Genomic DNA, 112,905 nt, shown 5'->3' with positions numbered 1-112,905 from the left:
CTGCAGCGATGTTGAGGCCGGCAGCGAGTGCGGGGTCGCGGTCGAAGGCGGCCTTGACGCCCAGGTTGGCCAGTGCCACGGCGTAGCGCAGGGTGACGTTGGTCAGTGCGTACGTGGAGGTGTTCGGAACAGCGCCGGGCATGTTGGCAACGCAGTAGAAGATCGAGTTGTGGACCTTGTACGTGGGTTCCTGGTGGGTGGTGGGGTGCGTGTCCTCGAAGCAGCCGCCCTGGTCAACAGCGATGTCCACCAGGACTGAGCCCGGCTTCATGCGGGCAACCAGTTCGTTGGTGACCAGCTTGGGTGCCTTGGCGCCCGGGATCAGGACGGACCCGATCACAAGATCTGCGTCGATAACTGACTTCTCGATCTCGTAGGCGTTGGAGGCAACGGTCTTCAGGCGGCCCTGGTAGAGGGCGTCGAGTTCGCGCAGCCGGTTGATGTTGATGTCCATGATGGTGACATCAGCACCGAGGCCCAGCGCCATGGCGGCGGCGTTGGTTCCGGCAACACCGGCGCCGAGGACAACAACCTTGGCCGGGCGGACGCCCGGTACGCCGCCCAGGAGGACGCCCTTGCCGCCGGCCGGAGCCATCAGCGAGGAAGCGCCCACTACTACGGAGAGGCGGCCTGCAACCTCGGACATCGGGGCGAGCAGCGGAAGGGTGCGGCCTTCCTGCACGGTTTCGTAGGCAATGGCCGTAACGCCGGAGTTGATGAGCTCGGCGGTGAGCTCGGGCTCTGCGGCGAGGTGCAGGTAGGTGAAGAGGATCAGGCCCTTGCGGAAGCGGTGGTACTCGGCCGCGATGGGTTCCTTGACCTTCATGACCATGTCCGCGCGGGCCCAGACGTCGTCGGCTTCGTTAACGATTTCGGCGCCGGCGATCGAGTATTCCTCGTCGGTGATGCCCGAGCCGAGTCCCGCGCCGCGCTCAACCAGAACGGTGTGTCCGTGGGTGCGGAACTCGTGGACACCGGCGGCCGTGATGGCTACGCGGAACTCGTTGTTCTTGATTTCTTTGGGGACACCGATGATCATCTGTGGGCTCCATCGTTAGCGGCCTCTTCGGCCGAAAAATGTGTTGCGGGCTGTGATTCCAGAATAAATCCGCCTGTGAGGCAGGCGACATGGACCCGAAGCCCCCCGAGCGCGGAAACCCTGCAAACACAAGGATCTTGTGCAAGCCAGCTCGACATTTGTCGAGCGCCGAAGCGTCAGGTGTCGCCTGCTGTTGGTACGCTTTGAAGGATGCAACAGGACGCGGAACAGATCGTTGAGCGTGTGGCCTTGAAGCTGGGCCGCGGACTGTCTCTGGAAGACCTCGACGGCGTCCTTCTCGCCTACAGCTCCAACCAGTCCCACGCCGACCGCGTCCGCGTGAACTTCCTCCTGAGCAAACGGGTTCCCAGCGACGTCAGCGCCTGGCAGCTCGCTCAGGGCATCTCCACAGCCGTTCGTCCCGTGGTGGTTCCTGCCAACGACGAACTCGGCATGTTGGGCCGCGTCTGCGTGCCACTTCTGGTCCGTGGTTTCCGGGTGGGGTACTTGTGGGTGCAGCTGGACCTCGAAGAACAGAGTGCGACGGCGATACTCGCCGAACTGCCCGGCGTCCGTGACGAGCTGGACCTGTTGGCGGGCTTGCTCCTGGATTCCAACACGGCCGAATCGGAGTTCCGGAGAAGGCGTGAACAGGAGTTCCTGTCAGCCTGTGGCGGCGAATCGAACGCCGTGGCCGCCGTCGCAGGTTGGAAGGAGGTCCAAGGCCGCGGTCCGTGGCAACTGGTGACCATCTTGGACCCTGGCGGCGCGAGGTCCGACGTCGACCCTATTGCCGCCACACTGACGCATCGATCTGCTGCGCTGCAGTCCACCATCGGCGTCAACGCCGCCCTGTTCAGCGCTGGAACGGAGACGCATTCGGTGGTCCTGTTCCGCGAGTCGGGCGGCCGGGCGGACCACGCCCAGGTTCTGGTGCACTATCAACTGGAGCTTGCCAAGCGCGCAGGCCGCAAGGTGGACAGGGTGATCCTGGGAATCAGTGAACCCTTCCAGGTTATCCGGCAGCTATCGGGCGCTTACCGGCAATCGAAGGTTGCTGCGCAGGCGGCCGCAGTAGATGAGCCTTTGGGCGAGCTCGTGGATGGCAGGGCTGTTGGTGTCTATCAACTTTTCGATCGTCTGGTAGCCCCGGGCGGTTGGGATGACACGGGATCGGTGCATTTCCGGGCACTGGAGGACCACGACAAGAACGGTGAACTGCTGCCTGTCCTTGAACTTCTCTATGACAATGACGGTTCAGTTCAGGACGTCGCCGCCAAACTGCACCTGCACAGGAGCAGCATTTACAACCGGCTCGGGCGAATCCGCCAGCTCATCGGTGCTGATCCACTGAGTGGCGCGATCCGGCTCGAACTGCATGCGGCCCTGAAGGCGCGGCGCTGGGCAGGTCGGCCGAGGATCTGAGGCTGCAGCTCGACGCCACCTTGCCGCGCCATAACCAAAGGAGGCAGGCACCCGGCCGTGTGCCTGCCTCCTGTCATTGCTCTATGAAGTTGGCATTGCCTAGGAGCGCCGCAAACGCTGGCAGCTCCAGCGTCCCATCCGCCGACGGAACGTGGCAGTCCGGCTGCTGCTGCAGTGCCGGCTATGCCACCCCGCGTGAGTGGAGGTGCGGGGCAGGCGCGTGCTCAACCGAGGACCTTCTGTGCCGCATCCAGGATGTCCTGAATCGCAGATTCACTGGTTTGCGGCGCTGAGGCGGCGGTGGGCTTACTCGGCTTCGGCTTGGACGTCGGTGTCGCAGTTCCCGTGGATGTCGGTGTCGGCGTGGGGGTGACGGTGGGCGTCTGAGTCGGTGTGGGAGTGACGGTTGGCGTCGGCGCAGGGGGAGTAGTGATGGTGTCCGACGGCACCTCGCTCGGCGCGGGCGCCGGCTGGGTGGGTGCTGGGCTGGTGGCGCCTGGAACTGCGGGGACTGCAGAAGGCGCGGCTGACGGAACCCATACCGGGTCCGCGAGCGAAACCTGCGGTGTGGCAGCCGACGACGGCGACACCGCCCCGGGTGCCTCCGCGATCGTCGCGGGCTGGCCGGCTTCCGAGGAAGCCGTTGCCCCTGATGTTGCGGATGGGGTCGAGGCCGATGGTGACGACGCCGTGGTGTAGGAAGCCCTAGGCCCGGGCGACGCCGAGCCTGAGGTGCGACCGTCGCTCCCACTGGCTTCCTGCGCAGGCGTTTCCTGGCCGAAGAACGGAAGATCAAGAGCTGGCCCCAAGGCGCCGGCCGTCAGCACGAGGCCAAGGGCGCCTGCAACCACGGCCATGCGCTGGCTCATGTGTTTAACAGACGCCGCTTTTCGCAGGACAGCCTGGGGTTCACGAGTGAACGAGGACGTGGAGCCGAAGCTGGACTTGGTGGTGGTTGCGGCAGACTGTTCGCGAACGTCCTTGCGGCTTGCCAGCGATGCCGAAGCCGTTGCGGCAGCGGCTATCTGCGCCGGGGACTTGCCGCGTGGGGACCCGGCCGTGCGTGCTGACTTACTGAGCGGGGGCCCAACGGGTTCGGGGTTGTTCTCGCGTTCGTCACCGGCAGAGACCACGGGTATGGCCGCAGTTGCAGGTTCCGGCGTTGCTGGCTGCATCACGGGTATGGCCGCAGTTGCGGGTTCCTGGGCGCTGGACTCCCGCGAATCCGGTTCCATGCCGGCCGGCGGCACGATGGGAATGGCCGCGGTGGGTGGGCCTGGTGTGGTGGATTTCTGAGCTGCCGAGGGTTTTGCGACGGGGGGTTTTGCGATAGCGGGGATGGCGGCAGTTGCCGGTTCCGCCTGTTCGGATTGCTCCATCGCCGGCTGTGAGGCCGGCGCAACGGGCGCGATCACAGCCTGAGCGGCACGCTCACGCTCGGCCGCACGAATTTCCGCACGCGTGGCGGGGGTCGCGACGGTGGGTGTGACCGCAGTGGCGGGTTCCGGCGTCGTGCCTGTGCTTGTTGGGCCCGCCGGGTTCTGGACCGCAGCGGCTGAATCTGTTGGTGCGCCGGTGAGGGATCCGCTGGGTTGGGCCCGACGGCGTCCGGTTGGCTTGGTGCGCTCGCCGTCAGTCTGGTCGCGGCGCGGCTGATCCATGGTTGGGGACATGGTTGTTGCCTCTCAACGCCTTCGAGGTTAGCTGTCGGGTTCGGACGAGGCCGTCCGGCCGCCTAAGCGGCTTCACCCCAAGGACTTGGAAACCAAGCCCGGGAACTGTGGGTCCCCCGCCTCTGCCGCGGGTCTGGCGGATCCCGGATTGCGGCAGAGCTCGGCGTCAATCCGGAAGCGGCCCAGCGGAGATACGGGTCGCCCTACGACGGTACATGAGCCGGAAAGTAAAGTCACATTAATATAACGGGCGGTACGTCTGCCCAAGCGGCGCGGTTCTATGACTTAGGCTTCGGGGCCGGTGCTGGCGCCGGCAACTCATGCTGGATCTTTTGGATCTGCACCGCCTGGTGGGTTTCCGGCCGAAAGACTTCATCCACAACTCCCAGCATCCCACCGGTAGCTCCGCGACGAAGGTTCCCTCCGCCGTTCTGCCGTGAGGACCAGTACCAGACCCCCGCCAGCAAGGCCGGAACGCCAAGCACTGCAGCCAACACGAGCAAGATATCCATGGCACAACACTAGCTTCGGCGGGCACCGGCAGGTAGACATTGTCTATGGACCTGCCCGTGATGCCACCCGTCTCGCCCATGCTCGCCAAATCCGTTCCGGCCATCCCCGATGTTGGGCACTACGAGCCCAAGTGGGACGGGTTCCGGACCATCGTCTTCAAGGACGGCGACGAGATCGTCCTTGGGAGCCGCAACGAAAAGCCGATGACCCGCTACTTTCCGGAAGTGGTGGAGGCCCTCAGAAAGAACCTGCCGGACAAATGCGTGATCGACGGCGAGATCATCCTGATCGAGGGCAACCGGCTCGAATTCGAGGTGCTCCAGCAGCGGATCCACCCCGCCGACAGCCGGGTGAGGATGCTCGCCGAGAAAACTCCTGCGTCCATGGTTGCCTTCGATATCCTCGCGCTTGGCGATGAGAACCTGATGGACAAGCCGTTCTCCGAGCGTCGCGCCATTCTGGAACACGCTCTCGCCAAGGCCGAGCCGCCTGTCTACGTAACCCCCGCAGTGACCGATCTGGAACGCGCGCAGGACTGGTTTGTGCAGTTGGAAGGGGCGGGCTTGGATGGTGTGCTGTCCAAGCCGTTGGATGGGGCCTACCTACCCAACAAGCGCGTGATGTTCAAGACCAAACACGAGCGCACAGCGGACTGCGTTGTGGCGGGATTCCGCTGGCACAAGACCGCGAAAGTTGTGGGCTCCATGCTGCTCGGCCTGCACGATGACACTGGTCGGCTGCACCATGTGGGAGTGGTAGCGTCGTTCCCCATGGCCAAGCGCGAGGCCTTGGTGGCTGAGCTTGAGCCGTATCAGATTGAACTCGGCGAGCACCCGTGGGGCGAGTGGGCCAAGCAGGACGAATCATCCGGGGGATCGCGCATGCCCGGCGCCCAAAGCCGGTGGAGCGGGGGCAAGGATTTCTCCTTCGTCCCGCTGCGCCCCGAACTCGTGATCGAAGTGGCCTACGACTACATGGAGGGGGACAGGTTCCGGCACACCACGCAGTTCCGCAGGTGGCGGCCGGACAGGACCCCTGAGAGTTGCACGTACTCACAGTTGGAAGAGCCCGTTGCGTACGATCTCGGGGAGATCCTGAAGCTGTCCTGAGTACGTGATGAACCCGCTGTTACGTCACTGGCACGTAACAGCGGGTTGGCAACGTAGTTACTCCTCGTGGCCTTGGTCGCTGCTCATGCTGCCTTCGGCGGGCGGGGTTTCACCCGGAGGAACTCCACCGCCGGGCTCCAACCCGGTGACGTTGCCGTCCAGCGGGTCCGGGTTTGCGGAGGCTGCGGGATCTTCGTCCTCTTCCTGGCGCATGTCGGGATCCTCGTGGATGCTGTCGGCATCGGACGTAGTGTCGTAGGGTCCTGTAGCACCGGTGGCGCCGAAGCCTTGGGTCTCTTCTTTCGAGTCTTTGTCAGTCACGATCAGCCCTTTCGTAAGCAAACTTACTAATGCGCTTGCTCCGTCAGCCTAGCCGGGACAAGTCCACCTGGACAAGCGGCACCCAAGCCAAGCGCCGGCGTCGGGCGTCAGTACTTAACGGTGCGGGGTAGTGGCGGTGACGAAGCTGCGGATCGCATCCGCCACGGCCTTGGGACGCATGTGTTGCGCCACGTGCCCAACGCCAGGAATTTCCACCAAACGCCCCTGCGCCACTGATCTGGACAACCGCAGCGACCAGTCCGCGCCCGCCACCTGGTCGCGACTCCCACGCAAAACCAGGACCGGCACGCCGACGCCCGCCAGCCGCTCTTCGGTCCGGTAAGACATCATGACGGGAAGCTCAGTGAGGTACCACCGCGGCCCACACCGGAAGTAGTCCGAAATGACGATCCAGTTGGACGACGGACTCTCGCGAAGCAGCCCGTCCAGAAAAAGGGCCAGCGACTGACGGTGAACGTTCTTGTGCCGGGAGTCCACCACCGGCCCCATCAGCACCAGCTGCTTGACCTGCTCCGGGGCATGCAGGGCAGCTTCAATGGCGAATTGCACCCCCATGGAGTGGCCCACCAAAACGTAGGAATCGATGCCGCAGGACTTGAGGGCAGCGGCAATAAAAGCGCCGTACTCCTCCGCGGAGAGCTGATGCCCGGGCTTCTGCGTCCCGGCAAAACCGGGCAGGTCCAGCGAATAGGTGGGCGCGCTCGCAGCCAGGACTGCGTGCAGCCGCGCCAAGTACCGGTGCGATACGCCGATCCCATGAATCAGAATGTATGCGGGCTCGTTCCGTGGTTCCGCGCCCGGTTGGGGCGCGGGAGTGCCCTCCGTCCAAAGGACCCGTCCTGTCAGGCCCAAAACCTCGACGTCGGCAGAGTGTAAACCTCTCGTCTTGCCGGGCGTCTTCACTTGTTTTCCACGCGTTGCAGGAACACCGGAGCTTGTTGCCATACCGCTATTCAACAGCATTCCGGGAAGCGGGGGTCAGCTACGGTGTCGCTTTGTTCCCATCCGAGGGGTTGTCCGCCTCTTCGGCCTGCTTCTTCTTCTGCGTTTCCAGCCACGCCATGATGGCAGCCTGCCGAATCCGCCGATGCGTCCCCCGGTACTCCACCGGGATTTCGCCGCGATCGGTCATGTTGCGCAGATAAGTGTGCGAGATGCCCGCAAGCTCCGCGGCCTGCGATGTGGTGAGCATTTCCTCCACGCTGCTGACCGTCACCGTTTCGCCACGGCTCAGCCTGGCCAAGAGGTCGACGACGGCGTCCCTCGCCTCACTCGGCAGGCGGTGGACCGTGCCGTCCACGAACACGGTGATGTCGTTGCTGTCCTGGAGGGAGCGCGCCAGATTCCGGGCGTCGTCGGCGGGCAGGCCGGCCGTTACACGGGGAGCTATCAATGCCATGGCAGAAGCCTAGCCTGAGGCCCGCCCGTGTCTGGAGTGCCGCGCGCGCCTGGCGGGCCGCAGCGGATTCGGGGGTTCCCTGCCAGCAGTGCCGTGCGCACGGCACTGCTGGCAGGGAACCATCGAAACGGGGGCGCCATCGAAACGGGCGCCGGCAAAACGCTACTCCGCGTCCAAGTCCGTCTCCAGCAGCTTCACCAGTGCGTCCAGTGCAGCATCGGCGCCTTCGCCCTCCGCCCGCAGCACAACCACGTCGCCCTTGGCGGCACCGAGCGTCATCAGCGAAAGGATGCTGGCGGCGTCGAGCGCGTCATCGGCAGGTTCGCCTTGCATGGCAATGGTGACCTCCACTGGCTGCTCGCCCGCGGCCTCCGCGAACAAGGCGGCAGGGCGGGCGTGCAGGCCGGAGCGGCTGGCGATGGTAGCTGTGCGTTCGGGCATGGTTTCTCCTTTGACAGAAACAAACAGAAGTTAGAGGCCGAGTTCTTCGAGCACGGGGAGCTTGGCGCGAACCCAGTCGCGGGCTTCGATGGCACTCGGTGCGGACAAAGCGAGTTGCGCCAGTTCCTGCGCCTGCTCGAGGGTGACGGTCTTCAGCACAGTCCCGACGGCGGCCAACGAGCGCGCGGTCATGGACAGTGTGGTGACGCCCAAGCCGGTAAGTACGACGGCGAGGGCCGGGTCCGCGGCTGCCTCACCACAGACGCCAACGGGCTTTGCGGCGCCCTCCCGGCCCGAACTTTCCTGAGTCGCACCTTCAACAGTTAGCTGCACGAGACGGAGCACGGCCGGCTGCCAAGGAGTGTTGAGCTCCGCGAGCGGGCCCAACTGGCGGTCGGCGGCCATGGCGTACTGGGTGAGGTCGTTGGTGCCCAGGGAGGCGAACCCGACTTCCCGCAACACGGCGGCAGCAGTCAACGCGGCAGAGGGGACCTCAACCATCACGCCCGGCGTCTGGATGCCGGCGGCAGCACACAGTGCGGCGAAACGTCCGGCCTCGGCAGCCGTGGAGATCATGGGGGCCATGACCCATACATCAGCCTCGGATTCTGAAGCTGCCCGGGCAATGGCCTCAAGCTGACGCTCTAGAACCCCTGGTGTGGTGAAGTCGGTCCGGTAACCGCGAACACCGAGTGCAGGGTTGGGTTCGGTGGCGTCCGTGAGGAAGGGCAGGGGCTTGTCGGCGCCGGCGTCCAGGGTGCGGAGGACAACTTTCTTGCCCGGGAACGCATCGAACACGGCCTTGTAGGCTGCGGCCTGCTCGTCCACGGAGGGCTCGGTGTCACGTTCCAGGAAGCAGAACTCGGTGCGGAACAGGCCAACCCCTTGGGCGCCCAAAGCGGCAGCTGCCACGGCGTCCTTGGCCCCACCAACGTTGGCGAGGAGCGGCACCAAGTGGCCGTCCGCCGTCGTGCCGTTTCCGTCAAATTCGGCCAGGGTAGCGGACGTTTCGGCCCAGGCTGTGGCAGCAGCGCGCTGTTCATCAGACGGGGAAACAGCCACTAATCCTGCCGCACCGTCGACGTAAACCTCAGAACCGTCGGCCACGGAGTCAACGCCATGGGCAGCAACCACGGCAGGCAAACCAAGCGAGCGCGCGATGATGGCCGTGTGGGACTGCGGGCCACCACCGGAGGTCAACAGTGCCAGGACCACGGCGGGATTCAGCGTTGCAGTGTCGGCAGGGGCGAGGTCTTCGGCCACCAGGATGAAGGGCGTGTCCGAAGCAGGAATGCCGGGCGCGGGGACGCCACGAAGTTCGGCCACGATGCGTGCGCGCACATCCAGGACGTCGGTGGCGCGCTCGGCCATGTAGCCGCCCAGATTGTGGAGCATTTCGGAGACCGAGGCGCCGGCTTCCCAGATGGCCCTCTCGGCTGAGGATCCGACGTTGATGAGCTTGCTCGCCGATTTTAGGAGCATGGTGTCCTTGGCCATGAGCGCCGTTGCTTCGAGGACGGCTTTGCCGTCGCCGGAGGCGCTGTCCGCTCGTCCCTTGAGCTCGTCATGGACCGCCTGTGCAGCCGCTTTCAAACCAGCCACTGCATCTTCCGGCGAAAGATCCGAGGCCAATCGCTCTCCCGACGGCGGTTCGCTCACCGGCTTGGGCATCTGGCGGACGGAACCAATGATGCGGCCAGGGCTTACCCCTACTCCTTGGAAATTCTGCACTGAATCCTCTGTTCCTGCTTGTTGGTTCAGACCCGCCGGCGACGGCACCGGGAGCCTCGAAAACTAGCCTACAAAATTCCTTTGTGAGCCACTTCATATAGCAACGCTATAGGTGCTAGGGTAGCGGTTATGAGTTTCGATGACCAGCTTCCGCCCAAAATTCGGTTGCTTCGCGCAGCTGCCGAATTGCTGGCGAATTCGGAGGGGTCAGCGGTCTCAACGCGCCAGATCACCAAGCTTGCCGGGGTCACGGCGCCTACGCTCTACCACCACTTTGGCGACAAAGAAGGCCTGTTCGACGCCGTCGTATCAGCCGGATTTGAAGAGTACGTGGCGGGGGAGCGGGATTTTGCACCGTCCGGGGAGCCTTTGGAAGATGTCCGGCGGATGTGGGACAACCACGTCCAGTTCGGGCTGAGCCAACCCCATCTGTATCTGGTGATGTTCGGCAACATCAGGCCGGAAAGCCGCCCGGCAATCGTGGCCGATGCTGAAGTGCTTCTGGAGGAGATGCTGAACAAGGCCGCTATCTCCGGCCAGATCAACGTGCCGCCCCGCGAAGCGGCCCGCAGCATTTTGGCCGCCAACGTGGGCGTCACGCTCATGCTGATCGCTGAACCAGCGGAAGAAAGGAACCTCGAGCTCTCAACGATGACCCGGGATTCCATGATTTTTGCTGTCTCCACGGACACCGCCCGTGGCGCCGCAGCGGACGACTCCGGTAAGTCGTCCGTGGTAGTTGCGGCAATCGCCCTGAATGCGGCACTGCAGGCCTCACATTCGGACCAACTTTCCAGCTCTGAATTGAAGCTGTTCCTTGAGTGGCTTCATCGCATTTCCAGCAGCTCCTAAGGCTGTTCTCTCTCGATCTATATCGACTGACCCCGCGCCGCAGCGGGACACACGTTAGGAATTCACATGGCAACAGAGACCGTTGCGAAGCCCCGCACCAGCGCCCGTGTTGGTGTCCAAAAGTTCGGAACATTCCTGTCCGGCATGATCATGCCCAACATTGGCGCCTTCATCGCCTGGGGCCTCATCACAGCCCTGTTCATCGAGAAGGGGTGGATTCCCGTAGCCGAGTTGGGCGGCTTCGGAACCAACGCCGAAGGCGAACCCAACGGAGGAATTGTTGGCCCCATGGTCACGTACCTCCTTCCGATCCTGATCGCCTACACAGGCGGCCGGATGGTCTATGACGTCAGGGGCGGCGTGGTTGGTGCCATTGCCACCATGGGCGTGATCGCGGGTACGGACTCTCCCATGTTTATCGGTGCCATGATCATGGGCCCGCTGGGCGCCTGGACCATGAAGCAGATCGACCGCCTCTGGGACGGCAAGATCCGTCCGGGCTTCGAAATGCTGGTCAACAACTTCTCCGCCGGCATTTGGGGCGCAGTGTTGGCGTTGGGCGGCTTCTATGGACTTTCCTACGTTGTTAAGTGGTTCACGGACCGCGCCGGCGAGGTTGTGGAGTTCCTGGTCAACAACGGCCTGTTGCCGCTGACCAGCATTTTCATTGAGCCGGCCAAGGTGCTCTTCCTCAACAACGCCATCAACCACGGCGTGCTCACGCCACTGGGTATTCAGCAGTCGCTGGAACAGGGCAAGTCCATCCTGTTCCTGCTGGAAGCCAACCCCGGTCCGGGCCTCGGCATCCTGCTGGCGTACATGTTCTTTGGTCGCGGTGCCGCGAGGGCTTCGGCTCCGGGTGCAGCCATCATCCACTTCCTCGGCGGTATCCACGAGATCTACTTCCCGTACGTCCTGATGAAGCCCATCCTGATCCTCGCTGCCATTGGCGGAGGCATGGCGGGCATCGCCACGCTCAGCATCACTAACGCAGGTTTGGTGGCTCCGGCCGCCCCGGGTTCCATCATTGCTGTCCTCGCACAGACCGCGCGGGACAGCTATCTTGGGGTCATTCTGGCCGTCATCATTGCAACCGCCGTTTCGTTCCTCATCGCATCGGTGATCCTGCGCACTTCCAAGAACACGGGCGAGGATGATCTCTCCGCAGCCACGTCCCGCATGGAAGCCATGAAGGGCAAGAAGAGCTCCGTCTCCTCTGCACTGACCGGTGACCAGGCTGGCGCCCAGGCCGGAACCGTGCTCACCCGCCCGGTCCGGAACATCGTGTTCGCTTGCGACGCCGGCATGGGCTCAAGTGCCATGGGCGCCTCGGTCCTGCGCAACAAGATCAAGGCGGCCGGCTTCCCGGACGTCAAGGTCACCAACTCGGCCATCGCCAACCTCAACGACACTTTTGACGTTGTGGTCACGCATCAGGACCTGACCGAACGCGCCCAGCCGAGAACGGCCAGCGCCGTTCACTACTCGGTGGACAACTTCATGAACAGTCCCAGGTACGACGAAATCGTTGACTTGGTGAGGACCAGCGACAGCGAAGGCGTTGCGTCTGATGCTGGCACGACGGCGGAAGCCACCGCCGGTGCGCAGCCCACCGCCGCCGCCAGCTCAGCAGCCGCCACCCACGGTGCGCACGCCGCTGAACCGGCTTCCGCCGTCGACGGTAAAGCAGCCGACGGTCAAGCCGGCGAGGGTAAGGGTGTCCTGCTCCGCGAAAGCGTAGTCCTGAACGGTACGGCCACTGACCGTGACGCCGCGATCGACGAAGCTGGAAAGCTACTGCTGGACCGCGGCGCCGTGGATGTCAGCTACGTCCACGCAATGCACGAGCGCGAGGAATCCGTGTCCACGTACATGGGCAGCTTCCTGGCCATCCCGCACGGCACCAACGATGCCAAGGAACACATCAACCACTCGGCCGTGTCCATCATCCGCTATCCGGAGGGCATCGACTGGGGCGGCAAGCAAGTGAAGTTCGTGGTTGGCGTAGCCGGGCTCAACAATGAGCACCTCCACATCCTGTCCTCGATTGCGAAGATCTTCACCAACAAAGCACAGGTGGCCCAGTTGGAGGAAGCAAACTCGGTTGATGAAGTGTTGGAGCTGTTCGGAAAGGTCAACGCATAGTGAAGGCAGTCCATTTTGGGGCAGGCAACATCGGGCGCGGCTTTGTGGGGTTGCTGCTTCACGAGGCCGGTTATGACGTGGTGTTCGCAGATGTTGCGGACGCGCTGATCAGCCAGCTCGCATCGGCAAGCAGCTACGACGTCCATGAGGTAGGCGAGAGCCCAGCGATCAAGACCGTCACCGGCTTCCGGGCCTTCAATTCCGCGTCGCAGGAAGCCGCCGTGGTGGAGGAAATCTCGAGGGCGGATCTGGTCACCACTGCTGTGGGGCCGCACATCCTGAAGTTCGTGGCACCTGTGATCGCCCGTGGGCTGGCGGCCCGTCCCACGGACTTGCCGCCCCTTCAGGTCATGGCCTGCGAGAACGCCATCAACGCCACGGACCTCCTGCACACGGAGATCCTGGCGGCCTGGGACGATTCCGCAGGTGACTTGGACACCGTCGCGGTTTTCGCCAACACGGCTGTGGACCGCATTGTTCCCAACCAGGCGCCGGGCCAGGGCTTGGATGTCACGGTGGAGACCTTCTATGAGTGGGTCATTGACCGCACGCCGTTTGACGGCAACGCGCCCGTGATCCCGGGTGCCACTTTTGTGGACGAGCTGGGCCCGTACATTGAACGCAAGCTGTTCACGGTCAACACCGGGCATGCTTCGGCTGCGTATTTCGGATATCAGGCCGGCTTGGAGAAGATCTCCGATGCCATGGCGGATCCGTCCGTCGCTGCGAAGGTCCGGGCAGTCCTGGAAGAAACCAAGGAACTGCTGGTGGCCAAGCACGGGTTCGTTGAGGCGGAGCAGGAAGCGTATGTGCAGAAGATCCTGTCCCGCTTCATTAACCCGCACCTGCCGGACACCGTAAATCGTGTGGGCCGGGCGCCATTGCGGAAGCTCAGCCGGCACGAGCGCTTTGTTGGGCCCGCTGCGGAGTTGGCCGAGCGCGGCGTTACTCCGGTGGCCCTCCTTGAGGCGATGTCCGCGGCCCTGCGTTTCGATGACGGCAACGACGACGAAGCCGTGGAGCTCGCCACCTTGCTGTCCGAGCTGGGCGCTGCCGCCGTCGTCGAACGCATCACAGATCTGACGCCGTCGCACCCGTTGTTCCCGGCGGTCCAGAAGCTCGTAGAGGATCGCCAAGCCGAGTCCTGACGCGACGATCGAAAAGTAATAAAGGCTCTCCAGCGGGAGAAAAACCAGTGACTTCGGTCACTTTTGCTCGCTGGAGGGCCTTTCGGTTTTGAAGTTAGCCTTACCTTACTAATAGAGTCAGAAGCAATTAGGCAACACGTCTATGACTTATTAGTGAGTGGAGTACCGGCGTGAAAAAGAGGCTGTCGAGCTACATTGGGGCACTGGCTGCAGGCGCTGCCTCGCTGACCGTTACGGCGTGTGGAGGCGGGGCAACGGCGTCATCGCAGCCCGAGGAAGCCAGCACCATCACCATCGAGCACGCCCAGGGTTCAACCACCAACGTCCCGGTGAACCCGGCCAAGGTGGTCACGTTCGATCTGGGCGTTTTGGACACCATGAACGCGCTCGGCGTCGAGCCCACCGGTGTTCCCGAGGCCAGCTACCCGGACGCACTCAAGAAGTTCTCCGAGGCAAAGTACGCCAAGGTCGGTTCGCTCAAGGAACCCGACTTCGAAGCCGTCAGCTCCGCTGCTCCGGACCTCATCATCGTCTCCGGCCGCACGGCCGGCGCTTACGAGGAATTGAGCAAGATCGCCCCCACTATCGATCTCTCCGTTGACGCCGCCAAGCCCATGGAGAGCTTCAAGGCCCAGACCGAGAAGCTTGGAAAGATCTTCAAGAAGGAAGACGAAGTTGCCTCCAAGCTTGCAGAGGTGGACAAGACCATCGGGGACACCAAGACCAAGGCGGCATCGGCCGGCAAGGGGCTGATCGTCCTGACCTCCGGCGGCGAAGTGACCGCCTACGGCGCGGGCTCGCGCTTCGGCATCATCCACGACGTCCTGGGCGTGCCCACCGCGGCCGACGTGAAGACAGAAGGCTCCCACGGCGAGGCTGTTTCCTTCGAATACATCAAGGAAACCAACCCGGACATCCTCTACGTCATCAACCGCGACACCGCGATCGGCACCGTGGGCTCCACTGCCAACCCGATCCTGGACAACGAGCTCGTGAAGTCCACCAACGCCGCCAAGAACAACAAGATCGTCAACCTCGATCCCGCCGGCTGGTACATCGTGGGCTACGGCCTGAACAACGTCCAGGCCATGGTCACGGCAGTGGCCGACTCCGTCGCCTGACATCACGCATCACCTGAAATCCTGACGTGACAACTACAGCCGTGCGCCCCGCGGCAGCAGCAAGCCGCAACCGGACTGGCGAAACCGTCCGCCTGGTTGCGGCTGCTGCCGTTGTGCTGGTGATCGCTGTGGGCAGCATCTTCGTGGGCGTCAGCGATGTTTCGCTGGCGGCTCTGCTGGCGAACGACGCCGGCGCCTGGGAAATCTTTTGGGTCTCCCGGGTGCCACGCACCCTGGCTGTGGTCCTGGCCGGGATGGCCGTTGCCGTTGCCGGGTTGATCATGCAGCTCATGGCCAGGAACCGCTTTGTTGAGCCGTCCACGGTGGGCACGGTGGAGTCGGCCACGCTCGGCATCCTGGTGGTCACCGTGGTGGCTCCGGACTCTCCCCTTCTCACCAAGATGCTGGTGGCTTCCGTGTTCGCCGTGCTGGGCACCGCCCTCTTCCTGGCGATCCTCCGCAGGCTGCCCGCCCGGAACACCCTGCTGATTCCGCTGGTGGGCATCATGCTGGGCGGCGTCATTGCGGCGGTCACTACTTTCTTCGCCTACCGGTTCGACCTCCTCCAAACCCTCAGTAACTGGATGATCGGCGATTTCTCCGGTGTGCTCCGTGGCCGGTATGAACTGCTGTGGATCGTGGCTGTCCTGGTGCTGGGGGGCCTCTTTGCTGCTGACCGTTTCACCGTGGCCGGCATGGGGCAGGACTTCACCACCAACCTTGGCTTGAACTACGCCCGCACCATGCGGCTTGGCCTCATGATCGTCTCGCTGATCTCGGCCGTTGTAGTCACTACGGTGGGGGCCGTGCCATTCCTAGGCTTGGTGGTCCCCAACATCGTTTCCCTGCTCTTCGGCGACAACCTCCGCCGGGCCGTGCCCTGGACCGCGCTCTTCGGGGCGGCGTTCGTGTTGGTGTGCGACATCATTGGCCGGACCATCCGGTTCCCCTACGAAGTGCCGGTCGGCATGGTCATGTCCGTCGTGGGCGCCATCCTGTTCCTCTTCCTGCTTTTGAGGAAACGTCATGCCTGAAACTTCTGTGTCCATGGCACCAGTCGCTCCCGTTTCCACCCGCACTCGCTGGCGGGCCGCCATTCGCAGCACCCCGCCGGGACTGGTGATTGTCATCCTGGCGATTGCCGCCGTCGTGCTTGTTGCCGTTTTCCTGACGATCGACCTCAAGGGGAACATCGCCTACGTGCTGCCGCGCCGGGCCATCAAGGTCTCCGCGATGCTGCTGGTGGCCGTAGCGGTGGGAGTATCCACGCTGCTGTTCCAGACCGTGACGGCCAACCGGATCCTGACGCCGTCCATCATGGGCTTCGATTCGCTGTACATCCTGGTGCAAACCGCGCTGGCGTTCGTGGCAGGTGCCGCCACGCTGGCCACCGCTCCGTCAACGCTCAAGTTCGGGCTGGAGATCCTGCTGATGGTGGGATTCAGCGCCTTCCTGTACCGCTGGATGTTCACCGGAGCCACGCGATCCCTGCACTTGCTGTTGCTCGTGGGGATCGTCCTGGGAACCTTGTTCCGCGGCTTCTCTTCGCTGCTTCAGCGGCTCATGGACCCCAGCGAATTCATCATCCTGCAGGACTTGTTCTTTGCCAGCTTCAACAATGTGGACCCAGGCTTGCTGGGTGTATCCGCTGTTCTGATTGCCCTGGTGTGCGTCGGTGTGTGGCGTATGCGGCATACCTTGGATGTCCTGGCTCTGGGCCGCGAAGTGGCCATCAATGTAGGCGTCGACCACAAGCGCGTGGTGATGCGGGTGCTGCTCGCGTGCTCGCTGCTGGTGGCAATTTCCACGGCGTTGGTGGGTCCGGTGACGTTCTTCGGACTTTTGGTGGTCAGCCTCGGTTACCAGCTCTGCCGCGGTTTCCGGCACGCTTGGCTGCTGCCGATCGTGGTCTTGATCGGCGCGATCGCGCTGGTGGGCGGCCAGTTGCTGCTGGAGCGCGTGTTTGGTTTCGCCACGGCCCTGAGCGTGATTATCGAATTCACCGGCGGCATCCTCTTCCTCTACCTGTTGCTGAAAGGTTCACTGAAATGACCGCTGAGATGAGCGGAATCCGCTCATGATTACTGTCCGCAACGTGACCAAGCGCTACGGCGGCACCACCGTGTTGGACGACGTGACCTGCGAGATTCCCCGCGGCGGCATCACCTCCATCATCGGCCCCAACGGTGCGGGCAAGTCCACGCTGCTCTCCCTGATCAGCCGTCTGCAGACCATGGACGCAGGGGGAGTGTCCGTTGCCGGGCTGGATGTTACTGCGACGCCCAGCAAAGAATTGGCCAAGACCATGGCCATCCTTCGGCAGGAAAACCACCTGACCATGCGGCTGACCGTGCAGGATCTTGTGGCCTTCGGGCGCTTCCCGCACAGCGGCGGCAGGCCAACAGTTGAGGACCTTGAGCACGTTGAGGAAGCCATCCGGCAGCTGGACCTGACATCCATGGCGGACAAGTTCGTGGATGAGCTCTCCGGTGGCCAGCGTCAGCGTGCCTACATAGCGATGGTCCTGGCTCAGGACACTGAATATTTATTGCTCGACGAGCCGCTCAACAATTTGGACATGAAGCACTCCGTAGAAATGATGCGGCTTTTGCGGCGCTTGGCTGACGATCTGGGCAAGACAATCGTGCTGGTGGTCCACGACATCAACTTCGCGTCCTGCTACTCGGACACCATCCTGGCCATGAAAAACGGCCGAGTAATCCATCAGGGCACGCCCTCGGACATCATGCGCGCCGGGATGCTGTACGACGTCTACGACATCGACATCCGCATTGAAGAAATCGACGGCAACCGCATTGGTGTCTACTTCGCCTGACACCTTTTTCGGCTCCCGTTCCGGGGTTATCAACATACGGCCTCGGGCGGAAAACTCTCCGTCACGTTTGCAGGACCTCCCCCACTAATTAGAAGAAAGAGAGCGAACGCTCACTTTCCAAACCCCGAGTTGCCCTGTCCCTGCGCACCGTGTTTGTGTGCACCCGGGCGGTGTGGCCCGGGACTAGCTAGGGAGCTATGGATGTCCGCATTACTGTCATGGGGCCGTTTCGGCCGGCGGGAAAACTCGCCGGGTTCGAGGAAGGACTCGGTCAAGCCTTGGATACCCCCGTCACGGAGACGTTCTGTGACGCGGATTCCGGCAGCAGCACTGGCCGTTGCGGTCAGCGCAGGTTCGCTGGTGCTGGGCGTCTCCCCGGCCATGGCAGCTGCCGGTGATTTCACCATCTCGCTCTCCGCCCCGGAAACGGTCCCGTTGAGCCAAAACTACAATTACACCGCCACTGTTGATTTCAGCGGCGTTGATTCTTCCCATCCGGCAACCGGTGTAGCAATGACCACAACGCTTCCGGAAGGCACTACCTTCGCGGGGCTCCCTACCGGCAGCTCTTCCCCAGTGTTGAGCCACAGCTACGACCCCGCTACCCGCGTACTGAGCATGATCCTGGACGAAACCACTGAGGATCTTGTCAGCGTGGTGTACACGGTGTCGCAGGTGGATAACGAGCGCAAATATGATGGCTATCCGCTGAACACGGTCATGACCGGAACGGGCGGACCCGGCGGCCAAGCAACGTCCGGGCCGGTCACGTCAAAAGTCACCGGCCCCCATGACTACCGGGCACAGAAGATGGCCACCACCATCACTGGCTCCACTCATCGCGAGGTGACATACCGGTTCAACGTGTGCTCGGAGGAAAGCTACCTGAGTTTCTCCGCTTACGCGCAGAAACTCACTGACGTTTTCCCCGCAGGTGCAGAGTTCGCTTCCGCCTCGACTGGCCTGGGCACATGGGACACGAGCGCTTGGCCCACAGCCACCTGGACCAATAACGAACGGTACGACCACACCGGATACTGCGTGGACCGAAGCGACGCCGGCATCTGGCTGACCGTCAGGTACCCGGATGAAGTCCCAGGTTGGGAAGACGGTCAGCGGCCTCCGGTCAACACTGTGACCTTGGAGACCACGGACGCCAACGGTGTAGTAAGAGCAGGCGTACCCGCCGCTTCCCAGGGTCCTGCCTTCAGTCCCGACGGTGGCGTTTCAGCGGCCATTGAGAAAACTTCAGGAGGCCAGACCTCCGCAGGGATGATCGCCAGAAACACGTACGTCAATGCCTCATACCTCGGGCCCCGCAACAGCCCAAGGGCCGAGGACCTCGTGGTCACCGATAGCGGCACAGCCGGTGGCGCGTCGGAGGAGTGGTTTCACCACAACGACGTCACTGCTATCAACGTGGCTTTCAGCCCCGTGTTGTCCACAGAGGACCTCCCTTACACATTTGAGTACCAGGCTGATTACTCCGATGCTTGGCAGACTTTCACGCCCGCCCAGCCCACCACCAGCGTCAATTTGTCGCTGACCGTGCAGAACACGGGTTCAAGCGGCTGGGAGTCTTTCAACGGGAACAATACGCTCAACCTGCCGCCGGGCTCCGTTCTGACAGGGTGGCGCATCTCCGTTGCACCTGGCAGTGAGTCAGTGCCCGTCGGCTCGGAAGTCAAGACCACCGTGGGAAGTGTGCCGGTCTTCCGCGATATCACCGATGGTGTGCTTGACGCGAACAGCCCTGCAGGTATTGCACCAGGACCGGTGAGCAACACGGCCACCCTGAAGGCAGGCGACCTGACGGGCGAGGCGTCTGACGTCTTTACCCCTGTGGATTCTGTATACCTGACCACCAACGTGTCTGCTCCCTCGGTCCTGAGTGTGGGTGACACAGGAACCATCAGGGCCGGTATCGTCAACCAGAACCCATCGGAAACCTACATGGACGCCACGATGTCCGTGGTTCTTCCCTGCGGCACCCAGTACGATCCCACAAAGACCATCACCCCCATCGCGGATTTGTCTGTGGGGGTGGAGCCCATCCCAACAATCGGCAAGGGGGTGACGGTGGATTCCACCTCGCGGGTCATTGATGCAGGGGGATGTGAACTGCAGGTCGTTAGCTTCACCTTCGATCAGATCAGCCCCATGCGGGACCCGAAAGAAGCTTCTTACCGCAAGGTTGAGAACACCGGGTGGCAGTACGACATTCCGGTTGCGGTCCTCGCCAAGGCCTACAAGCCCTCTGCCTCTTCCGTTCAGGTCGAATCGTATACCTCCACAGGAGATCCGCGTTTCATCGGCGTTGCTGACGGCGGCACAGCCGGGCAAACGGTGCCGATGAGTGGCTACGCCCCCTTCTTCAGCGAAGACATCTATGATTTCGATGCTGCACGGACAACTGTCGCCAAAGCTACCGGCCGTGTATCGATCAATATAGCCGGTGGTTTGCTGCTCGATAAGCTGTCCGGTTCCTCGGCAACAGGTCCGTGGTCCTTGGCCACCACCGTAGGCAAGGCAGCGTTCTGGCAAATTTACGTCAGCAACGTCCTGCCAAACCCGGTAACCGGCGCCACCTTCTTTGACCGCCTACCGGCTGTGGCAACAGGCGACGATTTCGACGTCGTCCTTTCAGGGGCAGTAACGGGCGCACCGGTGGGGGCAAAGATTGAATACTCCACCGACGCCGCAGATGCCAGCTCGGGCAGCTGGACCACAGATCCGGTCAATGCCACGGCGTTCCGGATGGTCGTTGATGCCCTGGCATCCGGTGATGACTTCACCTTGGTGGTTCCCACCAAGGTGACAGGAGATCCCGGCTTCGGAGAGAAAGCAAGCAACGTACTCGTTGCTAGGGGGACGTATAACGGGGATGCGGTGCAGTTTGCCACTAACGAGGCGTCGGTGAACGTGGCCGGTACTCCTGCGCTGGGAATCGTGAAGAAAACCAACGGAACCGCCTACTCATCAGCTCCTGGTGCGATGGTGGCCAACGGTTCTGATGTGAAGTGGACCTACGAAGTAACCAACACGGGCAATACACCGCTCACAAATGTGGCAGTCTCAGATGCCTTCTCCGCAGGAGATGGCAGCACGGGCACTCTTGTTCCCGTCTCGAGTGAGTCGGGTGCGCTGGCTCCCGGCGACACCCGTGTCTTCACCGCACATGATGCCGCCGTAACTGGTCAGTACCACAACACAGCCACGGCTACGGCTACGGCTACTGACGCGGAAGGGACCCCGTTGGCTCAACAGCCCGTCCCGGTCACCGCTGAGTCCTGGTATCTCGGCGGGGACGCCGGGTTGTCTGTTGTGAAGACGACCAATGGTGAGGACGTTGAGGCTGCTCCAGGTCCGCAGTTGGCTCCCGGCAGTGGGGTGAAGTGGTCCTACACGGTGAGGAACACTGGCGACCTTACTCTCAATGATGTGCTGGTTGTTGATAAGGACAGTGCTGGCAACGAGGTGTTCTCCGGGACGGTTCCTTCATTGGAGCCGGGTGCTTCTGTTGAGTTGTCGGCTCAGGGCAACGCTGTTAAAGGTCAGTACAAGAACACTGTGACAGCGTCGGCTGCAAGTCCCCTTGGCGGTCCCGATCTAAGTGCGTCTGATGATTCGTACTACTTCGGTGCCGTGCCGGGGCTAACGGTGGACAAGCTGGTTTCCACTCACCAAGAAGGTCCATGGAGCGAGGTTGTGACCATCGATGCCGGTGAGACTGTCTACTGGCAGCTCAGTGCGACAAACACCGGCAACACCGTGCTCACGGGTGTCCGATTCGACGACCCCGCCCTTGGGGTCATTGAGCCGGTTGCCACTCTCGCTCCTGGCCAGACGGCCAGTCGAGTCATTGCCCAAACCAACGTCACGCAGTCCTACATCAACGTAGTGGTTGCCTCTGCAACGGTGCCCGGTGGAGATGAGTCCACAGGGACTGACTCGAGCGAGGTTATAGTGAAACCGGTGGTGGCTGCGCCTCCGGCCGCTACTGCGCCTCCCGCTGCGACACCTCCCGCTGTGACGCCCCCCGCTGTGACGCCCTCCGCCACGACGGACGAACTTCCTGACACCGGTGCAAGCGGTCTCATGGTCGGGCTCACGGGCGCTGTAGTGCTTCTGATCGCTGGAGGCTTGGCGCTGGTTGCCAGTCGTCGGCGTAGGACCGCCTAACGCAGGGCATGAGTTGAATTAAAACAGCGACGTCGGCACCCAAGAGACTGGGTGCCGACGTCGTGGTTTCTGCGAATTAAGACTTAGTGCGTTGCCGCAGTTTCGGCTTCAGCCATCGCCTTCCACTCAGCCACACGGGCCTGATGCAGCGGCGACCTCCGGACAATCGCGTAGGCCACGCCAAGAATGGCAAACCAGATGGGCGTCACCAACAGAGCGGTGAGGGTGTCCGGCTGGGTGGTCAGCGCCCAGACCAAGAACGCGAAGAAAGCGAACACCACCCACACCATGGGGATACCGCCGGGCATCTTGAACGGTGAGGCCGCGTGAAGTTCGGGACGGCGTTTGCGGTACACAAGGTAGCTGGCCAGAATGATGGACCAAACGAACATGAAGCAGACTGCGGACACGGTGGTCACCATGTCGAACGCCACGCCAACGTCCTTGCCTGCGTACAGAAGTGCGACGCCGGCCAGAAGCAGGACGCAGGACAGGAACAGTGCGTTTTGGGGTACCTTGCGACTGGATAGACGGCCAAAGAGCTTGGGTGCGTCGCCGTCATTGGCCAGGCTGTAGACCATGCGGGACGTCGAGTAGATGCCCGAGTTGGCAGAGGACATGGCCGAGGTTAGGACCACGAGGTTGACCACGGTAGCCGCCATCCCCAGGCCCGCCAGGGAGAACATGGCAATGAACGGGCTCTGGCCGGCTTTGAACTCGGTCCACGGGGTGACGGACATGAGGATGATGAGGGCGCCTACGTAGAAGAGCATGACGCGCAGGGGGATGGCGTTGATGGCGCGGGGGAGGTTGTGCTCGGGGTTCTTGGTTTCGGCGGCGGCCGTACCCACCAGCTCGATACCCACGAACGCGAACACGGCGATCTGAAAGCCGGCCACGAATCCCATGAATTCCTTGGGGAAGAACCCGCCGTGGCTCCAGAGGTTGGTGAAGCTCGCAGTTCCTGCGTTGGACTGGAAGCCGGTGAAGATCATCACCAGGCCCACAACGATCAGCGCCACGATGGCAACGATCTTGATCAGTGCAAACCAGAATTCAGTCTCGCCGAAGGCCTTCACGGTGGGCAGGTTCAGGAGGAGAAGGATGATGATGGTGGCCAGGCCCGGGATCCAGAGCTGGATTCCCGGCCAGAGTTCGTCAGCGTAGCCAGCGATCGCGATGACGTCCGCCACGCCGGTGACTACCCAGCAGAACCAGTAGGTCCAGCCTGTGAAGAAGCCTGCCCACGGTCCAAGGAGGTCGCCCGCGAAGTCGCTGAAGGACTTGTAGTTCAGGTTGGAAAGCAGCAACTGGCCCATGGCGCGCATGACGAAGAACAGCATGAAGCCGATGATCATATACACGAAGATCACGGAGGGTCCGGCGACGGAAATGGTTTTGCCGGAACCCATGAAGAGGCCGGTCCCGATTGCGCCGCCGATGGCAAGGAGCTGGATATGGCGGTTGCTGAGCGAGCGTGACAGGTGGGGCTCGCTGTCCCTGCTGGAGACGTGAAGCTTCCCCTGTGTTGTCTGATCGGACATTAGTTCAAGAACCCTTCGAAGGACCCGCCACAATGGTGACGGCCGTTACAAATCTGTTCGATAAAGCTATAGCTAATGTCTGACCATTGGCGAATCGGTCTGCATGGCGAAAGCTCCCCCTGTGGAAGAGAGGAGCTTCGGCCGTGGTGGGGCTCGGTGGAAACTAGGTGATCCGGCGCTTGTAGGCAGCTGTGGCAAAGGCGTAAGAGACGATGAGGATCCCCAGGCACCATGCCAGGGCTACCCAGATGTCGCCATCCACCGGGCGCTGCGCGAACAGATCCTGAAGGGTATTCACAATGGACGTCACGGGCTGGTTCTCGGCGAACCAGCGGACAGGACCGGGCATGGTCTCCGTGGGGACGAAGGCGGAGCTGATGAACGGCAGGAAGATCAGCGGATAAGAGAACCCGCCCGCGCCATCAACGGATTTCGCCGAGAGGCCGGCAATGATCGCGATCCAAGTTAGTGCCAAAGTGAACAGCGCCAGGATGCCCGCAACGGCCAGCCAGTCGAGCACACTCGCTGACGTCCGGAACCCCATGAGCAGTGCCACCACCACGATGATCACCAGCGAGAGTCCGTTAGCCACCAATGAGGTCAGTACGTGGGCCCAAAGAACCGATGAGCGTGCGATGGGCATGGAATGGAACCGCTCAAAGATGCCGCTCTGCATGTCAGTGAACAGCCGGACCGCCGTGTAGGCGATGCCGGATGCGATGGCGATCAGCATGATGCCCGGGAGCAGGTAGTTGACGTAGTTCTCTGTGTTGGTACTGATGGCCCCGCCGAAGACGTAGACGAACAGCAGCATCAGGGCGATTGGGGTGACCGCGGTGGTGATGATGGTGTCTACGCTGCGGAAGATGTGCCGCATGGAACGGCCCAGCAGGATCGAGGTGTCTGTGAAGAAATGGGTGCTCATGACCTGTCCTCTACTGACTCGTTGTTGTCGGCAGCAGCGTTATTGCCGCTGCCCACCAGGGCAAGGAAGATGTCCTCCAGGCTCGGCTGCTTTTCGACGTATTCGATCTTGGCTGGCGGCAGCAATTGCTTGAGCTCGGCCAGGGTTCCGTTGGCGATGATGCGTCCCTCATGCAGGATGGCAATCCGATCTGCCAGCTGTTCAGCTTCGTCGAGGTACTGCGTAGTGAGCAGGACCGTGGTCCCTTGCCTTGCAAGGTTCTTAACGATTTGCCACACCTCGAGGCGGGCTTCAGGATCGAGGCCTGTGGTGGGCTCGTCCAGGAAGATCACCTGGGGGTTGCCGATCAGACTCATCGCTATGTCCAGGCGTCGGCGCATGCCGCCCGAATAGCTCGCCACCTTGCGGGACCCGGCCTCGGTGAGGCTGAACTGCGCCAGCAAGTCATCAGCGATCTGACCGGAATTCTTCAAGTGACGCAGCTTAGCCACCAAAACCAGGTTCTCTTTGCCGGAAAGAACCTCGTCCACAGCCGCGAACTGTCCCGTGAGGCTGATGGACTGCCTTACCTTGAGCGACTCGGTGGCCACATCAAAGCCTTCGACGGCGGCCGAACCGGCATCCGCTTTGAGCAGGGTGGAAAGGATCTTCACCATGGTGGTCTTGCCCGCTCCGTTGGAGCCCAGCAGCGCAAAGATGCTGCCGGGCGCTACCTCAAAGTTCACACCCCGTAGTACGTGGAGGTTCTTGTATGACTTCTCAATGCCCTCTACGCGGATTGCTGCAGCGGTCATGATTCCGCCTCCTTGGCTTTATCGATGACCTTGTTGAGGCGCTCGCGTTCTTTGTCGATCCAGCGTTTTCCGCCGTAGGCCTGGGCGAAGCTCTCGGCGAATTCGATGGGATCTCCGCCCACGATCTCGCTCACGGGGGTGCCATCCACTGCGGCTCGTTCCCACAGGTCGGCCAGATCGGAGATCATCTGCACCATGGTGTCGCCATCTGTGACGCCGCCGTAGTACGTCAAATAGCGGTTGAAGGCGGTGGCCACCGCGAGGTAGGGCTCTGGCAGAGCATCCAGCCGAGCCTTGGCCTGCTTGTACTGCTTCTTCTGCTCGAGTGATCCGGTGACCAGTTCGATCCATTTCGCTGCCATGCTATTTTCCTTCCTTGCGGAGCTCTTCAATCCGTCCGGACAAGAAGCTCCATGTGTTCCAGAATTCGTTCAGTTCTTTTTCGCCCTGCGTGTTGAGCGTGTATACCTTGCGGGGTGGTCCTTTCTCGGACGGACGCTTCTCAACGTCTACCAGCCCCTTTTGCTCGATCCTGACCAGCAGCGCGTACACCGTGCCTTCAGCGATCTCGGTAAATCCCTGCTCCCGGAGCAGCGTGGTGATCTCATATCCGTACGCTGCCTTGCCGGTCAGGAGGGCTAGAACGATGCCCTCCAATGTGCCTTTGAGCATCTCGGTCATTTGCTTGCCCATCGGACACCTCCCTCACTACTCAGTATTACTAGCTACCACTACATAGTAGAACTAGGTACCGGTACTTAGCAATACTGAGTTCTGGGCATGTTGGCGGGAGTGGCATGCTGGGGTGGTGACTACTCAATCCGGCGCCGAACCCGCTCTGCTGACCGTCGCCGTCGACCGTGGAACTTTCACCCTGCGGCAGGCCCGCAAGGGCGACCTGCCGCGCATCCTCGAGCTCCTCGCGGATGATCAACTGGGCGCCGCACGCGAAAACGCTGAGGATTTAGCGCCGTACGAGCGGGCTTTTGACGCGATCGACGCCGACCCGGCGCACCTTCTGGTGGCGGGTGAACTCGGCGGGGAGGTGGTTGCCACGTTCCAGCTCAGCTACATTCCGGGCTTGTCGCGCAAGGGATCCTGGCGTGCGCAGATCGAGGCTGTTCGGGTCTCCGGCGTGCTGCGGGGTCAGGGTGTTGGTGCGCTGATGATTCAGTGGGCGATTGATCAGGCCCGGGAGCGTGGCTGTTCGCTGATGCAGCTCACCACGGACAAGTCCCGGGTTGGGGCCCATCGTTTTTACGAGCGCCTGGGCTTCGTCGCCAGTCACGAAGGCATGAAGCTCGCACTCTAAGTCCCTGTCCGGCTCGGTTGAAACTCTTGACATTTAGGTACCCTAACTATTAGGCTACCTAAATATGAACACCTTTGATCCCCGGCTGTTGGACCTGGCCCAGGAATTCCGCGAGTCGCTCCGGCTCGGCGTCTACATGTTCCGCCGCCTCGATCCGGAGGGCGAACTCACCGCCGCGCAGCTCAGCCTGCTGTCCATGATTTCCGACGGCGGCCTCCGCGTGGGCGATATCGCCAAGAACCTGGGCATCAAAGTCCCCAGCGCTACGGAGCAGATCATCAAACTCGAGCGGGCGGGCCTGATCACCCGCCAGCCCGATCCCGACGACTCACGGGCTGTCCAGGTGGTCATCACCCAAGCCGGGACGGCCGCCGTCGAGTCCGCCAACCAACGGCGAAACGCCATGGTGGCCGAGCTGCTCCAGGAACTCAGCAGCGACGAAATCGAGCATCTCGCGTCCGCACTGCCCGTGATCGCCAAGCTCAACAGCTCGTTCCAGAACTAAAACAGAAAAAAGCACCGACAAGGAGCACGTGAATGTCACGCCAGTTGGCTGACGCTTCAGCAAGCGCCGAAAAAACCATCGAAAACACCTTGGAAGCTGAGAAAGCTTCCTTCCTCAAACAGCCCAAGGCGGTATGGGCCACTGCGCTCGCGGCCGTATTCGCGTTTATGGGCATAGGGCTCGTGGACCCGATTCTCCCCGCGATTGCCAAGAACCTTGAGGCTTCCACCAGTGAAGTCTCCCTGCTGTTCACCAGCTATTTCCTGGTGACCGCAATCGCCATGTTGATCAGCGGATTCGTGTCCTCAAGGATTGGTGGCAAGAAGACGCTGCTGATCGGTTTGGCGATCATCGTGGTGTTCGCATCTCTGTCCGGTCTTTCCGGCAGCGTTGAGCAGCTGGTGGGATTCCGGGCGGGTTGGGGTCTTGGTAACGCGTTGTTCGTGGCAACGGCACTGGCAGTGATTGTAGGCGTGGCCAGCGGTGGAACCGGCACGGCCATCATCCTTTACGAAGCAGCACTCGGCCTGGGTATCTCCCTCGGCCCGTTGCTGGGTGCCCTCCTGGGTGGCTGGCAGTGGCGGGCTCCATTCTTCGGCACCGCAGTTCTCATGGCCGCCGCTTTCGTCGCGCTGCTGGCATTGCTTCCCAAAACACCCGCCCCGGCCAAAAAGTCCCGCCTCAGGGATCCGTTGCTGGCGCTCGGACACAAGGGCCTCCGCACAACTGCAGCAAGTGCGCTGTTCTACAACTACGGCTTCTTCACCATCCTCGCCTTCACGCCCTTCATCCTGGGCATGGACGCCTATGGAATCGGTGGAGTGTTCTTCGGCTGGGGTGTTGCTGTAGCCGTCTTCTCGGTGTTCGTGGCTCCCGCGCTCCAGAGGCGGTTCGGCGCCGTCAAAGTCCTCACCGGCACGCTCGCCGCGCTCATGCTCGACCTGATCGGGCTGGGACTGGCTGCGGGGCACTCGGTGATGGCCGTCGTCGTGCTTGTCATCGTGGCCGGTGCCCTGCTGGGCATCAACAACACGGTCTACACGGAGCTGGCCATGGGCGTTTCTGATTCGCCTCGTCCCGTTGCGTCCGCCGGTTACAACTTTGTGCGCTGGATGGGCGGCGCGCTGGCACCGTTCGCGGCCGCCCAACTCGGCGAGCACTTCGGCCCGCAGGTGCCGTTCTTCGCTGGTGCTGTGGCCATGGTCATCGCCATCCTTGTCGCTTTCGGAGGACGCGGTTACCTGAAAACCCACGAGCCGCACCTGGTGTAGCCCTCCCCGCAACCACAAAAGCCCGGCGGAATTGAACTGGTCAAATCCGCCGGGCTTTTTTGTGCGCTACTTTGCTTCGTCTGAGGCGACTGGCAAGGGTGCCACCGGTGCGCCCTTGGGAACGAACAGGGTTTCGGCCTGTTCCAAGGACATGCCGTTGGTCTCCGGAACCTTGAACATCACAAAGAAGAACGACGCCGCCGCGAACGCCGCGTACATGGCGTACGTCAGTGGCAGCGAACCTGCTGCCATGATGGGGAAGCTGAGTGTGATGGCGAAATTCGCGATCCACTGCGCGGCCGCGGCCAGGCCGAGGGCACGTGCGCGGATGCGGGACGGGAAGATTTCGCCCAACAGCACCCAAACGAGCGGGCCCCATGAGGCACCGAAGCTGATCACGAAGACGTTTGCTGCGACGAGGGCAACCGGCCCCCACGCACCGGGGAGGCTGATCTCGGAGCCCGTGCCGACTGCGGAGGAGAAGGCCAGTGCCATGACGCCGAGGGATACGGCCATGCCGATGGAGCCAGTGAGCAGGATGGGCCGGCGGCCAATGCGGTCCACCAGGGCGATGGCAACAAGGGTGACCAGGATGTTGGTGACGGAGGTGGCCACGGAGATCGTTAGTGAGTCTTTTTCCTGGAAACCGACGGCCTTCCACAGCGTGGTGGAGTAATAGAAGATCACGTTGATGCCAACGAACTGCTGAAGGACGGAGAGGATGATGCCAATCCAAACCACTGGCAAAAGGCCGAACCTGTTGCCGCGGAGCGAGCCCTTCTTGGTGGAGAGCTTCTCCTCCTGGATGGATTCGCGGATCTCGCGGATGTGCCGCTCGATGTCGTCGCCCGGGATGATCCTGTTGAAGATACTGCGGGCCTGGTCTTCCTTGCCGTTGAGTACCAGGAAGTGTGGGGACTCCGGCAGGCGAAAAGCGATCCAGCCGTACACAGCGGCGGGCACGGCACAAGCGATGAACATCCAGCGCCAGGCTTCAATGCCCAGCCACAACGTGCCGCCGGCGCCACCGGCCGAGTTGGCGAGCACTGCATCGGAGAGAAGAGCTGCGAAGATGCCGGTGGTTATGGCGAGCTGCTGGAGCGATGCCAAGCGGCCGCGTACGTGCCTGGGGGAAATTTCGGAGATGTAAGCCGGGGCGATAACGGAGGCTAGCCCGATGCCCAGGCCGCCCACCAGTCGCCAGAAGATGAGATCCCACACGCCAAAGGCGAGGCCCGTTCCTATAGCGCTCACCAGGAAGAGCAGCGCACCGATCTTCATGGCGGGGATGCGTCCATAGCGGTCGGCGATTTTGCCGGCGAAGTAGGCGCCGGCGGCACACCCCAGCAGCGCAACAGCGACGGCGAAGCCCGTGACCGCCTCGCTCATGACGAACTCGTCAGCCATCGCATCCACGGCACCGTTGACCACGGACGAATCGAAGCCGAAGAGGAATCCGCCCACCGCGCCGGCGACGGCCAGGCCGATCACCTTCCGTGAGACTGATGGCGCGCCTTCGGTGCTGGAACTGGACATGGGTCTCCCTTAGGGAATGGGGGTTCGGAAGCGATGTGCGGGACGTCGTCGGCTGTCCGACGGGGACGCCGGTGCACTCGCGCTACACAGTGTGGCACGTCATATCGGCCAAGTTCCAGTCAAGTGACCGACGTGACATGGATTCACCTAGTTAACGCATGGGCCTACTCTCGCGCGGCTGGGAGTTGGCTGAGTGATCCCTTACTCGTTCCTGAGACGACAAAATGATCGCTCTGGATCCACTACTTGAACGTATTCGCGCCGTGCTGGGGGCAAGCGGGCATCAAGCAAACAACGGCAGGCAGTCCGAAGACTGTCTGCCGTTGTTGGTATTGCGTGAACCTAGTTCCTCGCGGGTAACTCAGTGCCAGACGAGCGGCTCAATGCCTGACGACTGACTCAGTGCGCCGGAACGGATTCCTTGGCTGCGGCTTTGGGGTCGGTGAGCTTCTTGTTGGGCAAGGCGAAACTGATGAGGAAGGCAATGATCATGAGTCCGGCGGCCGTAAGCATGACGATGTCGATTGCTTGGGCAAAGCCTTCAGTGATGGGCCTCGTCAGTGTGCTGTTGGCCGTGTGAAGCCAGCTGGTGTCATTCAGCGACTCGTTGTTGGCTCCGTTTTTGAAGAAGTCGAAGAGCTTGGCGTTAGCCGGATCGGAGGCCACGGCCGGGTCCTTCATGACAGCTTGGTAGTCCGGGTTGGCTACGGCAGTCTTCATGCCCTCGGCAATCTTGTCAGCGGCCGTGCTGAACAGCATGGAAATGAAGACGGCCGTGCCTACTGCTCCACCCATGGAACGGAAGAACGCAGCTGTTGAGGTGCCTACGCCCATATCCTTGGGCGGAACGGAAACCTGCATGGCAAGTGTCAGCGGCTGCATGCAGAAGCCCAATCCGACGCCGAAGAACACGGCAATCAGGCCGGGAACCCACAGTCCTGTGTCGACGCCGAGGACCAGGCCCATGACGGTGGCTGCGGCAGCCAGTACTGCCGTACCCATGATGGGGAAGATCCGGTACACGCCTGATGAGGAGATGGTTCTGCCGGCAGAGATCGAGCCGAAGAGGATGCCCACAGTAAACGTGATCATCATCAGGCCGGCCTCGGTAGGAGTTAGCCCCTTCACGAGCTGCAGGTACATGGGCAGCATGGCAATGGCACCAAACATTCCGATGCCGATGATGAAGTTCAACAGTGATGACAGCCCAAACGTCGTGTTCTTGAAGAGGCGCAGCGGAATCAGCGCGTAGTCGCCGGCACGTTTCTCGGCAAGAAGGAAGGTCACGATGCCGATGACGCCAAGTCCGTAGCAGAGCCAGGATCCGCCGGAAGCCCAACCCCACGTGCGGCCCTGTTCTGCAACCAGCAGTAGCGGAACAATCGCAAGGGTGATGGCCGCGGCGCCCCAGTAATCGATCTTTTGCTTCACATGCCGCGCCGGAAGGTGCAGGTACAGGAAGACCACCACAAGGGCGGCGAGCCCAATGGGGAGATTGATGAAGAAGACCCAGCGCCAGCCGTCAAAGCCCAGGATGTTGGCTGAGCCGGCGAAGGCGCCGCCAATAACCGGACCGAGTACGGAAGAGATACCGAAGACTGACATGAAGTAGCCCTGGTACTTTGCCCTGTCCTTCAGTGCCACGATGTCGCCGATGATGGTCAGCGCCAAGGCCAGCAAGCCGCCGGCGCCGAGGCCTTGGATGCCGCGGGCAATGGCAAGCTCGGTCATGGAGTGGACGGACCCCGCGTAGAGGGAACCGGCCAGGAAGATCACGATTGCCACGAGGTAGAGCGGGCGCCGACCGAAGATATCGCTGAGCTTGCCGTAGAGCGGGGTGCTGACGGTGGATGTAATGAGGTAGGCCGTGGTGGCCCACGCTTGGAGAGACAGGCCATCGAGGTCGTTGGCGATGGTGTAGATGGAGGTGGACACGATGGTTTGATCCAGCGAGGACAGGAACATGCCGAGCATGAGCCCCACCATGACGGTGAGTGTCTGACGATGCGTCAAGACCTCTCCGGCAGCCCGTACAGGGGCAGTTTTGGACATATCTTCTCCAGAGGTGGCAGAAAAGTGGATTAAGCAGGATAGTTGCTTTCAGTAACTATCTTACAGCCCGGTTGATTCCCGACGGGAGAATGTTTCTTCCACTTTCCCTCTAAGTCAGCAATACCGGAAGGGTCAGCGCTCGATCAGAATGCCGTCCGGATCGCAGAAGATCATCACGCCTGGCTGGATGCGGACCCGATCGATCACCAGCTGCACATCCACTTCACCCACACCTGTCTTGGCACTCTTCTTAGGGTTGCTACCAAGTGCCTTAACGCCCAGGGGCAAGCGGGCGATCGCCTCGCGGTCGCGAATGGCGCCGTTGATTACCACGCCGGCCCAGCCGTTTGCCACTGCACTTTCCGCAATCATGTCTCCCATGAGCGCGGTCCTCAACGAACCCTGCCCATCGATGACCAGAACGGCACCCTCCCCGGGGGTGTTGAGGATGGTCTTCACCAGCGCATTGTCCTCGAAGCACCGAATAGTGCGGACAGGCCCACTGAAATGCGTGCGCCCGCCCAGGTTTTGAAACTGGATGGCGATGGATTCCAACTCCTCGCCGCGATCGTCGTAGAGATCGGCGGTATTTACTTGCTCACTCACAATGCTGCTCCTCTATCGGTTTGAGGCCACACTAACCCTTGCGTCAGAGCTAGGTCAGGAGATATTTCGGCCTATGTGGATAAAGAACCCGACGGCGGTTCAGTGTCGTTCCGCCGCGCTAGGCTGAATCCAAACATTCCAAGAGGGGGAACCTGCTATGAGCTTGTCCGATCTTCCGGGCCCGGTGCCGGATCCAGCCGTGGTCCGCGGTGGTACCGCAACGGCGCTGGCTGAGCCGGTAAGCCGTGTGCGCCCCCTATGGGTCACTGGCGTGGTGCTGGTTAACCTAGGCATCAATGCAGCGTTCTTTGGCCCCCTCCAAGTGCTGTTGGGACTGCAGGCAGCTCACTTTGACGAAGGCCAGAAGGAAGCAATCCTGGCACTGGTAACAGGCTGTGGCGCGGCCGTCTCCATGGTGGCAAACCCGCTCTTCGGGGCATTCAGCGACCGCACTACGTCCAGGTTTGGTCGCCGTGTTCCCTGGGTTCTCATGGGCGCCGTTCTTGGAGCTGTTGCGCTCATAGCTTTGGCCGGTGCTCCCAACGTTGCCGCAATGACCTTGCTGTGGTGCCTCGTGCAGGCCGGAGCCAACGCCATGTACGCGGCTATCACGGCCGCCATACCTGACCGTGTCCCGGTTCCACAGCGCGGGACTGTCGGCGGGCTGGCCGCCATGGGGCAGACGGTGGGCATCCTCATCGGAGCGGTCATCGCTGCGGTCGTTGTTGGAAACTTTGCCGCCGGCTATTGGCTGTGCGCTGCAGCGCTGCTGGCCGGTGTCGTGGTTTATCTCTTTAAGAATGACGACCAGCAGCTTCCGCCAAGCGAGCGACCACCGTTCAAGATGGCGAGATTTCTCAAAGGCTTCTGGGTTTCTCCCAAGCGCTACCCCGATTTCGCGTGGGCTTGGCTGACTCGCCTGCTGGTAAGCACCGGCAACCACATGGTCACGTTGTATTTGTTGTTCTTCCTGAGTGATGCTGTGCGTCTCAAGGAAACGGAGGGAATCGATCCGTCGTTTGGTGTCCTCATTCTTACCGGGCTTTACGCGGTCTCGGTCATTGTCACCAGCGTGCTCGGGGGCAGGCTGAGCGACAGGATGGGCAAGCGGAAGCCTCTGGTGATCGCTTCGTCGGTCATCATTGCGCTGGCGTCACTGATCCTTGCCTTCGCGCCGACGTGGATTGGCGGGCTTACCGGTGCGGTGGTACTGGGAATCGGCTTTGGAGCGTATCTCGCCGTTGACTTCGCGCTCATCACGCAGGTCCTTCCCACTGGGATGGACCGCGGCCGGGATTTGGGCGTTATCAACATCGCCAACTCCTTGCCGCAGGTGATCGCCCCCTTGATCGCCTCTCCGTTTGTCCTTTACTGGGGCGGCTACGTCTCGCTGTACGTAGCCGCCGCAGTCATTGGGCTCATGGGCGCCGTGTTCGTGGTGAAGATCAAGAGCGTGGACTAGGCCTAGAAGACGTAGTTCATGACGTTCCAGCCGCTTCCTACTACCGGTTGCCCTTTCCACTTGAAGCCGTAGATGCCCCAGCTGCTGAAGCCTGAAGGATCGGCGAGGTACATCGTCAGCAGGCCGTTCGGGCTGATGCCATAGACGTCGTTGTAGCTATCTCCGTTGAAGTCACCTGCAATCCCGAAGCGACTAAGCGCCTCCCAGCCCCTGCCGATGGTTCCGTCAAAGGCGTCGGGGCTACCATAATCGAAGAAGAAACCGTTGCGCTGAGATGAACGGGCCTGCAAGTCGCCAAAGCGGCTGCGCGCGAGGACCACGGCTTCGGGTGTGCCATAGAAATGCCCCGCCCCTGCAGCATCCAGTCCCTGCCAGCCCGTAGTGACCTTGCTCGGTGCGAGCCAACCACTCCGCCCGTTGCCGGGGTAGAGGAAGACGTTGCCTGCAGCATCCTGGGCAAGGATGTCGTTGGTGCCATCACCGTTGAAGTCACCGGGTGCGATCAGGTTGACGAACCCCTGCCATCCCTGACCAATCTGGAAGGCCTGTTTCCAAGCTCCGGCGCCATTTCCTTGGTAGAGGAAGAGACGTCCGTAGCCGTCTCGGGCCATGACGTCCACTGTTCCGTCGCCGTCAAAGTCGCCCGGTGAAACCAAGAGGCTGTAGATGTGCCACCCGTTGCCGATCACTTGCGGCGCCCGCCAATTGCCCCGTCCATCGGTGGGGTAGAGGAGCAAGCGGCCCGCGTTGTCCCGGGCGAACAGATCGAAGGTGCCGTCGCCGTCGAAACCTTTCGATCGAGGGGCTGCTTCGACGGGAAGCCCCTGGGCGGTTTCTTTGCTGGGCACCTCATCTATTGTGTGGGAGGCCGTGGTGTCCACCGCTTTTTCGGCGGCGGAAGCAGGGACGGCCGATACCAGGAGGCAAGTGGCTAAAGCCGGGGCCGTGATGAGTGCAAGCAGTCGGCGAGGACTGCGGCGGCGCGCAGGCGCGCGAAGGGCAGAGTTGAAGCCCAAGGATTCCCCCAGAGAAATAAGGCGGCACAGAGTTGGCCGAAGAGATCAATTGGGATGACACTACCGCCTGCAGGGTTTCCCGGCACATAGCTGGCCCTTTTATTGCGAAATGCCCTGTTGCGAAAACGCTTCTTCAGCGCGAGAACCCGCCCGGATCGCTCCGAACGGGGTTCTCAACAAACGCTGTTAGTAGAACAAGACCAAACTAGAACAGGTCCGTGAACCCGCCCCAGCCCCAACCGACCACTTCAGCGCCGGCCCAGCCGCCGCTGCCGTTGCCGTAGTACGCGCGAAGTTGGCCGGAGCCATCTACGGCAAAGACGTCGAGGCTGCCGTCGGCGTTGATGTCGCCGGCGCTGCCGATCTTGCTCATGCCGTTCCAGCCTTGGCCAACCACGGTCATGCCGTTCCAGCCGCCCGAACCGTTGCCACTGTAGAGCTTCAAGTACCCGGCAGAATCGCGAGCCAGGACGTCAACGTTGGTGTCGCCGTCGAAGTCGCCGGGGGTGATGATCGAGGTCAGGGCGTCCCAGCCTTGGCCCGCCACGGACCGGGGCAGCCATCCGCCCTCACCGTCACCGGGGTAAAGGTAGAGAATCCCATTGGCGTCCAGAGCCAGGACGTCGTTGGTGCCATCGCTGTTGAAATCCCCGGGAGCGACCAGCGAAGTGAAGATGTTCCACCCCGCCCCGACCTTTCGGGGACCGTTCCAGCCGCCTGAACCGTCACCGCTGTACAGGTAGAGGTCGCCTGCCGAGTCCCTGCCGAGGACGTCGTTGATGCCGTCGCCGTCGAAGTCGCCGGGGGAGAGCACCGTGGGGAAGATGTTCCAGCCTGCGCCGACGGTCTTCGCGGGTTCCCAGTTGTTTTGAACCCGGGGGTACATCATCAGTGCGCCGTCGGAACGGCGGGCCAGAAGCTCGAATGCTCCACGGCCTGTGAAGCCATTTGGGCGGTTGGACGCAGAAATCGGCGCGGTTTCTTCGCTGGCGACTTCCAGGCCTTCACAGGGGTAGCTGGCAACCAGGTGCGCGGCTATGGTTTTGCCGCGGTCTTCTTCAGTGAGGACATAGTTGGGCCAGGTGGGGTGGTCCGTTGCCACTTCGCCGTCGCGCGTCCAGTAGATTCGGGTATCCGGGCCCGCAGCAGCACCGCAGCCCTTGTATGCGTAGGGGTCCCACGTGACGGTGAGCGTGGAACCGACATAAGGAGCGCCGGTGATAACCGGAGGTTCAGGGTCCATGTTGGCCATGGCGGGGGCGGGGGCAAGTACTACAGCTGCAAAAATTGCAGCCCCGATTCCGGCAATTGCCCGGCGCACGCCGGAAGTAGGGCGTGATGAAGCAAACATGGTGTCCTCCCCAGACTTTATGCGCTTAATGGTACCGCGGCTAGGATTTTCCTAGAAGATTGCCGTGAACCATCCGAAGCCGGCGCCTACAGCCTCGGAACCCTTCCATCCGGTCCTGCCGTCGCTGTAGTAAGCCAGCAAGCGGCCTTGCTGGTCCACCCCGTAAACATCGGGGAAGCCGTCGCCGTTGAAGTCACCGGCGCCGCCTACGAACTTGAGTGCGTTCCATCCGACGCCGATCATCCAGGACCGCGACCAGCCTCCGGAGCCATTGCCGCCGTAAAAGAACAAATAGCCGCTGCGGTCCCGTGCCAGGATGTCCACATTTCCGTCGCCATTGAAATCACCGGGCGTCACCAGCGCATCCATGACATTCCAGCCCGTCCCGACGGCGGTTCTTGCCAACCAGCCACCCTTACCATTGCCCGGGTAGAGATAGAGGGCGCCACTGGGTTGCCGGGCCAGGACGTCATTGTGGCCGTCCCCGTTGAAGTCGCCCGGACCGATAATGGAGTCGAACACGTTCCATCCGTTGCCGATTGACCTGGCCGGCTTCCATCCACCGGCGCCGTCCCCACTAAAGAGGTATAGCGCGCCGACGGAGTCCCGCACGATCACGTCGCTTTTACCGTCACCGTCGAAGTCGCCGGGGGAGAACGCCGTATTGAAGATGTTGAAGCCGTATCCCACGGTTCGGGCAGGATCCCACGCGCTGCCTCTGCGGCCGTAGAGCAGCAGCGAGCCATCACTGGCGCGGGTCAAGAGTTCAAAGCTGCGGCCTGTGAATCCTGCTGCCCGGTTCAAGGCACCCACGGGCTTGGTTTCGTTACTGTGCAGGGATTCTCCGCCGCAGGCCGTGGTGCTCGCGGTGACGTGCGCGGCCATGCGGGCGCCGGTGTCATCCTGCTCCAGCGTGTAGCTGCGTGTTGTTTCGCCGGCCACCAGGAAGCCGTCCCTTGTCCAGTAGACGGTAAAGTCGGGGCCTTTGCCGCCCCCGCAGCCGTAGAACGTGTACGGGCCGATGTCCGCGGTCAACGTCTTCCCCACAAACGCATCACCGTTGACTATCGGGTCCGGCCCGTTGCTGGGCGCGGCCGACGCCGGTAGGGGACTAACTGCCATGACCGCAACAGTTGCGGTCAGCAGCGCCGCTGCCATCCGACGTCGTAATATCCCCATGCGTGTTCCTCCCGTGCAGCTTCCAAACCTGCATGAAGTGTAGGTCTGTGGGGGCGGATAGACGGGAAAGGCATGGCTCACGGGCGCCAAGTGAGCTCTCAGGAAACGGTCATTTTGCTCCCGTATCATTGATGCGATCGGCCAGCCGCGGTCTTTGACCCAGCGGGCCGTTTCCTTGTCAGCCTGCCAAGAGATCGCCGGAAATGCCCGTATCAAACTCACTGGAACCCTACTCCCTTGACCTGACCACGGGGCTGCCCCGTATGGCTGCCGCACCCACCACGCCGCGGCAGCAGTTGCGCTATGCCCGCATCCTGAAGACTGCGGAAGGCTTTGCCCAGCGTCAGTTCGACACATTGAGCCTTTCCGACGTGGCGGCCCGGGCTGACATTCCACTCGGCACGCTCTACCGTTACTTTCCCTCTACCGCCCACCTGATGCTGGCTGTCTATCGGCAACAGTTGCGGGAACTCCGTGACGGCGTCCGGTTGCGGGAAGGGGAGGGCCATGCCCTCGCGGGTTTGATGATGGAGATTTTCCACTTGCGGGTTATGCAGCCGGGTGTGGAGCACTGTCTCATTCGGCCTGCGGGCAAGGACGATGACACGGCGCAGCTGTTGCGCGAAATTGATGCCCTGTCCGAGGAAGTGGTCGGTTCGTTGAGTAAGGACTCCGGGAAGGACGCCGTCAGGGCCCGCATCCTTTTGCATCTGGTGAGTGGCTTGGTGCAGGCGGTCCGCTGCCGGCGATTGTCCTTGTTTGAGGCGGAGAAAGATCTCAAAAAAGCATGCACGCTTCTCACCGGCGAATGACAAGAGCGCAGCTGGTCTAGACCGATAGGCCCTCAGAACACGGTTTTTGACATGACGTGGATCACACTTTGGGCTGGTTGAACGTTTTACTCTCGAATCGTCTCTCTTGGTATTGAATCTTGTACCCTCAGCGGTTCCCTAGGCTGGAACCACCGAAGCGGCTAGCAGCCCCCTATCTGCAGAAGCAATGCCGGACCAGTCACCCTTGGCCCGCACCAGCAGTTCTGTTCCTGCCCGAATCATGCCGTGGGTCCACGGCTAGCCTGAGGAGACAAAGACGTGTCCATTGAGACAATTGCAACTGATAACGAAGCCCTGGTACTGAGCGAAGAAGAGATCTTCGCCGCGCACGAAGGCGGCAAGCTGACCATTTCCAGCACCGTCCCGCTCAACAACAAGCGCGACCTTTCCATCGCCTACACCCCGGGCGTCGCCCAGGTCAGCCGCGCGATCCACGCCAACCCCGAGCTTGCCCGCACCCACACCTGGGCCGAACGCCTGGTTGTTGTGGTCAGCGATGGCACCGCCGTTCTGGGTCTGGGCAACATTGGCCCGAGTGCTTCCTTGCCCGTTATGGAGGGCAAGTCGGCCCTCTTCAAGTCCTTCGGCGATCTCGACTCCATCCCGCTGGTCCTCAACACCACCAACGTGGACGAGATCATCGAAACCTTGGTCCGCCTCCGCCCGAGCTTCGGCGCCGTGAACCTCGAGGACATCTCGGCTCCGCGCTGTTTCGAACTCGAAGAGCGACTCATTGAAGCCCTCGATTGCCCGGTCATGCACGACGACCAGCACGGCACCGCCGTCGTGGTTCTTGCCGCCCTGACCAATGCCGCCAAGGTGACCCAGCGTGAACTTGCCGGCCTCAAGGTTGTTGTTTCCGGCGCAGGTGCCGCAGGCATCGCCATCGCCGAGATTCTTCTTGCTGTTGGCATCAAGGACGTCATCCTGCTTGATTCCAAGGGCGTAGTCAACGCCGACCGTGCCGATCTTGTGGCCGATCCCGGCAGCGTCAAGGCCCGCATGGCCCAGCGCACCAACCCCCGCGGCATCAGCGGTGGTCCGGGCGAGGGCCTGACCGGCGCAGACGTCTTTGTGGGCGTCTCCTCCTCCAAGCTGGACGAAGAACACCTGAAGCTGATGAACGATCAGTCGATCGTGTTCGCGCTGTCCAACCCGGACCCGGAAGTTCTCCCCGAGGTTGCCCAGAAGTATGCAGCCGTTGTTGCCACGGGCCGCAGCGATTTCCCCAACCAGATCAATAACGTGCTGGCTTTCCCCGGCATCTTCCGTGGTGCACTCGACGCCAAGGCCCGCCGCATTACACCCGCCATGAAGATCGCCGCTGCCAACGCCATCGCTGAACTGGCCGCAGAAGACCTCTCCGCGGACTACATCGTGCCGAGCCCGCTGGACGCCCGCGTGGCACCGGCCGTCACCGCGGCAGTTGCTGCCGCCGTGGCTGAATAGCGGTTACTTACGCAAGACCGACGACGGCGACGCCTCCCGTGCTGGGGAGCGTCGCCGTCGTTCGTTAAGTGGTTAAAGAGCAACGCGGGGTCACGTACGCACCCGCGCGCGGCGTCGAGGGGGCCACAAGTGACCTCGGGTTGCAGTGCATAGACTTGAGGCCATGAACGCCGAACTTATTGTGACCATCCTGTGCGGCCTGGCCATTGCGGTAGGCGTCGCCGGGACCATCATTCCCGTACTTCCCGGCAGTATTCTCATCGGCGCAAGCCTGCTGGCCTGGGCTATCTGGGGAGGTGCCGGTCCGCTCGGCTGGGTGATCTTCGCCGTCGGCATGGTGTTCGTCGTGGCCGGCATGGCAGCCAGCGCCGTGCTCACCGGACGGAAGCTGAAGCAACATGGCATTCCCAACAGGTCAGTGCTGATCGGCGTGGTGCTGGGTGTTGTGGGAATGTTCGTCATTCCCGTGGTGGGGCTCTTTGTGGGCTTCGCCGTCGGGCTTCTCCTCAGCGAAGTCCAGCGGACGCGGGACTTCCGCACGGCCGTCCGTTCGAGCGGTGCAGCGCTGAAAGCGACCGGCATTGGCATCCTGGTGGAGTTCGGGCTTGCCTGTGCCGCGGCCAGTACGTGGATCATCGGAGTTTGGATCAACGCCGTTAACGGCTAAGCCCACTTAAAACCTGCGCGGGGCGGAAGCTTGCTCCGGCTCCGGGGAATAGCGGGACGTCGATCCGGGCGTGGGTGTGGATTTCCTGCACGGTGTCCTTGGTGTGCTGCGCGATCCCGGCCAAGGTGGTGACCCACATGCCGTCCAAATCCTTGACCCTCTCGATCAGCTGCTCCAGGGCAACGGCGCGGGACGGTCGGCCTGAAATGAACGGATGATTGGTCAGGACGAAGCAGCTTCCTTGGGAGTGGTGCGCCTGGGCTTCAAGAGTCCACATTTCCAACGCCTTGGCCGGACTCTCGATGACCCCGCTGCCGGTGATTCCGGGGTAGAACCCGTACTGCTCCCAGTCATCCAAGGCCCAGTCCACGGGGATTTCCACGATGTCCCGGGAATCGCCCTCGGCTACCGACATGCGGTAGGGGGCGTCGCCGTCGAGCAGGCTTGAATCGTAAAGGAAGCCGCGGTCCGCCAAGAGTGCCGGCGACTGCCAATTCAGCTCCCACCAGGGTGCCCGATAACCAACGGGCCTGATGCCGGCAACAGATGCCAGAGCTTCAAGGCCTCGGTCCAGGTAAGTGGCCTCGGTGGCGGCGTCGATGCCCTGCATGGGCTCGTGAAGGTAACCGTGATGGGCGATTTCATGCCCGCCATCAGCGATCCTGCGGACCACATCCGGGTAGCTCTCCGCCGTGAAGCCCGGAATGAAGAACGTCCCCTTGATGTCCTGGCGATCCAGGATCTGAAGCAAGCGCGGCACGGCGATCTTGGGGCCATACGACTGGTGACTCATGAGGGACATGCGCCGGGTGCTGGAAGGATCGTGCGCGATGGTGCAAGACTCCGCGTCGACGTCGAATGTGAAGGACGCTGCTGCCTGGTAACCTTCGGGCCAGGTGATCGGGTGGAGCAAATCAGCGAAAGCGGGCTGGTTCATGCTGTGGTCCTTTCCGGAACTACCGGAGCGGCCGGTACCGGCTGTGTTGCCGACACGTGGTTCGAGTCTGCGAGGATGTACTTTTTGTGTGCGCGGGGGCCGAGGATGGCGTAACTCGCCGCACTGGTCAGTCCACCGGCCAGCCAGGAGAGGTCCCAGCCGCCGAGTGCCACGGCGATAGGCCCCTGCATTGCGGGAACCAGGCCGTACATGAACAGCCAGGTGGAGAAGATGCCCACCAGGAGGGACACGATTCCGGCCCAGTTGATGACGGGCAAGCGGTGCGTTCCAACGGGGTCGAAGAGGCGGTCAACCTTGGCGGGCCAGCGCTTCTCCAGCCAGAAGTAGTGCACCAGCATGACCCCGCCCCAAGCGGCAACCCAGGCGACCAAGCCGATCAGCCAGGCGTCGAGCACTGCAGCGAAGTCCTCTTGGAAGATGAAGAACACGACGGCGATGAGCGAGAAGACGCCCACGAACAGGTTGAGCTTGCGGCGGCTGATCTTGATATCCAAGGCTTGGGTGGCCACGGAGAAGGTGTAGATGTTCAAGATATTGGTGGCGATGGGGCCGTGCAGCACCATGAGGAGGACCGGGAGGGCCAGGACGCCGAAGTTCTGGACGATGAGCTTGCCGGGGTCAATCTCGCCGCTGTTGGTAGCGAGGCTTGCACCCAGGACGCCGAGCCACACCACGGGGATGAACTGGCCCAGGACGGAAGCGAGGTAGACCTTGCGCTTGGGAACAGAGGTGCTGACGAAGCGGGAGTAGTCGGCGGCGTACGTGAACCACGTGATGCCCCAGCCGATGCCGATTGCTGTCATCACGGCGCTCATGGCGGCGATGCGCTCAGAGCCTTCAAGGATGTTGCCGGCGGGTCCTGCGTAACCCCAGTCGATCTTCATGCCGAACCATGCCACGCAGGACATGACGGCCAAGATGATGATGGTGGGCGGGACGGTCCACTTTTCAAAGGCCGCAATGGCCTTGTAGCCGAACCAGGCGATGGCAACCTGTGCTGCCATGATGGCGGTGGCGACGCCGATTTTCCAGGCGTAGTTCTTGGCTTCAGGATCTACCCAGCCGAGGGTTCCGAAGAGCGCCATCACCAAGTCCAGGATGATCCACGTGTTGACGGCGCACCAGCCGATCACCAAGAGGGCCTGGATAGCGGCGGGAAGGTAGTTGCCGCGGCGGCCAAAGGCGGCGCGGGCCAAAACCATGCCGGTGGCTCCGGTCTTCTGGCCGAGGAGGACAAAGCAGCCGAACAGCAGCATGCCGATCAGGTTTCCCAGGACCAGGACAATGACAGTGTCTGCGAAGCCAAGGCCGAGATGGATGCCAAGGGCGCCGAGGACCCAGTTGATAGGTGCCAGGTTGGCGCCTGCCCAAATCCAAAACTGTCCGGAAACTTTGCGGGTACGGTCTGCTTCGGGAATGGGCTGAAGCCAGGCTTCGCTGTCATGGCCCGGCGCCGTTGCCGGACCTGACTGCGATGCGCCTGAAGCCGCTGGGGAGAGGTTGTCTTGCATGGGGAGAGCCTCCGTATTTGATTGGGACCCTTTCAGCGTATGTGCCCCGGATCACAGCAACAAGATACGATATGTCTAACTAAATGAGCCATCACCATACGGAGTGTCATGTCTATCTCTTTGGGCGCGGCTTTGGAGTACCAAAGCCTTAAATCCGCCGAACCCCGGGTCCTCAATAATGTGCCCGAATCGCTGGACCGGCCCGTCCGGTGGGTGCATTCCAGCGAAGTGTTGGACATCGCCCCGCTCCTCAGTGGCGGCGAACTCTTGCTGAGCGGAGGGCAGGCGCTCGCCGGGGTAACGGCCGCCCGGCAAGCAGACTATGTCCGCGAACTGGCTGCCCGGGGAATTGCGGCGCTGGCCCTGGAGACTGGTCCCGCCCTGCCTGAAGTTCCAGCGGCCATGCTGGCAATTGCCCAGACTGCAGGGTTGCCGGTGATCGAACTCCGCCAAGTAGTCCCGTTTGTTGGAGTCATGCAGGAGGTCAATTCACTCTTGGTGAGCGAATCCGTGGAGCACCTTCAACGCGGTGACCAAGCCAGCCATGCCATGGCCGCTGAACTTGCCCACGGCGGCGGGCTCGACCAGCTCCTGGCTGTCTTATCCGAAAGGACAGGTGCCGGCGCCAGGCTGGTCTCGCCGTCGGGCCTGACCCTCGGCGCCGCCGGCTCCTTCGACGACGGCGGCAGCCTCACCACGGTGGATGTGCCGGTGCGCGGTGTCCTTGCCGCGCGACTTGAACTGCACATGCCCGACGACGGCGACGGCGGCTTCGCGCGGGTGGCCGGCGAGCGTTCCGTGGACATCTTGGGCCTGGCGCTGTTGCAGCGGATGCCGCCCGGGTTGAAGGAATTGGCGGGCATCGAACTCATGCGTGCCATCAATTCCGGAAGCCAGCACTGGCAACTTCAGCAGCTCGGACCGGCGTCCGGGTTCCCGGTAAAGGGCGCGGTGGCCGCCGTCGTGATTCGTTCAACCGGAGCCGGGCATCTGCGTCCGGCAGTGGATGCGCTTCTCCGGGAGCGTGTTCCGCACAGTGCAAGCTACGCCAACAATGCGGAACTGATCGCACTGGCTTCGTTGGGCGACGAGGGTGTGGTCAGGGGCGCGCTGAACCGCCGGGTGCTCATGGATTCACTGCGCCAACTGGAGGTGCCAGCCGGTTCCTTGGTGGCCGTGGGACCGTTGGGCAGCAGAATTTCTGAGGCGCCGTGGTCCTTGGCTGAGGCGCGCCGGGCACTTGATCTGGCCCCGGCCGGAAAAGGTGTTGTGGACGCTGACGCGCTGGCCGTGGAACTCCTGGCCCAGGAGTCGCTGGACCTAGCCACATGCGAAGGGTTCGTGCAGCGGCAGTTGGGTGCCGTCGTCGAGCATGACCGCTTGAAAAAGTCCGAACTCATGCGGACCCTGACAGTTTGGCTGGATACCGGGTGCAATACCGCCCAGGCCGCGCGTGAGCTGCACTTGGAACGGCAGTCGTTGCATCACCGGCTCCAACGAATCTTCGAGCTGTGCGGCGGTGATCCGCGGGGGACCGGCCGGCTGGCTGCGCTGCATCTGGCAACACGGCTGGCCCGCTTGTAGGCTCCCTTAAACGCCAATTCGATGGTTCCCTGCTCACGATGCCGTTCGCGACAGCGTATGCGCAGGGAACCACCGAAATGGTTGCTTGCAGAGCCCTACTTCAACACGATCGTCCTGTTCCCATTCAGGATGATCCGCCCCTCGCAGTGCCAGCGAACGGCGTTGCTGAGGGCCTTGCATTCGGTGTCCCGGCCGGCGGCTACGAGATCGTCCGGCCCGAACGTGTGGTCCACTTCCACTACCTGCTGGGCGATGATGGGACCTTCGTCCAACTCGCCGTTCACGTAGTGGGCCGTGGCGCCCACAGTTTTCACACCACGCGCGTAGGCCTGGTGGTAGGGCTTGGCGCCCTTGAAGCTCGGTAGGAACGAGTGGTGGATGTTGATGGCGCGGCCGTCCAGCTTGCGGGCCAGATTGTCGCTGAGAACCTGCATGTAGCGTGCCAGGACAATGAGCTCCACGTCCAGTTCATCGATGATCTCCAGCAGGCGCCCCTCGGCCGCGGGCTTGGTGGCCGCCGTGACGGGAACGTGGAAGAACGGGACCCCGTGCCACTCCGCCAAACCCTGGTGATCGGTGTGGTTGGACACGACGCCCACCACGTTGATGGGCAGTTCGCCGATCCTCGCACGGAACAAGAGGTCATTCAGGCAGTGCCCAAACTTGGAGACCATGATCAGCACGCGGCGCTTGTAGCCCTGACGCTCAAGCTGCCAGTTCATGCCGTACTTCTCGCCAACGGGGGCGAAGGCAGAGCGCAGCTCGTCAACGGTGGCTTCATCGCCGGAGGAGGCGAAGTGAACACGCATGAAGAAGTGGCCTTCGGCGCGATCACCGAACTGCTTGTTGTCGATGATGTCGCAGCCGTGGTCCAGCAGGAAGCCGGACACGGCGTGCACGATTCCGGGTCCTTCGGGGCAGTCGAGGGTGAGGACGTGTTCCACAGTGGTCTCAGGAGAGGAGACGGCAGTGGTTTCGGTTTGGATGGCAGTCATGGCTAGCACTCCACTACGTTGACGGCGAGGCCCCCACGGGAGGTCTCTTTGTACTTGGATTTCATGTCTGCGCCTGTTTCGCGCATGGTCTTGATGGCTTTGTCCAGGGAAACTTTGTGGCTGCCATCGCCGTGCAGGGCAAGGCGGGCGGCATTGATGGCTTTGACGCTTGCGATCGCGTTGCGTTCGATGCAGGGGATCTGCACCAGCCCGCCCACGGGATCGCAGGTGAGGCCAAGGTTGTGTTCGATGCCGACTTCGGCGGCATTTTCCACTTGCTCGGGCGTTCCACCCAGGACTTCGCAGAGGCCGGCGGCGGCCATGGAGCAGGCGGAACCCACTTCACCCTGGCAGCCCACCTCGGCGCCCGAGATGGACGCGTTGATCTTGAACAGGATTCCGACGGCGGCCGCCGCCAGCAGGAACCGCACGACACCGTCGTCGTTGGCTCCCGGAGCAAACTTGGTGTAATAGTGCAGCACGGCCGGGACAATTCCGGCGGCGCCATTAGTTGGCGCGGTGACAATCCTGCCGCCCGCCGCGTTTTCCTCGTTCACGGCCAGCGCGAAGAGGTTGACCCATTCCATAGCGAGGAAAGGGTCCGCCGAGCTGGCACCGTTCAGGTCCGCGTCGGTTTCGGAAAGCTTTTTGAACAACGACGGCGCCCGTCGCGTTACATTGAGGCCTCCGGGCAGGATTCCTTCGGCAGAGCAGCCGTTGTCCACGCATTCCTGCATGACGGCCCAGATGCTCAGGAGCCGTTCGCGCAGCTCCTCCTCGGTACGCCAAACGAGTTCGTTAGCCAGCATGATGTCCGAGATGGACTTGCCTTCGCGGAGGCAGATGGCAAGGAGCTCGTCTGCGGTGGTGAAGGGGTAGGGCAGGACGGTGTCGTCGGCTACAACTTTGTCGGCGCCGGAGACATCCCCGTCCACCACGAAGCCTCCCCCGATGGAGTAGTAGCTGCGTTCCCGGAGCACTCCGCCCGTGTGGTCCAAGGCCCGGAACGTCATGCCGTTGGGGTGGGCCGGCAACGACTTGCGACGGTGCAGGACCACGTCCTCGTCCCAGTTGAAGTCCACCCGGTGGTTGCCGCCCAGGCGCAGCTCGGCATCGAGTGCCGCGGCCGCTACTTGGTCATCGGCGGTATGAGTGTTCACGGTTTCGGGGGAGTGGCCTTGCAGCCCCAGCACCACAGCCTTGTCTGAGCCGTGGCCCCGGCCGGTGGCGCCCAAGGAGCCGAAAAGCTCAGCCTGGACGCGCACCGTGGCCGGAAGCTGGCCGGACGATTCAAGACCGTCCGTGAACTGCTTTGCCGCGCGCATGGGTCCGACCGTGTGTGACGACGACGGCCCGATGCCAACAGAAAACAGATCAAGCACACTCAGTGCCATTAGGGGACCTCGGGGGAGGCGTACTCCCGCATGGCATCGAGGAGCCAGCGTCCCAGGAAGTCGGCAAACGAGGCCCGGGGAAAGATCCGGTAGGACTCGTCCGAGGTCTTCCACAGCATCACCGGGATGTGGGCGAGCTCAGTGGAGACAGCCGTGCCGGCCTTGAAGACCCGAGGGTGCAGGTCCAAGGCGCAGGTCTTCTCCAGCACTGCGCGGGCGTGGCTGCCGGAGAGCTCGAACGTGGTGCGGTTGGCGGACAGGTCCACCACCTGGCCTGCATCGGTGCCCAGCGCCGTGGTCAGGTCGCTGACCAAGGAGCCTCCCAGGGAGTCGTGGGCTTCTTCCGGTGCCACCACCATGAACTCGGTGGGGCCAAGCCACAGGGTGTTCACGGAACCGGTCCCCGTCACTTCACCGCATGCGGCAGGCAAGCCGCCGGTCACGGCCGCAACGCGGGCACCGGCGTCGGACGTTCGGTCAACCCGAAGCCCAACCATGGCCTGGTACGGGATCTCAGTGAGAGTCACCGTTCCCGGCACGGAGCCTGAGGTGAAAGCGTCAGCCAAGTGCTCGGCCGGGCTGCGGCGGGCGCCCCGGACGCGGTTGACGTGTGCGGTTTCTGCTGGTGTTGCTGTTTCAGCCATCTTTGCGGGTCCCTTCAGCATCGAAAAGTACGGTTTCGCCAACAACCACGTCCACCAATTGGTCTCCCAGCGAGGCCACCAGGGTCTCGCCGATGCGGTTGCGGCCGTTTTGAATGAGAGCCAGGGCGAAGGAACGGCCCAGCGCGGCGCTGTGGTAGCTGGAGGTCACGAAACCCTCCATGGGAACGGGTCCGTAGGCCGGGTTGACCGGGATGCCCTTTTCCACCAGCTGCGTGCCTTCCGGCAACCTCAACGAGTGGTCCACAGGAAGGACGCTGACCAGGTGTTTCCGGTCTTCGCGGCTTGCATCCTGCCGGAGGTAGGAGCGCTTGCCGATGAAGTCCTTGGCCTTGGAGACAATCCAGTCCATGCCGGCGTCCTGCGGGGTGACCGTGCCATCTGTGTCCTGCCCCACGATCGGGTAGCCCTTCTCAGCGCGGAGGACGTGCATGGTTTCCGTGCCGTACGGGGTGATGTTGAACTCGGCACCTGCGGCAGCAACTGCTTCCCAAGTGTTGAGTCCGTACCAGGACGGGATGTTGATTTCGTAGGCCAGCTCACCGGAGAAGGAGATACGGCAAACGCGTGCCTGCACTCCGGAGGCCAGGGTGGTCTCGCGGAACGTCATGAACGGGAAAGCTTCAGCGTCCAGGCCACCGTTTTCGGCGAGCTGGGGAGCAACCTTGGCGATCACTGCGCGGGACTTCGGGCCGACGACTGCAATGGTGCTCCACTGCTCCGTCACGGAAGTGCAGACCACGTCGAGTTCCGGCCACTCCGTCTGGTGCCACTCTTCCAGCCAGTCCAAAACCTTGGCTGCGCCGCCGGTGGTGGTGGTCATGAAGTAACGGTCATCGTCCAGGCGCAGTGTTACGCCGTCGTCAAAGATCATGCCGTCCAGGGTGCACATGACACCGTAGCGGGCGGACCCCGGGGCGAGCTTCTTGAACGCGTTGGTGTAGACACGGTTCAGGAACTCGCCGGCGTCCTTGCCACGGATCTCGATCTTGCCCAGCGTGGTGGCGTCCATGAAGCCCACGGAGTCGCGGACGGCTGCGCATTCACGCAGGACCGCTGTGTCCATGTCTTCCCCTGCCTGCGGGTAGTACCAGGGGCGCTTCCACTGTCCAACATCTTCAAACAGTGCGCCCTGGGCGACGTGCCACGGGTGGATGGACGTTACGCGGGCGGGGTCGAACAGTTCCCCACGCTGGCGGCCAGCCAACGCTGCGAAGGCCACCGGGGTGAAAGGTGCACGGTAAGCCGTGGTTCCGATCTCGCCGACGCCCGGAATGTTCTCAGCTCCGCCGAACTTTAACGCTGCGGCGATCACGCCGATTGCGTTGACGCCGGACGTCTTGCCCTGATCATTGGCCGTGCTGATGGAGGTGTATCGCTTGACGTGCTCCACGGACCGCATACCTGCACCCGTGGAACGGAGGACATCCGCTACGGACTGATCGCGCTGGAAGTCCACGAAGTGGTGGTGCCATTCGCCGGGCTCACCGGTCTGTCCGGGGACCAACCAGAGCTGGCGGCTCGGAGCGCTCGCCACGGGTGCCTGCAGCTCCACCGGGGTGGTTGCGGATTCGAAACCGGCCGCGATGGACGCTGCCGCTCCCGCCGAGATGCCTTCTGCCAGGCAGTCCTGGAGTTCGAAACTGCCACGGCCTGCCCCAACAACCTGCTGGTCCTTGACGGGAGCGGTGGGAATGAACGCTGCGAGCTCGTCATCCCAACGCAGCTTGCCCTGGCGCTGGCTGTGGAGGTGGACCACCGGGCTCCAGCCACCGGAAACTGCCAGCAGATCGGCAGCCAGCTGTTCGACGCCCGAGGTGAGTTCGCCGTCGTCGTTAATACTGCGGACGGTGACGCCATTCAAGCGGCCATTCTCATCAGCGGACGTGTCAGCCACAGCACTGCCGATCAGGACCCGGATACCGGCCTCGACGGCGGCAGCGGCCTTCGCGCTGATCTGCGGACGGGCATCGACGACGGCGGCAATCGCCACGCCTGCTGCCTTCAAGTCCGCAGCAAGAGCGTAAGCGGAATCGTTGGTGGTGGTGATGACCACGCGCGAACCGGCTGCCACGGCGTAACGGTTCAGGTAGGTGCGGGCGGCGGAGGCGAGCATGATGCCCGGGCGGTCGTTGTTCTCGAACACCAGCGGACGCTCGTGGGCGCCGGGAGCCAGCACAACCTGCTTTGCACGGATATGCCAAATACGTTGGCGGGAAACACCCGAAGCTGCCGGAACGCTCAGGTGGTCCGTGCGGTTCTGGGCCGCGATGAAGTAGTTGGAGTCGTAGGAGCCGAAAGCCGTGGTGCGGTTCAGCACTGTGCATTCGCGGGCGGAAACCAGCTCAGCTTCCACATCAGCAACCCATTCCAGGGCCGGCTTGCCTTCGATCAATTCGGCCAATTCCGGGGCTGTGGAACCGGACAGCAGGGAGCCGCCGAGTTCCGGCTGGTCATCGATCAGGACGACGCGGGCGCCGGTGCGGACAGCTTCACGGGCTGCAGCCAGGCCTGCCACACCGCCGCCGACTATCAGGACGTCCGTGTGGACGTACTTCTTGTCGTACTCGGCCTTGTCCTCGTTGGGATCCAGTTTGCCAAGGCCGGAGAGGAGCTCAATGTTCATGCCGTCCACCAAGGACACTGCTGTGGCGGGAAGCATGGACTCGGCGACGTGTCCGCGGAAACGGGGAGCGATCTTGACCAAGGCATTGGACTCTTCCACACCTGCGGCCATGATGCCGCGTGGGCGGTCCTCGTAGAGGGAATTGCCGGCGTTGATGTGGCCATTGGCCAGCAGCGCCGAAGCTATGGTGTCGCCCGGGTGGCCGGTGAACTCCTGGCCGCCCACAGTGAAGCGCCAAGAGATACTGCGATCGATGCGTCCGCCGGTGGCGAGGCGTGCGTTCTTGCTGGTCACTTCTAGACTCCTTCCGAGGAGGTGGGTGCTGTGGAGCCGGAGATTGGGGCACCCGTGGTTGGGGCGCCGGGAGCGAGGCCCGGTTCGGTTTGGCCGAATTCCCCGGTCTGAGTGAACTCGCCCGGCTGGGCAGGTTCGCTCTTCGCACTGGTTCCTGCGGCGGCGCTCGCCGAGAGGTTCGGGCGGGGCTGGCCCATCCCATAGATGGAGTGGATCTCGTAGCTCACGGTGTCGCGGAGCATGTTGAACCACTGGCGGCAGCCGGTGCTGTGGACCCAACGCTCGGCGAAGGTTCCCTTGGTGTTCTCGCGGTAGAACAGGTATTCAGCCCATTCACGGTCCGTGAGGTCGTTGGGGCTCTCCGGGTAGGCGACGTGTGCTTGACCGCCGTAGTGGAATTCGGTTTCGTCGCGTGGCCCGCAGTTGGGGCATGAAATGAGGAGCATGTCTTTTCCTGTCCTGTCCTGGCTAGTGGGCTACGGCTGCGGCGCCGTGTTCGTCGATCAAAGCGCCGGTCTCGAAGCGTTCAAGTGCGAACGGCTTGTTCAGCTTGTGCGGTGCGCCGGTGGCAATGGTGTGTGCGAAGGTCAGGCCGGCCGCCGGGGTGCCCTTGAAGCCGCCCGTTCCCCAACCACAGTTGACGAACATGTTCTCCACCGGTGACAGGCCCACGATCGGCGAGGCATCCAGCGTGGTGTCCACAATGCCGCCCCAGGTCCGGAGCACGTGAGCCCGGGCGAAAATCGGGAAGAGCTCCACGGCTGCTGCCATCTGCTCCTCGATCACGTGGAACGAGCCGCGCTGGCCGTAGCCGTTGTAGGAGTCCACACCGGCGCCCATCACCAGTTCACCCTTGTGGGCCTGGGAGACGTACACGTGGACGTGGTTGGACATGACCACCGTGGGGTGGACGGGTTCGTGCAGTTCGGACACCAGTGCCTGGAGCGGGTGGCTCTGGATCGGCAGGCGGAAGCCGGCCATTTCTGCCAGGACTGAGCTGTGGCCGGCGGCGCAGAGGCCCACCTTTTCGGTGTTGATGGTGCCGCGGGTGGTCTTGACGCCGGTGACTCGGTTGCCGTCCTTGATGAAGCCGGTGACTTCACAGTTCTGGATGATGTCAACGCCCAGCTCGTCGCATTTGCGGGCGAATGCCCAGGCCACGTGGTCGTGCTTGGCGATGCCTGCGCGCGGCTGGTACGTGGCGCCCATGACTGGGTAGCGGATGTTGTCGTTGATGTTCAGGATGGGGCAGAGTTCCTTGACCTGCTGCGGGTCCAGCCATTCAGCGTCCACGCCGTTGAGCCTATTGGCACCCACGCGGCGAACGCTTTCGCGAACGTCGCCCAAGGTGTGGGCCAGGTTCATGACGCCGCGCTGGCTGAACAGGAAGTCGTACTCCAGCTCTTCCGGGAGGATTTCCCAGAGCTTGAGGGCGTGCTCGTAGATGGCAGCGCTCTCGTCCCAGAGGTAGTTGGAACGGATGATGGTGGTGTTGCGGGCCATGTTTCCACCGGCCAGCCAGCCCTTTTCCAGGATGGCGATGTTGGTCATGCCGTGGTTCTTCGCCAGGAAGTACGCGGTGGCCAGGCCGTGCCCGCCGCCGCCCACAATTACGGCGTCGTAGCTTTTCTTCGGGTCCGGGTTGCGCCAGAGGAAGTCCGGGTGCTCGGGGAGGTGGTCTGCACTCACTGGGCTGCTCCAATCAGTTCTGCTTCGGTTGCGGCGCCATTGCCGTTGTTGTTCAGGTGCGGGTAAAGCGGGAACTTCTCTGCCAGCGCGGTCACGCGGCGGCGGAGTTCGACGGCGGTGGACTCGTCCAAGGTGACGTCGGCTTCGGCGCTGTCTGCTTGGGTGCCGCTGTTCGCTGCGGCGATCAACGCCGTCGCGATGATGTCCGAAACTTCGATGAAGTCCTCAGCCTTGAAGCCGCGGGCGGCGAGGGCGGGTGTGCCGATGCGCAGGCCGGAGGAAACCATGGGCGGGCGGGGGTCGAAGGGGACTGCGTTGCGGTTGACCGTGATGCCGATGCGGTGCAGCGTGTCTTCGGCCTGCTGGCCGTTAAGGACCGAGTGGCGAAGGTCGGCGAGCACCAGGTGGACATCAGTTCCGCCGCTGACAACGGAGATGCCGGCTGCAGCAACGTCTTCCCGGAGGAGGCGCTGGGCAAGGATCTTGGAGCCTTCAAGGACGCGGACCTGGCGTTCCTGGAACTCGGGCTCTGCTGCCATCTTGAAGGCCACGGCCTTGGCCGCGATGACGTGCTCCAGCGGACCGCCCTGTTGGCCGGGGAAGACTGCGGAGTTAACCTTCTTGGCGATGTCGGCGTCGTTGGTGAGGATCACACCGCCGCGCGGACCGCCGAGGGTTTTGTGGGTTGTGCTGGTGACAATGTGCGCATGCGGGACGGGGCTCGGGTGCAGCCCTGCCGCCACAAGGCCGGCGAAGTGGGCCATGTCCACCATGAGGTAGGCGCCTACCAGGTCCGCGATGCGGCGGAACTCGGCGAAGTCCAACTGGCGGGAGTACGCGGACCAGCCGGCGACGATCAGCTGCGGCTTGTTCTCCAGAGCCAGGCGCTCAACTTCGGCCATGTCCACGGTGTGGGTGTCCTCGCGGACTCCGTAAGGAACAACCTTGTACAGCTTGCCGGAGAAGTTGATGCGCATGCCGTGGGTCAGGTGCCCGCCGTGGGCGAGGTTCAGGCCCATGATGGTGTCGCCCGGGGTGATGAGTGCGTGCATGGCCGAGGCGTTGGCCTGGGCACCGGAGTGGGGCTGCACGTTGGCGAACTCTGCGCCGAACAAGGCCTTCAATCGGTCAATGGCGAGCTGCTCGATCACATCAACGTGTTCGCAGCCGCCGTAGTAGCGCTTGCCCGGGTAGCCCTCGGCGTACTTGTTGGTCAGGACCGATCCCTGGGCCTCCATGACGGCCGTAGGAGCGAAGTTCTCAGAGGCGATCATTTCCAGCGTGGACTGCTGGCGGATGAGTTCCTGGGCGATCGCCTGATCGACCTCCGGGTCCGCCTGTGCGAGCGGGCGGATCAGCGGTTCAACCATGGTGTTCTCCTTCAAAAGCTTGTCTAGTGGCCGACTGTTAGGCAACTGATATATTAGAACTATTGCCATAGTATGTTGAAGATCACATGGTCGTCAACAGGTCTGCGGTAACCCATCCAGCAGACTGGAAATGCGACTAACGGGAGAGAGCAATGAGCGCAGCATTGGAAGCACTGGAGTCCGCTCCACAGGGTACGTCCCTCGCGGAGAACGCCTACCTGCTGCTGCGCGACAGGCTCATCATGCTGGACGTCAAACCCGGCGACCCCATCAATGACGGCCAAATCGCCGCCGAGCTGGGCATTGGTCGAACTCCTGTCCGCGAAGCCATCAAACGCCTCGAAAGCGACCATCTCGTGGTGTCATACCCCCGGCGGGGCACGTTCGCCACCGGCGTGGACATCACCCAGCTCGCCGAAGTCTCCGAAATCCGCGAGCTCCTGGAACCACTTGCCTCCAGGAAGGCTGCCCGCATGGCCAGCCCCGCCATGCGTTCCGAGCTCCGCGCCGTCGCCGCTGCAATCCGTGATCTTGAAGGCCAGGACAATTCCTCCCAAGAACTCATGCGCTACGACATCCAGGTCCACAGGCTCATCTACAAGGCCTCCGCCAATGCGCATCTCGAAGACGTCCTCATCCGGTACGACAACCTCGCCACCCGCATCTGGTGCCACATGCTCGAGAAGATGCCCTCCGTATCCGGCCACATCTCCGAACACGCTGATCTCCTCACCGCCATAGCCGACGGCGACGAAGGACGCGCCGCCGAACTCGCCCTGCACCACGTAGTCAGCTTCGAAGAGACCATCCGCAAGGTCCTCTGACCCTCTCTCACATCACTCGTGCTTGGGCGCGCTCCTCTCTCACGTCCCGCGTGCTTGGGCGCGTCGCTCTCTCATGTCCCGGGTGCTTGGGCGCGTCGCTCTCTCATGTCCCGGGTGCTTGGGCGCGATCCTCTCTCATGTCCCTCGTGCTCGAGCCGAGACCCCCTTTCCCTTTCCAGCATCTTGGTTGGCATTGCCGTGGGCGCGCCTGAGCTGCGGCATCCACGCTTAAGTGCCAAATGGGTGGGGGCTTTCTTCAAGCAAGTGAGAGAGCGATCGGGTGAAGGGCTAGTGATGTGAGAGAGCGTCGGAAGGCGGATGTCTCGCTTGCTGCAACACGGTCTCTTTTCTAACAACAACGCCACTATTGCCCTCAGTCTCTGCGCTAACGCTCTGGGCGCTGGATAACGCTTCTTTAAACCTCTTGACCATGACGTCGCTCACACATACGCTGGTGCAACAGCGTTGCGTGGAATGCAACCCCAAAGATTTTGGTGGACACATGAGCAATGAATTCTCTGTGGCAGCCGAGCAAGGCACTTCACCCGCCTCCGGCCTCAGCCACACCCAGAACCCCAATCACACAGTCAGTAAGGACACTCGACGGCGAGTAGTCACTGCCAGCTTCATCGGCAACTTTGTTGAGTGGTTCGACTACGCCGTTTATGGCTATCTGGCCGGCATCATCTCCACAGTCTTCTTTCCGGAGTCCGACCGCCAGACAGCCCTGATGGCGACCTTCGGTGTCTTCGCCATCAGCTTCTTCGTGAGGCCGCTTGGTGGTTTCATCTGGGGCCATATCGGCGACCGCCTCGGAAGGAAGCAGGCGCTCTCCCTCTCGATCGTGCTGATGTCGGTGGCCACGTTCTGCATCGCACTGATCCCCGGCTACGCCACCATCGGCGTGATGGCCCCGATCCTGCTCCTCGTCGTAAGAGTCGTCCAAGGATTCTCCGCAGCCGGCGAGTACGCAGGGGCGTCCGCCTTCCTGGTGGAATATGCGCCGGCGAATCGCCGCGGAGTGTATGCCGCCGTCGTGCCTGCCAGTACCGCAGCGGGACTCCTGCTGGGTTCCTTGTTGGCCGCCCTGCTGAGTTCAGTCCTGACGGCAGAGCAGCTCAACGAGTGGGGCTGGCGGTTGCCGTTCCTGCTCGCCGCGCCCATGGGCCTGATCGGCAGGTACATCCGGACCAAGTTGGAGGACACCCCGGCGTTCCGCGAACTGGCTGAGAAGGACAACAGCGTCAAAGCGCCGGCTTTTGCGATGTTCCGGACGTACCGGAAGCAGCTCATCATCGCCACGGGCGCGGTCCTGCTCAACGCGGTGGGCTTCTACGTCATCCTCAGCTACATGCCCACATACCTGTCAGAGGAGCTCGGCTTCGGTGCCACGGAATCGTTCCTTGCTACCACCATTGCCCTGGCCAGCTACATCGGCTTCATCTTCCTGACGGGCATTGCCTCGGACAGGTTCGGCCGCAAGCGCATGCTGATCACGGCCTCGGTCCTCTTCATATTGCTGACGGTGCCTGCGTTCATGCTCCTGGACACCCGCAACTTCCTGGTGATCGTCCTGGTTCAGATTCTTTTGGGCGGCATGCTCACGCTCAACGACGGCACCCTACCCAGTTTCCTCGCGGAATTGTTCCCCACGAAGGTTCGTTACACGGGCTTCGCCGTCAGCTTCAACCTCTCCAACGCCCTGTTCGGCGGCACTGCTCCGTTCATGGCCACCCTCCTGATCGGCATGACCCACAACAAACTGGCACCCGGCTGGTACATCGTGGCCGCCGCCATAGTTTCCCTCATCGCAGTCCTGTTCGCCGCCGAGACTTCCAAGAAGCCCCTGCTGCGGGACTAGTACAACCCACCCATTGAAAGGAACCACCATGACCATCACCCAGAACGAGGCCGTCAACGATGTGGCCAAGCTCGAACGCACCAAGGTCCTCAACAACGGCGAAAAAGTCTCGCTGACCTTCTCCGACGCTGAGTTTGAACGCCGCCTCGCCGGCCTTCGCAGCATCATGGCCGAGAAGGACCTCGACGCCGTAGTCCTCACCAGCTACCACTCCATCAAGTACTACTCCGACTTCCTGTTCACCTACTTCGGCCGCTCTTACGGCATGGTGGTCACCAAGGATGACACGGTCACCATCACTGCAAACATCGACGCCGGTATGCCTTGGCGCCGCAGCTACGGCGACAACCTGGTGTACACGGACTGGCGCCGGGACAACTACATCCACGCCATCCAGGAAGTCCTGCGGACCCGTGGCATCAACCCGCGCCGCATCGGCGTCGAAGATGACTCGTTGCCGCTGGACAACCGCAACAAGATCCAGGCTGCCTTCTCCGGAGCAACGCTGGTGGACGTCGCGCAGGCTGCGATGCGTCAGCGCATGATCAAGTCGGACGAGGAAATCGCTGTCATCAAACACGGCGCCCGCATCGGCGACCTCGGCGGCGAGGCCATCCGCAACGCCATCACGGCGGGCATCACCGAGTATGAGGTTGCTTTGATCGGCACGGAGGCAATGGTTCACGAGATTGCCCGTACCTTCCCGGACTCGGAAATCCGCGATACCTGGGTCTGGTTCCAGTCTGGTATCAACACCGATGGCGCCCACAACTGGGCCACCACCCGGAAGATTCAAGAACACGACATCCTGTCCCTTAACTGCTTTCCCATGACCAGCGGCTACTACACCGCGCTGGAACGGACCCTGTTCTATGGCGAACCCGATGCCCGTTCGCTGGAACTGTGGAACATCAACGTTGAGGTCCATAAGCGCGGCCTGGAACTCATCAAGCCCGGTGCCGTCTGCAAGGACATCGCCGCCGAGCTCAATGAGATCTACGTCAGCCACGGACTGCTGGCCAACCGCACGTTCGGTTACGGCCACTCGTTCGGTGTGCTGAGCCATTACTACGGACGCGAAGCGGGCCTGGAGCTACGCGAGGACATTGACACCGTCCTTGAACCGGGCATGGTGGTCTCCATGGAACCGATGATCACGGTCCTGGACGGCCAGCCCGGTGCCGGTGGGTACCGCGAGCACGACATCCTGGTGGTAGCTGAAGGCGGTGCGGAGAACATCACCAAGTTCCCGTTTGGCCCCGAGTACAACATCATCGGAGCCTAATGGAGCGGCCGGTGGAGGCAGCGTAGTGTCCACCGGCCGCCGCCCTGCCCCAGCGAGATCCCCTGCCCCAGCGAAATATAGTGAACCCATGACTCCCACTGAATCCAGCGACACTCCTGACAACAGCAACGGCAACGGGGATAGCAAAAGCACCTCGGTGATCGTCAACGCCATCGCTGTCCTGAGGAGCTTCACCGCCGACGAACCGCTCCTGGGAGTCACCGAAATCGCGGGCCGCATTGGCATGCATAAGAGCACCGTTTCCCGCATCCTCGCAACGCTGGAACAGGAAAACCTTGTAGAGCGCGACGTCGATTCGCGCAGGTTCCGCTTGGGGCTGGGAATGATCGCGATGGCGGGCCCCCTCCTGGCGGAACTCGAAGAACGCCGCGTTGCCTACCCTGTGCTGCGCGAACTCACAGAGCGCACGGGGGAGACCAGCGCGCTCATGGTGTGGAACGGCAATGAATCCATGTGCGTGGAACAAATTCCCAGCAGGCACCAGGTCAAACACCTCGCTCCGTTGGGTGTCCGGTATAGCGAGGCCCTGAGTTCGTCGGTACAGGTGTTCCTTGGTGCGGAGAACGAGGACCGGGTGCGTCAGTTGTTGCGAAGCGGCTCCATCACGCTTCCGGGTTTGGACGAGGACGCTGTTGAGGCCTATCTGGCCCGAGTAGGAGAGTCAATGAAGCGCGGTTGGGCAGTGAACTTCGGGGAGACGTCCATTGAAGAAGTCGGCGTGGCATCGCCCGTTTATGACCATCGCGGCGACATCGTGGCATCAGTGCTGATCCCGGCGCCGAAATTCCGTGTATCGCAGGACATCCTGGACAGCCTCGGTGAAGCATGTGCTGCAGCAGCTGCCAAGGTCACCACACGGCTAGGCGGCCGCGCCCCGCGCTAAGCCGGGAACACGCCGTCGAGCCCCAAAAAAGAAAAAACGGCGGCCGTCCCTCAGAGGAGGCGGTCGCCGTCGTTCTTTTACCAGACGTGAGGAAGGGGCTACATCTTCCGTCGCGCTGTGGTTGTTTCGTCCGTGGCATCCCTGCCGAGCCAGGCGCCCAGGCCGATCATGGCTACGCCGAGGATCAGGTGGAGCCAGTTGTCAGCCGTGTTGAACGGGACAAAGTTGGCACCTGTTTCCTGGTTGATGACCAGGCCATAGATCCAAAGAACGATGTACACGGCGCCGCCGCCCAAGAGGAACAAGCGGGCCATGCGTGCGTTCCTTGCCATGGCCAAGCCGGCCACGCCAAACAGCAGATGAACGATGTTGTGGAGTATGGACACTTGGAAGACTCCAAGCAGCATGGCGCCGGATTCATGTCCCGCAAAGGTCATGGCGCCGAAATTGGTGGTGATTCCCGGGATAAAGCCCAGGACGCCAACCAGCAAAAATACTATGCCAACGCCCATGGCGGTGTTGCGAAGCGTCAACCCCATCATGTGGTGGTGTTCGGCGGGGTGCGAAGCGGTGGTCATCAAGTCCTCCCTTTCACGCGGTTACCCGGCTCTTCTCATGGAGAGCCGACCTGCGGCAAGGGGTGTCGCAATACCTTGCCGACGCCGCCATACTACTCCTGAAATGCCTCGGATAGCAGGGGATGAGCCCAGTTCAGCGGCGGTTAGCATGGATTCATGAGCCAAGCTCCCAACGGACGCGTGCACACGATCTTCCATGACACCCGGGACCTCACTCCTTTCCGCGAGGGCTATGTCCGCACACCCGTGCGCGGCCTCACTGACGGAGTGAATGACGTGCTTTCCGGTGTCCTTAGTGGCCGGGACCACGCGCGGTTGACTGTTGCCGGCAATGTTCCACGGTTGAAGATGCTGTCCTCCAAGACGGCGAAGGCCATGCACGAGGCGGTTTTCACTTCCACTGAGCCGGATCGACTCCTCGCTTTCGGCCGCATGAACCCGGGATGGGCTGGCCTGTGCCACGTCATGGCCGGCTTGCTTACGTACAAACATGGCGGGTTCTTGAGGGCATCGGAGCTGCTGCAGCGCGGTCTAACAACAAGGATCGACGACGACGCCAGCCAGTTCTCGGCTATGTACCTTGGGCAGGTGGTCACCAAGGTTGAGGTGGCCGAACGCATCGAGGTTCCGGTCCTGTTCAGTGAGGAGTCCGTGTTTTTGGCGTTGTCCCATTGCCTCCGCGAGATGGGGATGACCCAGGCGGCGTTGGAAGCTGTGGTGACGTTGCCGCCGTCGTTGCCTTCTGCGTTGGCGCGCTGCACTGCGGCGTACTCGTTGGAGCGCCACCGCGACGTGGTGCTGTGGACCGAGGGGTTGCTGAACACGGACGACCTCTCGGCGGCGCTCCTGTTAATACGCGCGAGGTCGCAACGGGCCAGGGGCGACTTCGAATCGGCCCAAGCGGCCTTGAAGGAAGTCCTCCGGCGTCGGAAGACCAATCTGGCATTGAAGAATGACGCCCTGACTGACAGGGCGCTGCTGGCACTTGACCAGGGCCGGCGTACATTGACTCCGCGGTCCAAGCGTCCGGCCCCTCCTGCGGAGCTGGAGACCTTGGAAGTTATCCGTAAAGACGCTGAGATGCGGCGCCTTTGGGAGAACGACTTCAGGCAGTTGGGCGGCGAATAGAAAACCGTTGTGTCTTCCAGGGGAGAGGCGTATTCTCTTAATCAACCAATCAGTTGATCAATGATTCAGTTGATCAGTGTTTGGCAGTTACGAAAGGTGCATGCGGGAATGGAACACGATGCTCAGGTGTCAGACACTGCCGACACCCTGGACAGAGCCTTCATGGCGTTGGCCGATCCGGTGAGGCGGGCCATGGTGGCCCGGCTGTCACGGGGAGATGCAACGGTCAACGAGCTCGCGGAACCATTCGCCATCACCAAGCAAGCGGTTTCAAAGCACATACAGGTCCTGGAGCACGCAGGATTGGTAACCCGCTCGCGTGACGCCCAGCGCAGGCCTGTCCATTTGGATGCAGCCGCCCTGGAGCGGTTGACCGCCTGGATCGACCAGTACCGGCTGATTGCCGAGTCCCGCTTCCGGCAGTTGGACGAGCTGCTCGGCGCACGCATCCCGAACCAGCAAAAAGAAAACACACCAGCACACAAGAAAGAAGAATCGAAATGAGCACTCCAACAACAATCACGGCCGACAGCGGCGTCCCGTTCGTTGACACGGTCCGCGATTTCGACGCTCCCGTCAGTGCAGTTTTCGAGGCCCACGTTGACCCGGACCTCTTGGCCAAGTGGTTGGGCCCGCGCAACACGCAGACGAAAATTACCGAGTACAACGCAACCACCGGCGGCAGCTGGCGTTATGAAAGCGGCGACGACAGCGGGATGTACGGCTTCCGCGGCGTTTTCCATACCGTTGAATCCGACGCATTGATCATCCAGACCATCGAGTTCGAGGGCGCGCCCAACCAAGTGGTCATCAGTACCACCACTTTCGAGGAAATTGATGGCAGGACGCGGATGGCAGCCCACGAGGTCTACCCCTCGGTTGAAGCGCGGGACATGGCTTTGGCTACTGGGATGGACTATGGCGTGATCGAAGGATACGAGCGGCTGGATGAACTGCTTGCCGCCTAAGCGCCGGCCGGCCGTAGCTGTGGCAGAAGCGGAAGGAGCTGCTCCGATAGCAGCACTGTCCCCAGCCCGATCATGATGATCCCGCTGACCAAGGTCACAACGCGGGCGGCGCCAGGCCGGGAAGCCAACAGCTTCCTGGAGGTCAACGCGACGGCCGTGTAGACCACCCCGGCAAGGACGACGAAGGTTAGGCCCAGCAAGCCCGACTGGACCGGAACAGGCAGTGCTGCCTCGGGGCTGACGAACTGTGGCACCAGCGCCACGAAGAAGAGCAGGCCCTTGGGATTGATGCCGCTGGTGCCCATGCCCTGAAGGAACGTGCGGAGCTGGTTACCGGACTGCACGACGCCGCCTTCCGCACTGAAGCTCGCGCCTCGCCATGAGCGGATGGTAGCCACGCCGAGCCACAGCAGGTAGGCGGCACCGGCGATGGTCAGCCACCCCAGAAGTCCCGGTACTCCGGCCAGGAGAGCCGCCAACCCTGCCGTCATGAGCAGGGTGTGAATGACATAGCCGCTACACAGGCCAGCCACCGCGGGGACGAAGCTGCGTTGCTTGAGTCCCGCCGAAATCGAGTAGGCCCAGTCGACGCCGGGCGTGCATGCCAAACTGACGGCGACGATCATGAAGGCCAGAAACAGCTGCGGGTTCACGTTTTCTCTCCAGGGCTAGATGGTAGGAAAACTCTAGGGAAAAAGGGCGCATAAGTGTTCCCGTTTCTAGCCCGTTCCCGGCTGATTTGGGTAACATTATTGCGTGATTGACGGAATTGATAGAAGTATTTTGCGCCACCTCAAAGAGGATGGCCGAATGACTGCCACGGCCCTTGCCTCGAAGGTGGGTTTGACGGTGGCTCCATGCCACCGGCGGCTCCGCGATCTGGAATCCTCAGGAGTGATCCGTGGCTACCGTGCAGACATCGACCCTGCCGCGGTGGGCCTGGGTTTCGAAGCGATTGTTTTTGTCACCCTCAAGCAGGTGGAACGCACCATCATGGCGGAGTTTGAAGAGCGTGTCACCGCCAGTCCCAACATCGTGGAGGCCCAGCGACTTTTCGGATCCCCGGATTATCTGCTCAAAGTCATTGCCGCGGACCTGCCCGCATATCAGCGGTTCTACGACGACGAGCTCGCGGCGCTTCCCGCGGTGGAACGCCTCACGTCAACGCTGGTGATGAAGAACCTGAAAACCAACATCGGACCGCCGGTCTAGCCGGCCCTACTCTGCCAGCAAGCCCGTTGTCCGGTAGGGGATCACTTCCCGCAGGAACATGCTGGTGGACGTGCGCACTATCCCTGGGCATAGGCGGATCTCTTCGGATACCCGGTACAGATCGTCCGGGCTCTTGGCCACAACCCTGATGATGAGGTCGGTATCGCCAGCGGGGGCGTGGCATTCCAGGACTTCGGGGATCTCCCGTAGGGCAGCGATTGCCTCGTTCAGGTGGCTTTGATCGAGCTCGGCGCTGACGGCGGCAGCCACACCGCGTCCCAAAGCCGAGGGCAGGACGCGGCTGCTGTTGGGACGGAGTGCTCCGGATGCCGTCATCCGTTCCAGGCGCGACTGAACTGTTCCGCGAGCGAGGTGCAGCTTCTGGGCCAGCACCATGATGGGCACGCGTGGGTCCTCGTCCAAGGCAGCGAGGATCCGGCGGTCCGTGGCGTCGAGTTCCTGCAAAGTGATCACTTCCTGACTAGCTATTCACATCTGACTGATCAGATCGACCAACCATTGGGGTGTCTGTTGCACCAACTGTATGTCTCCTGCTCAAATGGTGACAACGAAGCAGGACGAGGCTACCGCCAAAACCCGCAGGCACCAGGACCCCGGAACACCACCCGGAGCCCTGCACAGGTTTCCCGCAAGGAAGCAGCCGCTGATTGACTCTTGTTCACAGCATTGTCATTCTGCACCCCGCCCCTTCACCCGGGCGCCGCAGCAAGAGCCCCTGAGCTACCGGATCGTTGCGGTAGCTGAGGGGCTCTTGTGGTTGCCGGCACAGTTGCTGGCGCTTCTGCCCCGGCGCATAGGCTTGGACCATGACTTCTGCTGGCCGCTTCGCTCCGAGCCCCTCCGGCGAATTGCACGTCGGCAACCTTCGCACCGCCATTCTTGCCTGGCTGTTCGCGAAGTCCAGCGGCCGGAAGTTCCTGCTGCGCGTCGAGGACCTGGACCGTGCCCGGTCCGGCGCCGAGGCGGAGCAGCTCCGCGATCTGCAGGCCGTGGGCGTCAGCTGGGATGACGCCGTCGTGCGCCAGACTGAGCGGGCGGCGCTGTATGAAGCAGCGATCGCTCGTCTCACGGCCGAAGGCCGCACCTACGAGTGCTTCTGCACGCGGCGCGAGATCCAGGAAGCGCCGTCCGCGCCGCATGCGCCCCAGGGCGCCTACCCGGGGACGTGTCGGCGGCTTTCTCACGCCGAACGCGAGATCCGGCGCGCGACTCGTCCCGCTTCCATTCGCCTGCTGTCAGAGGTTTCGGAGTGGGCTGTTGAGGACCAGTTGCACGGCAAGTACGTGGGTGTGGTGGATGACTTTGTGCTTCGCCGAAACGACGGCGTCACCGCCTACAATCTCGCCGTAGTTGTTGACGATGCCGCCCAAGGAATTGACCAGGTGGTGCGGGGCGACGACCTCCTCTCGTCCACCCCTCGGCAGGCGTATTTGGCAACGCTGCTGGGGCTGCAGACACCGGAATACGCCCACGTTCCGTTAGTGGTGAACCACGACGGCGTCAGGCTGGCAAAACGCGACGGTGCCGTCACGCTAGGCGACCTCGCCGCCGTCGGAATTACTGCTGCTCGCGTGCGTGACCTGATCCTTGAATCCCTCGAATTGCCAGCCGGAAGCGTGCAGGATGCCTTGCCGCACTTCACGCCGTGGAACGTGCCGAGGGAACCCTGGGTGTGGAAAACTCCCGGGTTTGAACCGACCGCCGCGTAGGCTGTCTGGATGCAGTCACAGCTGATCGCCCCAGGTTTCGAACCCGTCGCCGAGCTCTTCGGCCGTTTTCTCGAGCAGGATCCTGATTACTCTGCGCAAGTTGCGGCGTACCATCGCGGGGTCAAGGTGCTGGACCTCAGTGGTGGTCCGCACACCCGCCCCGATTCCGTCACGGGCGTCTTCTCCTGTTCCAAGGGCATGGCAGGGCTGGTCATGGCGTTGCTCGTCCAAGACGGCCAGCTGGATCTTGAAGCGGAAGTGGTCAAGTATTGGCCCGAATTCGGCGCTGAGGGCAAGTCTTCCGTGACGGTTGCCCAGCTCCTTTCGCATCAGGCCGGGCTCCTTGGAGTGGAAGGCGGCCTAACCCTCCACGAGGTCAACAACTCCGAGCTCGCGGCTGCCAAGCTCGCCAAACTTCCGCCGCTATGGACGCCCGGTGCGGCGTTCGGATATCACGCGCTGACCATCGGCATTTTCATGGAAGAGCTGTGCCGCCGCATCACCGGTTCCACGCTGCAGGAGGCTTACGAGCAGCGGATCCGTGCCGTGACCGGTGCGCACTTCTACCTTGGCCTGCCCGATTCCGAGGAACCCCGCTTTGCGCCGTTCCGCTGGGCGGCTGATCCCTCGCAGCCGTGGGTGGACCCGGCCAGCCACTTCGGCCTGGCCGCCAACGCGGCTTTCGGCGACATCCTGGACCTTCCCAACATGGAGGAAGTCCGGGCCGCGGGGCTGAGCTCGGTAGCGGGCGTGGCCAGCGCGGAAGGCATGGCGAGGATCTATGCGGCGGCGTTGACTGGTTTGACGGATGAATCCATGGCGCCCCTCCTGACAGAGGAAACTATCCGGACTGTGTCCGCCGAACAGGTCTTCGGGATCGACCGCGTATTTGGCGAGACCGGCTGCTTCGGCACCGTTTTCATGAAGTCCCACATGCGGATGCCGTTCGGCAGCTATCGTGCATTCGGGCATGACGGCGCCAGCGCATCTTTGGGGTTCGCGGACCCTGTATATGAACTCGGCTTTGGCTACGTGCCGCAGGCGGCCGAGCCCGGGGGAGTGGGGTGCCGCAACTTCCAGCTGAGTTCGGCGGTCAGGGAAGTCATCGCCGGTTTCACTGCTTAGTGGAGCTGCGCTGCCGGGACGCCGGCCGCCATTCCTGCCCACAAAGTGTCCGTGGTGGCGGTGACGACGTCCTCCACTGAGTTCCCGTCCAACTGCCCGCCGGCCGCAAGAAGGGCCGTGCCGTGAAGGCTGACGAAGCACACCATGGCCAGTGTCTCGGGGTTTCCGGCGGCCAGGGCCCCGGCTTCCTGCGCCTCGGCAACCATGGCTTGGGCAACGTGTATACCCTGTACGCCGGTGCTTCGCAGCTCCTCGCTGGAATCGGGGTGATGCTTGGTGGAGTACATCACCGTCAGCAGGGCCGGGTGCTCAACAGCGAAGTCAACGTAGGCCTTGCCAACACTGACGAAACGGCCGCGGAGGTCTTCGCGGGACTGGGCGGCGTCCTGGATGAGGCGGTTCATCGACTCAAAACCGGCCAGTGCCACTGCGTCGATCAGGGCCTGCTTGTCGCGGAAGTGCTTGGCTGGGGCACCGTGGCTGACGTTCACGTCGCGGGCCAGCTGCCGTAGGGAGAGTCCTTCCACTCCGGCTTCTTCGATGGTTTCCATGGCGCGTTCCAGCAGTGCTTCCCGGAGTTTGCCGTGATGGTAGGGCTGGTCAGTCATGGATCAAGTCTAAGCCAATGTAGTCATTGACAACAAAGTAGACACTGCCTACCATGTAGGCAGCGACTACATTTAGTTCAGCCTCAACTGATTGGATTCAGCCATGACCATGATTTACGCAGGTACCACTGCCCTCATTACCGGTGCTAGCTCCGGCCTCGGCGCCGAGTTCGCCGGACAATTTGCTGCCCGGGGTTCCAACCTTGTCCTGGTGGCCAGGCGTGCCGATCGCCTTGAGGAGTTGGCCCAGGACTTGCGTTCCCGGCACGGGGTCACCGTTACTGTACTTCCCATGGACCTCGGACGTGCAGGAGTAGGACGCGAGCTCTTCAGCGAACTGTCCGGCCGCGGAATCACCGTGGACACCTTAATCAACAACGCTGGTTTCGGAACCCATGGCCCGTTGGTGGAGGAAGACCCGGACACTATTGCCTCTGAGATTTCCTTGAATGTGGCCGCGCTGGTGGACATTACCCGTGCCTTCCTACCGGGGCTGCTCACATCCGGGAAGGGTGCGCTGCTGAATGTCGCCAGCACTGCCGCTTTCCAGCCCATTCCCGGTATGGCCGTTTACGGCGCCACCAAGGCCTTCGTCCTCAGCTTCACCGAAGCCGTGGCCCACGAAACCAAAAACTCCGGGCTCAACGTCCTGGCCCTTTGCCCCGGTGCAACGCGCACCGAGTTCTTCGACGTCCTTGGTGGCCAGTCCGCAGCCGTTGGCAAAATGCAGACCTCCGAACAAGTTGTGGGAACTGCGCTCAAGGCTCTGGATCGCAAAGACACACCCGGCAGCGTCGTTTCGGGTTGGGTCAACCGCGTCGCGGCCGGATTCGCGCAGCGTTTGCCAAGGGCCGTCACCGTCGCCATTGCTGCGCGCGCAGTTCAGGACTGGTAGAGCCGGTGTTTCAGGTCCCGTCACAGCGGATAGCCTGAAGGGGAGGACCGATCCCCGCCGGTCCCTCTTCAAGCCGGAGGCCAGCATGACCGAACCACGCTTTACCGTAGAGACAGCCCAGGTTTTGGCCGAGGTGGCTCACAACCGGCAGAAGGACAAGCTCAAACGGCCGTATCGGGAACACGTTCTGGCTGTGGGCGATGCCCTTGCGGACTTCGACGAAGACATCCAGATCGCCGGCTACCTTCACGACATCGCCGAAGACACGCCCATCACCCGGCAAGCCCTGCTGGAAATGGGAGTGTCCGAGCGGGCGGTAGACATCATCGAGCGCGTCACCCGCCGTTTCCATGACGATCCTGATGATTACGACGCCGGCATCCGTTTCGTTGCGGAGGACCACGACGCAACGTTGGTGAAGATCGCGGACAATGCCCACAATTCTTTGCCGGAGAGGGTCAAAGCGCTAGCTGAAAAGTGGCCGGACAAGCCCCCGGTAACCCGCTATGCCGATGCCCGCCCTGTGCTGTACACGGCGGTTCCCCGGGAAGAGGTCCGGATGATCCTGGAGCGAATCAACCCGTACCTGCTTGGGGAGCTGGACGAAATCGTGCCCGAGTAGCCCTTCGCCCCTCGTTGTGGGGCCTGCTCTGCGTGCCTGGAGCGGGAATCAGGGCGCACAGTAGGCCCCGCAACGAGAGCTCTTTGGCCCCGGCGTTAGCCTGCGGCCGTTTCCAGCCGACGGAGTGCCGCGGCCCTGCCCTTGTGCCCGCGTCGTTCGTCGTACGCGATGGACAGGCCCAGGACCAGCATCATGACCAGCATGCAGACCGGCACGGAGGCACCCGCCGCCGCCAGGGCAATGCTGGACGCCAGGCCCAGGACCACCAGCGTGGAGCTCACGAGAAGCTCGCGATCGGGGCCCAGCATGAGGCAGTAAAGGGTGGTGAGGGAAGCTTTGAACAGGATGACCGGAATGGCGATGGATGCCACGGCGGCAGCGGCCGGGATATGTGTTTCGTGATCAATGAAATACGCGGCAACGTGCAGGCCCGCACCTGTGGCCGCAATGGCTGCAAAGACAGGCATGTGCCCGTAGCCAAACAGCCATGAACGATGCCGCTGGACGTGGAGGGCCGGGCCTGCGGGCAGGATGAAGTAGATCCACCACATGGCAAAGGCGAGCCCGGTGCCGCTCAATCCAACCAAAGCGGCGTCCATGGACCACTGGTGGGTAGCCACGATGGCTCGCAGGGTTTCAATGGCACCAATCAAACATTCTCCCAAGGCGATGATGGCCAGAAGGCCGTACCTTTCAGCGATGTGATGAGCATGCCACGGGGTGCGGATGTTCCGTTCAGCGAAGTAGGGTGCCGCCATCTCCATGATGAACAGCGGAGCCGCCATGAGGAAAGTGGTAAGGACGCTCGCATCCACCAGCAGCACAACAACCCAGCCGATCTGCACGATCGCCACGTACTTCGCATAGCGCAAACAGGTTTCCCGGCGGTCGGGATCCTGTCGCGCGGCGCGAAGCCACTGGAAGATCAGGGCCACCCTCATGACGATGTAGCCGAGCACCATGGTGAAGTTGTCCACGTGCTTGCCCTCGATGATGGAGTGGAACACCGGCTCGATGCCCATAGCCAGGATGAGCACACCCACCATCTGCACCATGGTGACAACACGGAACACCCAGTCATCGGTGTCGTAGGCGCTGGCGAACCAGGTGAAGTTGATCCACGCCCAGATCACGGCAAACATGGCGAACGAGAATGCGAGGAGCCCCGGCCAGAAATGTGCCTCCGCCACGGCATGGGCGAACTGGTTGCCGGCCACACCGAAGGCGATGACGAAGGTCAGGTCGAAGAAGAGCTCCAGCGGAGTTGCTGTGCGGTGCTGTTCGTGGGGATCGCGGCCGCCCATGCGCGACAGCGCATGGCGAAGGGGATTCGAGGACATGGCTCAAAGATTACCGGTGCCACTGCCTCCGCGCCGAGAGCACGGGAATGCGTCGAGACCACCCGGAAGGTTCCAGCGAACCCCGAAGCATTCCCACGAACTCGCGGGAAGCCGAACCTACACGCGCCCCAGGGCGTCGATGTCCTCCAGGAAATCCTGATGCACCTCGGGACTGACAGTGGTCCGGGTATCCCCAATCGCGTCGAGGTAGTCCTGGGTGACCGGCCCCTTACGCCCGTTGGACGCAACGCCGGCTGAACCGCCCGAAGCAGCATCGTCGTCGTACACGGCTTTTTCCAAAGCGCGCTGGGAGGCGCTTCGTGCGGCGAACTCGATGTCGGCAGGCGAGAAGCCCTCGGTTCGTTCCACCAGCTGGGCGATGTCAACGGAATCCACCACGGTTGCGGGGATGAATCGCTGCCACATGGCTTCACGGGCGTGGACGTCAGGGAGGCCAATGGGAATGACGTAGTCGAACCGGCCGTGGCGCAGGAACGCGGTGTCCAGGGCGCGGATGAAGTTGGTGGCACACACCAGCAGGCGGCCGGGTTGTTCGCGGAAGGCCGGGATGATCTTGAGGAGTTCGTTGGTGACGCCCTGCAACGGCGACGGCGGATCACCGGCGCGCTGCGATGCGATTTCTTCCACTTCGTCAATGAACACCACGGCGTGCTCCAGCTCGGCGATTTCCAGGAATGTCTCGCGCAGCGCACCCGCCAAGCCCTTGGGATCGGCGGCCAGGCGGGACGGGAAGACCTCCACGAACGGCCACTCGAGGCGGGAGGCTATGGCCTTGGCGAACGTGGTCTTGCCGGTACCGGGAGGGCCGAACAGCACCACGGCGCGTGGGGGAACAACACCGTATTCGTCGGCGAGGTCTGCCTCGGCCAAGGGGAGCACCAGGCGACGTTCCAGCAGCTCCTTCTCGCGGCGCATGCCGGCCACGTTCTCCCACAGGTCGCGGGCAAGGATGCGCCCGCCCAGCAGCCCCAATGCGCCAAGTTCCTGCCGCTGCACGGGGATGGTCCGCTCGAAGTAGCGCAGGTTCTTCTTCACCACGAAACCGCGGCCAAGGAATGCTTCCACTCGCGTTTCCGTTTCCGGCATGAGTGCGGAGAGTTTGTTGAGCCCGTGCGGGGCCATGCGATTCTCGACGGCGGACAGCAGCGAGGTGCCGATGCCGCGGCCACGGAACTCCGTGAGCGTGGCCAGGAAGACGATCCAGCCTTGGTCGTGTGCGGCGCGTCCGACGGCGGCACCCACCACCTGCTCGCCCTGCACCGCCACCACGGCATGGTCCTTTTCGCAGGAGGCCAGAACCTCGGACAGCGCGTAAACAGGCTCAACACCGTCGGCCTTGAGTGACTCCCAGAGGTGCAGGATGCCGTCCAAATCGGACGAGTGGAAGTCCCTGATGCGCCAGTTGCTCATGGCTGTATCTCCTGAGTCTGCTAAGTGAGTCGCCGTTGATCTCTTGGAGTTGAGCATAGGCGAAGCACCGCTGCAGGAGGTTGCGGGCCCGTTGCGTTACGAAATCACTGCTGAACCGGCCGCAGCCGCAGGCCCTGCATCCCGCCGTCGACTGCCAGTGAGGTCCCCGACGTCGAACCGGACAGCGGGCTCGCCAGGTAAGCGACGGCGCCGGCCACCTCAGCCGGGTCCACCATTCGGCCGTGCGGCTGGCGGGCGTTGAGGGCTTGGCGCTCGCCGGCGGGGTTGGTGGCTGAATCGAGCAACCGGCCAACCCACGGGGTGTCTACGGTGCCGGGGTTCACGCAGTTCACGCGGATGCCCTCGCGGACGTGGTCGGCTGCCATGGCGAGTGTCAGCGACAACACGGCACCCTTCGACGCCGAGTACAGGGCACGCTGGGGCAGCCCGGCGGTGGCCGCGATGGAACAGGTGTTCACGATCGCGGCCGCCGGGGATTCGCGCAGATACGGCAGCGCTGCCCGGCTGACGCGCGCGATGCCCACCACGTTGACGTTGAGGACGCGCAGCCATTCGTCGTCATCGTTGGCTGAAACATCACCTTGTGCGCCGATCCCGGCGTTGTTGATCACGATGTCCAGGCCACCGAACTTCTGCACTACGTGCTCGACGGCGGCACGAACCGACGCGTCATGGGCTACGTTGCACTGCACTCCAAAGTGCGGGCTGGTTTCCGGTGCGAGGTCCAGGACGGCTACCTGCGCACCACCGGCGACGAGGCGGTCCGCGATGGCTGCCCCGATTCCGGAGGCGCCCCCGGTCACGAGTGCTGTCAGGCCGTGGAACTCGTTGCCCACCGAGGTTGCCATGGCGGGCTCAGGCGTTGATGCTGACGGGAGCCGCTGCCCCGGGCTGTGTTGGTGAACCGGCTTGCGCCCGGAAATACTCCTGCCGCTGGCGTCCGAGGCCTTCAACTTCCAGTTCCACCACATCGCCCGGCTGGATGAAGGGGAAACGGCCGGATAGGGCCACACCCTCCGGGGTGCCGGTGATGATGACATCGCCCGGTTCCAGGACCATGTACTGGCTGAGGTGGTGGACGATCGTTGCGGGGTCGAAGATCATGTCCGAGGTTGTGGAATCCTGGCGGGCCTCGCCGTTGACCAAGGTTTGGAGGCGAAGGCCTCCGGCGTCAACGTCCGATGCCGGTACGAGCCACGGGCCCAGGGGAGTGGAGCCCGGAAGGGACTTGCCCTTGGTCCACTGCGCTCCAGCGCCGGGAATCTGGTAGTCGCGCTCTGAGAGGTCGTTGGCTACGGCGTAGCCGGCGATGCAGCCTTCGGCTTCCTCTGGGGTCGAAAGGTATGACGCTTCCTGCCCAATCACGATTGCCAGTTCCACTTCCCAGTCGTACTTTTCCGACGACGGCGGGATGGGTGCGGCATCGAACGGGCCGGCGATGGTGTTGGTGGGCTTGAGGAAGACCACGGGAACCTCGGGCGGCGTCGCACCGGATTCGGCTGCGTGTGCGGTGTAGTTAAGGCCGATGGCGACTACGGCGCCCGGACGGGCAACGGGCGCGCCAATGCGGAGGCCTTCCGGCGAAATTTCGGGAAGTTCCCCTTTGTTCAGGGCATCGCGGGTGCGTTCGATGCCGTCCGAGGCGAGGAAACCGCCGTCGATGTCTTGGGTCAGGACCGTGAGGCTGAAGTACTTCTCAGCACCGTGGGCGTCCTGGGCGATGACGGCCGGTTGTTCGTTTCCGGCCGTACCCAGCCTGGCGAATTTCAAGGTCATGGCTTCCTCCGTGCGTTCGGGACTAACATCCGAGCTCTAGTGTGGTGTTTCCACCCATAATACGGAAATGTGACCCATTGACAAGGTAGACATCGGATGTTTAGTGTCGGGTGAAGAATAGCGACGCACCCCAGGAGCCGCATGAGCATCATCACCGCATTGGAAACGTTTGATATCCGTTTCCCCACATCCATGGAACTGGACGGTTCCGACGCCATGAACCCGGACCCGGACTATTCAGCGGCGTACTTGATCATCCGCACGGACGCCGGGGATGGGCATGAAGGCCACGGGTTCGTTTTCACCATTGGGCGGGGCAACGAGGTGGAAACGGCGGCGATCAACGCCCTGCGGGATCACATCCTTGGCGCTGATGTTGAGGCGCTGCTCGCAGATATGGGCGCCACCTGGAAGCTGCTGGCACACGATTCCCAACTCAGGTGGCTGGGGCCCGAGAAGGGCGTCATGCACATGGCAATAGGTGCGGTCATCAATGCGCTGTGGGACCTGAAGGCCAAACGCACGGGGCTGCCGCTGTGGGAGTTGCTCGCCGGCATGAGCCCCGAAGAGCTCGTGGCACTTGTGGACTTCCGGTATCTCACGGACGCCCTTACTCCCGACGAAGCCCTGGACATTCTTCGCGCCGCCGAACCGGGACGGGAAGCCCGCAAAGCTGTGCTTCGCGTTGAGGGTTACCCCGCGTACACCACGACGCCGGGCTGGCTGGGTTACAGCGACGAGAAACTGACGCGGCTGGCCAAGGAAGCCGTGGCTGACGGATTTGCCCAGATCAAGCTAAAAGTTGGCGCCTCGTTGGAAGACGACATCCGCCGCGTGAGGGCTGCGCGCGCTGCTGTTGGTCCCGCTATCAAGATCGCCGTTGATGCCAATCAGCGCTGGGACGTGCAGGAGGCCATCGACTGGATGGCCCACCTTGCTCCCTATGACATCGCCTGGATCGAGGAGCCCACCAGCCCGGACGACATCCTGGGTCACGCCGCCATTGCCCGTGGGGTAGCCCCGATTCCCGTGGCCACTGGCGAACACGTGCAGAACCGGGTGGTGTTCAAACAGATGCTTCAGGCGGGTTCGCTTCAGGTCCTGCAGATAGACGCAGCCCGGGTGGCGGGGGTGAACGAGAACATCGCGATCCTTCTTCTCGCTGCCAAGTTCGGGGTGAGAGTTTGTCCGCATGCCGGCGGGGTAGGCCTCTGTGAGGCCGTGCAGCACCTGTCCATGTTCGATTACATTGCCGTGTCCGGGACAAAGGAGAACAGGACCATAGAGTTCGTGGACCACCTCCATGAGCACTTCATCACTCCCGTGGACGTCCACGACGGCGCGTACTGGCCGCCGTCGAATCCTGGCGCTGGAAACGAAATGCTCCGTGAAACACTGGCCGCGTATGTCTTTCCCAACGGCCCCGTCTGGAAGGAATCCCTGTGATTCAGCACGCACCATGGTTTGAAGAAGCACGGCTTGGGATGTTCGTTCACTGGGGCATCTATGCCCTGCCTGCCCGGCACGAATGGGTGATGAACCAGGAAGAAATCACCGTGGAGGAGTACTCCAAGTACTTCCAACGCTTTGACCCGGACCTCTACGATCCGCGTGAATGGGCGCGCGCTGCACGGGACGCCGGCATGAAGTACGTGGTCCTCACCACCAAGCACCACGACGGCTTCTGCCTCTGGGATTCCGCGCTGACGGACTACAAAGCCACCAACACACCAGCCGGCCGGGATCTCATCGCGCCGTATGTGGAGGCCCTCCGCGCCGAAGGGCTCAAGGTGGGCTTCTATCACTCTCTGATCGACTGGCACCACCCGGACTTCACCGTTGACGGGGTACATCCGCAACGCAACGCCGCCGACGTCGAAATCTTGAATGCCGGACGCGATATGGGGCGCTACCGCGAGTACCTGCACGGTCAGGTGCGTGAACTCCTGAGCAACTACGGAACCATCGACTACCTGTTCTTCGACTTCTCCTACGCCGACACCAAAATCGGTGAATTTTGGGGCGGCAAGGGCGCCGATGACTGGGACTCCGAAAGACTGTTGGCGATGGTACGGGAACTTCAACCAGGGATCGTGGTTAATGATCGCCTGGGTATCCCGGGCGATGTGGTCACACCTGAGCAGTACCAGCCCACTGAGCCCATGATGCTCCACGGCCAAGCGGTCACCTGGGAGGCCTGCCAAACGCTGAACGGGAGCTGGGGCTACCACCGCGACAACCTCAACTACAAGTCCGTGGACCTGCTCATCCGCATGCTGGTGGACGGGGTATCCAACGGCGGGAACCTGCTGCTCAACATAGGCCCAACAGGACGCGGGAGCATCGATCCGCGTGCCCTGGCCTCCCTGCAGGGAATCGGCCAGTGGATGAAACTGCATTCCCGCTCCATCTACGGAGCCGGTCCCGCACAGTTCACCGCTCCGACGGATGCCCGCTACACCCAGCGCGGAAACCGGCTCTACGTACACCTGTTCGCTTGGCCCTTCGAGTACATCCACCTCCCGGGGCTCGCAGGGAAAGTGGAGTACGCCCAACTCCTCAACGACGCATCCGAGGTATTCCTCAAAGAAGTAGACCCGGACCAGGAAGCCTTCAACACCATCCCCGGAGGCCAGCCGCCAGGAACCCTCACCGTGAAACTACCTGTTCAACGGCCGGATGTGGCGGTTCCCGTCCTGGAGCTCTATCTCAAGGAGTCGGCCCGTGACTGAAAGCATCGCCCTCCACACCCGCCTCAAGGCAGGAACGGAGGATGAGTACGCTGACGCCCACGCCAACATTCCCCCTGAGCTGGTATCAGCGCTCAAGGAAGCCGGCGTGAAGAACTGGCGCATCTGGCGCAGCGGACTCGAGCTGTTCCACGTGGTGGACGTGGAAAACTACCAAGTGATGCGCCACGCCCTCGCCCACCATCCGGCCAACGTGCCGTGGCAAGCCCGAATGGCTGAACTTTTGGAGGTCAAGGACGATTACTCAGGGGAGGATGCGGGTATCCAGAGAGTATGGGAACTGCCATGAACTCACCTGACCTTGGCGAACTGGGCGAATTGGGCAAACTCGGTTTCGGCGGGGCGGGCATCGGAAACCTCTACCGGGCCATCCCCGACGGAGAAGCGCTCGCAACTGTCCTGGCAGCTTGGGACGCCGGCATACGCTACTTCGACACCGCACCCCACTACGGCCTCGGCCTGTCCGAGCAGAGATTGGGGGCCGTTCTCCGGGACAAACCCCGCGACGAATTCCTTATCTCCACCAAAGTCGGCCGGCTCTTGGAGCCCAACGCCAGTGGTGGCCAGGATCCCGAAGGGTTCGACGTCCCTGCCGCAACACGGCGTGTGTGGGACTTCTCCGAAAAAGGCATCCGGCGCAGCATCGAGGACTCCTTGGATCGGCTAGGCCTGGACCACGTGGACATCGCATACCTGCACGATCCCGACGTCCACGATCTTCAGGCCGGAATCTCCCAAGGCCTCCCCGCCTTGGAGAAGCTGCGCTCCGAAGGAGTGATCCGGGCGATCGGCGTGGGCATCAACTCCGCCGAGGCGGCCTTGGAATGCGTCGAAGCCGCCGATCTCGACCTCGTGATGCTCGCCGGCCGCTACACCCTGCTTGAGCAGCCCGGCGTCCCGCTGCTTCAACGCTGTGTGGAGCGCAGCACCGGCGTCGTCAGTGTGGGCGCCTACAACTCCGGCCTCCTGGCCCGGCCCGACGTCCCCGAGGACGCCCATTACAACTACGATCAGGCTCCGCCGGAGGTGCTGGAACGGGCACGTGCGCTCGCAGGCGTCTGCCGCGATTTCGGCGTGGAACTTCCGACGGCGGCGCTCCAGTTCCCGTTGCGGCACCCGGCCGTGGTGAATGTGACAGCCGGGGCGACTTCTCCTGAACAGGTGGTCACCAACGCGGCCCGCATGGAGGCACCCGTGCCGGAGGAGCTGTGGGAGGCTTTGGAGCGTGTTGGGCGGTGATTGATTCGCACCTGCACTTGTGGACCTTGGACACCTTCGTCACCGGCGGTGTGCGGCATTATTCGTGGCTTGGTCCTCAGCATGGTGCCCTCTTCCGCAGCTTTGGCGAAGATGAAGCGCGCGAAACGTTGGACGCTGCCGGGGTAAGGGGAGCCGTGTTGGTGCAGGCCGACGATTCCGTTGCCGATACCGAGAGCATGTTGGCCGTTGCCGAGCGGAATCCCTGGGTGTTCGGTGTAGTTGGCTGGATCAGGTTGGACGCGCCTGCTGAAGCCGCAGAGCAGTTGCACCGCTTCACGGCTCAACCGGTATTCAGGGGCGTGCGGCACCTGCTCCACGATGATCCGCGAAGTGACTTCCTGGATCTTCCCACTGTTAGGGATTCCTTGACGTTGGTGGCACAGCGCGGCCTCACTTTGGACATCCCGGATGCGTTCCCCCGGCATCTGGATTCCGCGGTGCGGCTCGCCCGTGAGATGCCGGAACTGACCGTTGTGCTGGATCACCTGGGCAAGCCGCCGCTGGCTGATCCTCAGCTCATGGACTCGTGGCGCGCGAATTTCATGGCGTTCGGACGGGAACCGAACTCGGTGGCCAAGCTCTCCGGACTGTATTTGCCGGGAGCCGAGTACACCGCGGAATCGTTGCGGCCGCTGTTCGAATCAGCGTTGGAAGCTTTCGGGCCCGAGCGTTTGATGATCGGCTGCGACTGGCCAGTGAGTACCTTGGGCGCACCCTACGGCCGCACGTTGGATGTCCTGCTGGAACTCGTGTCCACCTTGAGTCCCTCGGAGCAGGACCTGGTGCTCGAAGAAACGGCCATCCGGGTCTACGGCCTGGCAGTGACCCCTATCGCCGAAGGTTAGAGCGCCTGCCGCAGCCAGTTCTCCACGCCGCTGATGTGCACAGTAACAAGGGCACGCACCAGTTCACCGTCGCCGCGTTCCAGGGCGTCGGCGATCGCGTGGTGTTCGGCCAAGGTGTGCGCCACAGCTTTTTCCTGCGTTAGTCCACGCCAGATCCGGGCACGCACGGTGCTGCTGGACAGGGCTTCCAAGAGGCTTCCGAGATAGTCGTTTCCCGCGGCCTCGGTGATGATGCTGTGGAATTGAAGGTCATGCGCCACGAGTTCCTCGACGTCCGTGTTCTCGTCGATTCCGTCCATGGTGCTTCGCAGGGCCAGCAGCTCGTCAGGCGTGATTTTGCCGGCAGCCAAGTGAGCGGTTGCAGGCTCCAGGATTCGTCGGACCTCAAAGAGTTCCAGGATGGACCTGTCCTGGTGCAAGTCCACCACAAACGCCACGGCTTCGTTGAGCAGCTTCGCGTCAAGACTGGTCACGTAGGTGCCATCGCCGCGTCTAACATCCAACACGCGGATCAGCTCGAGGGCTTTCACGGCCTCGCGCAACGAACTCCTCGAAAGACCGAGCCGTTCGCTCAGTTCTTTTTCCGGCGGAAGTCGGTCGCCGGCCTTGAGTTCGCCGCGGATCAGCATATCTTTGATCTTGCTGATCGCCTCGTCTGTGACAGCCATGGACCAATAGTAGCCACGAATGATCCGATGTCTGTTTTCGCCGCGTCCCCACCCAACTGAGTCGCAGTTAAGCGCGTTTTCAGCATTCAAAACGCGCTTAACTGCGACTCAGTTGGGTGCGTTAATCAACGACGGCGGCACTCGGGGCCCGATTGCTACGGAACCCAGGTGCCGCCGTCGGGAGTCAGCGGTTGTTGCTGGTTACTTGTCGCCGCCGGGAAGCGGACGGTTGGCAATGACCGGCGCGCTGCCCGTGTAGCCGTCGCGGGTGGCGGCAATCTCATGAATTTGCTTGCGGCACAGGAACCAGCCCCAGACCATGAGCCCGCAGGCGATCGCGGTGACCAGCATGGTGAGCGGTGATTCGATGAACACCATGATCAGGACGGCCAGCAGGAAGACCAAGGACAACCAGCCCGTGTAGGGTGCGCCGAACAGCCGGAAGGACGGGCGCTTCACCCAGCCCTTGTCGGACCAACGTTTGAGCTGCATCTGGCACAAGACGATAGTGGCCCACGTGACGATGATGCCCACGGATGCGACGTTGAGGACGATCTCGAAGGCGTCGGACGGGACCAGGTAGTTCAGCGGAACGCCGAGCAGGGATACTCCGGCCGTGATCGCGATGCCGCCGTAGGGAACGCCGGCCTTGTTCATGCGCTGGGCGAACTTCGGGGCCGAACCGGCCACGGACATGGAGCGGAGGATACGCCCGGTGGAGTAGAGTCCGGCGTTCAGCGAGGACAGTGCCGCGGTGAGCACCACGAGGTTCATGATGACATCCACGCCCTCAACACCAATGGAACCGAAGAACGTCACGAAGGGGCTGACGCCCTTTTCGTAGGCGGTGTACGGGAGCAACAATGCCAGCAGGATGACGGAACCAACGTAGAAGACTGCGATGCGGAAGACCACGGAGTTGATGGCCTTGGGCATGATCTTCTCCGGGTTGGGAGTTTCACCAGCCGCGGTGCCCACGAGTTCGATCGAGGCGTAGGCGAACAGCACACCTTGCATGAGGATGATCATGGGCAGGATGCCGTTGGGGAAGATGCCGCCGTTGTCCGAGATGAGGCTGAAGCCCACTTCCTGGCCATCCACCGGGGTACCGAAGATGACAAAGTAGGTGCCAACCAGGAGGAAAGCCACCAGTGCGGCCACCTTGATCAACGCGAACCAGAACTCCATTTCGCCGAAGACCTTCACGGAAACAAGGTTGAGGCAGAGCACTACCACCAAGGCAATGAGCGCCCAGGCCCACTGCGGTACGGCACCCATCCAGGCGATGTATTTGCCGAAGAAGTTCATGTACAGGGCCACCGCGGTGATATCCACGATGGTGGTGGTTGCCCAGTTGATCCAGTAGAACCAGCCCGAGACGAAGGCGGCCTTTTCGCCATAGAACTCGCGGGCATACGAAACGAAGGACCCCGACGACGGCCGGTGCAGAACCAGTTCACCGAGGGCGCGGAGGATCAGGAAAGCGAAGAAGCCACAGACTGCGTAGGCGATAACGAGCGAGGGACCCGCTGCGTTGAGCCGGCCGCCGGCACCCAGGAACAGGCCGGTGCCGATCGCACCGCCGATCGCGATCATCTGGATCTGGCGCGGCTTGAGGTCCTTGTGGTAGCCGGAGTCCTCCTGGTGGAGGGCTTTCTCGCTGGCGTGCGCTTGGGCCGGGACCGTGTGGTCCGTGATGGGGTTGGTCATTGGAATCCTTAGGGGTGTCCTGTTGGGGGTGTCCTGGGCGTGTCCGGGGAGGGATTCGGGCACGCAGAACCAGGCCTCGTGGGGGTATGCCTCATGGGGCGGGACGGCTGGTCGGAGAACTTACAGGCCAGTTTCGGCCTATTTGCTCAGATTTGCCAGACGTTCCGGGCTCAGCAGTTCCTCAAGCTGGGCAGCGGTCAGGAGACCGTGCTCCAACACGAGTTCCGCGACGCCCTTGCCCGTTGCCAACGCTTCCTGGGCGATAGCGGTGGCGGAGGCGTAGCCGATATGCGGGTTCAATGCCGTGACGAGACCGATCGACTGCTCCACGGTAAGCCGTAGCCGTTCGGTGTTTGCAGTGATGCCCCGGACGCAGCGCGCCGTAAGGGTGCGGCACGCTGCTTCCAGGTGGGAGATGCTCTTGTGCAGGCTGTGCACAATGATCGGTTCGAAGGCGTTCAGCTGAAGCTGGCCGGCCTCCGCGGCCATGGTGACGGTGACATCGTTGCCGATGACTTCGTACGCCACCTGGCTGACCACTTCCGGGATCACCGGATTGATCTTGCCGGGCATGATCGACGAACCGGACTGCACCGCCGGAAGGTTGATCTCACCCAAACCCGCACGCGGTCCGGAGGACAGCAAGCGGAGATCGTTACAAATCTTGGAGAGTTTCACTGCAACGCGCTTCAGGACGCCGGACAGGTGGACGAACGCGCCCACGTCCTGGGTGGCCTCAATGAGGTCGGCAGCGGTGAGGAGGGGAAGCCCAGTGATTTCGGCCAAGTGGCGGCAAGCAGCTTCAGCGTAGCCAGCCGGGGCGTTCAAACCTGTGCCGATTGCCGTAGCACCAAGGTTGATCTCGTGGATCAGCATGTGGGACTCGTCCAGGCGCGCCCGGTCCTCGCCGATGGTCACGGCGTACCCGCCGAACTCCTGGCCAAGCGTCATGGGAACCGCGTCCTGCAACTGCGTGCGCCCCATCTTCACCACCGTCCGGAACTCCCGGCCCTTCTCGGCGAAGGCCAACTCGAGTTCTTCGAGGGCTACCAGGAGTTCCTTCACGGAGAAGATCGTGGCCAGGTTCACCGCCGTCGGGTAGACGTCGTTGGTGGACTGGCTGAGGTTCACGTGGTCATTCGGGTGAAGCTTGGAGTAATCGCCCTTGGGGTGGCCCAGGATCTCCAAGGCACGGTTAGCGATTACCTCGTTGGCGTTCATGTTGGAACTTGTTCCCGCGCCACCCTGGATCACGTCCACCATGAACTGCTCGTGAAGCATGCCATCCATGATGTCCTGGCATGCCTGCTCAATAGCGTCGGCCTTTTCGGCATCCAGCAGACCAAGCTCGTGGTTGGTGCGTGCGGCTGCCTGCTTCACGGCGGCCAGGCCCCTGACCAGGTGCTTGTTGGTGGAGAGAGGCTGCCCTGTGATGGGGAAGTTCTCGATTGCGCGGAGGGTGTGGACGCCCCAGTAGGCATCCGCGGGTACATCGCGGTCGCCCAAAAGGTCGTGTTCGGAACGGAGGGGGATCGCCTGATCGACGGTGGTCATAGCTGTCCTTGGTTTAGTTGCTGAAAATATGGGCTGCGCGGAGCTCGCCGACCGGAAGGCCGCCGCCCAGCACAGGTGGGCTCTGAAGCGTGTCCAGGCTGCCGCCGTCGACGCCCAACCGGCGCAGAACCTCAACGGTGACGGGCATGCGGGCGCGATCGCCGCCGTCGGAGATCTTTACCGCAAAGCCGGTGCCATCCGGAAGGCCAACCAACTGAAGGCCTTCAAAGCCGTCCTTCGCAAGCAAGCCGGGAACGGCGCGCATAAGGGCAGTAACGTCGCGGCCCTCACCGGCCACCATCTCCGGGAACCGGCGCATGGCGTGGGCAACTTTGCCCTCGTCGGTGCTTTCGTCGGCAGCGGCCAGGCGGCCGTAAGCACGCGCCATGCCATGAAGGGAGTGAGCGAAAAGAGGGGTTCCGCAACCGTCCGTGCTGACCGCTGCTGCTTCCTCGCCGGTCAATTCCGTGATGGTGTCGCGGACCAAGACCTGCAGCGGGTGCTCGGGATGCAAGTACCCCTCCACGGGCCAGCCGTTGATGACGCAGACGGCGGTCATGGAGGCGTGCTTGCCGGAGCAGTTCTGCGCTATTTGGGTGGGTCCGTTGCCGGCGCGGAGCCACTCTTCACGCTCAGCGACGCCGTAAGGCAGGTCCGTGCTGTTGCCCAGTGCCGCCTCGGTGAGGCCGTGCAGCTTCAGGATTTCGGCGGCACCATCGCGATGCATCTGTGCGCCGGAATGACTGGCAGCCGTAAGGGCAAGGAGGTTTTGGGGGATGTCCAAACCGGCCTTGAGCAGGGCTACGGCCTGCAATGGCTTCAGGCTTGAACGCGGGTACATCGGTGAGTTTGGCTCGCCGGCCTCGATGGTAGTGTTGCCGCTTTTGCGGAGGGCGATCAGCGAGCCGTAGTGGATGCTCTCCACCAGCCCGTCGCGGGTTACCTCTACGAGCGGGACGTGGTGGGGCGTTTTGAGGCTCTGCGCAGTTGTTGCTGTTGCTGGCGCGGCTTCGTGGGCTTTGTGCGCCGATGCTTCGGGGACGGGCATGGTGACGGTGTCCTTTGGATGTGTCATTTGCTGAGGATCGTGTCCAGTGCCACGCTGACGGCCTGCAGGTGAGCGGCCATCGCTTTGCTTGCGGCTTCGGAGTCGCCTGCTTCGATCGCGTTGAGTACGGCGACGTGTTCCTCGTCCGAGCGGTGTTGCCGGTCTGCAACGAGGTTCAAGGTTTCGGATTGGTGGGCCAAGGCCTCACGGATGTCCGAGACGACGCTGGCAAACACGCGGTTCCCGCTGGCGCGGGCCACGGCTGAGTGGAAGCTGGCGTCCAGGTTCACCCAGGCTTCGGGATCGTTCTCGGTGAGCATCTCCTGGACGATGTCCTTGAGGTGCTCCAGTTCTTCCTCGGTCCTTCTTTGAGCCGCCAGTCCCGCTGCCGGGATCTCGATGTGCGGACGTGCTTCGTTAAGATCACGCGCACTGTACTGACCCAAGGTAAGGTCGTTAGCAACCTTGTTGGCCACAATGAACGTGCCCTTGCCGGTCTTGGTCACGGTGAGGCCCAAGGTGTTACAGGACCTCAGCGCTTCACGGATTACCGAGCGGCTCACGCCGTACTGGCCTGCCAGCGTCGCCTCGGAACTCAGCTTGGTGCCGATATCAAACTGGCCGCCCTCAATGGCGCGGCGCAACGCCGCAAAGACCGCCTCGGCTGCGGAAATGCGAGAGATGGGCGTATGCCCACCCTGGGGTCCTTGCTGTCCGGCTGTCCGGCTGTCTGACAGGTTCACGCTTTGAATATGGCACGGGTCACAAGTGCGTGTCAACGCTGAAAGCTTTGCTTCACGCTTTGGCGTCTCTGGGCCGCTGTTCGGCTGTTCTTTGGACCGGTCGCATCGCGGTCCCGCACAATGGACCATGCTCTTCACCAAAAAGTCCCTCACCGAGGACGGGTTCACCGGATTCCGGCCGATCGACGAACTCGATCCCATGAGAATTCCCCAAGGCCCCGGCATCTTCGCCATCCTCCGCCCCACGGATTTCGAGCCCGTATTCCTCAGCAAGAGCACTGCCGGCACGTTCAGAAAGAAAGACCCATCCCTAAAACGCGAAGCGCTGGAATCCGAGTGGGTGCCCGATGCTTCCGTGGTGTACATCGGTAAAGCCAGCGCCGGAAGCCAAGGCAACCGCGGGCTCCGCAAGCAGATCCAAGAGTTTCTTGACTACGGCCGTGGACGGCCCACCGTCGTCTGGGACGCGCGGCTCATCTGGCAACTCCGGGACGCTTTGGATCTCATCATCGCGTGGAAGGAACTCCCGGCTTCCGAGGTGAATGCAGCCGAGGCCGCCTACCACGCAGGCTTTGTTGCCGCCCATGGATGTCTGCCGTTCGCCAACCTGGTTCAGGCTCGCGCCAAGAAGTGAATTCCCGACACCCGCCAAAGCAGAACGACGGCGAAAGCCGGTTCCGCCGTCGGCCTCCCGTTCGCTATGCGTTCGGCGCATAATGGCAACCATGACGGGCAGCAACCACACTGCAGGCAAACCGTATGGACCTCGTATCACTGTTGAGGTGCCCCTCCTTCGAGTGGGCGCTGGTCTTTCGGACTATCAAGGATTGAACCGGTTCGTCGATTCTCTGCGCAAACCTCAGGGCTTGCACATGACCCTGCTGCATGTTGGCATTCTCGATGAACTCGGCGAGGACATCGCAGCCTGGACCAAGGGGTTGTCTCCTCCTGAGAAGACACTTCCGGAGATCGCCAGCTGGTTGACGGAGTTGCCGGTGTTGCAGGGTTTCTTGGGGAAATCGGACAAGCTGATCCCCTTGGGTGGTGGTCGTCTCATGGGACTCGAAGTGGATGTGCCGCAGGAAGTACACGATTACCAGGCACTTTTGGTGCAAGGTCTCCACATACTTCTTGACGACCTCGGCCTGGACAACGTTGACGACTTCATCCTGAGCTCACCCGCACTGGGCTACAAAACACCCCGGTGGCTACCCCACATCGCTGTCGGCAAGGCCCGCACCCGCCACGAGCCTGAGATGGAGATCGCTCCCGTTGCCATCGAATTCGGCGACTCGCAGATCCGGAACCGGGCGGCGCTCCCATTGCCGTAACCCTGCGGTTGCACTGTGTGACGCGAGGGAGGTTTTACGGCCGGTAAAATACGATGTGTCTCCCGTTTTCTACCTGAGGACTTCCATGCAGCCCCGCACCTTGTTCCGTACCGTTGCTTTTGGCGAGGCCGTGACATGGACGCTGCTGTTGATCGGGCTGTTCCTCAAGTACGTCACGCGCACAACAGACGTTGGTGTGAGCATTGCCGGAGGCATCCACGGTTTCGTGTTCCTTTGCTACGCAGCGACGGCCGCATTCACTTGGATCAACCAGAAGTGGTCCACCCGTACAGGCCTGCTCGCCATCGGTTCAGCCGTTATTCCCTATGCCACCATCCCCACGGAGAAGTCGCTCGACCGCCGCGGCCTCCTCTCCGGCCAATGGCGTTTGGCCACCGGGGGTGAGAAGCCTCAGGGCGGCTTCGAGAAAGCCCAGGCTTGGGTTCTGCGGAACCCGATTCTTGCCGTAGTTGTCACCCTCGTTGCCGTGGGAGCCGTCTTTAGCTTCCTGTTGTTCATGGGCCCTCCAGGTACCTGGTTCTCCTAAGCTTTGGCAGGCGAGAAGCATCGGTTCTTGGGAACTGATGCTTTTCTTCACTTAAGGCGAAGGATCCCTGACTTCAGGAACCGCCACCACCCACTTTGAATCGTGGGTGGAACGACGCGCCGTCCTTCTTGGTGTTTCGCCAGAATTCGGCGATCAAAGTAGGTGGTGGCGGTACGTGGCGCCATCTGTCTATCTGGTCTTTGTGCCGGGGCAGCCCCAGGAGTTGGGGTTTTCCTGGCAGGTGTCGGCGACGAGTGCTTTTTCTGTTTTCCAGACGTGGATGGTTTTGGCGGGTGTGGTGATGTTGAGGGTTCCGTTGATGGGTAGTGGTGGGCCGTTGTTGACGGAGTAGGTTCCGGTGAAGCTTGTGGTGACGGTGGCTTGGTAGTTGCCGGTTTCTGTGTAGGTGTGGCTGGTGCGCGTTTCGTTGCTGAGCCATTCGGTTTCGGGGATGGAGTAGCCGGTGGCTGGTGTGGGTCCGAGGGCGGTTCCGTCGCCGAAGGTGTAGGTGTGGTTGGCGGGTGTGGCGGTGAGGTGGACTGTTTGGCCGAGGATGGTGATGTTGAAGGTTTGTTCGCCGGCGGTGGTGTAGAAGTTGGTGGGTCCGCCCTTGAGGGTGTGGGGGAAGGGCTGGGCTTGGAGTGTTCCGGGGTTGACGGGGAGTTGTTGGAAGTCGCTGAGGATCCGGGCGGCGATGTTGTCCAGGACGTTCTCGGGTTCGGGGTCGTAGAGGCAGGTGGGTCCAGTGATTGCGCGGTAGTCGGTCCAGTCCGGGTTAGTAATTGCCTTCGGAGCCTTCTTCCAGACCACTGGAGTTCCTTCAGGACCGCCCTCGGTTTTAGCCGGACATTGAAGTCCTTGGCACCCCAAGCCTCCACCCCCAGCACGGCACATGGTGTCCGGCTTGTATTGAAAGGGGTCTTCGGCGGCGGTGTCTGATGCCACCCCACCAAGGCTAGGAGTCGATGTCCCTGTGGTTATATCGAATTCCCATCGAGCCCCCACGTCAATGCTTCCGGTTGCTTTGTTCGCCGTGGCCCAGTTGTCTTCGTTCTGCGCAGCATGGGCGGGTATTGAAGCAGTGAAGATAGGTGCGATTAGGACGAAGCCCAAGGCAAGTCGATATGCACGATCAGCGAATGACACCGGTGTCCACAACTTTCCATGTCGATTCAAAATTGGCGACGACAACGAACGCGTCGTTGGTTGCCGGGTCCGCTGGACGTCCTTCAGTGCCGTCCGCGTTGAAATAGGTGATCGCTTCCTGGATAACTTGGACTTTGGCTTGTTGGCCAGTATCACCATCGTTCCAGGCAACATCAATCCTGGGGGTACGCACCTTCCCGCCCACAATCCAGCGGCCGTTCTTGGAACTATCTGCGGCGGCGTTTCTGAACTGTGTACATGCTTTGCATTCAGGGGTACTCAAACTACTGAGGCCGGAGACGTCCCCCGTCTCATCTGCGTAGTTCCCGAGTTCGTACCAGTACCTAATAAACGCTTCCAGCCCGGCCTTCGAGTTCTCCTTCGCCAGTTCTGGCATCACTGGAACGGGTACGTTCTGCGACTTCCCCGCAGCGTCCGCAGGCTTGTAGACGGCGGGCGCTGACGGAGTAGCCGAAGCCGCCTGGGCTGCAACGCTCAAGGCGGGAGACGCCGTCGTCGAGCTGGTTTCTGAAGGTGAGCCACCCGGCGCGGAGCCACCCTGACAACCGCTCAGAATGATCACAGAGGCGAGCCCCACGACCCACGTTCGGACGTGAAAAGACGGAAAATAGGCAAACGAAAGGCGTGACATGACAGGCTCCCCAGCAGCTGTTTGGCGGTGTGCCGGTCAGTCTAGGCGGGGTAAGGGCCACCACTCATGTCGGAAAACGCGGCCTGTGGATAACCTGAGCAGCGCCCGCTAACCCAGCAGGCTTAGCCCCGCAGCTTCTCCATGTCCCGGCGGTCCTTCTTGGTGGGACGGCCGGCGCCGCGGTCGCGTTGGGGGAGTCCGAGTTTGGGGGCAACGGGACGCGGGGGAGTGTGGTCGGTGAAGCAGTGTGAGGCCGCTTCGGCACCGACGCGTTTGGCGATGAGCCGCCGCACCTCGAGGATCCGTTCCCAGCCGGATTCGCGGACACGGATGGTGTCGCCAATGATCACGCTTTGCGAGGCCTTGACAGGGTTTCCGTTGACGCGGATGTGTCCGGCGCGGCAGGCAGCAGTTGCGGCGGAACGGGTCTTGTATGCGCGGATCGCCCACAGCCAGGCGTCGACTCGGACGTTGGCTGGGGATGAAGGCGGGATACTCATGATTGGAACGAGTCTAACCGGGGCGGAGCAGGCTGGCGAGAACGGCGGAAACCTGCGAAAACGTGGGAAAGCCATCGAGATCGCCGGAGAGTTCCGGCGATCATGCAGCGTTCCAGCGAACTCGGTGAAATCAGCGAACTCGGCGGGACCAGAACCGAAAGACCTACCGCACCGTCACCTGAACCACTTGCGCCATGTTGTTCCCGATGCCCTGGTAGTTCCACACCTGGTCAGTGGGCTGCAGCGCGCCGGACGTGTCCATCGCCCGGCACCGCAGCACGTGCTCGCCAGGGCTCGCCACCCACACCATGGACCACGAGCGCCAGGCGAAATCACCCAGCGGCGAATCCACATGCGCCGGCATCCACTCGCCGTCGATCCCCACTTCCACGCGCTCCACCTCGCCGTGCCCGGACCATGCGCGCCCGCGCAGCATCACGGGACCGGCATCCACAATGCGTTGCCGAGTGTAGAAGTCCGGAATTCCTGGCGGAATCATGAGGGAGCGGACGCGGATATGGCTCACGGGTATGCCCGGCCCGTCAGGCCCCTGAAGGTAGTGGTACGCGACGGCCTGCTGGAAACCCATGAACCGCGACGTCACGGCTTCGATCGACGTCAACCACTTCACACTGGCCATGCCATACCAGCCCGGCACTAACAGCCTGAGCGGGAACCCGTGCTGGATGGGTAGAGGGTTGCCGTTCATGGCGTAGACCAACATGACTTCGGGATGCATCGCCTCGGCCACCGAGAGGCTGCGCGCGTATGGCTCTTCGACGCCACCTTGGATGCCGTTGTCGGCACCGGTAAAGACAAGTTCGACGGCGTCACTCGCCAAGCCTGCTTCCTCCAGCAAGGGGGCCAAGGGGGTTCCGGTCCACTCCGCCGTGCCCACTGCACCGAGAACCCAAGGTTGGCTGACGGGACGGGGTTGCAGAAGTGACCGCCCATTTCCTGCGCATTCAAGAGTGACGGGCATGGCGACGGCGGGCCGGGCTTTGATGTCCTCAAGACTCAACTCGAGGCTCCGACCAACGGCGCCACCCAACCGCAGCCGCCAGGTGTCGGCGGAAACATGCGGGATGTCGAAATGGATCAGCAGATAGTGCAGCCCGGCTGGCGTGATGTCGTCGTGCAGGGCTTCCAGGGGCATGGAGTGATTCCGCCCGGAGAGTTGCAATTCCTCGTGAGTCAGCGGACCTTGGGTTGGCTGGCCGGGATTGGCGGTTTTTGGTGCTCTTTGTTTGACATGGTGCTTGGACATGGGAGGCGGCGTTCTACTGGACTTGACGCTGCGGGCGCGCCGCAGCACTTAGGACAAGGATCACGCCGCGGCGGAACCTGCGTCAATAGCTCGTTGTGAGGCCCGCTTTGCGCACCAACGGGAGCGTAGAGCGCGCAAAACGGGCCTCACAACGGAAGGGGGTTACCGGCGTCGTAGTTCCGGGTACTCAAGGTGGGGTGCAACAGTGCCGGCGTCGCGCTCCAGGAAGTTCACGGCAGGGGCAACGATGTCGTCGATCTCATCCAAAACAGCCTCGTTGAGCACCACGTCTGCGGCCTTCAAGTAATCGGTGAGATGATCCTCGGTGCGCGGCCCGATGACCACGCTGGTCACCGCCGGGTGGTTCAGGGCAAAGCCAACAGCTAGCTGGATCAAGGTCAACCCATGGCGGGCGGCGAGCTGCGCGAGGGCATCGGCGGCGTGCAGCTTGCCCTGGTTGAAGGGGGCGTTGACATCGAAGCGGCCTGGAACCGCGGCCGACCGCGAACTCTCCGGCTGGCCACCGCCCACGCGGTAACCGCCGGCCAGCCACCCGCCGTCGAGCGGTCCGTAACTCAAAACCCCGACGCCGTACTGCTGGGTGATGGGGAAAACGTCCCGTTCATTCGCGCGCACCAAAAGTGAATAGGGAACCTGATCCACCACCGGCGGGGTCAAATGGTTGGTGTTCGCAATCCACTGGGCCTCCACAAGCTGGGCGGGACTGAACACTGACGTGCCGTAGTACAGGATCTTGCCCTGGCGGATGAGGTCGTTGAGCGCCGTGATGGTCTCCAACAGATCAGTGTTGTAGTCCGGGCGGTGCGCTTGATAGAGGTCGATCCTGTCCGTGTTCAGCCGCCGCAAGCTGTCCTCCACAGCCCGGACAATCCACCTGCGGGAGTTGCCCGCGTGCGCCGGGTTGGAACCCATTTGGCCGTGGAATTTGGTGGCAAGGAAGACGTCGTCGCGGAGACTGTGGATGGCTTGGCCAACCACGGTCTCGGCTTCGCCCTGCGAGTAGATGTCTGCGGTGTCAACGCTGGTGATACCGGCGTCGAGGGCAGCCTTGATGATTCGGATGCTCTCAGCTGGACCTGTAGGTGCGGCGCCGGTGCCGAAATTCAGGGTACCCAGTGTGAGGGGGCTGATCAGGGCGCCAGTGCGTCCAAGCGTTCGTAGCTCGTTGAGGCTCATGTCGGCTTCCTGTGGTGGGACAGTGCTTGTGTGGCAATGCTTGGAGTCCAAGCCTGCGTTTGCGACCGTGGACTGGATGTTCAATCGAGGCTACACACGGCCACCGGAGGCATAAACGCAAATGGTAGAAGTTCTTCGTTTTTCGTCTTGCGAGGTAATGGAGGAGGCCTTACTTCGCGACATTTCTTGACACGCGGCAACACAAATGTCTTTCGAATCAACAAATATTGCCGTTCCCGTTTGCAGGTGAATCATGGGAAAGGAACTCAGGCATCGCACGATAGGGGACACCGGAATGACACAGACCACAGTGGAAGAAACGGCGGCCATCAAGGCAGCATTTGCGCAGTTCCCGTCCGGAGTTGCGGCATTCAGTGCCATGGTGGACTTTACGCCGGAAGCCCTGGTTGCGTCGTCCTTCACGGTTGGGGTTTCGCTGGAACCGCCGCTGGTGATGTTCGCCGTGCAGAACTCCTCCACCACTTGGCCGAAGCTCCGCCAGGCGCAGCGTCTTGGGGTTTCGGTGCTCGCCGAAGGGCAGGAAGGGGCAGCTCTCCAGCTGGCCTCCAAAACGCGCGACCGTTTCGCCGGGCTGGACACCAGCGTGAGCGACTCAGGTGCAGTGCTGATCGACGGAGCGGTGCTGGGTTTCGAATGCGAAGTTGTTTCCGAGACTCCGGCCGGAGATCACGCGATCGTTGTGCTCGAGGTCAAGGCCACCACCATCAACCTCGAATTTAAGCCCCTGATCTACCACGGTGCGGCGTTCAGGCAGCTGGCAGCGTAGGCAGCCAGGTGCCGCTCACAGGGTTAGGAGTTGCGGCTGGCGCTGCTGAGCGAACCTTTTCGAATCGGGCTCGGAGACTTTTCATTCTTGGAAGTGTCCGGGCCCGGTTTCTTTGCCCCATTGCCTGAGGCAGGGCTCTTGGCATCACCGGGTCCGTGGTCCGGCCTCTTGGGTGGGAAGTCCGGACGCTTGGGAGCGGGAGTTTTGCCATTGGACGACGGCGTGGGCTCATCGAGGTCACGGACAGTGACCTTGATGGCCGGAGGCTGTTGCGCTTTGGTGCGTGCGGCCGCCCGTTCATCCGCTTCTGCCACAGCGTCAGCCCAGTCCTTCGCGAGAACAGGCGGTTCCTTGGCGGCTGCCACAACGATCGGGTGGTGCGCGGTCTGATGTTCCACCACTGATTTGACCTCAGCAGGTTTCGGCAGATTCCGGGGGTCCACTTTGGCCTTCCACGCGCCGTCCTTTAGCGCTGAAGACGCACCCGAGAGCCGCCGTCGTGCACCTCCGAGGAAGTCTCGCTTGGGCGCCGCAGGTGCGGGAACGTCAACAGGCGCGGCCACAGCAGCAGCGGCCGGCGCGAAGGCCGGCTCGGGCGCCGGGGCGGTTACGGAATCGTCGCCCTCAGCCGCGGGATCAGTCACACGTGCGGGGTGCTGAGGGAGGTGAACGATAGGAGTGTTCGCCTTCTTGGGGAAAATCCCCACCAAGGCCAAGAGAATGATCGACAGCAGCCGTCCAACTCCGGCAATCACCAGAGTGATGATGACGATCAACACGAGACCCAGGAACATGATGACCGCGAGTCCCAGCGTCCCCAAATACGTCAGGTTGATGGCGAGTGTTGTTGGATCCTCCACGTTAGCCTCCCCTGGCCGTCGTTTTGTGATGCGCCCATTGCCCACCCAGCCTGCATATATAGCCTAAGGTCCAGCACCGACGGAATCACGCCCCGCCCCACCCTCTGGCGGGGTTGTTTCGAAGCTGTTATACGGCGTGGGAAAATATGTTGCCCAGCTCTCATTTTCAGCCTCAGATTGGGACCCCGTGACCCCTGATTCAGTCCGTCTCCGCAACGGCGCCTGCCCATGCCTCTCCGGTGAGCAGTACCACGATTGCTGCGGACGCTTCCACCGCGGCGACGCCCAGGCTCCAACCGCCGAGCAGCTCATGCGCTCCAGGTATTCGGCGTTCGTCATCCTGGATCCCGACTATCTCCTGCGCACCTGGCACGCGTCCACCCGCCCCGGGTCGATGGACCTCGATTCGGACATGGAGTGGCGCAGGTTGGACATCGTTTCGACGTCGAATGGCGGCCCCTTGGACACCACCGGCACGGTGGAGTTCGCTGCGCACTACAGGCTCGACGGCGAACGCGGAGTCCAGCGCGAAATCAGCCGCTTCGTCCGGGAAGACAAGCGGTGGTTCTACGTGGACGGGGACGTGCGCTAGCGCTTCACCGGTAGCTGCGGTGCAGGTTCTCCTTGGTGGAAGCGCCCGGGGATGCATCGCCGATCCATGGGCCGGTTCCTTCTGACTGGTCCAGTACCCCGGCCTCCAACCAGGCATAATCGCCGGCGAGGACCTTGCGCGAAAGGTCGTGGTCGCCGTCGTCAGTATTCCTCCACAGCTGATCGAAGTATTCGTCCACCCGCACGCGCGCCTGCTCGCAGTACGCCTCGGCCAGTTCGAATGCAGCCGCGCCTTGTTCGGGGTGAGTGCGGAGCAGCATTTCGGCCCGGGAACAGCACGCTGCCATGGCGAACAACTCAGCGCCGATGTCCACAATCCTGCCCAGGAACGCCTGCTTGTGTTCAAGCTTCGCCTGCCATCTGCCCATGCCGTAAAAGGTTTGACGGGCCAGCCGCCGCGAGGACCTCTCCACAAAGCGCAGCTGCTTGCCAAGACGGCCAAACTCCGCGTAGGACCGTGGGTCCATGCCTGCTCCTGCAACCAGCTTGGGCAACCAACGGGCGTAGAAACCGGAGGCCCCGACGGCGGCCCTCGCCTTGTCCTGCAGGCTCGCATCCGCTGAGGCGAGGTCGCCCGCAGCGGCAAGGTGGGCATCCACGGCTTCGCGGGCGATCAGGAGTTTCATGATCTCGCTGGAGCCCTCGAAGATCCGGTTGATGCGGAGGTCCCGGAGGAGTTGTTCCGCCGCGACGGCACGTTCGCCCCGGGCTTCCAGGGAGTCGGCCGTTTCGAAGCCACGGCCTCCCCGGATCTGCACTAGTTCGTCCGCGATCCGGCAGCTCAGTTCCGTCGACCATAACTTGGCCAGCGCGGCTTCTATGCGAACGTCCTTTTGGCTGGCATCAGCCATTTCGGCGGAGAGCTCGAACACGGCTTCCAACGCGAAAGTGGTGGCGGCGATGAAGGCGATCTTCTTGCCGACGGCCTCGTGTTTGCCCACAGGACGCCCCCACTGGGTCCGGGCGTTGGACCATTCGCGGGAGATCTTCAAGCTCCACTTTCCTGCGGCAACGCATAGGCCGGGGATGGAGAGTCGGCCTGTATTAAGGGTGGTGAGGGCGATTTTGAGCCCTTGCCCCTCACGGCCCAGCCTGTTGGCCGCAGGGACGCGGACTTGGTGGAAACGGGTCACCCCGTTTTCGATTCCGCGAAGGCCCATGAAAGTGTTGCGGTTTTCCACAGTGATGCCGGGCGAGTCCATCTCCACGACGAACGCCGAGATGCCGCCCTTGTGCTCCGTGCCGTCGTCGTCGGTGTGCGAAGGCACCCGGGCCATGACCACCACGAGTTCAGCGATCACGCCGTTGGTTGTCCACAGTTTCACTCCGTCCAGAAGGTAAGAGTCGCCGTCGTCGGAAAGTACGGCAGTGGCGCCCATGCGCGCGGGGTCGCTGCCGACGTCGGGCTCTGTCAGGAGGAACGCGGTGATGGCGCCGGCGGCGCAGCGCGGCAGGTATTCCTGCTTTTGCTCGGGCGTGCCGAACTCCTTCACGGGTTCCGGAACGCCAATGGATTGGTGGGCTGAAATTAAGGCGCCGAGGCTCGGATGTACCGATCCCAGCAGAGCGAGTGCGCGGCCGTAATAGACCAAAGACAGGCCCAGCCCGCCATATTCGCGCGGAATCTTCATTCCGAAAACGCCCAGGTCCGCGAGCCCCTTGAGGTATTCGTCGGGAATTTTGGCGTCGCGCTCGATCACCCGGCCGGACATGGTTTTGGCAAAGGTGACCAAGCGGGCCATGAATTCCTCGCCCCGCTGGACGTCCTCTGTTTTGGCTTGTGGCCATGGGTGGATCAGGCTGAGGTCAAAGCTGCCCAGGTACAAGCCCTTGGCGAAGCTGGGCCGGTTCCATTCGGTTTCCCGGGCAGCCTCGGCTACGGCACGGGCTTCTTCTGCGGTGGCATTGACGCTTGCGGCGGCGAGACTGTTGTCAGTGGCGGACGTCATGGGAGAACTCCTCTAGCCGGTGGTGCCGGATGGAGCCAGGGTCCGCCTTGGGTGCGAACCCTTCAGCTGTCCCTCAATGCTACCCGCGAGTAGCTACCTGTGCTAGGGGAAACCTGTGGCTGGAATTCGGCCGGAATTTCCACTTGGCCTGCGTGATGAACCACGCGGTCCCATGCAAAGTTAATGCCGTGGACCAGACCACCCAGAACTGCCTTAATGGCGTACCAGGCGATGCCCATTGCTCCGATAAGAATGATTGTTGCCATTGCTGCGGCGGCAATAAAAGCCACCAGAATTGCAGCAAAAACCAGCGTTCCAATGAATACGTAAGTGGCTGTATCAAGCGCAGAGAAGTCGAAATTCATGGTTCCCCCCGGGGCGACGGTGCGTGGGTCGACGCGGCGTGGCAGCGTCGATGCTCTGACATTAGGGGTGGCCGTGGTTTCCGGCCAGAGCAGAAACGCGTAGTGACAGCGTTGATATGGGATCGAAACCACACCGGACGGTAGGTTACGGAATGATTGCGGCGAACGGCATCGGACGCGCTCGACGGCGGCGCTTAGGGCACGCCCGACGCGGTGCGGCCGGCGGGCGGCCGCCCCGGCGACGCTCTGCGTTAACCTTGTACGGGGCAGTTTTCGCTGCCAGCCAGGTTTCGCAGCAGCTGAAGGAGAGTAATTGTCCCGTTCAGCCCTGTCCTCCGCCGACGCCATCAGCGCCCGGCTCCGTGACCTCGAACAACTGACCAAGGGTCCCGCCTGGGCTCTGACGCGGTCGGCGCCGTGGGTGATCGCGGTGCTGCAGGCATCCTTCACCCGCACCCGGCCGCAGCTTCCGCTCGAAGAGTTCCACGCCGACCTCGACGCCTTCCTTGAGCAGCTCCGCCGCCAGGACCCGGCCCTCGGCGGCCAGCAAAACGGCAAGCTTTTCGGCGACGAATGGACCCGGAAGCAATTCCTGACACGGCGCAACCAATCCGGTCAGATCGTTTACGAAGTTACTGAGCCTGCTGCCCGTGTGCTCGCGTTCCTGGACAGTCTTTCCAGCGAACGTTCCACGCTGAACGGTTCGCGGCTCGGCACGCTGCTGGGCGATGTGGAGAAGCTGGCCAACGAGACCAACCCTGACCAGAGCGCACGTTTGGAAGCCCTTGAAGAGGAAATCCAGGAGCGCCAGCAACTGGTGGAAGACATCAGCTCCGGTGAGTTCGACGGGCTCCTGGACGACGAGGAGGCCGTTGAAGCCGCCGGGAACATCCTGGACCTCGCTGCCAGCCTGCCTGCCGACTACAAGAAGATGCGTGACCGGATCGAAGAACTGGTGGGCGAGCTCCGCAACCAGATCATTGAGGAATCCCTGAGCAAGGGCGCCACCATGGCCCAGGTCCTGGAGGCGGACAAACGCCTGCGGCAAAGCCCGGAAGGCCGCACGTTCCGCTCCTTCACCGCATTCCTGGAGGACCCGCAGCAGCAAGTTCGGTTCCGATCGGCGATCGGCGAGGTGCTGAGCCGTCAATTCGCGGACGACCTCTCCCACGAGGACCGCGAAACGCTGAAAAACCTGGTGGCCGAGTTGCGATATCAGCACAGCCAAATCCAGCGGATCTACGGCAAGCTGTCCGAAAGCCTGAACACCTACATTCAAAGTGACGACGTCAGGCAGTCCGTCAGCCTGCGCAAGGTGCTGGCCGAGGCCGAGCAAGCCATCCGATCCATGCCGTACGAACGCGACCGTCCCGGCCTGGTCCCGGGGCCCGTTCTGTACAACGCCGGGTTCGAGTCGTTGGCCATGGTCAAACTCTTCGATCCTGACGAATTTGCCACACCCCCGCGGCTGGCCGATCCCATTGCCTTCAGCGACTCGGACCGCGTCAGGTCGGCGCGCACCGGAAAGGCCAAGCCCGCTGTTGTCAGGGCAGCTATGGCCGGTGCAGCCACCCTGGGCGACGCATGGGAAAACCTGCCAGCCGAAGAACGCCATATCAACACCGTGCGCACCCTGCTGGCCATGGCGCTGCAGTCGGGCGCGGCGTTCAACAGGACCACCTGGGAACACATCGACTTCGAACAAATCGACGGCAGCATCCGCACGGCGTACCTGCCCGTCGTCACGCTGAATGAGGATTTTGATGACTGAAGAGATCACGACGCCGGACGTCACCGAGGCGGACGACGTCGCCGGAGAGGGCACTGACGCCGGCCCCGAGTTCGAGCCCGCTCCTGAAGCTGAGCCCGCTCCTGAAGCTGAGCCCGCTCCTGAAGTCAGCCACGCTGACCCCTTCCGGATTACTCCACGGGACACCTACGTGGACGGCGCCGCGCTCTTCCCCGGCGACACCGGAGTGCTGCCCATGAAAGTGCGGCATGCGCTGGTGAAGCTGCTGAAAGGCCCCTACATTGACGGTGACCGGGACGAGAAGCTGTGGACAACGCTGCTGGACAACCAGCTGATCCTCCGCAGCCGCCTCTCCGAACTGTTCCTCACTCTCCAGCTCGATCACGACCGCAAAATCGCAGTCCTCCGACCCGTCGATCCGGACGTTATTGGCGCGAGCTCCCGCTCCAGCATCCTGCGCCAGCAGCGCGCCCTGAGCCGCGTGGAAACCATCGTCCTGCTGCGCCTGCGCCTGCTGCTGGATCGCCATGTCACAGCCCAAACCGACCCCACCATCACCCGCGAAGAGATCTCGGACCTCGTCGCTAACTACACACCCGCAGGCCAACAAGACGCCCTGCGCGACTCCGACGTAGTCACCCGCACCATCACTAAACTCCTGGCCCGCCAACTCATCCTCCCCACCCCGCTGGATGACACATACACCATCAGCAACGCCCTACCACTTGCCCTCCCCTTCGAAAACATCGGCGACATCCCGGCCCAAATAGAGGCCCTGATAGCAGTAGCAGCCGACGAATCCGGCACAGAGCCCCTCCTGGACCTGGACCCCGACTCCAACCAACCCATCCCCTCAGGTGGCGACCTGGACGACGACGCTGAAGGCGACGACCGCGTTGACGTGAGCGCCGACGTCGAGCATGCAGAGCATGTGTCCGGTACCGCCGCGAAAGGCGACCCAACAACAGCGGAGGCAGGCAAATGACCATCGCAAGCATGCTCCCCCTCGGCGAGCTCACGAACCCGGGCCAGATGCGTTTGGCACTCGTGCAGGTGGTCAACTGGGGCACGTTCCACGGCGCCCACACCATGCATGTGGACCGTAAAGGCACCCTCTTGACGGGTAACTCGGGCGTGGGCAAGTCGACTCTCTTTGATGCGATGCTTCGTGTTTTTGATGCCCGTCCCCGCTCTAACGAGGCCGCTGCCCAGCGGTCCGGCGGTGCTGTGGAGGACAAGAGAACCACGTTCACGTATATGCGCGGCAAAGTTGGTGATAAGGCGGTGGGCGATAGCTCGGCCAGCGCCTTCCAGCGCCCTGGTGCCACGTGGTCCGCCGTCGCGCTGACGTTTGATAACGCCGCCGGCACGAAGGTGACGGTCTCGGCGCTGTTTGACCTGCCGAAGAATGGCACGGAGTCCAGTGTCGGGCGTTTCTACGTGATTGACAGCAGGCCGTTGGACCTCGAGGCGATCGAGGGGATCGCGCAGAAGCGGTTTACCAAGGGCGCGCTGGAATCGATCTTCCCTGAGGGCCAGGTCTTCGATGTGCACAAGGCGTTCGCGGAGCGCTTCCGGCGGCTGCTGGGCATCAACTCGGACCAGGCGCTCCCGCTGCTTCGCGTGATCCAGGCGGGTAAGGGCTTGGGCGGCAGCGTAAATACGTTCTTCCGCGACCAGGTGCTTGATGCTCCGGCAACGTTGGCTGCCGCCGATGATGTGGTGGAGGAATTCAGCAACCTGATGTCCATTCGGCAGCGGTTGGAGGATGTCCGGCAGCAGCGGGATCAGTTGGCTCCGGTTCCGGGGCTGAACAAGGAGTATGCGCAGGCGTTGCTGGACGCGAACCGTCTGCGTGAGTTGGCCGGCGAGGAGTTTGAGGCTTACAAGCAGCAGCTCGCGGTCACGGTCCATGCGAAAACGCTGGCCCGTTTCAAGGAGTTGGCTCAGTCCAAGGCCCAGGAATTGGCCGCTGAACGCACTGTGCGGGACGCTTTGGCCAAGGAACTCCGGGATCTTGAGCTGGATTACAACAACCGTGGCGGCAACGCGATTTCGGCGATTGAGCAGTCGTTGGAAAACGCGCGTGTTGGCCTGAAGCTGCGTCAGCAGGTTGAGGATTCGGCCAAGAAGGCGTTGGCCGACGCCGGACTGAACCTTGAGTGGTCCGCCGAGGGATGGGATCAGGCGCATGAGCAGGCGGCTGCCCGCTCGGCAGAGTTGAAGGACGATTCGGAGGCGCTCAGGGAACTTCGTTTTGAGGCTTTTGACGGCCATGCAACCAAGAAACGCGAACTGGCCGCGGCTCAGCAGGAGCTGCTTTCCTTGAGGTCCCGCAAGTCGCTGCTGCCGCCGTCGAGCATTGAAAACCGGGCTGCCATTGCAGCGGCCACAGGGGTCGTGGAAGAGCGGATGCCGTTCGGTGGTGAGCTGATCGATCTCGCCGAGGGGCAGGATCAGTGGCGCCCGCTGCCGAACGCGCGCTGCGTAACCTTGCCACCACGTTGCTGGTGCCGGGCGAGCATTTCGCGGCAGTGACCCGGTACCTGAATGACAACACCGTCCGCGGCGCCCTTCGTGCCGTTGATGTGTCCAAGCCGCTCGCCGGTGGCGCGCTGGCTGTGGAGGACGTGTCCGACGGCGACCTCTTGACTAAGTTGAGCATCCTCACCTCGGGTGCCAATGCGGACGCGGGGGAGTGGATCCGGGAGCGGATCGCCCTGGACTTCGCTTACCCGTGCGTCGAGGACCCGGACGAGCTTGCTTCGATGGACAAGGGCCTGAGCCTTGGCGGTGTAGTCAAGCGCAACCGTCACACTGTGGAGAAGGACGACCGTTTCACGAGCCGCCAGGATTACGTCCTTGGTTTCGATAACGCGTCCAAGCTCGAACTGGTTGCAGCGCGCGTGGGCGAGCTGGAAAACGAGCTTGTGAAAGCCGCCGAACTTGCTCAAAGCCGCGAGGATTCGCACCAGGGAATGGCCCGGCAGCTCGAGGCACTGCGCCGTGTGGCTGAAGATGAGCGGCCTTGGGAACAGGTGTCCGCAGCCGTCGCCGCGGATGAGCTTGCCAGGATCGAGCAGCGCCTGACGGATGCGTTGGCCGCTCAGGCGGACTTGGAGCCGTTGCGTGCCAGCATCGAAACCGTGCGGGAAAAGCACCAGTCCTCCACAGGTACGGCCGCCGTTCTGCAGAGCGAATACAAGGCGCTGGACCACAAGATGACCACGGCAGACGGCCTGCTCGATGCCGCGAGGCTGAAGCTGGAGCAAGCACCGCCGTCGGCCTCTACTGTCACCGCACTGGAGCCATACTTCGACGGCGTCGCCGAGGTCTCTGAACTGTACGAGCTGGACAACCTGGCCAATAGCGTCCGCAATAAGTTGCTCGACGAACTGCATGCGGCGGAATCGCGAGGGCAGGCCACAGCCGAGCGGTTGACCCGCATGTTTGAAGCTTTCGTGCGTGACTGGGGTAGTGCCATCAGCGCAGACCACGGCACGTCGATCGGCGCTGCCGGCGACTTCGAATCCCGCTACCACGCGATCGTCAGTGACGGCTTGCCCGCTCAAGAGGCGGAGTTCCGGCTGTTCTTCAACCAGCGCACCCACGAATCGTTTAGTACGCTCCTGCACTTGCTGGACGAGGAACGCCGCAGCATCACCAGCCGCATCCTGCCCCTCAACGGCATCCTCTCCCAGGTCAACTTCCATGAGGGCAGCTTCCTGGAATTGGACATCAAGCAGACGCTTCCGGCCACGGCCAAACAGTTCAAGGACGCCATCCAGAACGCCTTGAAGGCGAAGCACACTCGCCCCTCGCGTGGCGCTGCTTCCGCAACGGAAGTGGACGACGACGCCGAGCTCACCGCACGTTACAAGTCACTGGAAACGCTGGTGAAGCGGCTTGGATCGCAGACGCCGGAGGATCGGCGTTGGCGGGCTGAAGTGCTGGATGTCCGCGGGCACCTGTTTATCCAATGCAAGGAGCACCGTGAGGTTGCTTCAAAACCGGGCAAATCCAACGCCTCCGGCAAAGCGAGCAAGAAGAAAACCGAAGTCTTCATGCACGCCGATACCGGTTCCATGTCCGGCGGTGAGCGCCAGCGTTTCACGGCCTTCATCATGGCCGCGGCTCTGAGCTACCAGTTGGGCATCGCCGAGCAAGGGTTCACCACCTATGGGACCGTGATGATGGATGAAGCGTTCGTGTTGGCTTCCGAGGAATTCGCGGGCGCCGGCATCAAAGCACTTCACGAATTCGGGTTCCAGCTGCTCCTTGCGGCTCCGGAAAACGTGATCGATCTGTCCAGGCACCTTGGATCCGTCACGGAAATCCTCCGCGACAAGCGAACCAACCGCTCGGGTGTGCTTACCGCTCCGGTCATTGCCGGACCCGGTGAGCCGGGAGCGTGGCGCTCCGAAGCCAACCCGGTGGACATCGTTCTGCGCTGACAGCAACGCGGGGCCACTTGTGGGCCCTTCAGGGAGGCCGAAAGGGCCGTGAATGACCCCGCGTTGCTTCAGGGTCCTACTTCGCGCGGACGCGCTCCAGGAACTGTTCGGTCCTGGCCTCCAGTCCTGCTATTTGCCGAACAACGACGGCGGCCGGGTCCGGGTTGATCTCGTTGGCGGGCGGTTCCTTGCGCACGTTGGCGCTGCAGCCGAACTCCGCGCAGATTAGCGTCCCCACCGTGTTCCCGTCCTTACCGGCTTGTCCGGCCTTCTTGGCCACCCACAGGTAAACGTCGTCCTTGGAAAACACGTCGCGGCACAGTTCGCAGAGGACTACACGCCTCTTGCCGGATCCGCCTTCTGGTGCGCGGAGCATGATCCCGGTGAGTTTTCCCCGGTGCGGAACAACAAGATACCCGCGCTGGGGCATCTTTTCGTCCCGCCAGCCCAGGAATTCCAGGTTGTCCCAGTCAATGGTTTCGAAGTCGCGGGGGAGATTCAGCTTGGCAGCTTCTGAGCGACTGGCGTTGATGAACGACGAACGGATTTGTTGGGCAGTAATTTTCTTCATGGCAAAGCTTCTTTCGGAAATGGTCGACGTCCGCGCGGGATTTGGGCGCGCGGGAAAAGGCAGAAGTCGCCGGTCATCTGAGAAAGCAGGCGCAGCAAAAGGCCCCGGAAAGGGTGACTGGCTAAGAGCCTAGGAAGATACCGACGTGCGGGGGAGTGCCAAGCAGGCCAAAGAGGCCACCTCGCCAACCATGGCTGCGGCAACTGAAACAGTGCGCACGCTCATCCCCTCGTTCGATCCCTAAGAAGCGGTAGTCCGCTCGCCAATACTTTCAAGACTCAGGGCAGATGTCCACTGAGAGAGCGCTCAGGGGAAGGGCTTGGGATGTGAGAGAGCGTGTGATCTGCGCCGCATTTCGCCAGTTGAGTGGATTAGGTGACGCAAACGTTTCTTAATTATCGACAGGCTAGGCTAGCCTTACTTAGGTTCGCATCACTTACTTAAGGAGTCCCGTGGCTTCCCTTCTCCCACGCCGCGCCCTGCTCAAAACAGCAGGAACCGCGACGGCCGCCCTTGCTGCCGTCGCTCTTTCCCTCACCGGCTGCTCCACTGGTCCGGCAACTTCCGCACCGGCCTCTGAGCAAGCAGCATCATCAGCTTTCCCCGTGACCATCAAGAACGTCTTCGGTGAGACCACCATCAAGGAACAGCCCAAGCGCGTCGTGACCGTCTCGTGGGTCAACGACGACGTTGCGATCGCCCTCGGCGTTGTTCCGGTTGGCGTTCCCAAGAACGAGTGGGGCAACAACGACAAGGGCTCCACCCCTTGGAAGGATGCAGCGCTGGAGAAGCTCGGCGCCGGCTTTGGCACCGACAAGGCTCCGGTCCAGTTCTCCGAGGCAGATGGCATCAACTTCACCGAGATCGCCAAGCTCAACCCGGACGTTATCCTGGCCGCCTACTCGGGCCTTGAAGAGGCTGACTACAAGAAGCTGACCGAAATCGCCCCCGTTGTGGCGCAGCCGGAGCTCGCCTACGGCACCCCGTGGCAGGAAAGCACCACCCTGATCGGCAAGGCACTGGGCAAGGAAGCCGAAGCCAAGAAGCTGATCGAGGACACCGAAACCACTGTCAAGGACAAGGTTTCCAAGTTCCCGCAGATCAAGGACAAGACCTTCATCTATGGCAGTCTCGAGCCTGCTACGCCCGCTAACACGGGCTTCTACACGGCCATCGACAACCGCCCCCGCTTCCTCTCCGAAATCGGCATGAAGCTGGCCCCTGTGGTTGAGCAGAACACCAAGACGTCCACGGACTTCTTCATCCCGTGGTCCGCTGAGAAGGCCAACGAGCTCGATTCGGATGTCTTCATCACCTGGGTTGCGGACACCGCCGCCGCCGACGCCATTAAAGCTGACCCGCTCTTCAGCCAGATTCCTGCCGTGAAGAAGGGTTCCTTCATCGCTGACACGAACTCGAGCCTTACCCTCTCTCTTTCCGCTTCTTCGCCGCTGAGCCTGCCGTGGGCACTGGACACGTTCCTCCCGCAGCTGGGTAAAGCAGCAGACGCAGCCGGCAAGTAACTGCAATGAAACTGAGTACGACGACGGCAGTCCAGGGGCGGGGCAGCGGCACTTTGGTGCCGGCTGGCCCGGGAGGCATCGCCCCTGAAGCTGCTGGAACCGGAGGGGGAACCGTCTCCCGCGGCACGGCAGGCAAGCGCACCGCTTGGCTGTTGGCGGCCGTCGTCGTACTCGCCGCAGTCTGCGCCGCATCCTTGGCGATCGGCGCACGCGGTCTTCCCCTTAATACCGTGTGGGAAGCACTCACCAACTTCAATCCAGAAGACGGTAACCACGCTGTGGTCATCGCCCGGATTCCCCGCACCGTGCTGGGCCTGCTCGCCGGAGCTGCACTCGGCCTGGCCGGTGCAGCCATGCAGGGTGTAGCCCGCAACCCGCTGGCCGATCCCGGAATCCTGGGTCTGAACGCCGGCGCCGCCCTCGCAGTCGTCGTGGGCATCTATGTTTTCGGCATCGGCTCGCTCTCCGGTTACATCTGGTTCGCCTTCATCGGCGCAGCAGCGGCCGCCGTCGTGGTTTATGCCGTGGCGTCCTTGGGACGTGACGGTGCGACGCCGGTCAAGCTCGCCCTCGCAGGCGCGGCGTTGAGCGCCGGCTTATTCTCGCTGATGAACGTCATCCTGGTTTCAAGCCAGGACACCTTTGACCGTTTCCGTTTCTGGCAAGTGGGCAGCATCGGTGGACGCGACTGGTCCGTCCTGCTTCCGGCGCTGCCGTTCCTTGTGATCGGCGCCCTGATTATCCTGGCCGGCGGCCGCGTGCTGAACAGCCTGGCCCTCGGTGATGACATTGCCCGAGGCCTCGGCCAGAATGTGGCGTTGGCCCGTGGCATCACCGGCCTGGGCATTGTGTTGCTGTGCGGTTCCGCCACTGCGCTGGCCGGGCCCATTGGATTCCTGGGGCTTGTCATTCCGCACGCTGTCCGCTCGTTGACTGGCCCGGACTACCGCTGGATCCTGCCCTTCTCCGTGGTGGCCGCACCTATCCTCCTGATCAGCGCCGACATCCTTGGCCGTGTCATCCTGCTCCCCGGCGAAGTCCCCGCGGGCATCATGACCGCAATCATCGGCGCACCCGTCTTCGTCTGGCTCATCCGACGCGGCAAGGGGGCCGGACTGTGACAACCGTCCACAAACTCCCCACCGAGTTGGCACGTGATGCCAATGGTTCCACACAACATCTGTCCCTTCGGCGAGTGCTGAGCCCCACGTTCTTCCTCGGGCTGGCACTCCTGGTCATGTTCGCGGTGTACGTGCTCCTGGGCAGCTACACGGTGACTATTCCGGACTTCTTCACCATTGTCATCAACCACCTGACCGGCGGCGAGAAAATTCCCGGTGCGAGCTTCATCGTGATGGAGCACAAGCTGCCCAGGGCGGTTGTGGGAACCATGATCGGCATCGCGTTCGGCCTGGCCGGCGCACTGTTCCAGACCATGCTGCGCAATCCGCTGGCCAGCCCGGACATCATCGGCATCAGCTATGGCGCCAGCGCCGCCGCCGTGACGGCAATCGTGATCTTCGGTGCTTCCGGAGCCGTGGTTTCCGGGGCTGCACTCGGTGGAGCGCTCGGTGTCGCCGCTATCATCTATGCAATCTCCCGCGGCGGTACCGGCGCAGGCGGAGGCAGCCGCGGCAACGCTGCGGGCAACCGCCTCATCCTTGCCGGTGTAGGCATCGCTGCCGCACTGCACGCAGTGGTCAACTTCCTCATGACCCGCGCGGACATCCGCACGGCCGCCGATGCCCTCATCTGGCTCAACGGCTCCCTGAACTCCTCCACCTGGGACCGCGCAGGCGTCCTCGCAGTCTCGTTGCTGGTCCTGATCCCCGCCGTCATTGCCCTCGCCGGCCCGTTGCGCATCCTCGAACTTGGCGATGACGCCGCTGCCGGCCTCGGGATCAAGGTCAACGCCGCCCGGCTGGGACTGGTGCTGACCGCCGTCGGGCTGGCCGCCGTGGCAACTGCTGCTGCCGGACCGGTAGCGTTCGTCGCCTTCCTGGCGGGTCCGATCGCCCGCCGCATCGTCCGCAAACCCAGCCTCCCGGCGTCGGCCCTTACCGGTGCTCTGATCGTGTTGCTCGCAGACTTCTTCGCCTCCAACATCGCCCCCGTCATTTTGGACGGAACCGTCCTCCCCGTCGGCGTCATCACCGGCGCCCTCGGTGCACCCTTCCTGTTGTGGCTGCTGGTCACGTCGAACCGAAAGGAGGCCTGACATGGCCATCCTTAATGCCAAGGACCTCACGCTCCAGTACGAGGCACGCAAGGTGGTGGAGGGGCTCACCACGGAGATCCCCGAGGGTAAAGTGACCATGATCGTAGGCGCCAACGCCTGCGGCAAGTCCACGCTCTTGCGCGGCCTGTCGCGACTCCTCAAGCCCGCCGGCGGCGCCGTGACACTGGACGGCAAGGACATTCACAGCCGTCCCGCCCGCGAACTCGCCCGGACGCTCGGCCTGCTCCCGCAGCACCCCACCGCCCCGGACGGCATCACCGTGCGCGACCTCGTAGGCCGCGGACGCTACCCGCACCAGGGTTTCTTCCGCAGCTGGAGCGCCGCCGACGACGCCGCGGTGCAGCGCGCGCTCCACGCCACCTCCACGCTGGAACTCGCTGACCGCAGCATCGACGAACTGTCCGGCGGGCAGCGCCAGCGCGTCTGGATCGCCATGGCCCTCGCGCAGGAAACCGACGTCCTGCTGCTCGATGAGCCCACCACCTACCTGGACCTCGCCCACCAAGTGGAGGTCCTGGACCTGATAACGGACCTCAACCGCAGCCGCGGCACCACGGTGGCAATCGTGCTCCACGATCTCAACCTCGCAGCCCGGTACGCCGACCATGTGATCGCCATGAAAGGCGGGTGCATCGTGGCCGAAGGCCCGGCGCCCGTAGTGGTCACCGAGGAACTCGTTTTCAACGTCTTCGGCCTGGAATCCCGAGTGGTTCCGGACCCCATCTCAGGCACCCCGCTGATTGTCCCCATCGGACGCCACCACGCACAGCCCGCTTCAATCAACGAACTGGAGATCGCCTCATGAGTGCACAACCGACACAGGCAAAAGCAAGTGCCGCCGTGGAGCCCATGACCCTCGCCTTCGACGTCACCGTGACGGCCGTGCAGGAGCTCAGCCCCAACTTCCGCCGCATCACGTTTGGCGGTTACTCCCTGCGTGACTTCGGCGTTGCCGGAGACACGCTGGACCTCCGCGTGAAGCTGATGATCCCGTCCCGCGACGCATCCGGCAACGTCATTCCGCTGCCTGTTTTCAAGATGGAAGAATCCGGGTGGTACCAGGAATGGTTGGCCATGGACCCGTCCGTCCGGGGTGACATGCGGACGTACACCGTCCGCTCCGAGCGTCTGGACGCCGTGTACCCGGAGATCGACATCGACTTCGTCATGCACTTCGACGACGCCGGCCACGGCGGACCCGCAGCCAACTGGGCCCTTGCCGCGAAACCGGGCGACGCGCTCACCATCATCGGCCCCAACAACCGCGCGGCCCAGTGCACCACAGCCGGAGCCTACGGCGGTATCGAATGGCGCCCGGGCCTGGCCCAGCGAGTGCTCCTGGCCGGCGACGAAACCGCGGTCCCCGCCATCAGCGCCATCCTCGAAAGCCTGCCCGCCGACATGACAGGCCACGCCTTCCTCGAAGTACCCGAAGCCGGCGACTTCCAAGACATCAACACAGCGGCCGACATCGAAATCACCTGGCTCGCCCGCGGTGCAGCCATCGGACGCTCACGTCCCCACGGCGAACTCCTCAAGGAAGCCGTCAACAAGGCCGTTCCCGTGCCCGGCTGGGTGGGCATCAAAGGCACTGAGACCGCCGCCGGTCCCGAGCCGGAAGACGTCAACGTGGACCAGGAAATCCTCTGGGAAACACCGCAGCGCATGGACACCGCAGCCATCGAAGCCAGCAAGAACCCCACACTGCCGGCCGGCGCCCTGCCGTTCTACGCCTGGATCGCCGGTGAAGCATTCGTCATCAAGGAAATGCGGCGGTACTTGGTGCGGGACGTGGGTATTGACCGGAAACAGGTAGCTTTCATGGGCTACTGGCGACGAGGCAAAGCAGAAAGCTAAACCTCCTGGCCCCTTAGTCCGCCGAAGCGCCGGTTTTGCCGTCGCTTAGACACAACCCATAGGTGGCGTTCCGGTCGTTAAGCGACCTCCGCGCCACGATGGGCCGCGATGCGCTCCTTCGCAAAACCGACGCTGCGGCTTGCGCGTACGTCACCTAATCGTCGCTCTCTCACCTCCACGTGTTTGAGTTCACTTGGCGTTGGCCCTGATGTAACCGGGGGCGGGTAGCGTCGCTGGGGTGCGGGAGGAATTCGGGAACCGGAGTGATGTTCGACGGCGGTATGTCGCAATCGGGGACTCCTTCACCGAGGGCGTGGGCGACCCCAGTAAGGTCCTGCCCAACGGGGTTCGCGGATGGGCGGACCGGGTTGCCGAGAAGTTGGCCAAGGATCAGCCCGGCTGGGAGTACGCCAATCTGGCCGTGCGCAGCAAGAGGCTCCGGCACATCATCGATGAGCAACTTGAGCCCGCCCTCGCCATGGAACCTACGCTCGTTACGCTCTACGCAGGCGGTAACGACATCCTCGATTTCGGCACCGATATGGAGGCGCTCGTCAACGACTACGAGTTGCTGGTGGCGCGCCTCAGCGAAAGCGGGGCCACTCTGGTTCTGTTCACTGGCTTCGATGTGAAAGTGTCCGCGGTCTTGGAACCCTTCAGGAAGCGCAACACCCTTTACAACCAGAGAGTCCGCGACATTGCTGCCAGATATGGCGCGGTCCTGGTGGACTACTGGTGCTTCGAGGCCTACAAGGACAAGAGAATGTGGGCCCCGGACCGGCTCCACATGTCCAAAGCGGGCCACAAGTATTTGGCGGCGCAGGTCCTCGACCACCTCAACGTCCCCCACAAAATTTCGCCTAAGCAGTGGGATCCGCCGTCCCGCATAACTCTCCGCGAATGGGAGCGCAGGCAGCGCCGTTGGGTCAACGACTGGGTGGTCCCGCTGTTCGGCCGCAAACTCAGGGGCGTCACGCTGGGCGATACGCTCAGCCCGCGCTGGCCCCAGCCCGTGAAGGTCCCGCAGAAGGGCGGGTTGAAGAAACTCGTGGACCAGGCAACGAGGTCCTGAGTGCGCCGCGCTGGCTGGCCGGAACTGATGCCGGTAGTGCAGCCCGAACGGCTGGGCACTTAAAAAGCCCGCAAAACTCAGGTATCGAGCAGGTTTTCGTAACCCTCAGCCACGCTGGTGGCCGTGAATTCGATGATCTCGAACTCGGCCACTCCATTGCTGTAGAACGGGTCCTTGGCCAAGCACGCATCCAGCGTGGCCCTGTCCACTTTGGAGAGCAGAACACCGCCGGTGGCGGGGACGCGACGTCCGGACGCAAGGAAGGTCCCGGCGTCGGACGCATCTTTAAGCCAGGCCATATGGCCCGGGCGGTGGAAGTCGACAATTTCGTCGGGAACCTTGTAGGTCAATGAGACGACAAACATGCCGTCAGCCTATCGCCTGAGCCGCGGACGGGACCTAAGAAAGCAATGAATTCTCCTAAGATGGAGGCATGACTCAACCCCGCTGGCTGAACGCCGACGAACGCCGTGCCTGGTTGGCCCTGCTGAGCATCAACACCTTGCTCCCCTCGGCGTTGGACACCCAGCTTCAATCGGCCGGCAAATTGTCCTTGTTCGACTACAACGTGCTTGCGATGCTCTCCGAAACAGAGGGCCGGTACCTTCCCATGAGTGAGCTCGCCGCGCGCACAAGTGCCTCCTTGTCGCGCCTTTCCCACGTTGTCACCAAGCTGCAGAAACGCGGGTGGGTGGAACGGCAAGCACACCCCGGCGACGCCCGTGTGACCGTAGCGCACCTGACCGAGGCCGGCATGTCCACCATTGTTTCCCTCGCCCCGGGACATGTGGAATCCGTGCGGACGTTGATGCTCGATTCCCTCAGCCCCGACGACGTCGCGGATCTTGCCCGTATTGGCGAGAAAATCGTGGCCCGCTTGGACAACAACCACTGGATCCTCCGTGACTCGTAAGGCCTTCCGAGGGTGCTTTGTGGGCTCGAGCGCTGAAGTGGCAGACTGACGGCATGGATTTTTCTGCCCGTTATGTTGCCTTGGGGGACTCGTTCACTGAGGGTGTTGGAGACGACGACCCCGCCCGCCCTAACGGTGTTCGCGGCTGGGCCGACGTCGTGGCCGGGCAACTGGCCCACAGTAACGCGGACTTCGGCTACGCCAACCTGGCCATCCGCGGCCGGAAGCTCCGGCAGATCATGGCTGAGCAGGTTGATGCCGCCGTCGCCATGAAGCCCACGTTAGTAACGCTGTACGCAGGTGCGAACGACATCCTGCGGCCCAAGATCGATATTGACTCGCTTTTGGAGGAGTACGACGCCGGCATTGCCAAGTTAAGCGCGACGGGCGCCACGGTGCTCCTCTTCACGGGCTTCGACGCGAAAGGCTCCAAAGTCTTCAGCGCCATGCGGGGCCGGACCGCAATCTACAACGAACTGGTACGCGAAATCGCCGAAAACCATGGCGCCCTGCTGGTGGACTATTGGCGGTTCGACGAATATGACGATTGGCGCCTCTGGGGCGAGGACCGGATGCATATGTCCACCGCCGGCCACGTCAACATGGCAAAGCGCGTCCTGGATGTCCTTGAGCACGAGCATGTGATCGAAGTTCCCGACCTGGCACCGGTTCGTCTGATGAATCGTGTGGAGGCCTTGAAAGCCAACGCCCGTTGGTTCCGGGAAGCCGCGGCACCTTGGGTTGCCCGCCGTGTGCGGGGAGTGTCTTCCGGGGACGGGTTGAGCCCTAAGTACGCGCAACTGATCAGGCCGCTTTAGGCGGCGTTCCGGAACCCCGGTGTGGCAAGCATTGTGCCGTCCCTGCGAACCGCGAGCACTTCCACGCCCCACTTGTCCACAGCCTGGTCCAATGAGTGGGTTCCACCGGCGACGATGGCCGTTGCCAGGACATCGGCAGTGACAATGTCAGGCGCTGCGACAGACACCTGTGCAAAGTCCGGTCTGGTTGATCCAACAGCCCAGATATGTTCGCCACGCTCGGCTGACCCCGACGTCGCGAGGGCGCTCATGGCCCGCAGAGGATAGGCGCCCAGTAACGCTTGCCGGTCCAACGGATCCACGATGCCGGCCAGCCATGGCTCGTGGATGGGAGATGAAGGGCGTGGCTCTGGCGAGCCGTTCACCAACACATCGCCGCCGGCATTTACGCACCAATCCTTCAGCCCAAGTGCCCTCAGCGACAAAGCCGCTTCGCGCATGGCATGTGCTTTGACGATCCCGGACAGGTCCAACCCGCCATCGGGACGCTCGGCGGTGAAGGCACCGTCCGTCGCCAGCCGCCACTCGGACGCCTCGGCATAAAGTTCCTGCATGGTTTTGGAAGCATAGGCCAGAGTCAGCTCGCCGCGATCCAGTCGGCTGGCTTCGGACCCGGCCCTGTAAAGGCTGAACGTGAGGTCAAGCTGCGAAAAGATACCTTCCACGACGTCGACGGCGGACTCAACCTCATCGACGGCAGTTTGGGCTGGTGCGGTGCTCGCCGCCGTCACACCAACCACAGTGCCCATGCTTGGGAACGTCCGTGCGCGGAGTTGTTGGTTCTTAGAAGTTTGCTGCATCGAGCGCCGCCTGCAGGGAAGTGAGGTAGGCGTCGCTGGTCACCGTTGCGCCGCCGATGGTTTGGACGCTGGCCGATTGGGCCTGCAGGACTTCAGACCTAAGGACCGGGGCTGCGCGACTGCTGATCTGTGCTGACTTCCGTTCCGCATCGGTAAGTTCCAGAGGAGTGACCTCGGTGATTTTGCCGTCCTGGATCGTCACTTGCACCTGGACTGTGCCGAAGCGGGTCGGCACTGCAGCGCCATCGTAGGTCGCCGCCGTCGTGCTTTTTGCACTGGTCCCGGAAGAACTGCCGGTTCCTGTGCCTCCGGTGGTGCTGGTTCCGGTGCCGGTGGAGCTGTCGCTGGTGGCGCTGCTGCTCAGGCTGGTGGTTGTTGATGCGCCGGTCTCGGCGATATGTGCACCGGATTGCCAGCCGGCCAGCAAAATGCCTGTCGACGCGACCGCGGTTGCCATGGCTGCTCGAATTCTCACCAGTCAAACCTTTCGTAGTGGAGTTGTTCTGCAGGGACGCCGGCGGATCGGACATCCCGTATGACCGACGCCGCCCAAGGGGCAGGTCCGCAAACGTAGACGTCGGCATCCGCGATGTCGGGTGCATAGGAGCTAAGACCGAACCCGTTTTCGACCGCGTTGTGGGGTAGCCATGCGTGGGTGCCGGAGGACCGCGGTCCCGTCAGGTGGAAGAGCGTGACGCCGCGTGCCTGGCAAAGTGCCATGATTTCCTGGCCCAGGAAGAGCTCGGATTCGTCGTGGCCGCGAAGCAGGACGGTGGCGTGGCCTGGTTGGAACGGTGTGGTTTCCAACAGGGACCGCAGGGGCGTGATCCCAATGCCGGCACCGATCATCACCACCTTGTTGCGGGATCGTGCCGCTGTACTGAACAGACCATACGGGCCTTCGATCGCCACCTTGGTTCCCGGTTTGATGTGTGCCAAGCGGGCAGAACCGGCGCCCAGTTTACGGACAGTGATGCGCAGTTTCCCGGGAGCCGTGCCCCTGCCGGGAGAAGGTTCCGCGGACAAGCTGAACGGGTGCGATTGCCACCAATGGCCCGGTGCCAGGAAGCGCCAGAAGAAGAACCTGCCGCCGGACCCTGCCAACTGGCAATCAGAATCCCGTGGGCCAGAAGCAAATAGAGTGCCGGCTTGCCCAGTTTCTTGTGGATTTCCAAGGCGCGATCATGCCCGATTGCGTTGTCAATGAACGGAATCCGCGCCGCGAGTAGGAGCATCAGCAGTACAAGGTCCATGCCGATCAGGCCGGCCACGATGCCCAGCGCGGTGAAGGCACCGGCGAACGACGAGAAGCCGCTCGCTCCGCCGTCGGCCAACCACAAGGCCACCGCCGACACTGGCGAGAGCCACGCGAGAAAACCCAGGAAGTCGGCCCGGGCCAGCCGCCGTCGTACCTGCGGGCGAAAGCGTTCGACGGCGGGTGGCCGCTTGAGCGCGGCGCCTGCCGGGAGGCTTTGCACCGGTGAATCCGGATTCAGTAACGAGGTCATAAGCTAAGACTCGCCAAGCATCCTTTCATTCTGCTGTGAAAGAGCTAAAGGGAGCGTATGATGCCGGATTGGTCTTAATTTCGCTTGGCCCGTAGAATGGTTAGGCGCTAGGTAGTGCGGATCGTGTGCAATTGCTCCGGTTGGTGGTGGCTGTTGGTTTTACTGACGTCCCGGTGGCCGGTAGTTAGGGGCTCAAGTTGCGTGCATTCCTGTATTCGCCCGGTATCCCAGGATCTGTTTCAGTGATTTTCACTGCCCGGTCCTGAGGCCAACCTTCTTCGCCGCACTTGCTGCGGAAACTACCGGAATGGTTTGGACCCGGATGCGGACGCTGCCTGTCGCACGGTAACGCAGGAACATCTGCACGCCGTTACATTCAATCTTTGGAGGAGAGTCATGGCAGCACACTGCCAAGTGACCGGAGCCGAGCCGGGCTTTGGACACAGCATTTCGCACTCGCACCGTCGCAACAAGCGTCGGTTCGACCCGAACATTCAGAAGAAGCGCTACTGGGTTCCGTCCCTGCGCCGTAACGTCACGCTGACCCTGTCAGCCCGTGGCATCAAGACAATCGACGTACGCGGCATCGACTCAGTCGTCGCCGACATCCTGGCACGAGGAGTAAAGCTCTAATGGCAAAGGACAAGGACGTACGTCCGATCATCAAGCTGAAGTCCACCGCGGGCACCGGTTACACCTACGTAACCCGCAAGAACCGTCGTAACGATCCTGACCGCCTGGTCTTGAAGAAGTACGACCCCAAGATCCGCCAGCACGTCGAATTCCGAGAGGAGCGCTAAACACATGGCAAAGAAGTCAAAGATTGCTCGCAACGAGCAGCGCAAGGTCATTGTTGAGCGTTACGCTGCAAAGCGTCTCGAACTGAAGAAGACCCTGGTTGACCCCAACGCGACTGACGAAGCACGCGAAGCTGCACGCCTCGGCCTGCAGAAGCTGCCCCGCAACGCCTCCCCGATCCGTCTGCGTAACCGCGACCAGATCGACGGCCGTCCCCGTGGCACGCTCCAGAAGTTCGGTATCTCCCGTGTTCGCTTCCGCGACATGGCTCACCGTGGTGAGCTCCCGGGCATCACCAAGTCTTCCTGGTAATCACGAAGCTCTAAAAGGGTCGGCAACCGTTATGGTTGCCGGCCTTTTTTGCGTTAAGCGTGCTTGTTCCGACGGCCGCGGGGCGGTTAGCCGCGGAGTCGGCGGTCATCCTCTGCGCGCTCGGTCGCGCCTCCCTTGGACGCGCGCTGCCGGATGACCACCGACTCCAACGCTCTTTCACTTCCCTCGGGTTTGAGCCGGATGCTCGCTCACTTCCCTCGGGTTTGGGGGCATCGCTCTCTCAGGTTCCTCGGGTTCAAGGAAATGTTCGACGGCGGTGGTGTGGGTGGGGTGCGGGGCGGTGGATCGGTGGGGCGGTTAGCGTTGTGATGGGCTTCACTGGGGCGAGTTTGGACTGGTTTTGGATGGTTTGGGGTCTTCATCAGGCCGTTCGGCTTATGTTCTCGGGGTTTTGGACGGCCTGAGGGGTCGATTTGTACCGGGCCCTGTGGACGTGTAATGTCTTCTGAGTCGCCGCGAGTGAGACAGCCTAGAGCTGAGAATCGCGGAGGCCAACCCCCTTGATAACAGCCTGAGAGATGGCGCGCTTCTGAGTGTGCCTGAGTCGGGTGGGGCCGGAACTCGGATCGGAAATCGCGGAAACGCTGATTTGCAAAGATCTGGTTGATCGGGTAAGTTTGAAAAGTTGC

107 protein-coding genes, 1 pseudogene and 1 riboswitch (1 of these 109 only partly in view) are annotated in these 112,905 nt (G+C 62.4%); of the genes and pseudogenes, 54 read left to right on the top strand and 54 right to left on the bottom strand.

Going from position 1 to position 112,905, the window contains the following annotated elements:
• Positions 1–1,039: the 5' portion of an alanine dehydrogenase gene (gene ald / locus J7I86_RS18425; RefSeq protein ID WP_214822180.1), read on the bottom strand. 80 nt of this gene lie to the left of the window's left edge; 1,039 of the gene's 1,119 nt are visible here — the first part of the coding sequence; it begins with the start codon at positions 1,037–1,039; its stop codon lies off the left edge, out of view.
• A 210-nt stretch (positions 1,040–1,249) separates the two neighbouring features.
• Here ald and J7I86_RS18420 point away from each other — a divergent pair, with 210 nt between their 5' ends.
• Positions 1,250–2,464: a CdaR family transcriptional regulator gene (locus tag J7I86_RS18420; protein ID WP_214822178.1), complete on the top strand. Its 1,215-nt coding sequence runs from the start codon at positions 1,250–1,252 to the stop codon at positions 2,462–2,464.
• A gap of 224 nt (positions 2,465–2,688) precedes the next feature.
• On the opposite strand, the gene J7I86_RS18415 is transcribed toward J7I86_RS18420, so the two are convergent.
• Both J7I86_RS18415 and J7I86_RS18410 read right to left on the bottom strand, forming a co-directional pair.
• Positions 2,689–4,137, bottom strand: a complete 1,449-nt coding sequence (locus tag J7I86_RS18415) for a hypothetical protein (protein ID WP_214822176.1) — start codon at positions 4,135–4,137, stop codon at positions 2,689–2,691.
• A gap of 2 nt (positions 4,138–4,139) precedes the next feature.
• Positions 4,140–4,286: riboswitch (cyclic di-AMP (ydaO/yuaA leader) on the bottom strand.
• Positions 4,287–4,415: 129 nt separating this feature from the next.
• Positions 4,416–4,649 carry a hypothetical protein gene (locus J7I86_RS18410; RefSeq protein ID WP_214822168.1) on the bottom strand — a complete coding sequence of 78 codons (234 nt, stop codon included), beginning with the start codon at positions 4,647–4,649 and terminating at the stop codon, positions 4,416–4,418.
• A 45-nt stretch (positions 4,650–4,694) separates the two neighbouring features.
• Here J7I86_RS18410 and J7I86_RS18405 point away from each other — a divergent pair, with 45 nt between their 5' ends.
• Complete coding sequence (locus J7I86_RS18405) at positions 4,695–5,759, top strand: ATP-dependent DNA ligase (protein WP_214822166.1); 1,065 nt, start codon at positions 4,695–4,697, stop codon at positions 5,757–5,759.
• A gap of 57 nt (positions 5,760–5,816) precedes the next feature.
• On the opposite strand, the gene J7I86_RS18400 is transcribed toward J7I86_RS18405, so the two are convergent.
• The 5 genes from J7I86_RS18400 to ptsP form a co-directional block, all read right to left on the bottom strand.
• A complete protein-coding gene (locus J7I86_RS18400; RefSeq protein ID WP_214822162.1) occupies positions 5,817–6,080 on the bottom strand; it encodes a DUF6480 family protein in 264 nt (87 codons plus the stop codon).
• 114 nt (positions 6,081–6,194) lie between these two features.
• A complete protein-coding gene (locus J7I86_RS18395) occupies positions 6,195–7,046 on the bottom strand; it encodes an alpha/beta fold hydrolase (RefSeq protein WP_214822160.1) in 852 nt (283 codons plus the stop codon).
• Between the two features lie 37 nt (positions 7,047–7,083).
• On the bottom strand, positions 7,084–7,500 hold the full coding sequence (locus J7I86_RS18390) for a helix-turn-helix domain-containing protein (RefSeq protein WP_214822159.1): 417 nt from the start codon (positions 7,498–7,500) through the stop codon (positions 7,084–7,086).
• A gap of 162 nt (positions 7,501–7,662) precedes the next feature.
• On the bottom strand, positions 7,663–7,941 hold the full coding sequence (locus tag J7I86_RS18385) for an HPr family phosphocarrier protein (RefSeq protein ID WP_214822158.1): 279 nt from the start codon (positions 7,939–7,941) through the stop codon (positions 7,663–7,665).
• Positions 7,942–7,971: 30 nt separating this feature from the next.
• Entirely contained in the window at positions 7,972–9,672 is a 1,701-nt protein-coding gene (gene ptsP / locus J7I86_RS18380) for a phosphoenolpyruvate--protein phosphotransferase (protein WP_214822157.1), read from the bottom strand.
• 129 nt (positions 9,673–9,801) lie between these two features.
• Here ptsP and J7I86_RS18375 point away from each other — a divergent pair, with 129 nt between their 5' ends.
• The 8 genes from J7I86_RS18375 to J7I86_RS18340 all read left to right on the top strand — a co-directional run bounded on the left by J7I86_RS18375 (position 9,802) and on the right by J7I86_RS18340 (position 21,956).
• Positions 9,802–10,524 (top strand): TetR/AcrR family transcriptional regulator, encoded by a 723-nt coding sequence (locus J7I86_RS18375; RefSeq protein ID WP_214822156.1) that lies wholly within the window; start codon positions 9,802–9,804, stop codon positions 10,522–10,524.
• A gap of 66 nt (positions 10,525–10,590) precedes the next feature.
• Positions 10,591–12,669 (top strand): PTS mannitol transporter subunit IICBA, encoded by a 2,079-nt coding sequence (locus J7I86_RS18370; RefSeq protein ID WP_214822152.1) that lies wholly within the window; start codon positions 10,591–10,593, stop codon positions 12,667–12,669.
• Positions 12,669–13,817, top strand: a complete 1,149-nt coding sequence (locus tag J7I86_RS18365) for a mannitol-1-phosphate 5-dehydrogenase (RefSeq protein WP_214822151.1) — start codon at positions 12,669–12,671, stop codon at positions 13,815–13,817. The genes J7I86_RS18370 and J7I86_RS18365 overlap by 1 nt, the downstream gene beginning before the upstream one ends.
• A gap of 170 nt (positions 13,818–13,987) precedes the next feature.
• Positions 13,988–14,938, top strand: a complete 951-nt coding sequence (locus J7I86_RS18360; protein ID WP_214822150.1) for a siderophore ABC transporter substrate-binding protein — start codon at positions 13,988–13,990, stop codon at positions 14,936–14,938.
• A 26-nt stretch (positions 14,939–14,964) separates the two neighbouring features.
• Positions 14,965–15,972: an ABC transporter permease gene (locus tag J7I86_RS18355; RefSeq protein ID WP_214822149.1), complete on the top strand. Its 1,008-nt coding sequence runs from the start codon at positions 14,965–14,967 to the stop codon at positions 15,970–15,972.
• A complete protein-coding gene (locus J7I86_RS18350; RefSeq protein WP_286179995.1) occupies positions 15,965–16,990 on the top strand; it encodes an iron chelate uptake ABC transporter family permease subunit in 1,026 nt (341 codons plus the stop codon). The genes J7I86_RS18355 and J7I86_RS18350 overlap by 8 nt, the downstream gene beginning before the upstream one ends.
• Before the next feature lie 25 nt (positions 16,991–17,015).
• Complete coding sequence (locus tag J7I86_RS18345) at positions 17,016–17,774, top strand: ABC transporter ATP-binding protein (RefSeq protein ID WP_214822148.1); 759 nt, start codon at positions 17,016–17,018, stop codon at positions 17,772–17,774.
• A 306-nt stretch (positions 17,775–18,080) separates the two neighbouring features.
• Entirely contained in the window at positions 18,081–21,956 is a 3,876-nt protein-coding gene (locus J7I86_RS18340) for an LPXTG cell wall anchor domain-containing protein (RefSeq protein WP_309476763.1), read from the top strand.
• A gap of 83 nt (positions 21,957–22,039) precedes the next feature.
• On the opposite strand, the gene cycA is transcribed toward J7I86_RS18340, so the two are convergent.
• From cycA to J7I86_RS18315, 5 genes are all read right to left on the bottom strand, one after another.
• Positions 22,040–23,500 (bottom strand): D-serine/D-alanine/glycine transporter, encoded by a 1,461-nt coding sequence (cycA, locus tag J7I86_RS18335; RefSeq protein ID WP_214822145.1) that lies wholly within the window; start codon positions 23,498–23,500, stop codon positions 22,040–22,042.
• A 163-nt stretch (positions 23,501–23,663) separates the two neighbouring features.
• Complete coding sequence (locus J7I86_RS18330) at positions 23,664–24,425, bottom strand: ABC transporter permease (RefSeq protein WP_214822144.1); 762 nt, start codon at positions 24,423–24,425, stop codon at positions 23,664–23,666.
• Complete coding sequence (locus J7I86_RS18325) at positions 24,422–25,219, bottom strand: ABC transporter ATP-binding protein (protein WP_214822142.1); 798 nt, start codon at positions 25,217–25,219, stop codon at positions 24,422–24,424. The genes J7I86_RS18330 and J7I86_RS18325 overlap by 4 nt, the downstream gene beginning before the upstream one ends.
• Positions 25,216–25,581 (bottom strand): DUF1048 domain-containing protein, encoded by a 366-nt coding sequence (locus tag J7I86_RS18320; RefSeq protein ID WP_214822140.1) that lies wholly within the window; start codon positions 25,579–25,581, stop codon positions 25,216–25,218. Before J7I86_RS18320 ends, J7I86_RS18325 begins: the two co-directional genes overlap by 4 nt.
• Position 25,582: 1 nt before the next feature.
• Positions 25,583–25,912, bottom strand: a complete 330-nt coding sequence (locus J7I86_RS18315; protein WP_141283837.1) for a PadR family transcriptional regulator — start codon at positions 25,910–25,912, stop codon at positions 25,583–25,585.
• Between the two features lie 112 nt (positions 25,913–26,024).
• On the opposite strand from J7I86_RS18315, the gene J7I86_RS18310 reads away from it, so the two are divergent.
• From J7I86_RS18310 to J7I86_RS18300, 3 genes are all read left to right on the top strand, one after another.
• On the top strand, positions 26,025–26,531 hold the full coding sequence (locus J7I86_RS18310; protein WP_214822138.1) for a GNAT family N-acetyltransferase: 507 nt from the start codon (positions 26,025–26,027) through the stop codon (positions 26,529–26,531).
• Between the two features lie 64 nt (positions 26,532–26,595).
• A complete protein-coding gene (locus J7I86_RS18305; RefSeq protein WP_214822135.1) occupies positions 26,596–27,036 on the top strand; it encodes a MarR family winged helix-turn-helix transcriptional regulator in 441 nt (146 codons plus the stop codon).
• Positions 27,037–27,068: 32 nt separating this feature from the next.
• Entirely contained in the window at positions 27,069–28,307 is a 1,239-nt protein-coding gene (locus tag J7I86_RS18300; RefSeq protein ID WP_214822134.1) for an MFS transporter, read from the top strand.
• A 66-nt stretch (positions 28,308–28,373) separates the two neighbouring features.
• Here the strand turns inward: J7I86_RS18300 and J7I86_RS18295 are convergent, their stop codons facing one another.
• The 3 genes from J7I86_RS18295 to rraA form a co-directional block, all read right to left on the bottom strand.
• The gene (locus J7I86_RS18295; RefSeq protein ID WP_214822133.1) at positions 28,374–29,843 is read right to left on the bottom strand and encodes a sugar porter family MFS transporter; all 1,470 of its coding nucleotides are present in this window, start codon (positions 29,841–29,843) and stop codon (positions 28,374–28,376) included.
• 399 nt (positions 29,844–30,242) lie between these two features.
• Entirely contained in the window at positions 30,243–31,895 is a 1,653-nt protein-coding gene (locus tag J7I86_RS18290; protein WP_214822129.1) for an MDR family MFS transporter, read from the bottom strand.
• A gap of 132 nt (positions 31,896–32,027) precedes the next feature.
• The gene (gene rraA / locus J7I86_RS18285; RefSeq protein ID WP_214822128.1) at positions 32,028–32,501 is read right to left on the bottom strand and encodes a ribonuclease E activity regulator RraA; all 474 of its coding nucleotides are present in this window, start codon (positions 32,499–32,501) and stop codon (positions 32,028–32,030) included.
• A gap of 157 nt (positions 32,502–32,658) precedes the next feature.
• On the opposite strand from rraA, the gene J7I86_RS18280 reads away from it, so the two are divergent.
• A complete protein-coding gene (locus tag J7I86_RS18280) occupies positions 32,659–33,963 on the top strand; it encodes an MFS transporter (protein WP_214822127.1) in 1,305 nt (434 codons plus the stop codon).
• Between the two features lie 2 nt (positions 33,964–33,965).
• Here the strand turns inward: J7I86_RS18280 and J7I86_RS18275 are convergent, their stop codons facing one another.
• The 3 genes from J7I86_RS18275 to J7I86_RS18265 form a co-directional block, all read right to left on the bottom strand.
• On the bottom strand, positions 33,966–34,811 hold the full coding sequence (locus J7I86_RS18275) for a VCBS repeat-containing protein (RefSeq protein ID WP_309476762.1): 846 nt from the start codon (positions 34,809–34,811) through the stop codon (positions 33,966–33,968).
• A 373-nt stretch (positions 34,812–35,184) separates the two neighbouring features.
• Positions 35,185–36,330, bottom strand: a complete 1,146-nt coding sequence (locus J7I86_RS18270) for an FG-GAP-like repeat-containing protein (RefSeq protein WP_214822126.1) — start codon at positions 36,328–36,330, stop codon at positions 35,185–35,187.
• 51 nt (positions 36,331–36,381) lie between these two features.
• Entirely contained in the window at positions 36,382–37,509 is a 1,128-nt protein-coding gene (locus tag J7I86_RS18265; RefSeq protein WP_214822125.1) for a VCBS repeat-containing protein, read from the bottom strand.
• Positions 37,510–37,712: 203 nt separating this feature from the next.
• On the opposite strand from J7I86_RS18265, the gene J7I86_RS18260 reads away from it, so the two are divergent.
• The 3 genes from J7I86_RS18260 to J7I86_RS18250 all read left to right on the top strand — a co-directional run bounded on the left by J7I86_RS18260 (position 37,713) and on the right by J7I86_RS18250 (position 40,458).
• Positions 37,713–38,321, top strand: coding sequence for a TetR/AcrR family transcriptional regulator (locus tag J7I86_RS18260; RefSeq protein WP_214822124.1), 609 nt, complete (start codon positions 37,713–37,715; stop codon positions 38,319–38,321).
• Between the two features lie 279 nt (positions 38,322–38,600).
• Positions 38,601–39,791, top strand: coding sequence for an NADP-dependent malic enzyme (locus J7I86_RS18255; RefSeq protein WP_214822122.1), 1,191 nt, complete (start codon positions 38,601–38,603; stop codon positions 39,789–39,791).
• 163 nt (positions 39,792–39,954) lie between these two features.
• Positions 39,955–40,458, top strand: coding sequence for a DUF456 domain-containing protein (locus J7I86_RS18250; protein ID WP_014923055.1), 504 nt, complete (start codon positions 39,955–39,957; stop codon positions 40,456–40,458).
• Here the strand turns inward: J7I86_RS18250 and J7I86_RS18245 are convergent.
• Together J7I86_RS18245 and J7I86_RS18240 are read right to left on the bottom strand one after the other, a co-directional pair.
• Positions 40,448–41,395 (bottom strand): polysaccharide deacetylase, encoded by a 948-nt coding sequence (locus J7I86_RS18245; protein WP_214822120.1) that lies wholly within the window; start codon positions 41,393–41,395, stop codon positions 40,448–40,450. The genes J7I86_RS18250 and J7I86_RS18245 overlap by 11 nt on opposite strands.
• The gene (locus tag J7I86_RS18240) at positions 41,392–42,927 is read right to left on the bottom strand and encodes a cytosine permease (RefSeq protein ID WP_214822118.1); all 1,536 of its coding nucleotides are present in this window, start codon (positions 42,925–42,927) and stop codon (positions 41,392–41,394) included. The genes J7I86_RS18245 and J7I86_RS18240 overlap by 4 nt, the downstream gene beginning before the upstream one ends.
• Positions 42,928–43,035: 108 nt before the next feature.
• Between J7I86_RS18240 and J7I86_RS18235 the strand changes: the two genes are divergently transcribed.
• A complete protein-coding gene (locus tag J7I86_RS18235) occupies positions 43,036–44,511 on the top strand; it encodes a PucR family transcriptional regulator (RefSeq protein ID WP_214822116.1) in 1,476 nt (491 codons plus the stop codon).
• Between the two features lie 95 nt (positions 44,512–44,606).
• On the opposite strand, the gene purU is transcribed toward J7I86_RS18235, so the two are convergent.
• The 7 genes from purU to glyA are packed head-to-tail and all read right to left on the bottom strand — an operon-like array spanning position 44,607 to position 53,541.
• Positions 44,607–45,506 carry a formyltetrahydrofolate deformylase gene (gene purU / locus J7I86_RS18230; protein WP_214822114.1) on the bottom strand — a complete coding sequence of 300 codons (900 nt, stop codon included), beginning with the start codon at positions 45,504–45,506 and terminating at the stop codon, positions 44,607–44,609.
• A gap of 2 nt (positions 45,507–45,508) precedes the next feature.
• Complete coding sequence (locus J7I86_RS18225) at positions 45,509–46,900, bottom strand: L-serine ammonia-lyase (RefSeq protein ID WP_214822112.1); 1,392 nt, start codon at positions 46,898–46,900, stop codon at positions 45,509–45,511.
• Positions 46,900–47,544: a sarcosine oxidase subunit gamma gene (locus tag J7I86_RS18220; protein WP_214822110.1), complete on the bottom strand. Its 645-nt coding sequence runs from the start codon at positions 47,542–47,544 to the stop codon at positions 46,900–46,902. Before J7I86_RS18220 ends, J7I86_RS18225 begins: the two co-directional genes overlap by 1 nt.
• On the bottom strand, positions 47,537–50,482 hold the full coding sequence (locus J7I86_RS18215) for a sarcosine oxidase subunit alpha family protein (RefSeq protein WP_214822108.1): 2,946 nt from the start codon (positions 50,480–50,482) through the stop codon (positions 47,537–47,539). The genes J7I86_RS18220 and J7I86_RS18215 overlap by 8 nt, the downstream gene beginning before the upstream one ends.
• A 2-nt stretch (positions 50,483–50,484) precedes the next feature.
• Positions 50,485–50,928 (bottom strand): sarcosine oxidase subunit delta, encoded by a 444-nt coding sequence (locus J7I86_RS18210; RefSeq protein ID WP_214822106.1) that lies wholly within the window; start codon positions 50,926–50,928, stop codon positions 50,485–50,487.
• A gap of 22 nt (positions 50,929–50,950) precedes the next feature.
• Positions 50,951–52,171, bottom strand: coding sequence for a sarcosine oxidase subunit beta family protein (locus tag J7I86_RS18205; protein WP_214822105.1), 1,221 nt, complete (start codon positions 52,169–52,171; stop codon positions 50,951–50,953).
• Positions 52,168–53,541 (bottom strand): serine hydroxymethyltransferase, encoded by a 1,374-nt coding sequence (gene glyA / locus J7I86_RS18200; RefSeq protein WP_214822104.1) that lies wholly within the window; start codon positions 53,539–53,541, stop codon positions 52,168–52,170. The genes J7I86_RS18205 and glyA overlap by 4 nt, the downstream gene beginning before the upstream one ends.
• Positions 53,542–53,693: 152 nt before the next feature.
• On the opposite strand from glyA, the gene J7I86_RS18195 reads away from it, so the two are divergent.
• The 4 genes from J7I86_RS18195 (at position 53,694) to J7I86_RS18180 (ending at position 58,415) form a co-directional block, all read left to right on the top strand.
• Complete coding sequence (locus tag J7I86_RS18195) at positions 53,694–54,365, top strand: GntR family transcriptional regulator (protein ID WP_214822103.1); 672 nt, start codon at positions 53,694–53,696, stop codon at positions 54,363–54,365.
• A gap of 502 nt (positions 54,366–54,867) precedes the next feature.
• Positions 54,868–56,226 (top strand): MFS transporter, encoded by a 1,359-nt coding sequence (locus J7I86_RS18190; protein ID WP_214822102.1) that lies wholly within the window; start codon positions 54,868–54,870, stop codon positions 56,224–56,226.
• A gap of 28 nt (positions 56,227–56,254) precedes the next feature.
• The gene (locus tag J7I86_RS18185; RefSeq protein ID WP_214822100.1) at positions 56,255–57,511 is read left to right on the top strand and encodes an aminopeptidase P family protein; all 1,257 of its coding nucleotides are present in this window, start codon (positions 56,255–56,257) and stop codon (positions 57,509–57,511) included.
• Positions 57,512–57,599: 88 nt separating this feature from the next.
• Positions 57,600–58,415 (top strand): IclR family transcriptional regulator, encoded by an 816-nt coding sequence (locus tag J7I86_RS18180; protein ID WP_214822099.1) that lies wholly within the window; start codon positions 57,600–57,602, stop codon positions 58,413–58,415.
• 98 nt (positions 58,416–58,513) lie between these two features.
• On the opposite strand, the gene J7I86_RS18175 is transcribed toward J7I86_RS18180, so the two are convergent.
• Entirely contained in the window at positions 58,514–58,993 is a 480-nt protein-coding gene (locus J7I86_RS18175) for a DUF4383 domain-containing protein (protein WP_214822098.1), read from the bottom strand.
• A 156-nt stretch (positions 58,994–59,149) separates the two neighbouring features.
• On the opposite strand from J7I86_RS18175, the gene J7I86_RS18170 reads away from it, so the two are divergent.
• From J7I86_RS18170 to J7I86_RS18160, 3 genes are all read left to right on the top strand, one after another.
• A complete protein-coding gene (locus J7I86_RS18170) occupies positions 59,150–60,121 on the top strand; it encodes a hypothetical protein (RefSeq protein WP_214822097.1) in 972 nt (323 codons plus the stop codon).
• 108 nt (positions 60,122–60,229) lie between these two features.
• Positions 60,230–60,625, top strand: a complete 396-nt coding sequence (locus J7I86_RS18165; protein WP_214822096.1) for a helix-turn-helix transcriptional regulator — start codon at positions 60,230–60,232, stop codon at positions 60,623–60,625.
• Positions 60,622–61,089, top strand: a complete 468-nt coding sequence (locus J7I86_RS18160; protein ID WP_214822094.1) for an SRPBCC family protein — start codon at positions 60,622–60,624, stop codon at positions 61,087–61,089. The genes J7I86_RS18165 and J7I86_RS18160 overlap by 4 nt, the downstream gene beginning before the upstream one ends.
• On the opposite strand, the gene J7I86_RS18155 is transcribed toward J7I86_RS18160, so the two are convergent.
• Positions 61,086–61,742 (bottom strand): LysE family translocator, encoded by a 657-nt coding sequence (locus J7I86_RS18155; protein WP_214822092.1) that lies wholly within the window; start codon positions 61,740–61,742, stop codon positions 61,086–61,088. The genes J7I86_RS18160 and J7I86_RS18155 overlap by 4 nt on opposite strands.
• Positions 61,743–61,845: 103 nt before the next feature.
• Between J7I86_RS18155 and J7I86_RS18150 the strand changes: the two genes are divergently transcribed.
• Entirely contained in the window at positions 61,846–62,301 is a 456-nt protein-coding gene (locus J7I86_RS18150; protein ID WP_214822090.1) for an Lrp/AsnC family transcriptional regulator, read from the top strand.
• Positions 62,302–62,307: 6 nt separating this feature from the next.
• Here J7I86_RS18150 and J7I86_RS18145 read toward each other — a convergent pair whose 3' ends face one another.
• Complete coding sequence (locus tag J7I86_RS18145) at positions 62,308–62,766, bottom strand: Lrp/AsnC family transcriptional regulator (protein WP_024818488.1); 459 nt, start codon at positions 62,764–62,766, stop codon at positions 62,308–62,310.
• Positions 62,767–63,128: 362 nt separating this feature from the next.
• Here J7I86_RS18145 and gluQRS point away from each other — a divergent pair, with 362 nt between their 5' ends.
• Both gluQRS and J7I86_RS18135 read left to right on the top strand, forming a co-directional pair.
• On the top strand, positions 63,129–64,031 hold the full coding sequence (gene gluQRS / locus J7I86_RS18140; protein ID WP_214822089.1) for a tRNA glutamyl-Q(34) synthetase GluQRS: 903 nt from the start codon (positions 63,129–63,131) through the stop codon (positions 64,029–64,031).
• A gap of 9 nt (positions 64,032–64,040) precedes the next feature.
• Positions 64,041–65,156 carry a serine hydrolase domain-containing protein gene (locus J7I86_RS18135; protein WP_214822087.1) on the top strand — a complete coding sequence of 372 codons (1,116 nt, stop codon included), beginning with the start codon at positions 64,041–64,043 and terminating at the stop codon, positions 65,154–65,156.
• On the opposite strand, the gene J7I86_RS18130 is transcribed toward J7I86_RS18135, so the two are convergent.
• Positions 65,153–65,764, bottom strand: a complete 612-nt coding sequence (locus J7I86_RS18130) for a TetR/AcrR family transcriptional regulator (RefSeq protein ID WP_214822085.1) — start codon at positions 65,762–65,764, stop codon at positions 65,153–65,155. The genes J7I86_RS18135 and J7I86_RS18130 overlap by 4 nt on opposite strands.
• A gap of 103 nt (positions 65,765–65,867) precedes the next feature.
• Between J7I86_RS18130 and J7I86_RS18125 the strand changes: the two genes are divergently transcribed.
• Positions 65,868–66,659 carry an SDR family oxidoreductase gene (locus J7I86_RS18125; protein WP_214822083.1) on the top strand — a complete coding sequence of 264 codons (792 nt, stop codon included), beginning with the start codon at positions 65,868–65,870 and terminating at the stop codon, positions 66,657–66,659.
• Positions 66,660–66,744: 85 nt separating this feature from the next.
• Positions 66,745–67,281, top strand: coding sequence for an HD domain-containing protein (locus J7I86_RS18120; RefSeq protein ID WP_214822081.1), 537 nt, complete (start codon positions 66,745–66,747; stop codon positions 67,279–67,281).
• 95 nt (positions 67,282–67,376) lie between these two features.
• Here J7I86_RS18120 and J7I86_RS18115 read toward each other — a convergent pair whose 3' ends face one another.
• The 4 genes from J7I86_RS18115 to J7I86_RS18100 form a co-directional block, all read right to left on the bottom strand.
• The gene (locus J7I86_RS18115) at positions 67,377–68,621 is read right to left on the bottom strand and encodes a low temperature requirement protein A (RefSeq protein WP_214822079.1); all 1,245 of its coding nucleotides are present in this window, start codon (positions 68,619–68,621) and stop codon (positions 67,377–67,379) included.
• A 117-nt stretch (positions 68,622–68,738) separates the two neighbouring features.
• Positions 68,739–70,052: an ATP-binding protein gene (locus J7I86_RS18110; protein WP_214822077.1), complete on the bottom strand. Its 1,314-nt coding sequence runs from the start codon at positions 70,050–70,052 to the stop codon at positions 68,739–68,741.
• A gap of 104 nt (positions 70,053–70,156) precedes the next feature.
• Positions 70,157–70,921 carry an SDR family NAD(P)-dependent oxidoreductase gene (locus J7I86_RS18105; protein ID WP_214822074.1) on the bottom strand — a complete coding sequence of 255 codons (765 nt, stop codon included), beginning with the start codon at positions 70,919–70,921 and terminating at the stop codon, positions 70,157–70,159.
• Positions 70,922–70,928: 7 nt separating this feature from the next.
• A complete protein-coding gene (locus J7I86_RS18100; protein WP_214822072.1) occupies positions 70,929–71,849 on the bottom strand; it encodes a fumarylacetoacetate hydrolase family protein in 921 nt (306 codons plus the stop codon).
• A gap of 141 nt (positions 71,850–71,990) precedes the next feature.
• Here J7I86_RS18100 and J7I86_RS18095 point away from each other — a divergent pair, with 141 nt between their 5' ends.
• From J7I86_RS18095 to J7I86_RS18075, 5 genes are read left to right on the top strand one after another with little or no spacing between them, the layout of a single operon-like run.
• Positions 71,991–73,295 carry an L-fuconate dehydratase gene (locus tag J7I86_RS18095; RefSeq protein WP_214822070.1) on the top strand — a complete coding sequence of 435 codons (1,305 nt, stop codon included), beginning with the start codon at positions 71,991–71,993 and terminating at the stop codon, positions 73,293–73,295.
• Positions 73,292–74,581, top strand: a complete 1,290-nt coding sequence (locus J7I86_RS18090; RefSeq protein ID WP_214822068.1) for an alpha-L-fucosidase — start codon at positions 73,292–73,294, stop codon at positions 74,579–74,581. Before J7I86_RS18095 ends, J7I86_RS18090 begins: the two co-directional genes overlap by 4 nt.
• Positions 74,574–74,888 carry an L-rhamnose mutarotase gene (locus J7I86_RS18085; RefSeq protein ID WP_214822061.1) on the top strand — a complete coding sequence of 105 codons (315 nt, stop codon included), beginning with the start codon at positions 74,574–74,576 and terminating at the stop codon, positions 74,886–74,888. The genes J7I86_RS18090 and J7I86_RS18085 overlap by 8 nt, the downstream gene beginning before the upstream one ends.
• Positions 74,873–75,838, top strand: coding sequence for an aldo/keto reductase (locus J7I86_RS18080; RefSeq protein WP_214822059.1), 966 nt, complete (start codon positions 74,873–74,875; stop codon positions 75,836–75,838). The genes J7I86_RS18085 and J7I86_RS18080 overlap by 16 nt, the downstream gene beginning before the upstream one ends.
• Complete coding sequence (locus tag J7I86_RS18075; protein ID WP_214822058.1) at positions 75,835–76,704, top strand: amidohydrolase; 870 nt, start codon at positions 75,835–75,837, stop codon at positions 76,702–76,704. The genes J7I86_RS18080 and J7I86_RS18075 overlap by 4 nt, the downstream gene beginning before the upstream one ends.
• On the opposite strand, the gene J7I86_RS18070 is transcribed toward J7I86_RS18075, so the two are convergent.
• The 5 genes from J7I86_RS18070 to J7I86_RS18050 all read right to left on the bottom strand — a co-directional run bounded on the left by J7I86_RS18070 (position 76,701) and on the right by J7I86_RS18050 (position 82,427).
• On the bottom strand, positions 76,701–77,372 hold the full coding sequence (locus tag J7I86_RS18070) for a FadR/GntR family transcriptional regulator (RefSeq protein ID WP_214822057.1): 672 nt from the start codon (positions 77,370–77,372) through the stop codon (positions 76,701–76,703). The genes J7I86_RS18075 and J7I86_RS18070 overlap by 4 nt on opposite strands.
• 201 nt (positions 77,373–77,573) lie before the next feature.
• Positions 77,574–79,082, bottom strand: a complete 1,509-nt coding sequence (locus tag J7I86_RS18065; RefSeq protein ID WP_214822056.1) for an amino acid permease — start codon at positions 79,080–79,082, stop codon at positions 77,574–77,576.
• Positions 79,083–79,220: 138 nt separating this feature from the next.
• Complete coding sequence (locus tag J7I86_RS18060; RefSeq protein ID WP_214822055.1) at positions 79,221–80,636, bottom strand: aspartate ammonia-lyase; 1,416 nt, start codon at positions 80,634–80,636, stop codon at positions 79,221–79,223.
• A gap of 13 nt (positions 80,637–80,649) precedes the next feature.
• A complete protein-coding gene (locus J7I86_RS18055) occupies positions 80,650–81,711 on the bottom strand; it encodes an asparaginase (RefSeq protein WP_286179991.1) in 1,062 nt (353 codons plus the stop codon).
• Positions 81,708–82,427 carry a FadR/GntR family transcriptional regulator gene (locus J7I86_RS18050; protein ID WP_014923019.1) on the bottom strand — a complete coding sequence of 240 codons (720 nt, stop codon included), beginning with the start codon at positions 82,425–82,427 and terminating at the stop codon, positions 81,708–81,710. Before J7I86_RS18050 ends, J7I86_RS18055 begins: the two co-directional genes overlap by 4 nt.
• 127 nt (positions 82,428–82,554) lie before the next feature.
• Between J7I86_RS18050 and J7I86_RS18045 the strand changes: the two genes are divergently transcribed.
• From J7I86_RS18045 to J7I86_RS18035, 3 genes are all read left to right on the top strand, one after another.
• Entirely contained in the window at positions 82,555–83,061 is a 507-nt protein-coding gene (locus J7I86_RS18045; RefSeq protein ID WP_214822054.1) for a hypothetical protein, read from the top strand.
• 91 nt (positions 83,062–83,152) lie between these two features.
• A complete protein-coding gene (locus tag J7I86_RS18040) occupies positions 83,153–83,758 on the top strand; it encodes a hypothetical protein (RefSeq protein WP_286179990.1) in 606 nt (201 codons plus the stop codon).
• 55 nt (positions 83,759–83,813) lie between these two features.
• The gene (locus J7I86_RS18035) at positions 83,814–84,305 is read left to right on the top strand and encodes a DUF3817 domain-containing protein (RefSeq protein ID WP_214822051.1); all 492 of its coding nucleotides are present in this window, start codon (positions 83,814–83,816) and stop codon (positions 84,303–84,305) included.
• Between the two features lie 189 nt (positions 84,306–84,494).
• On the opposite strand, the gene J7I86_RS18030 is transcribed toward J7I86_RS18035, so the two are convergent.
• The 5 genes from J7I86_RS18030 to J7I86_RS18010 all read right to left on the bottom strand — a co-directional run bounded on the left by J7I86_RS18030 (position 84,495) and on the right by J7I86_RS18010 (position 89,067).
• Entirely contained in the window at positions 84,495–85,115 is a 621-nt protein-coding gene (locus J7I86_RS18030) for a PKD domain-containing protein (RefSeq protein WP_309476761.1), read from the bottom strand.
• A gap of 322 nt (positions 85,116–85,437) precedes the next feature.
• Positions 85,438–85,950 (bottom strand): DUF6318 family protein, encoded by a 513-nt coding sequence (locus J7I86_RS18025; protein ID WP_286179989.1) that lies wholly within the window; start codon positions 85,948–85,950, stop codon positions 85,438–85,440.
• 275 nt (positions 85,951–86,225) lie between these two features.
• Positions 86,226–86,603, bottom strand: a complete 378-nt coding sequence (locus J7I86_RS18020) for an RNA-binding S4 domain-containing protein (protein WP_214822049.1) — start codon at positions 86,601–86,603, stop codon at positions 86,226–86,228.
• Between the two features lie 163 nt (positions 86,604–86,766).
• Positions 86,767–87,870, bottom strand: a complete 1,104-nt coding sequence (locus tag J7I86_RS18015) for a sulfite oxidase (protein WP_214822047.1) — start codon at positions 87,868–87,870, stop codon at positions 86,767–86,769.
• Between the two features lie 162 nt (positions 87,871–88,032).
• Positions 88,033–89,067, bottom strand: a complete 1,035-nt coding sequence (locus J7I86_RS18010; protein WP_214822045.1) for an aldo/keto reductase — start codon at positions 89,065–89,067, stop codon at positions 88,033–88,035.
• Between the two features lie 295 nt (positions 89,068–89,362).
• Here J7I86_RS18010 and J7I86_RS18005 point away from each other — a divergent pair, with 295 nt between their 5' ends.
• Positions 89,363–89,854, top strand: coding sequence for a flavin reductase family protein (locus tag J7I86_RS18005; protein WP_214822043.1), 492 nt, complete (start codon positions 89,363–89,365; stop codon positions 89,852–89,854).
• Between the two features lie 23 nt (positions 89,855–89,877).
• Here the strand turns inward: J7I86_RS18005 and J7I86_RS18000 are convergent, their stop codons facing one another.
• Positions 89,878–90,714: a hypothetical protein gene (locus J7I86_RS18000; RefSeq protein ID WP_214822041.1), complete on the bottom strand. Its 837-nt coding sequence runs from the start codon at positions 90,712–90,714 to the stop codon at positions 89,878–89,880.
• Between the two features lie 187 nt (positions 90,715–90,901).
• Here J7I86_RS18000 and J7I86_RS17995 point away from each other — a divergent pair, with 187 nt between their 5' ends.
• Positions 90,902–91,306, top strand: a complete 405-nt coding sequence (locus tag J7I86_RS17995; RefSeq protein ID WP_309476760.1) for a YchJ family protein — start codon at positions 90,902–90,904, stop codon at positions 91,304–91,306.
• A gap of 4 nt (positions 91,307–91,310) precedes the next feature.
• Here the strand turns inward: J7I86_RS17995 and J7I86_RS17990 are convergent, their stop codons facing one another.
• A complete protein-coding gene (locus tag J7I86_RS17990; RefSeq protein WP_214822036.1) occupies positions 91,311–93,275 on the bottom strand; it encodes an acyl-CoA dehydrogenase family protein in 1,965 nt (654 codons plus the stop codon).
• 62 nt (positions 93,276–93,337) lie between these two features.
• On the bottom strand, positions 93,338–93,640 hold the full coding sequence (locus J7I86_RS17985; protein ID WP_214822033.1) for a hypothetical protein: 303 nt from the start codon (positions 93,638–93,640) through the stop codon (positions 93,338–93,340).
• 313 nt (positions 93,641–93,953) lie between these two features.
• On the opposite strand from J7I86_RS17985, the gene J7I86_RS17980 reads away from it, so the two are divergent.
• The 3 genes and pseudogenes from J7I86_RS17980 (at position 93,954) to J7I86_RS17970 (ending at position 99,844) form a co-directional block, all read left to right on the top strand.
• Positions 93,954–95,411 carry a DUF3375 family protein gene (locus J7I86_RS17980; RefSeq protein ID WP_214822032.1) on the top strand — a complete coding sequence of 486 codons (1,458 nt, stop codon included), beginning with the start codon at positions 93,954–93,956 and terminating at the stop codon, positions 95,409–95,411.
• Complete coding sequence (locus J7I86_RS17975) at positions 95,404–96,375, top strand: DUF4194 domain-containing protein (RefSeq protein ID WP_214822031.1); 972 nt, start codon at positions 95,404–95,406, stop codon at positions 96,373–96,375. Before J7I86_RS17980 ends, J7I86_RS17975 begins: the two co-directional genes overlap by 8 nt.
• A pseudogene (locus J7I86_RS17970) lies at positions 96,372–99,844 on the top strand (ATP-binding protein). The gene J7I86_RS17975 and the pseudogene J7I86_RS17970 overlap by 4 nt, the downstream one beginning before the upstream one ends.
• Positions 99,845–99,920: 76 nt before the next feature.
• Here J7I86_RS17970 and J7I86_RS17965 read toward each other — a convergent pair.
• The gene (locus J7I86_RS17965) at positions 99,921–100,415 is read right to left on the bottom strand and encodes an FBP domain-containing protein (protein WP_214822030.1); all 495 of its coding nucleotides are present in this window, start codon (positions 100,413–100,415) and stop codon (positions 99,921–99,923) included.
• Positions 100,416–100,867: 452 nt separating this feature from the next.
• Between J7I86_RS17965 and J7I86_RS17960 the strand changes: the two genes are divergently transcribed.
• From J7I86_RS17960 to J7I86_RS17935, 6 genes are all read left to right on the top strand, one after another.
• Positions 100,868–101,938: an iron-siderophore ABC transporter substrate-binding protein gene (locus J7I86_RS17960; protein ID WP_214822029.1), complete on the top strand. Its 1,071-nt coding sequence runs from the start codon at positions 100,868–100,870 to the stop codon at positions 101,936–101,938.
• Between the two features lie 5 nt (positions 101,939–101,943).
• Positions 101,944–103,059, top strand: a complete 1,116-nt coding sequence (locus J7I86_RS17955; RefSeq protein WP_214822027.1) for an iron ABC transporter permease — start codon at positions 101,944–101,946, stop codon at positions 103,057–103,059.
• Complete coding sequence (locus tag J7I86_RS17950; RefSeq protein ID WP_214822025.1) at positions 103,056–104,156, top strand: iron chelate uptake ABC transporter family permease subunit; 1,101 nt, start codon at positions 103,056–103,058, stop codon at positions 104,154–104,156. The genes J7I86_RS17955 and J7I86_RS17950 overlap by 4 nt, the downstream gene beginning before the upstream one ends.
• Before the next feature lies 1 nt (position 104,157).
• Complete coding sequence (locus J7I86_RS17945; RefSeq protein ID WP_214822023.1) at positions 104,158–104,982, top strand: ABC transporter ATP-binding protein; 825 nt, start codon at positions 104,158–104,160, stop codon at positions 104,980–104,982.
• A complete protein-coding gene (locus tag J7I86_RS17940) occupies positions 104,979–106,034 on the top strand; it encodes a siderophore-interacting protein (protein ID WP_214822022.1) in 1,056 nt (351 codons plus the stop codon). The genes J7I86_RS17945 and J7I86_RS17940 overlap by 4 nt, the downstream gene beginning before the upstream one ends.
• Positions 106,035–106,272: 238 nt before the next feature.
• Positions 106,273–107,106, top strand: coding sequence for an SGNH/GDSL hydrolase family protein (locus J7I86_RS17935; RefSeq protein ID WP_214822020.1), 834 nt, complete (start codon positions 106,273–106,275; stop codon positions 107,104–107,106).
• Between the two features lie 77 nt (positions 107,107–107,183).
• On the opposite strand, the gene J7I86_RS17930 is transcribed toward J7I86_RS17935, so the two are convergent.
• The gene (locus tag J7I86_RS17930) at positions 107,184–107,471 is read right to left on the bottom strand and encodes a YciI family protein (RefSeq protein ID WP_214822018.1); all 288 of its coding nucleotides are present in this window, start codon (positions 107,469–107,471) and stop codon (positions 107,184–107,186) included.
• Positions 107,472–107,539: 68 nt separating this feature from the next.
• Here J7I86_RS17930 and J7I86_RS17925 point away from each other — a divergent pair, with 68 nt between their 5' ends.
• Positions 107,540–108,019: a MarR family winged helix-turn-helix transcriptional regulator gene (locus tag J7I86_RS17925; protein ID WP_211710639.1), complete on the top strand. Its 480-nt coding sequence runs from the start codon at positions 107,540–107,542 to the stop codon at positions 108,017–108,019.
• 53 nt (positions 108,020–108,072) lie between these two features.
• On the top strand, positions 108,073–108,837 hold the full coding sequence (locus J7I86_RS17920) for an SGNH/GDSL hydrolase family protein (protein ID WP_214822015.1): 765 nt from the start codon (positions 108,073–108,075) through the stop codon (positions 108,835–108,837).
• Here J7I86_RS17920 and J7I86_RS17915 read toward each other — a convergent pair.
• The 3 genes from J7I86_RS17915 to J7I86_RS23165 are packed head-to-tail and all read right to left on the bottom strand — an operon-like array spanning position 108,834 to position 110,741.
• Positions 108,834–109,637, bottom strand: a complete 804-nt coding sequence (locus J7I86_RS17915) for an FAD:protein FMN transferase (protein WP_286179988.1) — start codon at positions 109,635–109,637, stop codon at positions 108,834–108,836. The genes J7I86_RS17920 and J7I86_RS17915 overlap by 4 nt on opposite strands.
• Positions 109,621–110,094 carry an FMN-binding protein gene (locus J7I86_RS17910; protein ID WP_214822014.1) on the bottom strand — a complete coding sequence of 158 codons (474 nt, stop codon included), beginning with the start codon at positions 110,092–110,094 and terminating at the stop codon, positions 109,621–109,623. Before J7I86_RS17910 ends, J7I86_RS17915 begins: the two co-directional genes overlap by 17 nt.
• Positions 110,095–110,108: 14 nt before the next feature.
• Positions 110,109–110,741, bottom strand: coding sequence for a hypothetical protein (locus J7I86_RS23165; protein ID WP_309476759.1), 633 nt, complete (start codon positions 110,739–110,741; stop codon positions 110,109–110,111).
• 800 nt (positions 110,742–111,541) lie between these two features.
• On the opposite strand from J7I86_RS23165, the gene rpmB reads away from it, so the two are divergent.
• Genes rpmB through rpsN form a run of 3 tightly spaced genes read left to right on the top strand, consistent with a single transcriptional unit; the run spans position 111,542 to position 112,255 of the window.
• Entirely contained in the window at positions 111,542–111,778 is a 237-nt protein-coding gene (gene rpmB / locus J7I86_RS17900) for a 50S ribosomal protein L28 (RefSeq protein ID WP_011776361.1), read from the top strand.
• A complete protein-coding gene (gene rpmG / locus J7I86_RS17895; protein WP_003798558.1) occupies positions 111,778–111,945 on the top strand; it encodes a 50S ribosomal protein L33 in 168 nt (55 codons plus the stop codon). Before rpmB ends, rpmG begins: the two co-directional genes overlap by 1 nt.
• 4 nt (positions 111,946–111,949) lie before the next feature.
• Positions 111,950–112,255, top strand: a complete 306-nt coding sequence (gene rpsN / locus J7I86_RS17890; RefSeq protein WP_011776360.1) for a 30S ribosomal protein S14 — start codon at positions 111,950–111,952, stop codon at positions 112,253–112,255.
• The last annotated feature ends 650 nt before the right edge of the window (positions 112,256–112,905 follow it).

Origin of the sequence: Arthrobacter sp. ISL-95 (genome assembly GCF_018613695.1) — a bacterium.
GTDB lineage: Bacteria > Actinomycetota > Actinomycetes > Actinomycetales > Micrococcaceae > Arthrobacter.
The sequence above is the reverse complement of the archived record's forward strand: the minus strand, read 5'-3'. Positions and strand labels throughout refer to the sequence as shown.

Excerpts from the sequence above, each read along its gene's own strand:
- J7I86_RS18290 (WP_214822129.1), bottom strand. The coding sequence starts at position 31,895 with ATGTCCAAAACTGCCCCTGTACGGGCTGCCGGAGAGGTCTTGACGCAT.
- J7I86_RS18325 (WP_214822142.1), bottom strand. The coding sequence starts at position 25,219 with ATGACCGCTGCAGCAATCCGCGTAGAGGGCATTGAGAAGTCATACAAG.
- J7I86_RS18190 (WP_214822102.1), top strand. The coding sequence starts at position 54,868 with ATGAGCAATGAATTCTCTGTGGCAGCCGAGCAAGGCACTTCACCCGCC.
- J7I86_RS18010 (WP_214822045.1), bottom strand. The coding sequence starts at position 89,067 with ATGAGCCTCAACGAGCTACGAACGCTTGGACGCACTGGCGCCCTGATC.
- J7I86_RS18270 (WP_214822126.1), bottom strand. The coding sequence starts at position 36,330 with ATGTTTGCTTCATCACGCCCTACTTCCGGCGTGCGCCGGGCAATTGCC.
- J7I86_RS18185 (WP_214822100.1), top strand. The coding sequence starts at position 56,255 with ATGACCATCACCCAGAACGAGGCCGTCAACGATGTGGCCAAGCTCGAA.
- J7I86_RS18320 (WP_214822140.1), bottom strand. The coding sequence starts at position 25,581 with ATGGCAGCGAAATGGATCGAACTGGTCACCGGATCACTCGAGCAGAAG.
- J7I86_RS18245 (WP_214822120.1), bottom strand. The coding sequence starts at position 41,395 with ATGAACCAGCCCGCTTTCGCTGATTTGCTCCACCCGATCACCTGGCCC.
- J7I86_RS18055 (WP_286179991.1), bottom strand. The coding sequence starts at position 81,711 with ATGACACATCCAAAGGACACCGTCACCATGCCCGTCCCCGAAGCATCG.
- J7I86_RS18180 (WP_214822099.1), top strand. The coding sequence starts at position 57,600 with ATGACTCCCACTGAATCCAGCGACACTCCTGACAACAGCAACGGCAAC.
- J7I86_RS18225 (WP_214822112.1), bottom strand. The coding sequence starts at position 46,900 with ATGGCACTGAGTGTGCTTGATCTGTTTTCTGTTGGCATCGGGCCGTCG.
- J7I86_RS18420 (WP_214822178.1), top strand. The coding sequence starts at position 1,250 with ATGCAACAGGACGCGGAACAGATCGTTGAGCGTGTGGCCTTGAAGCTG.
- J7I86_RS18410 (WP_214822168.1), bottom strand. The coding sequence starts at position 4,649 with ATGGATATCTTGCTCGTGTTGGCTGCAGTGCTTGGCGTTCCGGCCTTG.
- J7I86_RS17965 (WP_214822030.1), bottom strand. The coding sequence starts at position 100,415 with ATGAAGAAAATTACTGCCCAACAAATCCGTTCGTCGTTCATCAACGCC.
- J7I86_RS17940 (WP_214822022.1), top strand. The coding sequence starts at position 104,979 with ATGAGTGCACAACCGACACAGGCAAAAGCAAGTGCCGCCGTGGAGCCC.
- J7I86_RS18045 (WP_214822054.1), top strand. The coding sequence starts at position 82,555 with ATGCTCTTCACCAAAAAGTCCCTCACCGAGGACGGGTTCACCGGATTC.
- J7I86_RS18020 (WP_214822049.1), bottom strand. The coding sequence starts at position 86,603 with ATGAGTATCCCGCCTTCATCCCCAGCCAACGTCCGAGTCGACGCCTGG.
- J7I86_RS18005 (WP_214822043.1), top strand. The coding sequence starts at position 89,363 with ATGACACAGACCACAGTGGAAGAAACGGCGGCCATCAAGGCAGCATTT.
- rpmG (WP_003798558.1), top strand. The coding sequence starts at position 111,778 with ATGGCAAAGGACAAGGACGTACGTCCGATCATCAAGCTGAAGTCCACC.
- J7I86_RS18395 (WP_214822160.1), bottom strand. The coding sequence starts at position 7,046 with ATGGCAACAAGCTCCGGTGTTCCTGCAACGCGTGGAAAACAAGTGAAG.
- J7I86_RS18165 (WP_214822096.1), top strand. The coding sequence starts at position 60,230 with ATGGAACACGATGCTCAGGTGTCAGACACTGCCGACACCCTGGACAGA.
- J7I86_RS17910 (WP_214822014.1), bottom strand. The coding sequence starts at position 110,094 with ATGGCAACCGCGGTCGCGTCGACAGGCATTTTGCTGGCCGGCTGGCAA.
- J7I86_RS18300 (WP_214822134.1), top strand. The coding sequence starts at position 27,069 with ATGTCACGCCAGTTGGCTGACGCTTCAGCAAGCGCCGAAAAAACCATC.
- J7I86_RS18305 (WP_214822135.1), top strand. The coding sequence starts at position 26,596 with ATGAACACCTTTGATCCCCGGCTGTTGGACCTGGCCCAGGAATTCCGC.
- rpmB (WP_011776361.1), top strand. The coding sequence starts at position 111,542 with ATGGCAGCACACTGCCAAGTGACCGGAGCCGAGCCGGGCTTTGGACAC.
- J7I86_RS18040 (WP_286179990.1), top strand. The coding sequence starts at position 83,153 with ATGACGGGCAGCAACCACACTGCAGGCAAACCGTATGGACCTCGTATC.
- J7I86_RS18390 (WP_214822159.1), bottom strand. The coding sequence starts at position 7,500 with ATGGCATTGATAGCTCCCCGTGTAACGGCCGGCCTGCCCGCCGACGAC.
- J7I86_RS17945 (WP_214822023.1), top strand. The coding sequence starts at position 104,158 with ATGGCCATCCTTAATGCCAAGGACCTCACGCTCCAGTACGAGGCACGC.
- J7I86_RS18110 (WP_214822077.1), bottom strand. The coding sequence starts at position 70,052 with ATGAGCAACTGGCGCATCAGGGACTTCCACTCGTCCGATTTGGACGGC.
- J7I86_RS17915 (WP_286179988.1), bottom strand. The coding sequence starts at position 109,637 with ATGCAGCAAACTTCTAAGAACCAACAACTCCGCGCACGGACGTTCCCA.
- J7I86_RS18160 (WP_214822094.1), top strand. The coding sequence starts at position 60,622 with ATGAGCACTCCAACAACAATCACGGCCGACAGCGGCGTCCCGTTCGTT.
- gluQRS (WP_214822089.1), top strand. The coding sequence starts at position 63,129 with ATGACTTCTGCTGGCCGCTTCGCTCCGAGCCCCTCCGGCGAATTGCAC.
- J7I86_RS18135 (WP_214822087.1), top strand. The coding sequence starts at position 64,041 with ATGCAGTCACAGCTGATCGCCCCAGGTTTCGAACCCGTCGCCGAGCTC.
- J7I86_RS18405 (WP_214822166.1), top strand. The coding sequence starts at position 4,695 with ATGGACCTGCCCGTGATGCCACCCGTCTCGCCCATGCTCGCCAAATCC.
- J7I86_RS17955 (WP_214822027.1), top strand. The coding sequence starts at position 101,944 with ATGAAACTGAGTACGACGACGGCAGTCCAGGGGCGGGGCAGCGGCACT.
- purU (WP_214822114.1), bottom strand. The coding sequence starts at position 45,506 with ATGACTGCCATCCAAACCGAAACCACTGCCGTCTCCTCTCCTGAGACC.
- J7I86_RS18220 (WP_214822110.1), bottom strand. The coding sequence starts at position 47,544 with ATGGCTGAAACAGCAACACCAGCAGAAACCGCACACGTCAACCGCGTC.
- J7I86_RS18175 (WP_214822098.1), bottom strand. The coding sequence starts at position 58,993 with ATGACCACCGCTTCGCACCCCGCCGAACACCACCACATGATGGGGTTG.
- J7I86_RS18120 (WP_214822081.1), top strand. The coding sequence starts at position 66,745 with ATGACCGAACCACGCTTTACCGTAGAGACAGCCCAGGTTTTGGCCGAG.
- J7I86_RS18370 (WP_214822152.1), top strand. The coding sequence starts at position 10,591 with ATGGCAACAGAGACCGTTGCGAAGCCCCGCACCAGCGCCCGTGTTGGT.
- J7I86_RS18295 (WP_214822133.1), bottom strand. The coding sequence starts at position 29,843 with ATGTCCAGTTCCAGCACCGAAGGCGCGCCATCAGTCTCACGGAAGGTG.
- J7I86_RS18070 (WP_214822057.1), bottom strand. The coding sequence starts at position 77,372 with ATGGCTGTCACAGACGAGGCGATCAGCAAGATCAAAGATATGCTGATC.
- J7I86_RS18125 (WP_214822083.1), top strand. The coding sequence starts at position 65,868 with ATGACCATGATTTACGCAGGTACCACTGCCCTCATTACCGGTGCTAGC.
- J7I86_RS18315 (WP_141283837.1), bottom strand. The coding sequence starts at position 25,912 with ATGGGCAAGCAAATGACCGAGATGCTCAAAGGCACATTGGAGGGCATC.
- J7I86_RS18195 (WP_214822103.1), top strand. The coding sequence starts at position 53,694 with ATGAGCGCAGCATTGGAAGCACTGGAGTCCGCTCCACAGGGTACGTCC.
- J7I86_RS18060 (WP_214822055.1), bottom strand. The coding sequence starts at position 80,636 with ATGACCACCGTCGATCAGGCGATCCCCCTCCGTTCCGAACACGACCTT.
- J7I86_RS18115 (WP_214822079.1), bottom strand. The coding sequence starts at position 68,621 with ATGTCCTCGAATCCCCTTCGCCATGCGCTGTCGCGCATGGGCGGCCGC.
- cycA (WP_214822145.1), bottom strand. The coding sequence starts at position 23,500 with ATGTCCGATCAGACAACACAGGGGAAGCTTCACGTCTCCAGCAGGGAC.
- J7I86_RS18385 (WP_214822158.1), bottom strand. The coding sequence starts at position 7,941 with ATGCCCGAACGCACAGCTACCATCGCCAGCCGCTCCGGCCTGCACGCC.
- J7I86_RS18345 (WP_214822148.1), top strand. The coding sequence starts at position 17,016 with ATGATTACTGTCCGCAACGTGACCAAGCGCTACGGCGGCACCACCGTG.
- J7I86_RS18210 (WP_214822106.1), bottom strand. The coding sequence starts at position 50,928 with ATGCTCCTCATTTCATGCCCCAACTGCGGGCCACGCGACGAAACCGAA.
- J7I86_RS18240 (WP_214822118.1), bottom strand. The coding sequence starts at position 42,927 with ATGCAAGACAACCTCTCCCCAGCGGCTTCAGGCGCATCGCAGTCAGGT.
- glyA (WP_214822104.1), bottom strand. The coding sequence starts at position 53,541 with ATGGTTGAACCGCTGATCCGCCCGCTCGCACAGGCGGACCCGGAGGTC.
- rpsN (WP_011776360.1), top strand. The coding sequence starts at position 111,950 with ATGGCAAAGAAGTCAAAGATTGCTCGCAACGAGCAGCGCAAGGTCATT.
- J7I86_RS18015 (WP_214822047.1), bottom strand. The coding sequence starts at position 87,870 with ATGTCCAAGCACCATGTCAAACAAAGAGCACCAAAAACCGCCAATCCC.
- J7I86_RS18350 (WP_286179995.1), top strand. The coding sequence starts at position 15,965 with ATGCCTGAAACTTCTGTGTCCATGGCACCAGTCGCTCCCGTTTCCACC.
- J7I86_RS18065 (WP_214822056.1), bottom strand. The coding sequence starts at position 79,082 with ATGACCAACCCCATCACGGACCACACGGTCCCGGCCCAAGCGCACGCC.
- J7I86_RS18170 (WP_214822097.1), top strand. The coding sequence starts at position 59,150 with ATGAGCCAAGCTCCCAACGGACGCGTGCACACGATCTTCCATGACACC.
- J7I86_RS17920 (WP_214822015.1), top strand. The coding sequence starts at position 108,073 with ATGGATTTTTCTGCCCGTTATGTTGCCTTGGGGGACTCGTTCACTGAG.
- J7I86_RS18265 (WP_214822125.1), bottom strand. The coding sequence starts at position 37,509 with ATGGGGATATTACGACGTCGGATGGCAGCGGCGCTGCTGACCGCAACT.
- J7I86_RS18375 (WP_214822156.1), top strand. The coding sequence starts at position 9,802 with ATGAGTTTCGATGACCAGCTTCCGCCCAAAATTCGGTTGCTTCGCGCA.
- J7I86_RS18280 (WP_214822127.1), top strand. The coding sequence starts at position 32,659 with ATGAGCTTGTCCGATCTTCCGGGCCCGGTGCCGGATCCAGCCGTGGTC.
- J7I86_RS17985 (WP_214822033.1), bottom strand. The coding sequence starts at position 93,640 with ATGAATTTCGACTTCTCTGCGCTTGATACAGCCACTTACGTATTCATT.
- J7I86_RS18105 (WP_214822074.1), bottom strand. The coding sequence starts at position 70,921 with ATGGCAACCTCGGTGGGCAACGAGTTCCACGGCCTGACAGCACTCGTG.
- J7I86_RS18260 (WP_214822124.1), top strand. The coding sequence starts at position 37,713 with ATGCCCGTATCAAACTCACTGGAACCCTACTCCCTTGACCTGACCACG.
- J7I86_RS18330 (WP_214822144.1), bottom strand. The coding sequence starts at position 24,425 with ATGAGCACCCATTTCTTCACAGACACCTCGATCCTGCTGGGCCGTTCC.
- J7I86_RS18235 (WP_214822116.1), top strand. The coding sequence starts at position 43,036 with ATGTCTATCTCTTTGGGCGCGGCTTTGGAGTACCAAAGCCTTAAATCC.
- J7I86_RS18100 (WP_214822072.1), bottom strand. The coding sequence starts at position 71,849 with ATGACCTTGAAATTCGCCAGGCTGGGTACGGCCGGAAACGAACAACCG.
- J7I86_RS17925 (WP_211710639.1), top strand. The coding sequence starts at position 107,540 with ATGACTCAACCCCGCTGGCTGAACGCCGACGAACGCCGTGCCTGGTTG.
- J7I86_RS18130 (WP_214822085.1), bottom strand. The coding sequence starts at position 65,764 with ATGACTGACCAGCCCTACCATCACGGCAAACTCCGGGAAGCACTGCTG.
- J7I86_RS18250 (WP_014923055.1), top strand. The coding sequence starts at position 39,955 with ATGAACGCCGAACTTATTGTGACCATCCTGTGCGGCCTGGCCATTGCG.
- J7I86_RS18080 (WP_214822059.1), top strand. The coding sequence starts at position 74,873 with ATGGGAACTGCCATGAACTCACCTGACCTTGGCGAACTGGGCGAATTG.
- J7I86_RS18415 (WP_214822176.1), bottom strand. The coding sequence starts at position 4,137 with ATGTCCCCAACCATGGATCAGCCGCGCCGCGACCAGACTGACGGCGAG.
- J7I86_RS17975 (WP_214822031.1), top strand. The coding sequence starts at position 95,404 with ATGACTGAAGAGATCACGACGCCGGACGTCACCGAGGCGGACGACGTC.
- J7I86_RS17990 (WP_214822036.1), bottom strand. The coding sequence starts at position 93,275 with ATGACGTCCGCCACTGACAACAGTCTCGCCGCCGCAAGCGTCAATGCC.
- J7I86_RS17930 (WP_214822018.1), bottom strand. The coding sequence starts at position 107,471 with ATGTTTGTCGTCTCATTGACCTACAAGGTTCCCGACGAAATTGTCGAC.
- J7I86_RS18095 (WP_214822070.1), top strand. The coding sequence starts at position 71,991 with ATGAGCATCATCACCGCATTGGAAACGTTTGATATCCGTTTCCCCACA.